General features: G+C 56.6%; 108 protein-coding genes, 3 tRNA genes and 2 pseudogenes (1 of these 113 only partly in view). 63 read left to right on the forward strand and 50 right to left on the reverse strand.

Features of this window, described 5'->3' with window-relative positions; genetic code table 11:
• Positions 1-8: 8 nt before the first annotated feature.
• From ACIPZF_RS01165 to ACIPZF_RS01180, 4 genes are all read left to right on the forward strand, one after another.
• Positions 9-85 (forward strand) — tRNA-Val (locus ACIPZF_RS01165).
• Positions 86-246: 161 nt separating this feature from the next.
• A tRNA-Val gene (locus ACIPZF_RS01170) sits at positions 247-323 on the forward strand.
• A gap of 151 nt (positions 324-474) precedes the next feature.
• On the forward strand, positions 475-1047 hold the full coding sequence (locus ACIPZF_RS01175; protein ID WP_400794442.1) for an SPOR domain-containing protein: 573 nt from the start codon (positions 475-477) through the stop codon (positions 1045-1047).
• Positions 1048-1155: 108 nt separating this feature from the next.
• Positions 1156-1587: a GTP pyrophosphokinase gene (locus tag ACIPZF_RS01180; protein ID WP_400794444.1), complete on the forward strand. Its 432-nt coding sequence runs from the start codon at positions 1156-1158 to the stop codon at positions 1585-1587.
• Here ACIPZF_RS01180 and ACIPZF_RS01185 read toward each other — a convergent pair whose 3' ends face one another.
• On the reverse strand, positions 1588-1830 hold the full coding sequence (locus ACIPZF_RS01185) for a DUF1654 domain-containing protein (protein WP_400794445.1): 243 nt from the start codon (positions 1828-1830) through the stop codon (positions 1588-1590).
• A 133-nt stretch (positions 1831-1963) separates the two neighbouring features.
• Positions 1964-3055, reverse strand: a complete 1092-nt coding sequence (locus ACIPZF_RS01190) for an asparaginase (protein ID WP_400794447.1) — start codon at positions 3053-3055, stop codon at positions 1964-1966.
• Positions 3056-3366: 311 nt separating this feature from the next.
• On the opposite strand from ACIPZF_RS01190, the gene ACIPZF_RS01195 reads away from it, so the two are divergent.
• From ACIPZF_RS01195 to ACIPZF_RS01225, 7 genes are read left to right on the forward strand one after another with little or no spacing between them, the layout of a single operon-like run.
• Complete coding sequence (locus ACIPZF_RS01195; protein ID WP_400794449.1) at positions 3367-4323, forward strand: sugar ABC transporter substrate-binding protein; 957 nt, start codon at positions 3367-3369, stop codon at positions 4321-4323.
• An 18-nt stretch (positions 4324-4341) separates the two neighbouring features.
• Positions 4342-5895 carry a sugar ABC transporter ATP-binding protein gene (locus tag ACIPZF_RS01200; protein ID WP_400794451.1) on the forward strand — a complete coding sequence of 518 codons (1554 nt, stop codon included), beginning with the start codon at positions 4342-4344 and terminating at the stop codon, positions 5893-5895.
• The gene (locus ACIPZF_RS01205; protein WP_400794453.1) at positions 5892-6887 is read left to right on the forward strand and encodes an ABC transporter permease; all 996 of its coding nucleotides are present in this window, start codon (positions 5892-5894) and stop codon (positions 6885-6887) included. Before ACIPZF_RS01200 ends, ACIPZF_RS01205 begins: the two co-directional genes overlap by 4 nt.
• 6 nt (positions 6888-6893) lie before the next feature.
• Positions 6894-7916 (forward strand): LacI family DNA-binding transcriptional regulator, encoded by a 1023-nt coding sequence (locus ACIPZF_RS01210; protein WP_400794455.1) that lies wholly within the window; start codon positions 6894-6896, stop codon positions 7914-7916.
• A gap of 9 nt (positions 7917-7925) precedes the next feature.
• Entirely contained in the window at positions 7926-8834 is a 909-nt protein-coding gene (gene rbsK, locus ACIPZF_RS01215) for a ribokinase (protein ID WP_400794457.1), read from the forward strand.
• A complete protein-coding gene (gene rbsD / locus ACIPZF_RS01220; protein ID WP_400794459.1) occupies positions 8831-9229 on the forward strand; it encodes a D-ribose pyranase in 399 nt (132 codons plus the stop codon). Before rbsK ends, rbsD begins: the two co-directional genes overlap by 4 nt.
• 48 nt (positions 9230-9277) lie before the next feature.
• Entirely contained in the window at positions 9278-10285 is a 1008-nt protein-coding gene (locus ACIPZF_RS01225) for a nucleoside hydrolase (protein WP_400794461.1), read from the forward strand.
• Here ACIPZF_RS01225 and ACIPZF_RS01230 read toward each other — a convergent pair.
• Entirely contained in the window at positions 10257-10466 is a 210-nt protein-coding gene (locus tag ACIPZF_RS01230; RefSeq protein ID WP_400794463.1) for a hypothetical protein, read from the reverse strand. The genes ACIPZF_RS01225 and ACIPZF_RS01230 overlap by 29 nt on opposite strands.
• Positions 10467-10495: 29 nt before the next feature.
• On the opposite strand from ACIPZF_RS01230, the gene ACIPZF_RS01235 reads away from it, so the two are divergent.
• Together ACIPZF_RS01235 and ACIPZF_RS01240 are read left to right on the forward strand one after the other, a co-directional pair.
• Positions 10496-10681: a hypothetical protein gene (locus tag ACIPZF_RS01235; protein ID WP_400794465.1), complete on the forward strand. Its 186-nt coding sequence runs from the start codon at positions 10496-10498 to the stop codon at positions 10679-10681.
• A 70-nt stretch (positions 10682-10751) separates the two neighbouring features.
• On the forward strand, positions 10752-11069 hold the full coding sequence (locus ACIPZF_RS01240) for an I78 family peptidase inhibitor (protein ID WP_400794467.1): 318 nt from the start codon (positions 10752-10754) through the stop codon (positions 11067-11069).
• A gap of 118 nt (positions 11070-11187) precedes the next feature.
• Here ACIPZF_RS01240 and ACIPZF_RS01245 read toward each other — a convergent pair whose 3' ends face one another.
• Positions 11188-11400, reverse strand: a complete 213-nt coding sequence (locus ACIPZF_RS01245) for a cold-shock protein (protein ID WP_012273095.1) — start codon at positions 11398-11400, stop codon at positions 11188-11190.
• Positions 11401-11561: 161 nt separating this feature from the next.
• Positions 11562-11864 (reverse strand): hypothetical protein, encoded by a 303-nt coding sequence (locus ACIPZF_RS01250; RefSeq protein WP_400794469.1) that lies wholly within the window; start codon positions 11862-11864, stop codon positions 11562-11564.
• Positions 11865-12199: 335 nt separating this feature from the next.
• On the opposite strand from ACIPZF_RS01250, the gene thrS reads away from it, so the two are divergent.
• The 9 genes from thrS to ACIPZF_RS01295 all read left to right on the forward strand — a co-directional run bounded on the left by thrS (position 12200) and on the right by ACIPZF_RS01295 (position 19686).
• Complete coding sequence (gene thrS / locus ACIPZF_RS01255) at positions 12200-14122, forward strand: threonine--tRNA ligase (protein WP_400794471.1); 1923 nt, start codon at positions 12200-12202, stop codon at positions 14120-14122.
• A complete protein-coding gene (gene infC / locus ACIPZF_RS01260; RefSeq protein ID WP_012052879.1) occupies positions 14122-14673 on the forward strand; it encodes a translation initiation factor IF-3 in 552 nt (183 codons plus the stop codon). The genes thrS and infC overlap by 1 nt, the downstream gene beginning before the upstream one ends.
• 60 nt (positions 14674-14733) lie before the next feature.
• Positions 14734-14928, forward strand: a complete 195-nt coding sequence (gene rpmI / locus ACIPZF_RS01265) for a 50S ribosomal protein L35 (protein ID WP_400794473.1) — start codon at positions 14734-14736, stop codon at positions 14926-14928.
• A 27-nt stretch (positions 14929-14955) separates the two neighbouring features.
• Complete coding sequence (gene rplT, locus ACIPZF_RS01270) at positions 14956-15312, forward strand: 50S ribosomal protein L20 (RefSeq protein WP_003250671.1); 357 nt, start codon at positions 14956-14958, stop codon at positions 15310-15312.
• 110 nt (positions 15313-15422) lie between these two features.
• Positions 15423-16439, forward strand: a complete 1017-nt coding sequence (gene pheS, locus ACIPZF_RS01275; RefSeq protein ID WP_400794475.1) for a phenylalanine--tRNA ligase subunit alpha — start codon at positions 15423-15425, stop codon at positions 16437-16439.
• A 31-nt stretch (positions 16440-16470) separates the two neighbouring features.
• Positions 16471-18852 carry a phenylalanine--tRNA ligase subunit beta gene (gene pheT, locus ACIPZF_RS01280; RefSeq protein WP_400794477.1) on the forward strand — a complete coding sequence of 794 codons (2382 nt, stop codon included), beginning with the start codon at positions 16471-16473 and terminating at the stop codon, positions 18850-18852.
• Positions 18853-18856: 4 nt separating this feature from the next.
• A complete protein-coding gene (ihfA, locus tag ACIPZF_RS01285) occupies positions 18857-19159 on the forward strand; it encodes an integration host factor subunit alpha (protein WP_003250679.1) in 303 nt (100 codons plus the stop codon).
• On the forward strand, positions 19140-19496 hold the full coding sequence (locus ACIPZF_RS01290) for a MerR family transcriptional regulator (RefSeq protein WP_008100384.1): 357 nt from the start codon (positions 19140-19142) through the stop codon (positions 19494-19496). Before ihfA ends, ACIPZF_RS01290 begins: the two co-directional genes overlap by 20 nt.
• Positions 19497-19609: 113 nt before the next feature.
• Positions 19610-19686 (forward strand) — tRNA-Pro (locus ACIPZF_RS01295).
• A 577-nt stretch (positions 19687-20263) separates the two neighbouring features.
• Here ACIPZF_RS01295 and ACIPZF_RS01300 read toward each other — a convergent pair.
• Entirely contained in the window at positions 20264-20650 is a 387-nt protein-coding gene (locus ACIPZF_RS01300) for a hypothetical protein (protein WP_400794479.1), read from the reverse strand.
• 65 nt (positions 20651-20715) lie between these two features.
• Between ACIPZF_RS01300 and ACIPZF_RS01305 the strand changes: the two genes are divergently transcribed.
• Together ACIPZF_RS01305 and ACIPZF_RS01310 are read left to right on the forward strand one after the other, a co-directional pair.
• Positions 20716-21987, forward strand: a complete 1272-nt coding sequence (locus ACIPZF_RS01305) for a Y-family DNA polymerase (protein WP_400794481.1) — start codon at positions 20716-20718, stop codon at positions 21985-21987.
• Between the two features lie 34 nt (positions 21988-22021).
• Positions 22022-23389: a hypothetical protein gene (locus ACIPZF_RS01310; protein WP_400794483.1), complete on the forward strand. Its 1368-nt coding sequence runs from the start codon at positions 22022-22024 to the stop codon at positions 23387-23389.
• Between the two features lie 42 nt (positions 23390-23431).
• On the opposite strand, the gene ACIPZF_RS01315 is transcribed toward ACIPZF_RS01310, so the two are convergent.
• From ACIPZF_RS01315 to ACIPZF_RS01325, 3 genes are read right to left on the reverse strand one after another with little or no spacing between them, the layout of a single operon-like run.
• Positions 23432-23791, reverse strand: coding sequence for a histone-like nucleoid-structuring protein, MvaT/MvaU family (locus tag ACIPZF_RS01315; RefSeq protein WP_400794485.1), 360 nt, complete (start codon positions 23789-23791; stop codon positions 23432-23434).
• Between the two features lie 12 nt (positions 23792-23803).
• A complete protein-coding gene (locus ACIPZF_RS01320) occupies positions 23804-24823 on the reverse strand; it encodes a hypothetical protein (protein ID WP_400794487.1) in 1020 nt (339 codons plus the stop codon).
• Positions 24824-24870: 47 nt separating this feature from the next.
• Positions 24871-25407 carry a helix-turn-helix domain-containing protein gene (locus tag ACIPZF_RS01325; protein ID WP_400794489.1) on the reverse strand — a complete coding sequence of 179 codons (537 nt, stop codon included), beginning with the start codon at positions 25405-25407 and terminating at the stop codon, positions 24871-24873.
• A gap of 370 nt (positions 25408-25777) precedes the next feature.
• Between ACIPZF_RS01325 and ACIPZF_RS01330 the strand changes: the two genes are divergently transcribed.
• Both ACIPZF_RS01330 and ACIPZF_RS01335 read left to right on the forward strand, forming a co-directional pair.
• A complete protein-coding gene (locus ACIPZF_RS01330) occupies positions 25778-28129 on the forward strand; it encodes a hypothetical protein (RefSeq protein WP_400794491.1) in 2352 nt (783 codons plus the stop codon).
• Between the two features lie 253 nt (positions 28130-28382).
• The gene (locus tag ACIPZF_RS01335) at positions 28383-28763 is read left to right on the forward strand and encodes a hypothetical protein (RefSeq protein WP_400794493.1); all 381 of its coding nucleotides are present in this window, start codon (positions 28383-28385) and stop codon (positions 28761-28763) included.
• A 266-nt stretch (positions 28764-29029) separates the two neighbouring features.
• On the opposite strand, the gene ACIPZF_RS01340 is transcribed toward ACIPZF_RS01335, so the two are convergent.
• Entirely contained in the window at positions 29030-29320 is a 291-nt protein-coding gene (locus ACIPZF_RS01340) for a helix-turn-helix domain-containing protein (RefSeq protein WP_400794495.1), read from the reverse strand.
• A 185-nt stretch (positions 29321-29505) separates the two neighbouring features.
• Here ACIPZF_RS01340 and ACIPZF_RS01345 point away from each other — a divergent pair, with 185 nt between their 5' ends.
• The 3 genes from ACIPZF_RS01345 to ACIPZF_RS01355 are packed head-to-tail and all read left to right on the forward strand — an operon-like array spanning position 29506 to position 31000.
• Entirely contained in the window at positions 29506-29913 is a 408-nt protein-coding gene (locus ACIPZF_RS01345; protein WP_400794497.1) for a hypothetical protein, read from the forward strand.
• Positions 29913-30500: a hypothetical protein gene (locus tag ACIPZF_RS01350; RefSeq protein WP_400794498.1), complete on the forward strand. Its 588-nt coding sequence runs from the start codon at positions 29913-29915 to the stop codon at positions 30498-30500. Before ACIPZF_RS01345 ends, ACIPZF_RS01350 begins: the two co-directional genes overlap by 1 nt.
• Entirely contained in the window at positions 30497-31000 is a 504-nt protein-coding gene (locus ACIPZF_RS01355; RefSeq protein WP_391154369.1) for a hypothetical protein, read from the forward strand. Before ACIPZF_RS01350 ends, ACIPZF_RS01355 begins: the two co-directional genes overlap by 4 nt.
• 38 nt (positions 31001-31038) lie before the next feature.
• Here the strand turns inward: ACIPZF_RS01355 and ACIPZF_RS01360 are convergent, their stop codons facing one another.
• Positions 31039-31584, reverse strand: a complete 546-nt coding sequence (locus tag ACIPZF_RS01360) for a hypothetical protein (protein ID WP_400794500.1) — start codon at positions 31582-31584, stop codon at positions 31039-31041.
• A 623-nt stretch (positions 31585-32207) separates the two neighbouring features.
• On the opposite strand from ACIPZF_RS01360, the pseudogene ACIPZF_RS01365 reads away from it, so the two are divergent.
• The 3 genes and pseudogenes from ACIPZF_RS01365 to ACIPZF_RS01375 form a co-directional block, all read left to right on the forward strand.
• Positions 32208-32471, forward strand: a pseudogene (locus ACIPZF_RS01365) (ATP-binding protein); the annotation flags it as partial.
• 50 nt (positions 32472-32521) lie between these two features.
• The gene (locus ACIPZF_RS01370) at positions 32522-32629 is read left to right on the forward strand and encodes a hypothetical protein (RefSeq protein WP_400795005.1); all 108 of its coding nucleotides are present in this window, start codon (positions 32522-32524) and stop codon (positions 32627-32629) included.
• Positions 32630-32807: 178 nt separating this feature from the next.
• Positions 32808-33602 carry an AraC family transcriptional regulator gene (locus ACIPZF_RS01375; RefSeq protein WP_400794502.1) on the forward strand — a complete coding sequence of 265 codons (795 nt, stop codon included), beginning with the start codon at positions 32808-32810 and terminating at the stop codon, positions 33600-33602.
• A gap of 59 nt (positions 33603-33661) precedes the next feature.
• Here the strand turns inward: ACIPZF_RS01375 and ACIPZF_RS01380 are convergent, their stop codons facing one another.
• The 4 genes from ACIPZF_RS01380 to ACIPZF_RS01395 form a co-directional block, all read right to left on the reverse strand.
• Positions 33662-35092: an NAD(P)/FAD-dependent oxidoreductase gene (locus ACIPZF_RS01380; RefSeq protein WP_400794504.1), complete on the reverse strand. Its 1431-nt coding sequence runs from the start codon at positions 35090-35092 to the stop codon at positions 33662-33664.
• A 300-nt stretch (positions 35093-35392) separates the two neighbouring features.
• The gene (locus ACIPZF_RS01385) at positions 35393-36745 is read right to left on the reverse strand and encodes an MFS transporter (RefSeq protein WP_400794506.1); all 1353 of its coding nucleotides are present in this window, start codon (positions 36743-36745) and stop codon (positions 35393-35395) included.
• 52 nt (positions 36746-36797) lie between these two features.
• Positions 36798-38519: a hydantoinase B/oxoprolinase family protein gene (locus ACIPZF_RS01390; protein WP_400794508.1), complete on the reverse strand. Its 1722-nt coding sequence runs from the start codon at positions 38517-38519 to the stop codon at positions 36798-36800.
• Positions 38516-40642, reverse strand: coding sequence for a hydantoinase/oxoprolinase family protein (locus ACIPZF_RS01395; RefSeq protein WP_400794510.1), 2127 nt, complete (start codon positions 40640-40642; stop codon positions 38516-38518). The genes ACIPZF_RS01390 and ACIPZF_RS01395 overlap by 4 nt, the downstream gene beginning before the upstream one ends.
• 173 nt (positions 40643-40815) lie before the next feature.
• Between ACIPZF_RS01395 and ACIPZF_RS01400 the strand changes: the two genes are divergently transcribed.
• The 3 genes from ACIPZF_RS01400 to ACIPZF_RS01410 all read left to right on the forward strand — a co-directional run bounded on the left by ACIPZF_RS01400 (position 40816) and on the right by ACIPZF_RS01410 (position 44790).
• Positions 40816-41475, forward strand: a complete 660-nt coding sequence (locus ACIPZF_RS01400; RefSeq protein ID WP_400794512.1) for a TetR/AcrR family transcriptional regulator — start codon at positions 40816-40818, stop codon at positions 41473-41475.
• Positions 41476-41633: 158 nt separating this feature from the next.
• Positions 41634-44075 carry a membrane-bound PQQ-dependent dehydrogenase, glucose/quinate/shikimate family gene (locus ACIPZF_RS01405; RefSeq protein ID WP_400794514.1) on the forward strand — a complete coding sequence of 814 codons (2442 nt, stop codon included), beginning with the start codon at positions 41634-41636 and terminating at the stop codon, positions 44073-44075.
• 94 nt (positions 44076-44169) lie between these two features.
• On the forward strand, positions 44170-44790 hold the full coding sequence (locus ACIPZF_RS01410) for a LysE family translocator (RefSeq protein ID WP_400794516.1): 621 nt from the start codon (positions 44170-44172) through the stop codon (positions 44788-44790).
• A gap of 269 nt (positions 44791-45059) precedes the next feature.
• Here ACIPZF_RS01410 and ACIPZF_RS01415 read toward each other — a convergent pair whose 3' ends face one another.
• Together ACIPZF_RS01415 and ACIPZF_RS01420 are read right to left on the reverse strand one after the other, a co-directional pair.
• The gene (locus ACIPZF_RS01415) at positions 45060-46346 is read right to left on the reverse strand and encodes a CitMHS family transporter (RefSeq protein ID WP_400794518.1); all 1287 of its coding nucleotides are present in this window, start codon (positions 46344-46346) and stop codon (positions 45060-45062) included.
• Positions 46347-46448: 102 nt separating this feature from the next.
• Positions 46449-47375: an SMP-30/gluconolactonase/LRE family protein gene (locus tag ACIPZF_RS01420; protein WP_400794520.1), complete on the reverse strand. Its 927-nt coding sequence runs from the start codon at positions 47373-47375 to the stop codon at positions 46449-46451.
• A 358-nt stretch (positions 47376-47733) separates the two neighbouring features.
• Between ACIPZF_RS01420 and ACIPZF_RS01425 the strand changes: the two genes are divergently transcribed.
• The 5 genes from ACIPZF_RS01425 (at position 47734) to ACIPZF_RS01445 (ending at position 54038) form a co-directional block, all read left to right on the forward strand.
• On the forward strand, positions 47734-48675 hold the full coding sequence (locus tag ACIPZF_RS01425; protein WP_400794522.1) for a hydroxymethylglutaryl-CoA lyase: 942 nt from the start codon (positions 47734-47736) through the stop codon (positions 48673-48675).
• Positions 48672-49871, forward strand: a complete 1200-nt coding sequence (locus ACIPZF_RS01430) for a CaiB/BaiF CoA transferase family protein (RefSeq protein WP_400794523.1) — start codon at positions 48672-48674, stop codon at positions 49869-49871. Before ACIPZF_RS01425 ends, ACIPZF_RS01430 begins: the two co-directional genes overlap by 4 nt.
• 124 nt (positions 49872-49995) lie before the next feature.
• Complete coding sequence (locus ACIPZF_RS01435; RefSeq protein WP_400794525.1) at positions 49996-51315, forward strand: MFS transporter; 1320 nt, start codon at positions 49996-49998, stop codon at positions 51313-51315.
• Positions 51316-51426: 111 nt separating this feature from the next.
• The gene (locus tag ACIPZF_RS01440; RefSeq protein ID WP_400794527.1) at positions 51427-52188 is read left to right on the forward strand and encodes an IclR family transcriptional regulator; all 762 of its coding nucleotides are present in this window, start codon (positions 51427-51429) and stop codon (positions 52186-52188) included.
• Between the two features lie 206 nt (positions 52189-52394).
• Complete coding sequence (locus ACIPZF_RS01445; protein WP_400794529.1) at positions 52395-54038, forward strand: acetolactate synthase large subunit; 1644 nt, start codon at positions 52395-52397, stop codon at positions 54036-54038.
• A gap of 76 nt (positions 54039-54114) precedes the next feature.
• On the opposite strand, the gene ACIPZF_RS01450 is transcribed toward ACIPZF_RS01445, so the two are convergent.
• From ACIPZF_RS01450 to ACIPZF_RS01500, 11 genes are all read right to left on the reverse strand, one after another.
• Positions 54115-54870, reverse strand: a complete 756-nt coding sequence (locus ACIPZF_RS01450; RefSeq protein WP_400794531.1) for an SDR family NAD(P)-dependent oxidoreductase — start codon at positions 54868-54870, stop codon at positions 54115-54117.
• Between the two features lie 275 nt (positions 54871-55145).
• Positions 55146-55850 carry a GntR family transcriptional regulator gene (locus tag ACIPZF_RS01455; RefSeq protein ID WP_258230054.1) on the reverse strand — a complete coding sequence of 235 codons (705 nt, stop codon included), beginning with the start codon at positions 55848-55850 and terminating at the stop codon, positions 55146-55148.
• Between the two features lie 254 nt (positions 55851-56104).
• Positions 56105-57133, reverse strand: a complete 1029-nt coding sequence (locus tag ACIPZF_RS01460) for a proline racemase family protein (protein ID WP_400794533.1) — start codon at positions 57131-57133, stop codon at positions 56105-56107.
• 10 nt (positions 57134-57143) lie between these two features.
• Positions 57144-58625, reverse strand: a complete 1482-nt coding sequence (locus ACIPZF_RS01465; RefSeq protein ID WP_400794535.1) for an aldehyde dehydrogenase family protein — start codon at positions 58623-58625, stop codon at positions 57144-57146.
• Entirely contained in the window at positions 58622-59902 is a 1281-nt protein-coding gene (locus tag ACIPZF_RS01470) for an NAD(P)/FAD-dependent oxidoreductase (RefSeq protein WP_400794537.1), read from the reverse strand. The genes ACIPZF_RS01465 and ACIPZF_RS01470 overlap by 4 nt, the downstream gene beginning before the upstream one ends.
• A gap of 58 nt (positions 59903-59960) precedes the next feature.
• On the reverse strand, positions 59961-60836 hold the full coding sequence (locus tag ACIPZF_RS01475) for a dihydrodipicolinate synthase family protein (protein WP_400794539.1): 876 nt from the start codon (positions 60834-60836) through the stop codon (positions 59961-59963).
• Between the two features lie 49 nt (positions 60837-60885).
• On the reverse strand, positions 60886-61551 hold the full coding sequence (locus ACIPZF_RS01480; protein ID WP_100851659.1) for an amino acid ABC transporter permease: 666 nt from the start codon (positions 61549-61551) through the stop codon (positions 60886-60888).
• A 10-nt stretch (positions 61552-61561) separates the two neighbouring features.
• Positions 61562-62233, reverse strand: coding sequence for an amino acid ABC transporter permease (locus tag ACIPZF_RS01485; RefSeq protein WP_108079184.1), 672 nt, complete (start codon positions 62231-62233; stop codon positions 61562-61564).
• Between the two features lie 10 nt (positions 62234-62243).
• Entirely contained in the window at positions 62244-63065 is an 822-nt protein-coding gene (locus tag ACIPZF_RS01490; RefSeq protein ID WP_400794542.1) for an amino acid ABC transporter ATP-binding protein, read from the reverse strand.
• 56 nt (positions 63066-63121) lie between these two features.
• Positions 63122-63958, reverse strand: coding sequence for a substrate-binding periplasmic protein (locus tag ACIPZF_RS01495; protein WP_400794544.1), 837 nt, complete (start codon positions 63956-63958; stop codon positions 63122-63124).
• A 218-nt stretch (positions 63959-64176) separates the two neighbouring features.
• Positions 64177-65097 (reverse strand): LysR family transcriptional regulator, encoded by a 921-nt coding sequence (locus ACIPZF_RS01500; protein ID WP_400794545.1) that lies wholly within the window; start codon positions 65095-65097, stop codon positions 64177-64179.
• A 100-nt stretch (positions 65098-65197) separates the two neighbouring features.
• On the opposite strand from ACIPZF_RS01500, the gene ACIPZF_RS01505 reads away from it, so the two are divergent.
• The 4 genes from ACIPZF_RS01505 (at position 65198) to ACIPZF_RS01520 (ending at position 70074) form a co-directional block, all read left to right on the forward strand.
• Positions 65198-66544 (forward strand): aspartate aminotransferase family protein, encoded by a 1347-nt coding sequence (locus ACIPZF_RS01505; protein ID WP_400794547.1) that lies wholly within the window; start codon positions 65198-65200, stop codon positions 66542-66544.
• A 70-nt stretch (positions 66545-66614) separates the two neighbouring features.
• Positions 66615-68111: a CoA-acylating methylmalonate-semialdehyde dehydrogenase gene (locus ACIPZF_RS01510; protein ID WP_400794549.1), complete on the forward strand. Its 1497-nt coding sequence runs from the start codon at positions 66615-66617 to the stop codon at positions 68109-68111.
• 216 nt (positions 68112-68327) lie between these two features.
• Complete coding sequence (locus ACIPZF_RS01515) at positions 68328-69632, forward strand: aspartate aminotransferase family protein (protein WP_400794551.1); 1305 nt, start codon at positions 68328-68330, stop codon at positions 69630-69632.
• Positions 69633-69789: 157 nt separating this feature from the next.
• Complete coding sequence (locus ACIPZF_RS01520; protein WP_400794553.1) at positions 69790-70074, forward strand: hypothetical protein; 285 nt, start codon at positions 69790-69792, stop codon at positions 70072-70074.
• A gap of 54 nt (positions 70075-70128) precedes the next feature.
• Here ACIPZF_RS01520 and ppsA read toward each other — a convergent pair whose 3' ends face one another.
• The 3 genes from ppsA to ACIPZF_RS01535 form a co-directional block, all read right to left on the reverse strand.
• On the reverse strand, positions 70129-72540 hold the full coding sequence (ppsA, locus tag ACIPZF_RS01525) for a phosphoenolpyruvate synthase (protein WP_400794555.1): 2412 nt from the start codon (positions 72538-72540) through the stop codon (positions 70129-70131).
• Positions 72541-72596: 56 nt separating this feature from the next.
• Positions 72597-73994 (reverse strand): GABA permease, encoded by a 1398-nt coding sequence (gene gabP / locus ACIPZF_RS01530; protein ID WP_400794557.1) that lies wholly within the window; start codon positions 73992-73994, stop codon positions 72597-72599.
• Between the two features lie 102 nt (positions 73995-74096).
• A complete protein-coding gene (locus ACIPZF_RS01535; protein WP_400794559.1) occupies positions 74097-74603 on the reverse strand; it encodes a heme-degrading domain-containing protein in 507 nt (168 codons plus the stop codon).
• Positions 74604-74916: 313 nt separating this feature from the next.
• Here ACIPZF_RS01535 and ACIPZF_RS01540 point away from each other — a divergent pair, with 313 nt between their 5' ends.
• Together ACIPZF_RS01540 and ACIPZF_RS01545 are read left to right on the forward strand one after the other, a co-directional pair.
• The gene (locus ACIPZF_RS01540) at positions 74917-75747 is read left to right on the forward strand and encodes a transporter substrate-binding domain-containing protein (RefSeq protein WP_400794560.1); all 831 of its coding nucleotides are present in this window, start codon (positions 74917-74919) and stop codon (positions 75745-75747) included.
• A 74-nt stretch (positions 75748-75821) separates the two neighbouring features.
• On the forward strand, positions 75822-76592 hold the full coding sequence (locus tag ACIPZF_RS01545) for an SDR family NAD(P)-dependent oxidoreductase (protein WP_400794562.1): 771 nt from the start codon (positions 75822-75824) through the stop codon (positions 76590-76592).
• A 55-nt stretch (positions 76593-76647) separates the two neighbouring features.
• On the opposite strand, the gene ACIPZF_RS01550 is transcribed toward ACIPZF_RS01545, so the two are convergent.
• The gene (locus ACIPZF_RS01550) at positions 76648-76998 is read right to left on the reverse strand and encodes a winged helix-turn-helix domain-containing protein (RefSeq protein ID WP_400794564.1); all 351 of its coding nucleotides are present in this window, start codon (positions 76996-76998) and stop codon (positions 76648-76650) included.
• Positions 76999-77441: 443 nt separating this feature from the next.
• A pseudogene (locus ACIPZF_RS01555) lies at positions 77442-77890 on the reverse strand (transposase); the annotation flags it as partial.
• Positions 77891-77975: 85 nt separating this feature from the next.
• Here ACIPZF_RS01555 and ACIPZF_RS01560 point away from each other — a divergent pair.
• Entirely contained in the window at positions 77976-81236 is a 3261-nt protein-coding gene (locus tag ACIPZF_RS01560) for an SNF2-related protein (protein ID WP_400794566.1), read from the forward strand.
• A gap of 383 nt (positions 81237-81619) precedes the next feature.
• Here ACIPZF_RS01560 and ACIPZF_RS01565 read toward each other — a convergent pair whose 3' ends face one another.
• Positions 81620-81865: a helix-turn-helix domain-containing protein gene (locus ACIPZF_RS01565; protein ID WP_400795007.1), complete on the reverse strand. Its 246-nt coding sequence runs from the start codon at positions 81863-81865 to the stop codon at positions 81620-81622.
• A gap of 210 nt (positions 81866-82075) precedes the next feature.
• Here ACIPZF_RS01565 and ACIPZF_RS01570 point away from each other — a divergent pair, with 210 nt between their 5' ends.
• The 4 genes from ACIPZF_RS01570 (at position 82076) to ACIPZF_RS01585 (ending at position 84747) form a co-directional block, all read left to right on the forward strand.
• Positions 82076-82981, forward strand: coding sequence for a hypothetical protein (locus ACIPZF_RS01570; RefSeq protein ID WP_400794568.1), 906 nt, complete (start codon positions 82076-82078; stop codon positions 82979-82981).
• A gap of 32 nt (positions 82982-83013) precedes the next feature.
• Complete coding sequence (locus ACIPZF_RS01575; RefSeq protein ID WP_400794570.1) at positions 83014-83475, forward strand: hypothetical protein; 462 nt, start codon at positions 83014-83016, stop codon at positions 83473-83475.
• A gap of 18 nt (positions 83476-83493) precedes the next feature.
• On the forward strand, positions 83494-84087 hold the full coding sequence (locus ACIPZF_RS01580; protein ID WP_400794572.1) for a hypothetical protein: 594 nt from the start codon (positions 83494-83496) through the stop codon (positions 84085-84087).
• Between the two features lie 201 nt (positions 84088-84288).
• A complete protein-coding gene (locus ACIPZF_RS01585) occupies positions 84289-84747 on the forward strand; it encodes a hypothetical protein (protein WP_400794574.1) in 459 nt (152 codons plus the stop codon).
• Here ACIPZF_RS01585 and ACIPZF_RS01590 read toward each other — a convergent pair.
• The gene (locus tag ACIPZF_RS01590; RefSeq protein ID WP_400794576.1) at positions 84736-86013 is read right to left on the reverse strand and encodes a relaxase/mobilization nuclease domain-containing protein; all 1278 of its coding nucleotides are present in this window, start codon (positions 86011-86013) and stop codon (positions 84736-84738) included. The genes ACIPZF_RS01585 and ACIPZF_RS01590 overlap by 12 nt on opposite strands.
• Positions 86010-86372, reverse strand: coding sequence for a hypothetical protein (locus tag ACIPZF_RS01595; RefSeq protein WP_400794577.1), 363 nt, complete (start codon positions 86370-86372; stop codon positions 86010-86012). The genes ACIPZF_RS01590 and ACIPZF_RS01595 overlap by 4 nt, the downstream gene beginning before the upstream one ends.
• Before the next feature lie 928 nt (positions 86373-87300).
• Between ACIPZF_RS01595 and ACIPZF_RS01600 the strand changes: the two genes are divergently transcribed.
• The 3 genes from ACIPZF_RS01600 (at position 87301) to ACIPZF_RS01610 (ending at position 88999) form a co-directional block, all read left to right on the forward strand.
• Positions 87301-87801 carry a hypothetical protein gene (locus ACIPZF_RS01600; protein WP_400794579.1) on the forward strand — a complete coding sequence of 167 codons (501 nt, stop codon included), beginning with the start codon at positions 87301-87303 and terminating at the stop codon, positions 87799-87801.
• Positions 87794-88033 (forward strand): hypothetical protein, encoded by a 240-nt coding sequence (locus tag ACIPZF_RS01605; RefSeq protein ID WP_400794581.1) that lies wholly within the window; start codon positions 87794-87796, stop codon positions 88031-88033. The genes ACIPZF_RS01600 and ACIPZF_RS01605 overlap by 8 nt, the downstream gene beginning before the upstream one ends.
• Positions 88034-88114: 81 nt before the next feature.
• Complete coding sequence (locus tag ACIPZF_RS01610; RefSeq protein WP_400794583.1) at positions 88115-88999, forward strand: DUF5677 domain-containing protein; 885 nt, start codon at positions 88115-88117, stop codon at positions 88997-88999.
• Between the two features lie 67 nt (positions 89000-89066).
• On the opposite strand, the gene ACIPZF_RS01615 is transcribed toward ACIPZF_RS01610, so the two are convergent.
• On the reverse strand, positions 89067-89249 hold the full coding sequence (locus ACIPZF_RS01615) for an AlpA family transcriptional regulator (protein WP_108079161.1): 183 nt from the start codon (positions 89247-89249) through the stop codon (positions 89067-89069).
• A 152-nt stretch (positions 89250-89401) separates the two neighbouring features.
• A complete protein-coding gene (locus tag ACIPZF_RS01620) occupies positions 89402-90850 on the reverse strand; it encodes a tyrosine-type recombinase/integrase (protein WP_400794585.1) in 1449 nt (482 codons plus the stop codon).
• Between the two features lie 507 nt (positions 90851-91357).
• Here ACIPZF_RS01620 and ACIPZF_RS01625 point away from each other — a divergent pair.
• Positions 91358-92161 (forward strand): HNH endonuclease, encoded by an 804-nt coding sequence (locus tag ACIPZF_RS01625; protein ID WP_400794587.1) that lies wholly within the window; start codon positions 91358-91360, stop codon positions 92159-92161.
• 170 nt (positions 92162-92331) lie between these two features.
• Here ACIPZF_RS01625 and ACIPZF_RS01630 read toward each other — a convergent pair whose 3' ends face one another.
• From ACIPZF_RS01630 to ACIPZF_RS01640, 3 genes are all read right to left on the reverse strand, one after another.
• The gene (locus ACIPZF_RS01630; protein ID WP_400794589.1) at positions 92332-92607 is read right to left on the reverse strand and encodes a DUF3077 domain-containing protein; all 276 of its coding nucleotides are present in this window, start codon (positions 92605-92607) and stop codon (positions 92332-92334) included.
• A 101-nt stretch (positions 92608-92708) separates the two neighbouring features.
• Positions 92709-92951 carry a hypothetical protein gene (locus ACIPZF_RS01635; RefSeq protein WP_400794591.1) on the reverse strand — a complete coding sequence of 81 codons (243 nt, stop codon included), beginning with the start codon at positions 92949-92951 and terminating at the stop codon, positions 92709-92711.
• 664 nt (positions 92952-93615) lie between these two features.
• Positions 93616-96591 (reverse strand): autotransporter domain-containing protein, encoded by a 2976-nt coding sequence (locus tag ACIPZF_RS01640; protein WP_400795009.1) that lies wholly within the window; start codon positions 96589-96591, stop codon positions 93616-93618.
• A 429-nt stretch (positions 96592-97020) separates the two neighbouring features.
• On the opposite strand from ACIPZF_RS01640, the gene ACIPZF_RS01645 reads away from it, so the two are divergent.
• A complete protein-coding gene (locus ACIPZF_RS01645; RefSeq protein ID WP_400795011.1) occupies positions 97021-97647 on the forward strand; it encodes a hypothetical protein in 627 nt (208 codons plus the stop codon).
• Between the two features lie 33 nt (positions 97648-97680).
• On the opposite strand, the gene ACIPZF_RS01650 is transcribed toward ACIPZF_RS01645, so the two are convergent.
• Entirely contained in the window at positions 97681-97806 is a 126-nt protein-coding gene (locus ACIPZF_RS01650) for a hypothetical protein (RefSeq protein WP_400794593.1), read from the reverse strand.
• Positions 97807-98198: 392 nt separating this feature from the next.
• On the opposite strand from ACIPZF_RS01650, the gene ACIPZF_RS01655 reads away from it, so the two are divergent.
• On the forward strand, positions 98199-98783 hold the full coding sequence (locus ACIPZF_RS01655) for a DUF4225 domain-containing protein (RefSeq protein ID WP_400794595.1): 585 nt from the start codon (positions 98199-98201) through the stop codon (positions 98781-98783).
• Complete coding sequence (locus tag ACIPZF_RS01660) at positions 98780-99076, forward strand: hypothetical protein (protein WP_400794597.1); 297 nt, start codon at positions 98780-98782, stop codon at positions 99074-99076. Before ACIPZF_RS01655 ends, ACIPZF_RS01660 begins: the two co-directional genes overlap by 4 nt.
• A gap of 58 nt (positions 99077-99134) precedes the next feature.
• On the opposite strand, the gene ACIPZF_RS01665 is transcribed toward ACIPZF_RS01660, so the two are convergent.
• Both ACIPZF_RS01665 and ACIPZF_RS01670 read right to left on the reverse strand, forming a co-directional pair.
• The gene (locus ACIPZF_RS01665; RefSeq protein ID WP_400794599.1) at positions 99135-100481 is read right to left on the reverse strand and encodes a dicarboxylate/amino acid:cation symporter; all 1347 of its coding nucleotides are present in this window, start codon (positions 100479-100481) and stop codon (positions 99135-99137) included.
• Positions 100482-100579: 98 nt separating this feature from the next.
• Positions 100580-101635 (reverse strand): tartrate dehydrogenase, encoded by a 1056-nt coding sequence (locus tag ACIPZF_RS01670; protein ID WP_400794601.1) that lies wholly within the window; start codon positions 101633-101635, stop codon positions 100580-100582.
• 181 nt (positions 101636-101816) lie between these two features.
• Between ACIPZF_RS01670 and ACIPZF_RS01675 the strand changes: the two genes are divergently transcribed.
• Positions 101817-102728, forward strand: a complete 912-nt coding sequence (locus ACIPZF_RS01675) for a LysR family transcriptional regulator (protein ID WP_400794603.1) — start codon at positions 101817-101819, stop codon at positions 102726-102728.
• Positions 102729-102886: 158 nt separating this feature from the next.
• On the opposite strand, the gene ACIPZF_RS01680 is transcribed toward ACIPZF_RS01675, so the two are convergent.
• From ACIPZF_RS01680 to ACIPZF_RS01690, 3 genes are all read right to left on the reverse strand, one after another.
• Complete coding sequence (locus tag ACIPZF_RS01680; protein WP_400794605.1) at positions 102887-103465, reverse strand: plasmid pRiA4b ORF-3 family protein; 579 nt, start codon at positions 103463-103465, stop codon at positions 102887-102889.
• Between the two features lie 293 nt (positions 103466-103758).
• Positions 103759-104136: a cupin domain-containing protein gene (locus tag ACIPZF_RS01685; RefSeq protein ID WP_400794607.1), complete on the reverse strand. Its 378-nt coding sequence runs from the start codon at positions 104134-104136 to the stop codon at positions 103759-103761.
• Positions 104137-104208: 72 nt separating this feature from the next.
• Positions 104209-105033 (reverse strand): AraC family transcriptional regulator, encoded by an 825-nt coding sequence (locus ACIPZF_RS01690; RefSeq protein WP_400794608.1) that lies wholly within the window; start codon positions 105031-105033, stop codon positions 104209-104211.
• Between the two features lie 104 nt (positions 105034-105137).
• Here ACIPZF_RS01690 and ACIPZF_RS01695 point away from each other — a divergent pair, with 104 nt between their 5' ends.
• The 3 genes from ACIPZF_RS01695 (at position 105138) to ACIPZF_RS01705 (ending at position 107112) form a co-directional block, all read left to right on the forward strand.
• Positions 105138-105650, forward strand: a complete 513-nt coding sequence (locus tag ACIPZF_RS01695) for an Hcp family type VI secretion system effector (RefSeq protein WP_400794610.1) — start codon at positions 105138-105140, stop codon at positions 105648-105650.
• Positions 105647-106360, forward strand: coding sequence for a DUF4225 domain-containing protein (locus ACIPZF_RS01700; protein WP_400794612.1), 714 nt, complete (start codon positions 105647-105649; stop codon positions 106358-106360). Before ACIPZF_RS01695 ends, ACIPZF_RS01700 begins: the two co-directional genes overlap by 4 nt.
• A 380-nt stretch (positions 106361-106740) precedes the next feature.
• Positions 106741-107112: a hypothetical protein gene (locus ACIPZF_RS01705; protein ID WP_400794614.1), complete on the forward strand. Its 372-nt coding sequence runs from the start codon at positions 106741-106743 to the stop codon at positions 107110-107112.
• Between the two features lie 127 nt (positions 107113-107239).
• On the opposite strand, the gene ACIPZF_RS01710 is transcribed toward ACIPZF_RS01705, so the two are convergent.
• From ACIPZF_RS01710 to ACIPZF_RS01720, 3 genes are read right to left on the reverse strand one after another with little or no spacing between them, the layout of a single operon-like run.
• Positions 107240-107590: a hydroxyisourate hydrolase gene (locus ACIPZF_RS01710; protein WP_400794616.1), complete on the reverse strand. Its 351-nt coding sequence runs from the start codon at positions 107588-107590 to the stop codon at positions 107240-107242.
• Positions 107587-108096: a nucleoside deaminase gene (locus tag ACIPZF_RS01715; protein ID WP_400794618.1), complete on the reverse strand. Its 510-nt coding sequence runs from the start codon at positions 108094-108096 to the stop codon at positions 107587-107589. The genes ACIPZF_RS01710 and ACIPZF_RS01715 overlap by 4 nt, the downstream gene beginning before the upstream one ends.
• A gap of 46 nt (positions 108097-108142) precedes the next feature.
• The gene (locus ACIPZF_RS01720; protein WP_400794620.1) at positions 108143-109474 is read right to left on the reverse strand and encodes a nucleobase:cation symporter-2 family protein; all 1332 of its coding nucleotides are present in this window, start codon (positions 109472-109474) and stop codon (positions 108143-108145) included.
• Between the two features lie 183 nt (positions 109475-109657).
• On the opposite strand from ACIPZF_RS01720, the gene ACIPZF_RS01725 reads away from it, so the two are divergent.
• Positions 109658-110327, forward strand: partial view of a LysR family transcriptional regulator gene (locus ACIPZF_RS01725; protein WP_400795013.1) — the 5' portion only. 245 nt of this gene lie beyond the right edge of the window; 670 of the gene's 915 nt are visible here — the first part of the coding sequence; it begins with the start codon at positions 109658-109660; its stop codon lies beyond the right edge, outside the window.

Genomic DNA, 110327 nt, shown 5'->3' on the forward strand with positions numbered 1-110327 from the left:
CACACGACAGGCACATAGCTCAGTTGGTTAGAGCACCACCTTGACATGGTGGGGGTCGTTGGTTCGAGTCCAATTGTGCCTACCAAACATCAGAAAAGGCGATCCGAAAGGGTCGCCTTTTTTGCATTCTGCGTGCCTTGCAGGGCGCGCGTTGCCGATCCGGCATCGCTCTGAAAGTTTTTGATTTTTTTGGAAAAAAACGCTTTACAGGTACGCTTTCGATCACTAATATGCGCACCACACGACAGGCACATAGCTCAGTTGGTTAGAGCACCACCTTGACATGGTGGGGGTCGTTGGTTCGAGTCCAATTGTGCCTACCAAACATCAGAAGCGGCGATCCGAAAGGGTCGCCGTTTTTGCATTCGCGTGTTTCACAGTTTAGCCGTGTGTAGCAAGGTGTAACGTATGGTCGCGGTTCGGCGCAGGGGTCGCCATGCTAGAATCCGCCGCTTCGAAATTGGAGATACACGCGTGCGCAAACTGGCAGTGGTAATGGCAGTGCTGGCCCTGGCGGGCTGTGAGAACGAGGTCGAGGGCGTGCACAAGCAGGTAGCCGAGCACCTGAACAACCCCAAGACCGCCAAGTTCGGCAACGTGCGAATCGACACCAAGGGCACCATTTGTGGCCAGGTGCGTGGCAAGGACTCGGCCGGGCAGTACGAAGCCTACCGCAGCTACGTAGCTATCAAGCGCGATGATGGCCAGTACGACATCATCGTCGACGACAGCGGTAACAATCTGCGCATCCGGGAACTCTGTGGTGGGGCCGAGTTGCAGCGGCGTGCCGATGCCTTGGCTGATCAGCCGGCACCGCAGGGCTGGGATGTCGAAGTGATACAGGGTGCCAACATGGGTGCGCTGAGCGACATGACCGCGCGTCTGATCGAGAAGGGTATCCCGTCCTCGGTCGAGTACCGCAACGGCAAGCCGGTGGTGCTGATGGGGCCATTCCCCACCAAGGAAGAGGCCGAGGCGCGCAAGGCCGATGTCATGGCCAAGCTGGGGACTGATTCGGTCGTCATTCAGCACGGAGTGGAGCGCTAGGCGGGCAGTATCTTTCCTACAAGCAAAAAGGCCGGTTCAGACGCTCTGTCATCTACAGGCTGACCCGGCTATGCTTGTTTCGGGAGATGGCTGAACGGGGAGGGCCTCATGTCTACACTGGAACGGGCCATCGTGGTGGCCGCCAGAGCACATGAAGGGCAATACGACAAGGGTGGCGCGGCGTATATCCTGCACCCCCTGCGTGTGATGATGCGGGTTTCCACAGCTGAGCAGCGGATTGTCGCTGTGCTGCACGATGTGATCGAAGACACGCCGCTGACACTTTCCGACCTCGCCCGCGAGGGCTTCAATCTCAAGATCCTCGCTGCGTTGCTGGCGCTCAGTCGCAACCAGGGCGAGAGCTACGAAGACTTTGTCGTGCGCCTGGGTGTCGACCCGCTGGCGCGCACGGTCAAGTTGGCCGACCTGGCCGACAACAGTGACCTTTCCCGCATCCCGTACCCTGGTCCGGCAGACCTGGCGCGGCTAGCCCGCTATCGCGAGGCTAGCGCCTATCTGCAGGCATTGCCTCAAGTGTAATCAGTCTTCCTTGGGCACGGTCCAGAAAATCTGCACACCGCCATCGTCACGATGAGCGAGGGTGACGTTGTCGTTCTCGGCGATTTCCTCGAGCAGGATTGCCCAGTCATCGGGCGATTCGTGTTCGAGGCGGAAGATCAGCGCAGCGCGGCTGCGCTGGGCGAGGGGGTTGTTGATGATCTTCTGGATGCGCAGGCCCAGTTGTTGGTAGCTGCTCGGGGTTGCTTCGGCGGTGCTGGCCACGGAGGCGATTCCTTGTTGTGCTGTATGTGCGTACAGTATTGCACCTCAAAGTATTTCGCAACTCTCGTAGGGCTGGGCTGGTCCGTGAAGCGGGGCGGTGCGGATCACGCATCCGCCCCAGCTCACGCTAGCCTCAATACTCCCAGAAAATCCGCTGCAGCTCCTTGCTGTCCTGGGTCTTGGTCATCGCCACCATCGCCAGGATCCGCGCTTTCTGCGGGTTCAGGTCATGCGCCACGACCCAGTCGTTCTTGTCATCAGGCTGTTCGGCGTTGCGCAGCACGAAACCGCCCTGGTTGACGTGCGACGAACGAATGATCTGCACACCGTTCTTGCGCAGTTCCTGCAGTGCTGGCACCACCCGCGAGGATACCGAGCCGTTGCCGGTGCCTGCATGGATCAACGCTTTGGCACCATTTTGCGCCAGTGCCTTGTAGGCAGTATCGGTCACGTTGCCATAGCCGTAGGCGATATCCACCTGGGGCAGGCTGCTGATCTGCTTGATGTCGAATTCCGAGTTGACGGTATGGCGCTTGGCTGGCAGGCGGAACCAGTACGACTTGCCTTCCACGACCATGCCCATCGGGCCCCAGGCGCTCTTGAACGCCTCGGTCTTGATGTTGACCGACTTGCTGACATCGCGGCCGGACTGGATCTCATCGTTCATGGTCACCAGCACGCCCTTGCCCCGGGATTGCTTGTCGCCCGCCACGGCCACGGCATTGTAAAGGTTGAGCATGCCGTCGGCGGACATGGCGGTGCCTGGGCGCATGGAGCCGACCACTACGATCGGCTTGTCGGTTTTTTCCACCAGGTTGAGGAAGTAGGCGGTTTCTTCCAGAGTGTCGGTGCCGTGGGTGATGACGATCCCGTCGACATCGTTGCTCTCGGCCAGCTCGGCAACGCGCTTGCCCAGCTTGAGCAGGTCGTCGTTGCTGATGCTTTCGGAGGCGATCTGCATCACTTGCTCGCCGCGCACATTGGCGATTTCGGCCAGCTCCGGCACACCGGCGATCAGCTTGTCGACGCCGAGCTTCGCGGCCTGGTAGGTGGCGCTGTTGGCAGCGCTGGCGCCCGCACCAGCAATGGTGCCGCCGGTGGCAAGGATGACCACGTTGGCCAGCTTCTGCTGGGTTTCGGCTTCTTTGGCCGAAACAGCGGTCGGCAGGATCAGCAGTAGCGCCAGGGCGCTGGGAGTGAAGGACTTCAGTGCAACATTGATCATTATTGTGCTCTCTTCCTAGTGAGATATTTTGTTGTGTCGCTAGGGAACCCAGGCAGGTTTCGTACCACGTAAGCGAGAAGCCAGGAACGCGGCAGTTGCGGGTGCATGCGAAAGGCTCCATCCGTTCGGTGCCCCGAACAAGCATAGGTAAACCTGTTCGGTTTTTCGGATTAATCTCGGGTAATCTGCAGCAGGCGTGATGACATCAGCGGCAGCGAAACGGATTTGACAAAACCACATCCTGTTCTCATAGTTACTCAACGCAAACGTTTGCGATCCGATAAAAACCACAAGATTCGGAGTCATCTCCCATGAAACTGCCGTTTTCCGGTCGTCTGCTGGCGCTCGCCGTCATTTCCTCACTGTCTCTCGCGCTGCCGCTGTCGGCCGCCCATGCCGAAGAAAAGCCCAAAGTTGCTCTAGTCATGAAGTCGTTGGCCAACGAGTTCTTCCGCACCATGGAAGACGGTGCCAAGGACTACCAGAAAGGCCACGCTAACGAATTCGATTTGATTGCCAATGGCATCAAGAACGAAACCGACACCGGTGAGCAGATCCGCATCGTCGAGCAGATGGTCAACTCGGGCGCCAAGGCCCTGGTGATCGCGCCGGCCGACTCCAAGGCGCTGGTATCGGCAGTGAAAAAGGCCATGGACAAAGGCGTGGTGGTGATCAACATCGACAACCGCCTGGACCCCGAGACCCTCAAGGCCAAAGGTATCAGCGTACCCTTCGTAGGCCCCGACAACCGCAAGGGCGCCCGCCTGGTCGGCGACTACCTGGCCAACCAGAAGCTCAAGGCCGGTGACCAAGTCGGCATTATCGAAGGCGTGCCGACCACCACCAACGCCCAGCAACGCACCGCCGGCTTCAAGGACGCCATGGAAACGGCGCAGATGAAGATCGTCTCGGTGCAGTCCGGCAACTGGGAAATCGACAAAGGCAATGCTGTCGCCGCCTCGATGCTCAACGAATACCCCGACCTCAAGGCGCTGCTGGCCGGCAACGACAGCATGGCCCTGGGCGCCGTGTCAGCGGTACGCGCCGCCGGCAAGGCCGGGCAGGTGCAAGTAGTGGGATACGACAATATCAACGCCATCAAGCCGATGCTCAAGGATGGCCGCGTGCTCGCCACCCTCGACCAGGCTGCCAGCCAGCAGGCGGTGTACGGCATACAGGCAGCGCTGAAAATGCTCAAGGGCGAGAAGCCGGACGTGGACGCCGATAACGTGATCCAGACCCCGGTCGAACTCATCACCAAGCCTTGATGGTCAGGAGAGGTGGCCATGTCTGCTAAGGCCAATGAAGTACTGCTGACCGCTAGCGGCCTAGGCAAAAGCTACGCGCTGCCGGTGCTGGGTGATGTCAGCCTGGCGCTGCGGGCCGGCGAGGTGCTGGCCCTGACTGGCGAGAACGGCGCGGGCAAGAGTACGTTGTCCAAGCTAATCAGCGGCCTGGAAATACCCACAACTGGAAGCATGATTTTCCGTGGCCAGACCTACGCACCTGGCAGCCGCAGCGAGGCCGAGCGCCTGGGTGTGCGCATGGTCATGCAGGAACTCAACCTGCTGCCGACCTTGACCGTCGCCGAGAACCTGTTCCTCGACAACCTGCCCAGCCGTTTCGGCTGGATCAGCCACAAGCGCCTGCGCCAACTGGCTACGGCTGCCATGGCCCAGGTCGGCCTCGACGCCATCGACCCGGACACACCGGTCGGCGAGCTGGGTATCGGCCACCAGCAGATGGTCGAGATCGCCCGCAACTTGATTGGCGACTGCCATGTGCTGATCTTCGATGAACCTACGGCCATGCTCACCGCCCGTGAGGTGGAGCTTCTGTTCACCCAGATCGAGCGCTTGCGCCAACGTGGCGTGGCCATTGTCTACATCTCCCATCGCCTCGAAGAACTGCAGCGCGTGGCCCAGCGCATCGTCGTGCTGCGCGACGGCAAGCTGGTGTGCGATGAGCCGATCCAGCGCTACAGCAGCAACGAGCTGGTCAACCTGATGGTCGGCCGCGAGCTGGGCGAGCACATCGACCTGGGCCGCCGGCAGATCGGCGCGCCGTTGCTCAAGGTCGACCGGCTGTGCCGCGGCGACAAGGTGCGCGACGTGTCGCTGCAGGTCAGGGCAGGGGAGATCTTCGGTATCTCCGGGCTGATCGGTGCCGGGCGTACCGAGCTGTTGCGATTGATGTTCGGTGCCGACCGTGCCGACAGCGGCAGCATCGAAATCGGTCAGCCACTCAAGCAAGTGACCATCGACTCGCCCAGGGCCGCAGTCAAGGCCGGTATCGCCCTGATCACCGAGGACCGTAAGGGTGAAGGCCTGCTACTGACGCAGTCGATCAGCGCCAACATTGCCCTGGGCAACCTAGCGGCCTTGTCCCGCGCCGGAGTGGTCGACCGCGAAGCCGAAAAGGCCCTGGCCGAACGCCAGATCAATGCCATGCGCATCCGCAGTGCCAATGCTTTGCAAGCGGTCGGCGAGTTGTCCGGCGGCAACCAGCAGAAGGTGGTCATCGGCCGATGGCTGGAGCGCGACTGCCAGGTGATCCTGTTCGATGAGCCCACCCGAGGCATCGACGTCGGCGCCAAGTTCGACATCTATGGCCTGCTGGCCGAGCTGGCGCGCCAGGGCAAGGCCTTGGTGGTGGTGTCCAGCGACCTGCGCGAACTGATGTTGATCTGCGACCGCATCGCGGTGCTCTCGGCCGGCCGCCTGATCGACACCTTCGAGCGTGACCACTGGAGTCAGGACCAGCTCCTTGCCGCCGCATTTGCCGGCTACCAGAACCGTGAAGCCTTGCTGCACGACGCAGCCCCCAGGATGGATGCATGAAAACCACACCCCTCGACACCCCGGCAGGCGCACCGGTGCGCCGCAGCGCCACGTATTTCGGCATCGGCACCTATCTGGGGCTGGCGGGTGCCTTGCTGGCCATGATCGTGCTGTTCTCGTTGCTCAGCAGCCACTTCTGGTCGTACGCCACCTTCAGCACCATCGCCAACCAGATCCCCGACCTGATGGTGCTGGCCGTGGGTATGACCTTCGTGCTGATCATCGGCGGCATCGACCTGTCGGTCGGCTCGGTGCTGGCGCTGGCGGCCTCGGCAGTCAGCGTGGCCATCCTCGGCTGGGGTTGGGGTGTGCTGCCCGCCGCCTTGCTCGGCATGGCCGTCGCCGCCATGGCGGGAAGCATCACCGGCGCGGTAACCGTGGCCTGGCGCATTCCATCGTTCATCGTTTCGCTGGGCGTGCTGGAGATGGCCCGCGGCCTGGCCTACCAGTTCACCGACTCGCGCACGGCCTACATCGGCGATGCCTATGCCTGGTTTTCCAATCCGATCGCTTTCGGCATTGCGCCTGCGTTCATCATCGCCTTGCTGGTGATCATCCTCGCCCAGCTGGTACTCACCCGCACCGTGTTCGGCCGCTACCTGATCGGCATCGGCACCAACGAAGAGGCCGTGCGCCTGGCCGGCATCGACCCGCGCCCGTACAAAGTGCTGGTGTTCGCCCTGATGGGCCTGCTGGCGGGGCTGGCTGCGCTGTTCCAGATCTCGCGCCTGGAAGCGGCCGACCCCAATGCCGGCTCTGGCCTTGAGCTGCAGGTGATCGCCGCCGTGGTGATCGGCGGCACCAGCCTGATGGGCGGGCGCGGCTCGGTCATCAGCACCTTCTTCGGCGTGCTGATCATTTCGGTACTGGCCGCAGGCCTGGCGCAGATCGGCGCTTCGGAACCGACCAAACGCATCATCACCGGGGCGGTCATCGTTATCGCCGTGGTGCTCGACACCTACCGTAGCCGGCGTGCAGGCCGGCGGAAGTGAAAAAACATGGCAACCATCAAAGACGTCGCGGCACTCGCGGGAATTTCCTACACCACGGTGTCCCATGTACTGAACAAGACCCGCCCGGTCAGTGAGCAGGTGCGGCTGAAGGTCGAGGCGGCCATCGTCGAGCTCGACTACGTGCCCAGCGCCGTGGCCCGTTCGCTCAAGGCGCGCACCACGGCCACCATCGGGCTGTTGGTGCCCAACAGTGTCAACCCGTACTTCGCCGAGCTGGCGCGGGGTATCGAGGATGCCTGCGAGCGCAACGGCTATTGCGTGATTTTGTGCAACTCCGACGACAACCCGCAGAAGCAGCGCAGCTACCTGCGCGTGTTGCTGGAAAAGCGCATCGACGGCCTGGTGGTCGCCTCGGTGGGCGAGGACAGCGACCTGCTGCAAAGCCTGGCTTGCGTGCGCACGCCGATGGTGATCGTCGACCGCGAGCTGGAAGGCGTCGACGCCGACCTGGTGCGCATCGATCACGAGCAGGGCGCGTACCTGGCGACCCAGCACCTGCTGCAGTTGGGGCATACCGATATCGCCTACATCGGCGGCCCGGCCGAAACCGGTGTCAGCCAACTGCGTCTGGCAGGCTTTCACCGCGCCATGGGCGAGGCGCAAGTTGCCGTGAAGGGTGATCACATCCTGCATTGCGACTTCACCAGCCCCGGCGGCCATGCAGCGGCCGCGCAACTGCTCGACGGCAAGCGTCCCACGGCGATTTTTGCCGGCAACGACATGATCGGTTTCGGTGTGCTGCGCGCTGCTGCCGAGCGCAATATCAGCGTGCCGGGCGAGCTATCGGTGATCGGTTTCGACGATATCGAACTCAGTCGCTACGTGTACCCGCCGCTGACCACCGTCGGCCAGTCGATCCGCGAGCTGGGCGAAAGCGCCGCGGCGCTGCTGCTGGCGCGCATATCCAGCCCCCGTCGCGATGCGGCGCAGCAGCGCATCGTCGCGCCGCGCATCGTGCTGCGCGAATCCACCGGGCCACGCCCGGACCTGTTCAATGATTACCGCTAAGGAATCCTCATGAGTGCCAAGGTAGTGGTGGTCGGTAGCCTCAACATGGACCTGGTGGCCCGCGCCGAGCGGTTGCCACGTGCGGGCGAAACACTGGCCGGCGAAAGTTTTTTCACCGTGCCCGGTGGCAAGGGCGCCAACCAGGCGGTGGCGGTGGCGCGCCTGGGCGCTGACGTGGCGATGGTAGGCAATGTGGGTGACGATGCCTATGGCCAGCAGCTGCGCAAGGCGCTGGAAGTGGAGGGCATCGATTGCCAGGCAGTCAATGAGTGCCCGGGTGTATCCAGCGGTGTGGCGCTGATTACCGTAGACGCAGCCAGCCAGAATTGCATCGTCATCATTCCTGGGGGCAATGGCCGGTTGACGCCGGCTTGCGTCCAGCGCTTCGATGCACTGCTTCAGGCGGCGGAGTTGATTATCTGTCAACTGGAGGTTCCCGCTGAAACCGTGGCCTGGACGCTTGCCCGAGGGCGTGAGCTGGGCAAGCAGGTGATCCTTAACCCGGCGCCGGCCACTGGCCCGCTGCCAGCTGAGTGGTTCGCCCATATCGATTACCTCATCCCCAACGAAAGCGAGGCCGAAGCGCTGACGGGTGTGCCGGTCAACGACCTGGACAGCGCCCGCCGTGCTGGCGAGCGCCTGCTGCAAATGGGGGCGGGTAAAGTCATCGTCACTCTCGGTGCGCAGGGGGCGCTGTTCGTCATTCCCAGCGGCAGCCAGCACTTCCCAGCGCCTCAGGTCAAAGCGCTGGACACCACGGCGGCCGGCGATACCTTCGTCGGTGGCTTCGCGGCGGCGCTGGTGCGCGGCCTGGGGGAGGGCGAGGCGATCACTTTCGGGCAGCGCGCCGCAGCGGTGTCCGTCACCCGCGCTGGTGCTCAGCCATCGATCCCCACCCTGGCGGAGCTGACCCCATGAAAAAGACCGCGCTGTTGAATATCGCCCTGTCGCGGACCATCGCCAGCCTTGGCCATGGCGACATTCTGGTGATCGGCGATGCCGGGTTGCCCGTGCCGCAGGGCGTCGAACTGATCGACCTGGCCTTGACCCAGGGCATCCCGGACTTCGCCAGCGTGCTGCGCGCAGTGCTCAGCGAGATGCAGGTGGAGCGGCATGTGCTCGCCGAAGAGATGCAGAAGGTCGTGCCGCCCGGGCTGGTCGAGATCGAGCGGCTGCGCGGCAAGCTGGGCAAGCGTGAATGGTTGAGCCATGAGGCGTTCAAGGAACTGTCGCGCAGTGCCAAGGCCGTGGTGCGTACTGGCGAGTGCCAGCCTTACAGCAATATCGCCCTCATATCCGGCGTGACTTTCTAGCGGCACTGGGCCGCAATTGACTCACCGCCAAGGCAACAGGAGTGCCCCATGCTCAAACCCCTGCTACAAGGACTTACCCTCATGGCCGCAGCCGCCACCACCACTCTCCAGGCCGCCCCGCGTGACCTGATCATCGACACCGACCCCGGCGCCGACGATGTGGTCGCGCTGTTCCTGGCCATGGCCTCGCCGGACGAACTCAACATTCGCGCCATCACTACCGTCGCCGGCAACGTGCGCCTCGACAAGACCTCGCGCAATGCCCGCCTGGCCCGCGAATGGGCAGGCCGCGAAGACATTCCGGTGTACGCAGGGGCAGGGCGGCCACTGGTGCGCGCGCCGATCTACGCCGCCGAAGTGCATGGTGAAGAAGGCCTGACCGGGGTCGAGGTGCATGAACCGAAAAAGCCCTTGGCCCAAGGCAACGCCGTGCAGTACCTGGTCGACACCCTCGGTGCCGCCAAGCCCAACAGCATCACCATCGCCATGCTCGGTCCGCAGACCAACCTGGCCCTGGCGCTCATTCAGCGCCCGGAAATCGCCAAAGGTATAAAGGAGGTGGTTGTGATGGGTGGCGCCCACTTCAATGGTGGCAACATCACCCCTGCGGCTGAATTCAACCTCTACGCCGACCCGCACGCCGCTGAAGTGGTGCTGGCCAGTGGTGTGCCACTGACCTACCTGCCGCTGGATGTCACCCACAAACTGCTCACCAGCGAGGCCCGCCTCAAGCAGCTGGCGGCGGTAAACAACCCGTCCAGCAAGCGGGTAGTGGATATCCTCAATGCCTACATCAAGCACGACATGGAGCTGTACGGCATGCCCGGTGGTCCGGTACATGACGCCAGCGTCATCGCTTACCTGCTCAAGCCCGAACTATTCACCGGCCGGCACATCCACATGAGCGTCGACAGCCGCGAAGGCCCGACCTTCGGCCAGACCGTCGCCGACTGGTACGGCGTGCTCAAGCAGCCAGCCAATGTCACGTGGATAGGCGAGGGTGACGCTCAGGGCTTTTTCGACCTGCTCAGCGCGCGCCTGGCTCGATTGCAATAGCTGAATGCGGCGCGTAGCGCTCGAACACCTGGTCGATGAAGCTGCGCGCCGCCTCGCTACCGCGGTCGCGCACCAGCAGGTCAAGGGCGATCAACAGCAGTTCTTCTGGGGTGCTGGGGCTGTAGGCGCTCTGGCCTTCGTCCCATTTGACCTTGATATCGGCATCGATGTGGTGGTTCATGAAAGGCTCTCGTGTGCGGCCCGTGGCGGATGGGCGAACACCTGACCCTGGTGTTCGAAGCAGGCATTATGCCTTCACTTCTTAAAGTAAATCATGACTTTGCGTCAATGGGTCTGCGACTTAAGCATAAAAAACCTGCTGAAGCTAACCTGCCGCTTGGCAAAATCCGGTCACGATTGCCTTTCGCCCGTGGTGGCGAGTTCAGGCAGACTTGAGCGGTTTTGCAACATATTCCGAGTGGAAGTGTCCGATCAGGCAGTTCCCAGATCGATTTTAGGAGGATTCATGTTCCGTACCCGTGCTTCCCTGGCAACCTTGCTGGTCGCTGCCGTGCTGGCCGGTTGCAGCACTGGTGGCAACTCCGGTGGCGGTGCGCCGGCGGCGGCTGCAGGCAACGATGGCCGTTGTGAGGCCAGTGGCGCCAATTTCGCCATCGGCAAGCAAGGTAGTGCCGAGTTGCTTGAGCAGGCGCGCAAGGCCAGCGGTTCGCAGATGGCGCGCATCCTCAAGCCGCGCGATATGGTGACCCTTGAATACCGCTCCGAGCGTTTGAACCTGAATGTGGACGAGCAGGGTGTAGTAACCCGCGTCAACTGCGGTTGATTCGATCTGTTGGTGCAGGCCTTTCGTGGGAGCGGCTCCAGCCGCGAAGGCCGGCACCTCTAGCCCAGCAGGCATAAAAAAACCCGCCACCAGGGCGGGTTTTTTCACGGCTTCCGAATTACTCCGGACGAACCTGTGCAGCCTGCATGCCCTTCTGGCCGCGCTCGGCGACGAAGGAAACAGTTTGGCCTTCTTTCAGGCTCTTGAAGCCGTCGGATTCGATGGCTTTGAAGTGTACGAACAGGTCGTCGCCGCCGCCTTGTGGGGTGATGAAGCCGAAGCCTTTCTCATCATTGAACCATTTGACGGTACCGGTTTGGCGATTGGACATGGGATGAATCTCCAGAAACTTAGTATTTTTTCGAAGTGCCGTGGATGCCTGAGCTATCCGGCACGGGGACATCATAGTCTAATTCTGCGCGTGTCGCGCCTTTTACCTTCGCAGAAAGCTGATCCAGGGCAAATATTCCTTTCAAAGCCTCTGCGCTTGGCTCATTTTGGCTTGCAGGCGGCCTGCACGACAGTCTGTGCCTTCTGCATCAGCTTGGCGTCGACGCCGTCCTTGCTGTCCAGGTCTTCGATCTCCTTATCGGTGAAATTCTTTTTGATGGCCTGTGCGCCGCAGTCGCAGTGCTTTTTCGCGGTCGCGGCGTCAACGCCCTGGCCGCTGGCCACCTGTGTGCATTGGGTCATGTAGGCTGCCTCCTTCCCGGCAGGGAAGTTGCCAGCGGTCGCAGCCACAGGCAGCAGCAGGGCGCCAGCGGCCGCCAGGGCCAGAAGAGACTGAACTCGCATAACCGGTTACTCCTTGGGTCAAGGTCTCAACAAGAGTAGGTTGCTTCCCAAGGTCTGATAGAAAATTTTCCGTGTAAGTTCACCGCTACCGCGTAATTTCCAAATATTTCTGCGCTGCCGTGCAACCCGCGTGCTAGCATGCCCGGCTTGCACCTGCAGACTTGCAGCGTACAGCTATCTTTTACTTTCCAGTCACTCAGGTCCCCCTGGCAAGCCGAAAGGCTTCTGCCACTGTGAGGCAGGCTTCTCTTTAAAGAAGGCAGGTCGGATCTTGTACTGGCTCATCCCAACCCACGTGACCTTTGGTAGGGGTCACCACTAGGAGAGGAGGCGCCATGCCCGTTATTACTCTTCCCGATGGCAGTCAACGCGCGTTTGATCACGCGGTATCCGTAGCCGATGTCGCCGCTTCGATCGGCGCGGGCCTGGCCAAGGCCACTCTGGCCGGCAAGGTCGATGGCAAGCTGGTCGACGCCTGCGACCTGATCACCCACGACGCCAAACTGCAGATCATCACCCCTAAAGATGAAGAGGGACTGGAGATCATCCGTCACTCGTGCGCCCACCTGATCGGCCACGCGGTGAAGCAGTTGTACCCGACCGCCAAGATGGTCATCGGCCCGGTCATCGACGAAGGCTTCTATTACGACATCGCCTACGAGCGCCCCTTCACCCCTGAAGACCTGGCCGCCATCGAAAAGCGCATGCAGCAGCTGATCGAAAAAGACTACGACGTGGTCAAGAAGATGACCCCGCGCGCCGAAGTCATCGACGTGTTCACGACCCGTGGCGAAGACTACAAGCTGCGCCTGGTCGAAGACATGCCCGACGAGCAGGCCATGGGCCTGTACTATCACGAAGAATACGTTGACATGTGCCGCGGTCCGCACGTGCCGAACACTCGTTTCCTCAAGGCATTCAAGCTGACCAAGCTGTCCGGCGCCTACTGGCGCGGCGATGCCAAGAACGAGCAGCTGCAGCGCGTATACGGCACTGCATGGGCTGATAAAAAGCAGCTGGCCGCCTACATCCAGCGCATCGAAGAAGCCGAAAAGCGCGACCACCGAAAGATCGGCAAGCAGCTCGACCTGTTCCACTTGCAGGAAGAAGCGCCGGGCATGGTGTTCTGGCACGCCAACGGCTGGACCGTTTACCAGGTACTCGAACAGTACATGCGTAAAATCCAGCGCGAGAACGGCTACCAGGAAATCAAGACCCCGCAAGTTGTCGACCGCATCCTCTGGGAGCGTTCCGGCCACTGGTCCAATTACGCGGAAAACATGTTCACCACCTCGTCGGAAAGCCGCGACTTCGCGGTAAAGCCGATGAACTGCCCGTGCCACGTGCAGGTGTTCAACCAGGGCCTGAAGTCGTACCGCGACCTGCCGCTGCGCCTGGCCGAATTCGGTGCCTGCCACCGTAACGAGCCGTCCGGCGCCCTGCACGGCATCATGCGCGTGCGTGGCTTCGTGCAGGACGACGCGCATATCTTCTGCACCGAAGATCAGGTGAAGAAAGAAGCCGCCGACTTCATCAAGCTGACCCTCGACGTGTACAAGGACTTCGGTTTCACCGACGTCGCCATGAAGCTGTCGACCCGCCCGGCCAAGCGTGTGGGCTCCGAAGAGCTGTGGGATCGTGCCGAAGGTGCACTGGCCGACGCCCTGAACGAATCCGGCCTGGAGTGGGAATACCAGCCAGGCGAGGGCGCGTTCTACGGCCCGAAGATCGAGTTCACCCTGCGCGACTGCCTCGGCCGTAACTGGCAGTGCGGCACCCTGCAGTACGACCCGAACCTGCCGGAGCGTCTGGACGCCAGCTACATCGCCGAAGACAACGCGCGCAAGCGCCCGGTAATGCTGCACCGCGCCATCCTCGGCTCGTTCGAACGCTTCATCGGCATGCTCATCGAGCACTACGCTGGCGTGTTCCCGGCGTGGCTGGCACCGACTCAGGCGGTGATCATGAACATCACCGACAAACAGGCCGATTTCGCCCTCGAGGTTGAGAAATCTCTGAACGGTAGCGGTTTCCGTGCCAAGTCGGACTTGAGAAATGAGAAGATCGGCTTTAAAATCCGCGAGCATACTTTGCTCAAGGTCCCGTACCTTTTGGTTATAGGGGACCGCGAAGTCGAAACGCAAACCGTCGCTGTGCGTACTCGCGAAGGCGCAGACCTGGGCTCCATGCCCGTCGCCCAATTCGCTGAGCTCCTGACACAAGCGGTTTCCCGGCGTGGTCGCCAAGAATCGGAGTAATGACTATTAAGCGTGAAATGAGAAACGATAAGCGTGCTGTACCGAAGGCCCCGATCAACGAGAATATCTCGGCCCGCGAGGTTCGGTTAATTGGCGCAGACGGCGAGCAGGTTGGCATCGTCTCGATTGATGAAGCGCTGCGTATCGCTGATGAAGCGAAGCTGGATCTGGTAGAAATCTCTGCAGACGCGGTACCCCCGGTCTGCAAGGTCATGGACTACGGCAAGCACCTCTTCGAAAAGAAGAAGCAGGCTAACGAAGCCAAGAAGAACCAGAAGCAGATCCAGATCAAAGAAATCAAGTTTCGTCCAGGGACGGAGGATGGGGATTACCAGGTAAAACTACGCAACCTGGTACGTTTCCTTACCGATGGGGACAAGGCCAAGATCTCTCTGAGATTCCGTGGTCGTGAGATGGCCCACCAGGAGCTGGGCATGGAGCTGTTGAAGCGGGTTGAAGCTGACCTCGCCGAATACGGCACCGTTGAGCAGCATCCGAAGATGGAAGGACGCCAGCTTATGATGGTCATCGCCCCCAAGAAAAAGAAGTAATCTCCCGGGCACGGCAGGCCTGATGATTATGTGTAATTTTATCGAATGCGGAGTTCCAACATGCCAAAAATGAAAACCAAGAGCGGTGCTGCAAAGCGCTTCCTGAAGACCGCTACCGGCTTCAAGCACAAGCACGCTTTCAAGAGCCACATCCTGACCAAAATGTCGACCAAGCGTAAGCGTCAACTTCGTGGTAGCAGCCTGCTGCACCCGTCCGACGTGGCAAAAGTCGAGCGCATGCTGCGCGTACGTTAATTCTGGTTAAGATAGAGGAAGTTACTCATGGCTCGTGTTAAGCGCGGCGTTATCGCTCGTAAGCGTCACAAAAAAATTCTGAAACTGGCTAAAGGTTACTACGGTGCACGCTCGCGCGTATTCCGCGTAGCCAAGCAGGCAGTCATCAAGGCAGGCCAATACGCCTACCGCGACCGTCGCCAGAAGAAGCGTCAGTTCCGCGCCCTGTGGATCGCTCGTATCAACGCCGGTGCCCGCACCAACGGTCTGTCGTACAGCCGTCTAATTGCTGGCCTGAAAAAGGCGTCGATCGAAATCGACCGTAAGGTTCTGGCTGACCTGGCAGTGAACGAAAAAGCGGCGTTTGCTGCAATTGTCGAGAAAGCTAAAGCCGTTCTGGCTTAAGTACCCACGACAATCATCCGGCGGCGCAGTGTGCTGCCGGGTGTAAAACGTCATCGATAGGGGAAGAGCCTACAAAGCTCTTCCCCTATTTTCGTATCTGGAGTCTGTACATGGAAAACCTGGACGCGCTGGTCTCCCAAGCCCTTGAGGCCGTGGAGCGCGCTGAAGACATCAATGCCCTGGAACAGATCCGGGTTCAATATCTCGGCAAGAAAGGCGAGCTGACCCAGGTGATGAAGACCCTGGGCAACCTGCCAGCCGAAGAGCGGCCGAAAGTCGGCGCGCTGATCAACGACGCCAAAGAGCGCGTCACCGAAGTGCTCAATGCACGCAAGGCCGCCTTCGAAGAAGCCGAGCTCAGCGCTCGCCTGGCTGCCGAATGCATTGATGTGACCCTGCCAGGCCGTGGCCAGACCACCGGTGGCCTGCACCCGATCACCCGTACCCTCGAACGCATCGAGCAGTTCTTCACCCACATTGGCTACGGCATCGCCGAAGGCCCTGAGGTCGAAGACGACTACCACAACTTCGAAGCGCTCAACATCCCCGGCCACCACCCGGCCCGGGCGATGCACGACACCTTCTACTTCAATGCCAACATGCTGCTGCGCACCCACACCTCGCCGGTGCAGGTGCGGACCATGGAGTCCAGCCAGCCGCCGATCCGCATTGTCTGCCCAGGCCGCGTCTACCGCTGCGACTCGGATATCACCCACTCGCCGATGTTCCACCAGGTCGAAGGCCTGCTGATCGACCGTGATATCAACTTCGCCGACCTCAAGGGCACCATCGAAGAATTCCTGCGCGTGTTCTTCGAGAAAGAACTGGCCGTGCGTTTCCGCCCGTCGTTCTTCCCCTTCACCGAGCCGTCCGCCGAAGTCGACATCCAGTGCGTGATGTGTTCCGGCAAAGGCTGCCGCGTGTGCAAGCAGACCGGCTGGCTGGAAGTCCTGGGCTGCGGCATGGTGCACCCGGATGTACTGCGCATGTCCGGCATCGACCCGGAAGAATTCCAGGGCTTCGCCTTCGGCATGGGCGCCGAGCGCCTGGCCATGCTGCGCTATGGCGTCAACGATTTGCGTCTGTTCTTCGACAACGACCTGCGGTTCTTAGCCCAATTCCGCTAGGCCCAATCGACGCAACTTTCAGGAGAACAGCATGAAATTCAGTGAACAGTGGCTGCGCGGTTGGGTAAACCCGCAAGTCTCCCGTGACGAACTGGTCGCCCGCCTATCCATGGCCGGCCTCGAAGTCGACAGCGTAACCCCCGCTGCCGGCCAGTTCAGCGGCATCGTCGTGGGCGAAATCCTCGCCACCGAACAACACCCGGACGCCGACAAACTGCGCGTCTGCCAGGTCAGCAACGGCCAGGAAACCTTCCAGGTGGTCTGCGGCGCCCCCAATGCACGCCCAGGCATCAAGATCCCGTTCGCCATGATCGGCGCCGAACTGCCAGGCGACTTCAAGATCAAGAAGGCCAAGCTGCGCGGCGTCGAATCCTTCGGCATGCTGTGCTCGGCGGCTGAGCTGCAGATCAGCGAAGAAAACGACGGCCTGCTCGAACTGGCTGCCGACGCCCCGGTGGGTGAAGACATTCGCCAATACCTGAGCCTGGACGACGCCAGCATCGAGATCGGCCTGACCCCTAACCGTGGTGACTGCCTGTCCCTGGCCGGCCTGGCCCGCGACGTTAGCGCCCTGTACAACGTCCCTGTCACCCGTCCGGTGGTCCCGGCTGTCGCGCCTGCCCACGACGAAGTACGCCCGGTCGAAGTCTCCGCCCCAGCCGTATGCCCACGCTACCTGGGCCGCGTCATCCGCAATGTCGACCTCAGCAAGCCAACCCCGCTGTGGATGGTCGAACGCCTGCGCCGCAGCGACGTGCGCAGCATCGACGCCGCCGTCGACGTCACCAACTACGTGATGCTCGAACTCGGCCAGCCGATGCACGCCTTCGACCTCGCCGAAATCAACGGCGGTATCCGCGTGCGCATGGCCGAAGAGGGCGAGAAACTCGTCCTGCTCGACGGCCAGGAAGTCTCCCTGCGCGCCGACACCCTGGTCATCGCCGACCACACCCGCGCTCTGGCCATCGCCGGCGTCATGGGAGGCGAGCACAGCGGCGTCAACACCGAGAAGACCCGCGACCTGTTCCTCGAAAGCGCCTTCTTCGACCAGATCGGCGTCGCCGGCAAGGCCCGTTCCTACGGCCTGCACACCGATGCCTCGCACCGCTACGAGCGCGGCGTAGACTCGCAGCTCGCCCGCGAAGCCATGGAGCGCGCCACCGCGCTGCTGCTGGAAATCGTCGGCGGCGAAGCCGGCCCGATCGTCGAAGCCGTCAGCCAACAGCACCTGCCGAACGTCGCCCCGGTAACCCTGCGCGCCGAACGCATCACCCAGATGCTCGGCATGGAGATGGACGCCGCCCAGGTCGAGCAAATGCTCAACGCCCTGGAGCTGAAAACCGAGGCGAGCGGGGCAGGGCAGTGGACTGTCACCGTCCCAAGCCACCGCTTCGACATCAGCCTGGAAGTCGACCTGATCGAAGAGCTGGCCCGCCTGTACGGCTACAACAGCCTGCCGGTCCGCTACCCGCAAGCCCGCCTGGCGCCAACCGCCAAGCCGGAAACCCGCGGTGAGCTGCCGAACCTGCGCCGTCTGCTGGTCGCCCGCGGCTACCAGGAAGCCATCACCTACAGCTTCATCGACCCGAAACTGTTCGAGCTGTTCAGCCCAGGCGTAGAGCCACTGCTGCTGGCCAACCCGATCTCCAGCGACATGGCCGCCATGCGCGCCTCGCTGTGGCCGGGCCTGGTCAAAGCCCTGCAGCACAACCTCAACCGCCAGCAAGACCGCGTGCGCCTGTTCGAAAGCGGCCTGCGCTTCGTCGGCCAGCTCGGCGACCTGCAGCAGCAGCCCATGATCGCCGGCGTCGTCACCGGCAGCCGTCTGCCAGAAGGCTGGGCCAACGGCCGCGACACCATCGACTTCTTCGATGTGAAGGCTGACGTCGAAGCCCTGCTGGGCTACTCCGGTGCCCTGAGCGACTTCAAATTCGCCACCGGCAAACACCCGGCCCTGCACCCAGGCCAGACCGCTGTCATCCAGCGCGACGGCAAGGACATCGGCTACCTCGGCGCTATCCACCCGGAGCTTGCCAAAGCCCTGGACCTGGACCGCCCGGTGTTCGTCTTCGAGCTGGTACTCGGTGATGTGGTCGAAGGCCGCCTGCCGAAATTCAGCGAACTCTCCAAGTTCCCGGAAACCCGTCGCGACCTGGCCTTGATCGCAGGACGTGATGTAGCGTCTCAAGACGTGCTTGAAGTAATTCGTGACAATGCAGGCGAATGGCTTACAGACCTCAGGCTGTTTGACGTCTACCAAGGTAAAGGCATTGATCCTGATAGAAAAAGCCTCGCCGTCGGCTTGACCTGGCAGCATCCATCGCGCACTCTTAACGACGATGAGGTGAACACTACCCTGCAAAACATCCTCACCTCGCTCGAACAAAGGTTGAACACCACGTTAAGGAAATAACGGCATGGGTGCTCTGACGAAAGCTGAGATGGCCGAAAGGCTGTACGAGGAGCTGGGGCTTAACAAGCGTGAGGCCAAGGAGCTGGTCGAGCTGTTTTTTGAAGAAATTCGGCACGCACTTGAAGAGAACGAGCAGGTCAAGTTGTCCGGTTTCGGCAACTTCGACCTTCGCGACAAACGCCAACGGCCGGGCCGCAACCCCAAGACTGGGGAAGAGATCCCGATCACCGCACGGCGCGTCGTCACCTTTCGTCCAGGGCAGAAGTTGAAGGCCCGGGTTGAGGCCTATGCTGGAACCAAGCCATAACGACGAACTGCCCCCCATACCGGGCAAACGCTACTTCACCATTGGTGAAGTGAGCGAGTTATGTGCGGTGAAGCCGCACGTGCTGCGGTATTGGGAGCAGGAGTTTCCTCAGCTGAACCCTGTGAAGCGGCGGGGGAATCGGCGGTATTATCAGCGGCAGGATGTGCTGATGATCCGGCAGATTCGGGCGCTGCTTTACGATCAGGGGTTTACCATTGGCGGGGCGCGGTTAAGGCTCTCCAGTGATGAGGTGAAGGATGAATCGAGCCAGTACAAGCAGCTGATTCGACAGATGATTGTTGAGTTGGAGGATGTGTTGGTGGTTTTGAAGAAGTGACCTGGTAGGCCGATGAACGGAAATTTTTTTGAGAAAAAGCTTTCGTTTATCAGATGGTTAGGGTACATTCTTCAACGTTCTCGGCAGGATTGAGAACATGCTTCAAGCCCAGTCGGGGCGTAGCGCAGCCCGGTAGCGCACTTGCATGGGGTGCAAGGGGTCGAGTGTTCGAATCACTCCGTCCCGACCAAAAAACTCCAAAGAATCCAGTCACTTAGCGGTGACTGGATTTTTTTATGCCCCTAATTTTTAGGGTCCAACATATTTAGGGTCCACATAGGGTCCATCGCTGGCCAGGGTCTGTTCTGGAGAATTGTAGGCCAGCGGTCATGCACCCACTCTAATCCCGGTGGTGGTTCTGTGGTGGTCACATAGACCCTCTGCTGCTCAACCTCTCCGATCACTAGCCCCTCAATCACCTGCCCTGGCTCTAGGTCGAACCAGTGGCTCACCTTCTCTTCGTTTTTCTCCAAAAACCTCAACGCCGGTATGTAGACCCGCGTGGGTCCGTACCTCACCCATCGCCCTTCTTCGATTGAGTTGAGCCTCGCCCAACCGCCAGTTGGCCCTTTGCCACTCTGCTCCCGTCTCCTACCCCAAGGCACCCAAATGACCTCCTGGTGCTCACTACCGAGGACGGGCAGGCGGCTTTCGGGTTTGGGAAATAGATCCTCAACTGCTCACCGGTTCGAGTGAACTGACCGGAAATTTCTACGCCGCCACACAGCGTTGCCCCCTTGGCGATAGGAAAAATCTAACTATACTGTTTATATATACAGTATTTTAGAGTGCTTCGATGAATACAGCATTTTCAGGGCCGCCGCATCGAGCGCCTGTGTCTCTCGCCCGAAAAGCTCAAGATCACTGGCTTCCAGTCGCCAGCTGGCGATCACGAGCAAGGCCCTCTCAGCATCGACGAATTCGTCGGTCTGGGCGCACCGCACATTTGGCTTTGGATCGCGGACAGTGATGCTCTGGCTGGACTCGGCATCAACCAAAACGATGTCCTGGTCGTGAACCGCACCGGCCTGGCCGCTCCAGGGCGTGCTGCAATCGTCATCATCGACAGCGAGTTCAAGCTCTGCTCGATACTCACTGACGCTGAGAAAAAGCGCTCCCTGGTCACGATAGACCGAGCGGGGGAGTGCCAGCACGTTGCTGGACAGGATGAAGTAGTGCTCTGGGGCATCGTTGATTTCCTGTTCCGAGACCTACGGCCATGAGCAAACGCGTCTACGCCCTGATCGACTGCAACAGCTTCTACTGCTCTTGTGAGCGCATCTTCCGGCCCGAGCTTGCGACAACGCCGATAGTGGTCTTGAGCAACAACGACGGCTGCGTCATCGCCCGTACGCGTGAAGCCAAAGCTATTGGGATCGCGATGGGAGCGCTTTTTTTCGAAATCCGTGGCCAACTTCGTAAGTCGGGTGTTCAAGCTTTTTCTAGCAACTACTCGCTCTACAGTGACGTGTCGAACAAAGTCATGCGTTGCATCCACTCCCAAGTCCCAGACTTGGAGCAATACAGCATCGATGAAGCCTGGGCAGACCTGACAGGCCTCCAGGGCGATCTGAGCGATATCGGCAAAGGGATCAAAGAGCGCGTCTGGAGCGAATGTGCGATGCCGGTAGGCATGGGTATAGGTCATACCAAAACACTCGCCAAGCTTGCCAACTACGCAGCCAAAAAGTGGCAGAAGACTGGAGGGGTGGTGGACCTCACTGACCCGGTACGCCGGGACAAGCTATTAAAGATCGCCCCGGTGGACGAGGTTTGGGGCGTCGGTCGCCGGCTCTCGAAGACGCTCCAGGCGATGAATATAAACACGGCCTGGGATCTCGCCCATGCCGACCTCAGCGCCATCAGGAAGACGTTCGGACGCGTCCTGGAACGCACGGCCAGGGAGCTGCGAGGCGAAGAATGGCTGCGCATGCACCAGGCGCCCGACCTCAAAAAAGAGATTTGCAGCTCGAAGATGTTCGGCCAGAGGCTGCGGAGCATCGAGCCGATCCGCGAGGCCCTGGCGAGCTACGTTGCCAGGGCTGCTGAAAAGCTCCGTGAGCAAGGATCGCTGGCCGAGGAAATGGTCATCTCGCTGCAAACCAGTGGCTTTGTCGAAGACCGGGAGCGCTATTTCAACAGCGCCCGCTGCATCCTGCCGTATCCGACAAGCGACACGCTGCTCATGACCCAGGCCGCCAACCAGGCGTTGGCCAGAATCTTCAGGAATGGGTACGCGTACTCGAAAGTTGGCGTTTTGCTGACAAAACTGGTGCAGAGCGATGAGTACACGCCTGATCTGTTTGCTGAGTCGCCGCGCAGGAACAATGCGAAGCTCATGGAGACGATTGATCTGCTCAACCAGCGGTTCGGGAAAGGGGCGGTCAGGGTAGGGACTGTGTGGCCTAGTGGAAGGGCGTGGGAGATGAGACGGGAGATGCTGTCGCCTGCATATACGTCCAGCTGGCGGGAGCTGCCGAGAGCTGGTTAGATGCGAGTATCTGCGAGCATAGCAAGGATGGATGATGATCAACTCCGAAAAGTTAATTGATGCAATGCATGAAGGAAAACTTGATCTGCATTGCGTCGATGTGAAAATTAGGCAAAAGTTTGAGGGTGGATTAAATCTTCAAGGGTATGGCGTGTTGAAAGTCAACCAAGTTGGAACTATTTATTTAGAGTTCATCTGCAAGGAAGCGGATGATATTCCTGCACAGAGCTTCTACTCAGAATTTCCTGAAGATCCATTCGATAGCGCTCAAAAGCTATACTTAGAAGCTGTAACATTAGATGGGGATAGCATTTTTGCTGAAGAGTTCTCCATAAAGATAAATGTCTTCAACCGCCGTCCGCCGTTTAGGATACCGGTATTTCTGCATGAAATTTACCTGATGGATTCCAGCGAATACTATAAAAACACAGAGAATTATCTTTATTTTGAACTGCTGGAGAAAGCTCAGATTCCGGCAAATAAAATGAATAAAACAACAAGTACTTATGGTGAAGAGTCATCCTCATGGGATGAAACTGAGCTTGTAGTCGAAGGCGCAAAAGTAACAATTATCGACAAAAAAGATCGTACTATGGTTAAGGCTAGCGGGAAATTCGATACCGAAGACCTATATAGTGCGCTACTGTTTTACATCGGTCTGTCGTCCGGTGGAATGCCTCAGCCATACTGTTTGATCAAAGGCTCTGGAGAAAGCCTGGCTCTCCATCTGAAAAGTACCCATAAACCTCTAAGGAATAAAAATATTCCACCACCATTTCCGAGCGCGTCAAGTGGAAATGGTTGGCCGAGCTGTCATTACGAAATTTTGCGTTCGATGTTAAAGATTAAAACTTCGAAGCCGTTATATTTTGATGCGTCATATAGTCAATGGATGCGAGTGTGGCATGCATTCAACTCGGTGAATAATATCACTATTCTCACGCTCGGGGTGGCAGTGGAGGGACTCTTAAATGATATCTTCATACCTGCGCTTAAATCTGATTCGCTGGATGAGCCGTTCGAAGAGTCAAAAAAACAACTGATTGCGGAATTGGGCGAAATAGAGGCTCCAGATGATCAGAAGAAGTCTTTGATAACACATGTAGAGCGCTGGGGTAATATACATGCTGGTAAGGCGCTATCTTTGCTCGTAGGAAAGGGCCTAATACTTGAAGGTGAGAAATTCGCATGGAACGAGCTTAGAAATTCTGCGGCTCACCCAAAGTTTAGAGAAAACACTGAGGCTAGGCAGGAAAAAGAGCATAAGAGAATTTCTGCTTGCCTGACGCTGTTTTATAGACTGATCCTTAACGTCTACTCATACGATGGCGGCATGTATGAATTCGGGAAGGTACGGAGTGCGGAATTCGTGAAAAGAGACTTTGTAAATATTCTGGGCTAGGTAGAGTCGAGCCCCTGCGCTACGCCGGGGCTCATGTGAGCCTTACTGGAGCCAAGATTCTACTTTTTCAGCGCCATACTCAGCTTTCCACTCTTTTAGTAGCTTGTGATTGCCGCCTTTGGTTTCAATGCGCTCGCCATTGTTTGGGTTGAGGTACACCTTAACTTGGCGCTCACGGCGCGGCTGACGAGCAGTTGGTGCGGCTCGCTCTGGACGAGCATGTGGATCAAGGATCAGCTTCACTTCGCGCAGAGAGAAGCTGTACTCCGCCAGTAGAGCGCGCAGCTTTTGCTCGAACTCGATCTCGCGCTTCAGTCCGTCGTCATTTTTCAGTGCGTCCAGTTGCTTCATCTGCTCGGCGAGCTGGGCTTCCAGGGCTTTAAATTCTGCGAGTTTGCTCATGATTTTCTCTATTCAGTTGCTGCTATCAGCTGAAAATTCGATTGAGTCGAATGCTTTGATTTTCTTTGCTACAGATTTTTTACGTGAGTCGATCTGTTCTTGCGACATCGTAATATAGTTATCTTGATAGTCGTTGAACAGTCCTGTCTCTACTTTTAACTGCTCTTCTACGATCATCAGGTCTTGTTTGAGTGACACAAGCTCGACGCCTTTAATCCCGCCTATGCGAAGACGGAGGCGGGTGGCACGGTCGCGGAGTCGCTTCAGATAGCGCTGCTGGAGATGAACAAGATCAAGCTTGCTTTCGCGTTCAGAAATCTGAGAGCGACAGTGATCGATAATGCTGGTGAAGTATGCATAGCGCTCTGCATGCGACTTTTGAGGGCGCCCCAAGGTTTTTGTCTCGCGATCTGGATCGAGATCACGGCGCTTATAGAAAGCAATAGACATTTGCTTGTCGAGCATGCCCAGAATGTCTTTGCCTGGCCTGCCGGCCTTGTTATTGCCGTGCATCGCGCGTAGGGATTCGATGTCAGCCGGTTCGGCGTCAAACTCAGCTTCTGTTTCGCGAAGCTTCTTAAGCTCTTCGTCTCGCTCGATTTCTAAACGTGCAAGCTCAAGCTCTTTTGGCATTTTGGGCTTTCCTGGTGCCAGACGCTTGTCAGCTTCCGGGAGAGCGTTCCAGTCCTCTTCTGTGAAGCCAAGGGGGCGGAACAGGTTCAGCCTCTGACGCACGGTTTTGGCTTCTGCTGTGCTCCCAGCGTGCTCAAGTGCAGCGATTTCACGTGCAAAAGACATGCGCTGATTGAATGTGCTAGCAAGCAAGTGGTGCTGAGGGTCGTAATCGGCGTAGTGAAACTGACACGAGTCTTCTTCGATTTCTTGCAGCAGCTCATCGGCATTTTCATGCAGCCGAGCTACCAATCGGCGCTGCTTTTCGAGCGGGTCAAGCTTAGGCCTTCCTTGCGATTTTTTCCTTGACGTGTCGCTTTCCATATGAAGCACCTTGACAAACGTATTAATTTCCGGCATAATAATAAACCTAAGGAAAAATTTGTCAAGGAACGACAATGGAGCTGTCAGGCCGACAGCTTGGTGCGGGGGCGGTATTGTCGGTTCCGCTCGACAGACTGAGCTTGCCAATAAGCACGGCCTTCATGGATGAAAAGGGATAGGTCAGACGCGAGGTAGCGGATGTCCTGGCCAATGCTATGAAATGGCAGCACAGCTAAGAATTGCCGCTTTGAACGCCAAATTTGCAGGGAGGCCTTGGATATACCGAAGAGTATGGAGGCTTGAGCAGTTGTCAGCATCGTTGACGGATCAAGCTTGGGCACAGGAGAGTCATTGAACAAAATACCAATGCGCGGGAATTTGTGTAGTTTTTCTATTCGCTTGATGCTTATGCTTTCTGCAATTGACAGGATGTCATCTAGCTTATAAAAGACAGCCTTTGAATTTTTGCGAAAGTGGGGGCTAAGCCGGTTGCTGCCTTTCTTAGTGCGCCAGTTTCTTAGCGTTCTCTCTGCTCTATTCAGATGCTCAGCTGCTTGCTTTTCACTAAGCAGCATAGTGCTGTTTATTTTGACTCGCTCTTTAATAATTAGTTGTTTCAAAGCAATATCCTTTCTGCGATTGTGTAATTATATCGTAGCACAGAACGGATATAGGTTATGCGGACGCAGATTTTTAACAGCTTCGCTGAATGTGGCCAGCAGGGAAGTGTTCCCGATGCCAGAAGAGACCATGCAAATTCATCGCTGGCTGGATTCGCCGTTAGGCGGGAAGCGGTTCAGAAGTGTTTTATATATATATGCTAGATACATCTGATCCGAATTTTGTATGGGTGTTCTTGGCAAGCATGGTTTGAGTTAATTCATATTGTTCCAGGTGGATGTTTAAATCACAAAAAGCTCTGTTATAATAAAAATGTCCAGGCGAAAGAGAGATCGCGGAATGACAAAACAACTATAGCGGAGCGGTAAAATGATTAAGTATATAAACACTAAGCTTGAGCATGGCTTGGATAAGGCGGTCAAGAAGGCACTCATAGTGTCTGTTGGTGATAGCCCAGATTTCGATCTTCCTGTTGCATGTGTCTCTAAAGCATCTAATCTAAAGGTCGTATCAAAGCATTATATAGAAGAAGGGAAGCATGTATTTATACTGCTGGAGCACCTGAATTTCGATAGCTCTTTGGAAGTAGCTAAAGACTTGGGCTGTGGTATCATTTTTGAGTGCGGAGCAAAATTCTATAATGCACTAAAGATCAATGCAGTCGAGATCGAACGTTTTGCTGCTCAAAATGGCATCTCGCAGAACTATAAACGCATAGCTGCTGTTTTTGCTAATTCTGTACCGTTTGGGATGAGCTGCGAGAAAGCGGAACGTGAGATAAAGAAGGTTTTAGTTGAGAAAGGCGATATAACTAAGGCGATTGGTATTTTCAGAAGAATTGTCCAGCGGAACAAGAGCAGGGCAGCTACAAGAAATATGATCCCTGCACGTCAAAATGTGAAAGTTAGGGGGTTTGGTTATCACAAATTTAGTAGCGAGGCGCTTGAAGCTTTGCGCCGAGAGATGCGCTCAGCTCATGCGGCTGGAGGCGTGCACTTGTGGAAACTACCAATGGGTATCGGCAAAACAGTGGTAATAAACGAATTGATTGAGCTTGCTGCGCAACACGCCGAAAAGCCTGTATACATAGCGCCACGTGTCAATATTTCAAGAGCTGTGTGCGATACTGTTGCCAGAAACTATCTGAACGAAACAATTTCTGGTTTTGAGCACGAGCTTGAGGCGCTGTCTATCTGTGTGAATAGTATCACTAGGGAGAGATTCAAGGTTTTTCTTGAGCAGTCAGGTGTCGTGATTCTTGAAGAAGTTGAGCAGATGATTGCCCATGTGGCAGAAGGGGTGTGTAAAAACCGCGTGCAAGTATACAATGAAATTGTCAAATTAATAAAAAATGCAAGGCTTGTGATCGCTCTTGACGCTAACGCAAACGATGAAGTTATTGAGTTGCTTCAACATGCAGGAAAAGAGATAAAAGTTTTGCAAGCTGAAAGCGACAACTCTGGCATCAAAATGGTCTTCGCTGAAGAAAGCTCCATTAATCGAGAAATTTTAAAAGCAGCTGAAGCCAAGCAAAAAAGTATAGTTATGGTTGAATTTCCCTCGCAAGCAGACGCTGTTAAAAAAATCTATGATGACCAAGGTTTGAACTCACTAATCATTACCGCGGATACTAGGAACTTTCCTGAGGTGACAGAATTTATTACCAGTCCAAATGAAGAGATCCTAAAGTATAATGGTGCTATCATCTACAACTCTGCAATGCAGTCTTCTACAAGCATTGAGATCGAGTGGGCTGATCATGTATTCGGCTTGTTTAAAGGAGTTCTGCGGGTCAGTGACATGATGCAGATGATGCGCAGATATCGTCCAGCCACAAAAATCATGATCAGTCTCGATAGCCATAGCAGGCCTATAACATTCAATGAAGAGATAAATAAGCAGTATAATATCTGTAGCAGAGAGTCAAAGAATTTTAATGATACTGCTTTCAGGGTACATGCGCGTAGTGTTGAGGAGCGCAAACACATTCGTCTAAATCTAGCGCTACAGATAGAGCTTGATGGCTACAAGATTGAAAATCTTGAAAAAGACGAGGCGGACATTCTGGCCTGGTCAGCATTTAGAAAAATAGCAAAAGGTGTTCGTAAAGAAAAAATCGCTAGAACTCTGGAGTTAGCTCATTCAGGAGAAATTAAAGCTCTGAATATGTCTGGCTTTAATCTGAGTCAACGACAGATTGATGAGAAAATTATTGCTGAATCAGCAAATCGAATAGGTCTTGATGTCGAAAGTCTCAAAGAACTAAGAGAGGATGACATTAAATTCTTTACCAGTAAAGGGGCCGCCAGGATATTGCAAAACGCCAGGTGCTGGTACAACGATCCCTATTTTCATGAAGTTGTTTGCGCTGATGACGACAAGACTGGAATAGACAAAAATAACACCAGAAAGCGCAAGGAACTACTTGGCGGAATGATGAATGCGCTAGGGATCAATGACAAAGGTGAGGGTTACGCTGATGCAGACAAGGCCGCAATTTTTATTAAAAGCAACTTGAGATGGTTTGATCTACTAAAACTTGTTACTGCAAAAAATATCAACTTTGAAACAAGAAATCAGAAACTAGCTGCCGTAAATAACATATTGCAGAGCATGGGCCTGAGCCTTAAAAGACATAAGGTCAAGGGGGAGTACTTCTACAAATTAGATATTGAGAAATATAAAAAAATTGCAAAATATCTTGGTGTTAAAATTGATTGATATAAATATATGGTATAATATTTATATGGCAACGAGTAGCTCCGCTCGTTGGTATATCTCTCGCGCAAGCCTCGCCCCGCCCGTTTTCATTTTGTTTTCGGCTGGGGCTACTTTTGTCGCCAGTAATCCAAATTCAGGCTGGTTGTCAATACATTGTTGCTGTATTTAGGGTTAAGTGCATGAGCAGGGTTTAAGTGTTTTAGAAGTTTGCTGTATAACTAATTATGGTTCTTATTGGTAAGGGAAGAGTAAAATGAGTGATAGAGAGTTTTCCGGATTCGACATTCGCGTTATGAGAGAGGGGGAGGCTGTTGACTCGATTATCACTCTTCTAGTTATGTCAAATGGCTTCGAGTATGAGTACCGAGTTGGACGGATTTGGTACTGGGTTTGTGAGGGGGGCCTTGCTGAGATTGATCGCAAATTTTGCGAAGAAATAACCGACTACCAAGGCAGGCTTGTTGATCTTATGAGGGCTGCGTGGTGCCAGGCAGAAACAGAAGAGAACGGTAAATCTGAGTATGATTGCTTGGTATATTCGAAAGGGCCTAAAATTCGAAAAGCAGTAATTAATGAGCTGGCTCATAACTTTGCTGAAGGTCACATACAAGATAGATGTGCTTCTCTGTTTTAAATGTACTAAAGTAGTCGGCGTGGAGTAGTGTGAAGTAATAAGTGCAAAACATTTAATACTGGTCTTGATGCGTGTGGTGCTCTAAGTCGAATGAGGCAATGGGTTGCTTAATCCATGGAGCAGCTTAAGGGCTGATTAAATATTGTTTGTCTATCTTCTAGTGTGTAGTTGCGCTTTGTTCAAGTTTTCTGAATATTAATTGGCCTGCTTTTGTGGTTATAGATTGGATGCTGCATGCGACGGGCTAAGTAGCGGGGTAGATTCTGTCATTGATCTGGTTTTTGAATGAGTGTTTTTAACTCTGACATTGCGGACTTCATTAACGCTTCGACATCTTTGTTTGTGTGCTTTGCTTCGACAATAGCCATCAAAGCCACTGGACTCACACGCAGGACATCGCATAGATCACGAATCAACGCGATTGTTGCAGAGTATTCCCCTTTCTCAATGTTACGGATGTAGCGGTCGGTAGCGATAGGCTGAAAAGCCTCCTGCGTGAGGCCTCGGTGGAGCCGAATGGAGCGGAAGACATTACCGAAAGCTTCGTTGTAGTCCATGTCCAGTACCCAAAAGTGAGTATTGAACACGTTGCGCACGTGCAGGAACAGGAAGTATACTTCCTGAAAGCGGGCGTTCTCCCGCTTTTCGGGGCTTTTGGCCCTCACCAGGCTGAGGTGGCAAGGAAAAAGCGGCAGTATCTGAGCTGTCGGAGCAGCAGTAACTTTTGAGGATGGGTGATCATATGTTCGAAACCAACGACCAAGCCCGACTGCAACCCAGCATCTACTTCGCCCCTGAGGAAGGCACCCACCAGTGGGCATACATCTCACAGACGGCGAACAACGAGTGGTTTTACGTCACCTATGAGACTGCTGATGAAGAGATGATATACCGTCAGCAGATGATGATACCGATGGCGCCCTACGTGTTGGCCTTGGCAACCAGGGATACACCGGAAGCATTCATTCAAGCCGTCAAGCTTGTCTCTCCGCCATGGCTCAATGGAAGTGACACCTGGCTGATGGAGGAAATAAAGACAATTGGTTTAATTGGCGCCAAGTACGTGTATGAGCTAAGCGATGGCAGGATTTATCCTTCCGAACTGTCCGATATACCGGCAAAAACTATGTGGCCCAAGGGTGAGAGCTGATGTACAGACCATTGGAGCTAGGGCTCGTATCGAGGCATTCGAGCCTTTTCGGCGATCAACGCAGCGCGCAGGATAATTTTACCTTCGAATGTACGAATGGTTGGTTTGATCTAATTGCAGCCAATCTTAAGCTCGTTGAGCGTTACGCCGAGCTAGAGCGACTGAAGGTCGAGATTACCCAAGTCAAAGAAAAATTTGGGCTATTGCGTGTGTATCACCGTGGAGGTGACGATGTGGTCGATCGTCTTCTCGATATTGCTGAGTTAGTTTCCGCGGGTATCTGCGAGATCTGTGGGGCTCAGGGAAGCGTAGCTGAGCAACAAGGATGGCTTCGTGCCCGTTGTCACTTGCATCTGGAGATGAGTGAGCCGAACGCGATACTCAGCAGCAATCAGGGCTATATAAATAGCTACGCGAAATGCGTGTCGCTCCTGCTCTGGTTCTTCAAGGGTAACTCTGTGAGATGGACCAATCAGGAGTGCGTGGGGCTCGGTGGGCGGCGCCCCTCTGAGCTTCTCGCTTCAACCGAAGGGTGTGAGGAGGTCTATACGCTGATTCGAAGGCTGGAGAACGGGGTGATGCTTTGAAGCTCAATGCCCTTTATCACTCCCATATCGTGATGGCCAACCATCCTGATCTTGAGAGCTTTCTCCGTAAGAGGTTCGAATGGGAATTCCAACAAGGCAAGGTTGATTTTCAGCAGGTGCGGAGCATGGTCTCATCTCCCAGGCTGATGTCCTACAGCGTTCAATGCTTCAGTCACCCCGGGCTTGCGGTCGCGGGTGAGTCCTATTTGAGCCTCCATACGATGATTGCTGAGGGGAGCCGGAAGACCTATGCGATCTCTATGCAAGATTGGCTCGAAATAACCGATGTAGTGGAGTCGGTTGAGTGGTGCGAGCCCTTTGACAAGGCATTGATGAACGTGCAGGTTTGGCCATTTGTGCCCTCAACGCTGGGCCCATTCGCCATGGCGGTTGCGGTAGGCCTCAGCTTCACGCCGATGGAGTTAATCGCCGAGTCAAGGATATCTTCGGCAATAGACGAGATGATTGCAGAGTGGGGTTACTATGCTGATGAGTTGTGAATGTAAAGGCGACAGCAACGATGTCCTGTCAATGGTAGCTACCGAATCCCCTGTTGGGCTTTTGCTCTAATTGCGGCTTTGCATTTTACAGATAACGCTGAAATTTTCAGTGAAGCCTGAACCGCTTTTTCATGGAAGCTTTTATATTTTTCATAGGGTTCGTCGTTCTCAATGAGAGATGCGACTTCAGTAAAATTCCCCCAGAAGATGTTCATTTGGCCGTAGATTTCTTCTATCAGACTATAGGCTTCGTTAAAATGTATTTCGATTGTTGCTCTGGCAGTATCCAAGCGCTCGCAGCCTTCGATATACCGCTTGTCATATTCCAGCTTACTAGTTTTAGCATTTTCCATGATGTCTAGAGAGGTAAGCGAATATTCACGACATATGAAGCTAAGAGCTTTGTGAGCTTCCGCATAGTTAGATAGAGTCGCTGCACGCCGCTTTTCATCAGTGGCGGCTTCGATTTTCAGAGATTCGAGCTGATATTGCGCTTCTTGGGTTTCGCGTGCTGCACGTAACTGTGCCCGAGATGCTAAGCCTGCGCCCAGCAATGCGGAGGCTGCCGCGATAATGGCGGTCAAGACTGCTAATACTGATAGATTACCTTAGATGAAGTCCAAATTTCAGTAGGGCACCACAATATCGAAAACTCCAGGCCATTGACAGGATCAGCGGCCCGTCTAATGGACGCTTCAACCGTGACCTGGCGTAGCTACCCAAAGAACTCATCGCGACTGGTCGCGTCGCCCAACGCCCTTGTGGCGGGCGGTTGAGTGGATTCGCGGCTATACATGTTGACGAGTTTATAGCCGATGGGGAGGACAGTATGAGTTCCGCTCGACACGATTTTCAGCAGTTTGTCGCATGGCTACATGACCCGGAGCGCGGTGCAACAGAAGACACGCGGCGGCTCGCTAACCTGATCGAGGGCAATTTTGAGGCAGTGTCCGCAAGCTCCCGTAGTCAGAGCAGGCGCTCAGCCACCTTAGCCCTGCTTGCCCGAGAGTCAATGCTGGCGACCAGTGCTGCGCCACCGGCATTCACGAATGTCACGCGGACCGGTGCGTGGTCGTGGAGTGCATTGGAAAGCCTCACTGTAGGGCCTTTCAGAGGTTTCAGGGCACCGGAAACCTTCAACCGACCTCCTAGAGCACGGACCATCGTGGCCTAAAATGCATTTTGGAATGAGCAGAGGATTTTGACGTTGACGCGCACTTTCGCCTGTATAGTTGAAGCTGTAGAGCCGCGGATCCATGAAGAGCTTTCCTGCCATGGCATTGCTCCAATCTCAGCTGATCGGAAGAGGGTAGGCCAGGTAATCAACATTCTGCTGGGTAACTATCTGAGACACGCCGCCACCGGTGGCAATTTGGTAGTCAGCGCTAGGATGACTTCAGAGGGGCTAGCACTGTTGTTCAGCGACAGTGGTCGGGGCCTGACTGAAGACGAGCTACAACGGGTGTTCCAAAGCTTTTGGCTTAAGGAACTTTCCGGACAAGGCGCGCCGGCGGCAGTGGGCTGGGCTTATCAGTTGCGCAAGCAACCTGCTCTGCTCATGGTGGATCAATCAGCGCTGTCTCGGATAGACGCAGTGTTATGACCATCACTGTCTCACTCCCGGTTTGAGTGCGCTCTGTTGAAGCTCCTATTACAAGTCCCTTGCAGTCGATGGTGTCTGCAAGGGACTCATGCGTCCATCTGAGCTGTCCAAGTCATTAGCTTGTGCACGATGGTGAGAGGGCTCGTGTGCGTATAGACTGCGGCTCATGGCTGAGCAGTCTTACCTTATTAGTCGACGAGTTGTATGAAGGAAGAGACAAACCTCGCGCATCTGCTCTTGCAGAGCGATCCCGATCATGATGATCGGCCAGCAGTCGCCACGCGCGTCCGAGTCATCGACAGCCACTTGGAACAGCCCGTCCACTCTCACCGGAAGGGGCAGCTTGTAGTCAGTCTGCATGGGGGAGTGACGTGTGAAGTACCAGATGCATTATGGATCGCGCCTCCGCATTATGGCGTCTGGGTACCAGGTGGCGTAGATCACAGGAGCAGGGCCACTGACAATGCCCGAATCTGCTTCTTGCTAATTGAGCCCGGTGCACTCGATATGCCCGCTGAATGCTGCACGGTCAAGATCGCCCCGATGATCCGGGAAATGATCCAGCACCTAGTCGATCAAGGATTGGACTATCCGCGTAATGGCCGGACAGCAAGGCTGGTCAGCGTACTGTTGGAGCAACTTTCAACTGCACCAGTCGAGCAGCTCAAGCTGCCCATTTCTCAGCATCCCAAGCTGCAATTGATCGCTCAGACTTTCGCCAGCGAGTGTTCGAATCGACTGAGTCTGATGGAATGGGCTGATCGAATGGCAATGAGTGAAAAAACGCTCGCGCGTCTCGTGGTCAGAGAAACTGGGCTCACGTTTGGGCGATGGCGGCAGCGGTTCAAGCTGTTGCTTGCACTTCAGTTGTTGGCCTCAGGTATGACTGTGCAAAGAGTGGCCGGTGATCTGGGTTACGACTCGGTAACGGCCTTCATTACGATGTTCAAGAAAGCGTTGGGGGTATCCCCCGGAAAATACTTCTCAGATCCCACCTGAGAAGAGTGGCTGCCGCTTGAAGGACAGCCATTCTTTAGCGCTTTCCGGCGTCACTGCTATCAGGCTTGGAAGCGCGAGAACGCAAAATTGGATGGGTCGATTCTGGGTTTGACCCCTTGAATGATGTCAGCAACCAGCTCACCCGACCCAGGCCCTTGTGTCATGCCCCACGAATGCGCGGTGTTGATAATCAGCCCAGGATATTGATCAACCGGAGAGATTACTGGGGAGTGATCAGCAGCGATGTCCATTCGGCCACCCCAACGCTCAAGGACCCGCGAATCCTTGAAGACAGGGAATTCGGCCCTCAGTCTCGCCAACGCAAGATCACAAAACTCATGACTGGGGTCTGGCGCCCCGATCCGGACCCTTTCGAACGGGCTTATCTCATCCATTGCCCAATGTGTAGGCTCGGTGAAAGAGCGAATAAAGTCACGGTTCAATGAATAGTACATCGGCAGCACTGAGGTACTGTTCATAACCTGCGGCAGGAAGTCGGCGCCGATCGTGAAGCTTTCGCGGATGATGGGGGCTGTGAAAAGTCGGGGCGCGTTCGCGTACGTGCCGTCTGCCTGAAGTCGCCAATATACGCCGGTACCGATTGCGCCATTACCCTTGGGCGCACCACTCACTGCGGAGAGGCGCTGCTGGGAAAGGTATACAGGCATAGTTCGCAGCTGCAAGCCGTAATTGCCCAGGAACAGCCTTGACCAAGCACCACCCGCCAGCACTACCGTCTTGGCACGGATGGCTCCACGCTCTGTCACCACGCCACTGATCTTACCAGCTTCCGTTTCAACGCCTCGGACTGCGCAGTGGGTGTAAATCTTGACCCCTTTGGATTGAAGGTAGCGGGCGATCATGGGCGCGCCGATCTCTGGGTCCACAGATGCGGCATCCTCCTCCAGTCCGGCCATTTGCCAAGGCGTACGAGCGCCAGGGATTCGTTGCTGGAGTTCATCGCCTTCAATGAAGCGCACATTCAGCAGGTCTGGGTCTGGAAACGCTTGCTTGGCTTCGCGTGCCCATTCACGTGCTTTGAGCATTCCCTCTTCGCTCGTGTAAGTCTGGACGCGCGGCTGTATACGCCAACTGGTGTCGGCATTGATTCGCTCGTTCATACCTTTCCAAAGCTGCTTGCTTCTAAGCACAAGGGGAAGAACCCGATCATCAAGTTCCCAGCAGATGATCTGGCTGTAAGCCCGGCCGGACTGTTCCCCTGCAATCACTCCTTTCTCACAGATCACTACATCCATGCCGCGCTCTGCCAGGCACAACGCTGTACAGACACCCTGGATACCGCCGCCAATAATCACGACATCAGCAGATTTGGGTAACTCACCGGATGTTGAGTCAACGGGTAGCGACCGAGACTTGGACTCCATCAGCACACCTTCTCGTTGAAGCATCGGCGTGATAGCAGCACCGGCTGCTACCGCTCCTGCACCGATGCCCGCCCCGATCAGCAGCTTACGTCTGGACAGGTTCAATGTTCTTTCCTTAAACAGTTTTTGTCAGGAATTATTATCATCTGTCAGCGATTGGATGGATCGCTAAACACAGTCGATGAATCGCTGAAAACGGTCTTTGGAAGTTCGTTCAAAGGGGAAGGGCAGGCGCAGTCCGGCCCTGGGTGGCGGGTTAACTTGGAGGGGTGAGTATCGGCTCAGATTTGCCCGGTGGCGGGCTATGCGGTTCTAGGGGGCCACCCGTCTAGCTTGGGGCATGCGGCGGCAAGGAGGCCACAAAGAAGTGGGGCTTGCCGCCGCTAGCGCAAATTGCCAAGGGTGCTACAAGTGCTGTTGGGCGATAGCGGCAACAGTCCTTGAGTGCATGCGCCGTTTGAGACAGATAGCCAGTGCAGCGATCATCACTGGGATGGTCAACACAGTGAAGATGTCGGCGATTGATAAACCCCACGTCGTGATGATCGCCCCGGAGCCTGCCCCGAGAATTGCCCCCACCCGACCGATGCCGAAGACCCAGCTGACACCCGTCGCCCGTATAGGTGTTGGGTAGTGAGCCGCGCCCAGCGCAAAGCAGCCTGCGTTTGCGGACATCAGTACGTAGCCCAGCAAGAAGACAAGCGTGCCGACTATGGCAAATGAACTACTGAAGAAAGCGATCATCAAGGTGAACACGGCGCAGCCAGCGAACATGATGCTCACGATCTTGTCTGGCTGGAACCGATCCATTTTCAGCCCAACCGTGAAGTTGCCGATGGCGCCGCCGACTTGAAGGATTATCCCTAACGTCACTGCTTGTGAGTAAGACATACCAGCCGCGCTTGCCGTGAGCGGGAGCCAATTACTCAGGAAGTAGAGGTGGAAAAAGCCCATGAACATCGCAAGCCAGATGGTCAGGGTGCCCATTCTGTAATTGCGATTCAACAATGCTACTGGCCCACGTATCGTGTCTTCGCTGGCCACTTGCTCACTGTTGATGAACTTTGTTGAGCCACTGGCACTGCCTGGCATCAGTTCGTTGGCTGCCGTTACGAGACGCTCATGAGGTTGATCACGCTGGAGGCGGAATCGTAGTGACTCTGGGAGCCATATGATGAGTGCAAGGACTAACAAAAGGGGTAACAGACCGCCAGTTACGAACACGGCACGCCAGCTATAGAGCTGTATCAGATGTTCGCTGACCAGGCCGCAAAGGGCACCCCCCATACCAAACCCGCACCACGCCGACGTCACCAGGAGCGAGCGCCGGCGTAGTGGGGCGCACTCAGCCAGCAGAGTGGTGATATTCGGCATTGTCGCGCCTAGCCCAACACCTGTGAGAAAGCGCGCTGCGGTCAGGGTGTGGAGGCCGCTCATAAACGCACAGGTAAGGCAAAATACGCCCACCGCACACACAGCTGCAATGATGACCCAGCGCCTGCCGAATCGATCAGCTAGGGGGCCAGCGAGCAGAGAGCCGATAGATAGCCCAACTATGCCGCTCATCATCAAGGGCCCCAGGTCGCCCCGGCTTATGCCCCAGTCTTGAAGTAGAGCAGGGGCGATGAAGCCCATCATCATGGTGTCGAAACCATCCAGCATCAGAATCAGAAGGCCGAGGATGATCACGGTTTTCTGTTGCCTTCCAATTGGACGGTTGTCCAGGAAGGTATGCACGTCTAGCACGTTATTATTCATCTTGTTGTACTCGTACGGCTTGTAAGCGGGAAGTGGGGCTTTCGCCCCACTGCTATTTGGCCATGGCACGTAACTCGGCGGTGGCGATCTTATCGACTCGGCCTGAATCGGCGTCTACGACTGCCCGATAGTTTTCCCGCGCGAAGGCCGCGGTCATCTTGTGGTTCCAGACATCCTGCTCGATGTCCTCCAGCGGTCGATCGAGAGGGTTACCGAAACCGCCGCCACCAGGTTGGGTGTGTGAAACCACGTCGTTCCGGGCAATGGTGATACCCACCTTGCTCGGCAGGAAACGAGTCTCGCTGCCGTGTTGTAATGCATTGACCGCCGGGCTTGCAGGTAGGCCACCTTGCAGGCCGTAGGGGCGGAATTTCATCCGGTCGGCGCGCAGTTGCAGCAGGACGTCGTCAGCCAGCACACGGTAGCTGCGCAACACACCCAGGCCGCCACGGTAACGGCCGGCGCCAAAACTGTCGGCCACCAGCTCATAGGCTTCAACACGTACCGGATGCTGTGCTTCCAGAGTTTCGACCGGGGTGTTCGAGAGGTTTTGCGAAGCGTTAGTGATTGCCTCCACACCATCGGCATGTGGTCGCGCGCCCCAAGCACCGCAGACCATGTCGACGATGATGTAGCCCTCGCCATTGTCTTTCTTGCCGGACAAGCACACGACGGTATTACCGCCTTCACCTGCTGCCGGAATGCGATCGGGGACGACTTGCGCCAATGCGCCCAACATGGCGTCGAACACTCGATAGCCAGTGAGTGCGCGAGCAGCCACCGCAGCAGGTTCCAGTGGATTCAGAACGGTTCCTTCCGGCACATGCACATCGACGCAGCGGAACAGTCCTTCGTTGTTCGGTACGTCACCTTTGAGTGCGCAGCGCACACTCAGGTAAGTGCAGGACTTGGTATAGGACAGCGTCGAGTTGATCGCGGCACGTACCTGCGGGGAACTGCCGGTGTAATCCACGCTGACCCGATCCTCATGGACGGTGACTGCCACACGCACGGGAATCGGATCTTCCGACAGGCCATCGTCATCGATGAAGTCCTCGAAGACGAAGGTGCCTTTCGGCCAATTACGGATTTCTTCTCGCGTCAGGCGCTCGGCGTAGTCGAGCAGTTCAGCGAAATAGCGGCGACTATCGTCACGGCCATAGCGATCGAGCAGGCGCGTCAGTTCGCGACTGCCAACTTGGCAGGCGGCGTATTGAGCACGGAGGTCGCCCAGCACTCGGTCAGGCACGCGGACGTTTTGCGCGATGATGCGCTCCATGATGTCGTTGATCTTTCCGGCTTCGTACAGCTTCACCACCGGAATGCGCAGACCTTCCTGGTAGATCTCAGTAGAGTCGCTGGCGTTGGACCCCGGGACGCGTCCGCCGACGTCGGTGTGGTGGCAGATGACCACGCTGTAGCCTTCGATCTCGCCTTTATAGAAGAAAGGCGCAAACATGAAGATATCTGGCAGGTGCATGCCGCCTTGGTACGGGTCGTTGACGATCACTGCATCCCCAGGTTGCAGGCTATCGCCATAGCGAAGTTTAACCTGCGCCATTGCCTCGGGAATGGCACCCAGGTGGAGTGCGATGGTTTTGGCCTGAGCGATCATCTGCCCATGGCGGTCACAGATGGCCGCCGAGTAATCCATGACGTCCTTGACGATTTCCGAGCGAGCGGTGCGCAGCACGGTGTAGGCCACTTCATCGACGATCGAGTCCATGGCGTTCTTTACGACAGCAAAGGTGATTGGATCGATGGCCTGGCTCATGCGCGGATCTCCTGGATGTTGATGGTGATATTCCCGATGCTGTCTGCATGGGCGCTACAGCCTGGCGGCACAACGATGGTAGTGTCGTAAGACTCAATGATCAGAGGACCCTGTACCGGCTTCAAACCGATGCTCGCTCTTGGCACCACTGGGGTGGATTGCAGCGGAGCGTCAGGATCGAAGCTGACCAGGCGCTCACCTTCGGACCCTTGCAAGGCAGTTGAGTCGACTTTGCAATCTGCAAACTCCAGTCGATGAGCACTGCGACCCCGTGCGCTCACGCGCAGGTTCACCAGCTCCAGCGGTTCGTCGCTCGCATATCCGAACGTTTGCAGATACTGGGCGTTGAAATCTTTGCCCAGCTGGTCGAGTGCTTGCTGATCGATCTGGGCACTGCTCAGCGGGACTGTCAGTTCAGAGCTTTGTCCCAGGTAACGGACGTCTGCCGAGTAGACAACTTGAGCGGCGTCAGCTGCGTAGCCTTCACTCGCGAGTACGGTGAAGCCTTGGTCGCCGAGGGCAATCGCCTCGGTCGACAACGTACTCAAGTCGCATTGTGCGAACGGACGGAGGATGGCTTTCACGAAGTTGTGCTCAGCGTCAGCTGTGAGCATGCCGGCAGAGCAGAACACTCCTGACATGATTGGCGCTACGACGCGGCGGATACCTAGCAAGCGAGCCACGGCAACTGCGTGAAGAGGGCCGCCGCCGCCGAATGCCATCATCGACATTTCACGGGGATCCAGGCCTCGTTCGACAGTTACGGCACGGATCGCGCGGGCCATGTTCACGTTTGCCAAATGGCGGATGCCATGGGCAGCCTTGAGCAGGTCGAGTTGCAGTGGTTGGCCGATGTATTGTTCGATGGCTTTGGCCGAGCGTTCTGGGAACACCGGCAGGCTACCGCCCGCCAGAGCGGTTGGGTTCAGATAGCCCAGTACCATGTTTGCATCGGTGACCGTCGGTTGATCGTTGCCCTTGTTATAGCAGGCCGGACCTGGATAGGCGCCCGCGGATTCAGGACCAACGCAGAGCAACCCGCCGGCATCGATCCAGGCGATCGAGCCGCCACCCGCGCCGACCTCGGCGATATCGATAGCAGGGACCTTGAGTACATAACCGCCACCCTTAACGAAGCGGCTTGGAGCACTGATACCGTCGCGGAACTCGTACTCGTTGGTCAGAGAAGGCTGACCGTCAACAACGAGGGCCGCCTTTGCGGTAGTACCGCCCATGTCGAAGATGATCTGGTTACTGTCGCCTGCTAGCGCACCGATTCGTGCTGCGCCGGTTACGCCGCCCGCAGGACCGGAGGCTACCGCAAATACCGGTTTTTCACTTGCCGATGCAATGCCCATCATGCCGCCGTTGGAGGCCATTACCTGCAACGAGGCGCGAACACCCATCGCTTCGAGGTCCTGCCGCAGACGAGCCAGGTAGGTCCGCATGGCTGGGAGGATGTAGGCATTCACCACTGTCGTACTGGTGCGCTCGTACTCCTTGATTTCTGGCAGTACCTCAAACGAGGCGCTGACCAGTACCTGAGGGAAATGTTGCTGGAGAAGCTGCTTGGCACGGCGTTCGTGAGCTGGGTTGATGTAGCTATTGATGAATGCGATCGCGATCGCAGTCACGCCTTCGTCGATCAACGACTTTGCTTCACGAAGCAGTTGGTCTTCGTCCAGGGGAGTTACGACGTCGCCAGTCGCGCTCATGCGCTCCTGGATACCCCGCCTCCAGCGGCGAGTAGCCAGGGGTTCAGGTTTGCTCCAGGAAAGGTCAAACATGGTGGGAGTGCGGATGCGACCAATTTCGAGCACATCTCGGAACCCTGCGGTGGTCAGGACGCCAGTCTTGGCACCGACTTTTTGCAGGATGGTGTTGGAGGCGGTGGTCGTGCCGTGCACGATTTCGGTGATATCGCCTGGCTCGACACCAGCTTGCTGAAGCAGGGTGCTCAAACCTTGCACGATGGCTTCGCCGAGGTTTTCGGGAGTTGTCGAGGTTTTGTTGACGAACAGGCGGCCATCTGGCATCGCGAGCACGACGTCTGTGAACGTGCCTCCGATGTCGCATCCTACCCGTACGCCCCTGCTGATTTTTGTTGTTGATGCAGTGCTCATGATCGCTCCACTGGCTTGTTGATCATCGGTACTAACTAACTGGACGTTCAGTTAGTAAGTGGTAAGCTAGAATCAAATCGGGCCCGTGTCAAATGGGTATGCAAGGAAGAATGTTTCGCGGCGGAGCCGCTGATACACTCGCTAGGAATGGCTACACAGAGGACTGCCGCAGCATGAAAGATGACGCTCAGACGGTTGCTAAGCCGCGAACTCGCAATGCCGCCCTAACGAAAGAAAATATCTTGAAGGTGGCTACACGTGAGTTTGCGGAACGGGGGTACGACGGGGCGAGCATCGAGGCAATCGTGCTGACCTGCAAAATCAGCAAAAATCTGATCTATCACTATTTCGACAGCAAGGAGGGCTTGTTCATTGAGGTGATGGAGCGGGCCTACGGTGCGATGCGTGGCAGGCAAAATGAGCTGTCGTTGTCAGGCGACCCGGTACGCGACATGCGTGAATTGGTGCAGAAAACGGTGCAGCACTTCATTGACCAGCCTGATTTTCACCTACTGCTGTCGACGGAGAATCTGCACAAGGCCGCTCACATCCGAAAGTCGACCGTGATTTCTCAGATGTTCAACCCCCTGCGGGCGGCGCTCTCGGAAATCCTGAAGCAGGGCAAGGAGCAAGGTGTCTTTCGCCAAGATGCGGAATGGGTTGATCTATACGTTTCAATCTCGGGTCTTGGTGCATATTTCATCACCAATCGCTACACGCTTTCCTACGTCCTGGGCGTCGATCTGGATTCGCCCGAGCGCAAGGCATCTCGCTTGAAGCATGCGTCGGATGTGATTATGAGTTATCTCTGCGATCTGGGCCCACGAGCCTGACCCCTTCCTAGGCCAATCAATTGGTGAATTGCGCGCACATCACGACTCCGGTCGTGATGCGCATGCCCGTGGCCCGCTCTCCGGGCCTGACGTAAGCGAAATAAATCGAAATATCTGTGCGCAACCCAGCCTTCCTAATTGTGTGCTGCGCTGTACGCATGCGACAATTTGTCCTTTCGCAATCTAGGAAGGACGTAAAAGTGGTAGACGGTGTAAATCCGGGTCGCTTGGGACGCGTATGGCTCGCGACTCTCGGCACGATAATTTTGTTGGCGGGCCTCTATTTCATCGGTGGCGGCGGATGGTTGGCCTGGTTGGGAGGAAGCTGGTACTTCCTTATCACTGGCCTGATGCTGGTTGCAGCCGGTGGGCTCATCGTCCGTCGTCGCTCGCTGGGTGTGCTGCTCATCGCGGTTGCGGTGGTCTATACAGTCGTCTGGGCGCTGTGGGACGTTGGCTTGCAGTTCTGGCCGCTGCTTTCTCGCGTGCTGGCATTCGCAATGATTGGTGCCGCGGTAGCATTCTCCGTACCGCTGTTCACTCGGTCGCGCAAAGCGCGTATTACAGGCGTGGCCTTGGGCGCTGCGGCGTCGGTAGGGGTTGTAATCACTGCCGTCAGCGCATTTGAGCCAAAGAATGTCATCCGTGACGCTGAGTCGGTTGCCGCCGCGAATGATGTGCCTGTCGAAAAAGGCGACAAAGAACCCGGTGATTGGAAAGCATGGGCCGGTGATACCCATGGTTCCCGCTTCTCGCGTGTAGGCGATATCACTCCGGCAAACGTCAAAGACTTGAAGGTTGCTTGGACAGCTCACACAGGTGAGGCTGTTGTGCCTGGTTTGGGCGACGCTGAGGACCAGAACACACCGCTGCAAATCGGTGACAGCCTGTATGTCTGCACCACCTACAGCACTGTGATTTCCTACGACATCGACACCGGTAAGGAAAACTGGCGATTCGCGGCGGGTAAAGGCAACTCCACCTATCAGCGCTGCCGCGGCATGGCCTATTTCGATGCAACTACGGCCAAGAAAGTGGCTGACGTGCCAGGCGTGGCCGCTGATGCAGCGCTGGACGCCTCGGTGAGCCCGCAGCGCCTGATCTTCCCGACCGGTGACGGTCGCCTGATGGCCATTGATGCGCACACCGGCAAGCCGGTGGCCAACTTTGGCGACAATGGCGCCGTTGATCTCAAGGCCGGCATGGGTGAAGTCAAGCCAGGCTACTACCAGCAGTCCTCGACTCCGTTGCTGGCGGGCAACCTGGTCATCGTCGGCGGTCGGGTGATCGACAACTTCGAAACCAACGAGCCACCGGGCGTCGTTCGCGCCTTCGACGCCGTTACCGGTACGCTGGTTTGGGCATGGGACCCGGGCAACCCTGAGGTGACGCGCGAGCCGTTGTCGCCAGAGGGCTACACCCGCGGTACTCCTAACGTGTGGGTGGCAGCGTCTTATGATGCCGAGCTGGGTATGGTCTACCTGCCAACTGGTAACGCCACCCCTGACTTCTGGGCCGGTTTCCGTACCGAAGCTGACGACAAGTACGGCTCTTCCATCGTTGCCGTCAACGTCTCCACCGGCCGTCCTGTATGGTCGTTCCAAACCGTGCACCACGACATCTGGGACTTCGACGTCACCGGTCAACCGCTGATCTACGACATCCCCAACGATGACGGCTCGGTCTCCAAGGCGGTATCGGTTACCTCGAAAACAGGAATGATTTACCTGTTGGACCGCACCAACGGCAAACCGCTGGCCGATATCGAAGAGCGCCCGGTACCGCAAGGCAATCTGCCTGGCGAGCGTTATTCGCCAACCCAGCCGTACTCCGTGGGTATGCCGAACATCGGCAATGAAGTACTCAAAGAGTCGGATATGTGGGGTGCCACGCCGTTCGACCAGCTGATGTGCCGGATCATCTTCAAATCCAGCCGCTACGATGGCGTGTTCACCCCACCTGGTGAAGACTGGGCGATCCAATACCCGGGCTCGCTGGGTGGGATGAACTGGGGCGGCGCGTCGGTGGACCCGACCACCCACCTGATGTTCGTCAACGACCTGCGCCTGGGCCTGCACTACAACATGGTGCCGGCCAAGGACATCCCGCCGGGCACTGGCAGCAGTGAGGGCATGGGTATCATCGTGCAGAAGGGCACGCCGTTCGGCACCTGGCGCGAGCGCTTCATGTCGCCGTTGGGTGTACCGTGCCAGGCACCGCCTTTCGGTACGCTGTCGGCAATCAACTTGAAGACTAAGAAGTTGGTATGGCAAGTGCCGGTCGGCACGGTGCAGGACACTGGTCCTCTCAACATCGCCACTGGCTTGAAACTGCCTCTGGGCATGCCGACCCTCGGCCCTTCGCTGGCAACCAAGTCGGGGCTGCTGTTCTTCGCTGGCACCCAGGACTTCTACCTGCGGGCTTTCAACAGCCGTACTGGTGAAGAAGTGTGGAAGTCGCGTCTGCCAGCGGGTAGCCAGAGCGGCCCGATCACTTACCGTTCCGAGAAGACCGGTAAACAGTACGTGGTAATTTTCGCAGGCGGTTCGCCGCACTCTGATACGCGCAGTGACAGTGTGATTGCCTATACGCTGCCCTAAGCGGCTTTATAGCAAGCTGTCAGCGGCCCAGATCATGAAGCTATGATCTGGGCCGTTGCTTTTTTTTGGCCAGACATTTTTATCGGTGACATCCATGCCTTATACGGACAACCTCGTAGCGTTCACCTTCGCAGCTACCTTGCTGACCCTCACCCCCGGTCTGGACACCGCGCTCATTCTCAGAACGGCGACTGTAGAAGGCCGCGGGCAGGCGATGCGAGCCGCGGTGGGTATCAATGCCGGTTGTTTGCTATGGGGGGCGGCGGTTGCCTTCGGCCTAGGTGCCTTGCTCGCCGTCTCCGAATTAGCCTACAGCCTGTTGAAATATTGCGGCGCGGCTTATCTGCTTTACCTGGGGTGGGGCATGTTGATGCACCCCCGGCGCTCGCTGGTCGAAGGCAATGCCAAAGCAGATTCTCGGTCCAACTGGTTTATGAAAGGGTTGCTGGGAAATGTCTTGAATCCCAAAGTCGGGATCTTCTATGTCTCTTTTCTACCGCAATTCATTCCCCAGGGTGAGCCGTTGGTTGCCTGGACCTTCGGGCTAGTCAGCATCCATGTAGTGCTTGGCCTGATCTGGTCGCTGGTGCTGATCAGCATGACCGAAACATTCGCTACAGTGCTTCGTCGTGATTCGGTGATCAGCTGGATGGATCGCACGACGGGTGCCATATTCATGGCATTCGCTGCCAAGCTGGCATTGAGTCGAAGCTGAAACCAGCAGAATTAAGCGGGCCGACAGACCGCCGAAGTTAGAGGCTGAGCCACACTCGCCCTGCGTGGGGGCGAGTGTGGAGGCCTTTTGCTACGAGGTATGAGCATTAACTCAAGAGCTTTTTCCTGCGGGGCTTGTGGCACCCGGGGTCGAAGCCATCAATTTAAAAATTCTCGTTTGCCTTGTGAGCAGTCGAGTCGCGGCTACCTACTAGATAGCCACTTCATATTGCCGATCTCGATCGGCAGGATGCTCTGCGCTCAAGGTTCTCAAGCAAAAACCGTAATTGAGCCGAAGATGATAGCGGCAAGAAACATGACCATGCATGTACCAATACTCCAGCCGATCGAGGCACGCTGATTATCGCCGTAGTCCACGTTCAGCAGGCCGCAGAGCAGATAGGTCGATGCTACCAGCGGGCTCAAGAGATGAACCGGCTGGCCGATCAGCCCGGCAATGGCCATTTCTTTCCCGTCGATTCCGTAATGCGCTGCCGTTTCGGCGAGGATGGGCAAGATACCGAAATAGAACGCGTCGTTGGTGAGTATGTATGTGAACGGCATGCTGATAAAGGCGGTGAACACGGACATGTAATGCCCCGTGGAGTCGGGAATGATCTGCACAAGGCTGTCGGAAACGGCCTTGATCATGCCGGTGCCGGACATCACTCCGACAAAGATACCGGCGGCGAAGATCAGCAAAGTCACCGAGAGAACGCTACCTGCATATTTGTCGATCACTTCCTTTTGCGCCTTCAGCGTAGGGTAGTTAACCACCAGGCCCAAGCCGAATGCGATCATGAAGAGGATAGGCAACGGCATGATGTTCACCATCATCAGGGCAATAAGCGCGATGGTGAGTAGGGCACTGAAAGCGAACCGCCATCCAGTCAGCTTGGATTGTTCCAGTTCGGCAATCAGCTGTTCCAGATCAATCTGAGTAACGCCCAGCCGCCTGCGCTCTTGGCGGCCTAGCATGACTGCCGCGAAAAGTACCCAAACCAGGCCGGCCAGCATGATTGGCAGCATCTCGACAAACAGCTCGGTGATGTCGACATGCATGGCGCTGGCAGCACGTGAGAACGGGCCCGCCCACGGGAGGATGTTCATCACGCCGATCGTCAGCAGCAGTACGGTCGCCATTACCTGTGGGCGGATGCCGGTCCTCCGATAGAGCGGCAGCAGGGCGGCGGTGGTGATGATGTAGGTAGTTGCGCCGTCACCATCCAGGCCCACGCACATACCCAGTACGGCAGTGCCAAGGACGATCTTCAGCGGGTCTCCCTTTACCACCCGAAGCACGGTTTCGATCAACGGGTTGAAGAGACCGGCATCGGTCATCATGCAGAAGTACAGGATTGCGAACGTCAACATGATGCCGGTAGGGGCGAGCATCTTCAGGCCGTCGAACATCATCGGGCCCAGGTCGGCGGCAAAACCGGCAGCAGAAGCAAAAGCAATCGGTACCAGAATCAGCGCTACCAGCGGGGAGAGCCGCTTTGACATGATCAGGTACATGAAGCAGACGATCATGCTGTAGCTCAGGATCGTGATCATGAAGTCCCTCGTTTTATCTGTTTTATAGTGAAGACTTTTGCGCTCATCCTGCGGACGAACGAAGGCCTACGCGGCTGCGCGCAGACGTTTCCGGGTATCAGTTCATGCGTGTGAGAAAAGCGGCTTTCCGGCGTGTGGCAAAACTGCTTTCAGAATGTGGCCAGTGGCCGATTCGGTGATGAATAACGTGCGGTTGCCGTCACCGCCAAAAGCCAGGTTGGTGACGGTTCTGCCTGCTGAGCATGCCCTGATCCGGTATAGCGGTACTGCATGCGGGTCAAATACCCAGACACATCCGTTGCCAGCATCGCAGACGTAGAGATTGCCCTCGGCATCAAGTGCCATGCCATCTGCACCGCTGACACCCCCCGCCATCTGGGTGAAGACCCCCACTTTGGTCGTGCTGCCATCTTTCTGAATGGGCAGGCGCCAAACGGCATTGCCGCGGGTCATGGCAACGAACAGCGCTTGCTCCTTTACGTCCATCACCAGGCCGTTCGGACTCGGGCCATTGTCGATCAGACAGTCCAGGCGCTGCTGCTGCAAGTCATATCGGAATACACGGCCCGACGGGTCATGCATGCCGGTCTGGCCTTGGTCGGTGAAGTAGAGGTGGCCTGCGTGGTCGAAGAACAAGTCGTTCACGCCCTTGAAACCTTCGCTGCGGCGGTGGGTAAGGAATGGCTCAATGGACCTGTTGACGGGATCTAGCAGCAGGATGCCGCGTTTGTAGTCGGCGACGAAGATCCGGCCATCGGCATGGATTTTCAACCCGTTCGGCCAGCCATCGTACTCAACCACCAGATCCCATTCGCCGGCTGGCGAAACGCGGAAAATTCGACCGTAAGGAATGTCGGTCACGTAGAGATTGCCGGCTCTGTCGAACGATGGGCCTTCAAGGAAGCATGTGACGCGCTGCCCCGGTTTATTGGCTCTCACCCAATCCGAATCACCGTCGCGCCAGAACTTTTCGGGCATACGGCTGAAGACCTCGGTTTGGAGGTCTTGAGGAGGGGCATACAGGCTCATTGGCAGAATCTCCAGCAAGGCGTGCAAGCACTCCATCCATCTTAGGCGATGGGTGAGCATTCAACGACGCGATTCTTGTAATCACCGTTCTATCAGGTGGAACGGCGTTGCTTTGTATGGAACACTTTTTAGAAATTTCTAGGCTCTGTCAAGCCCAATCAACTTCCACCAATGTGATGGGCGCATGGATTTTCATTGGAGACGAGTGGGGATTGACAGTGCGACAAAATGGCGCGAATACTATTGCACAGAACGTCATTCTGCCTGACAGAACAATCATAAAAATACGGATCTGTGCTACCTAGTGGCCTGCCGCGTGAATGTTCCAAAGGCTCTCCAGCCGATGAGGAGAACCTCCATGCACCACGGTTCAGATATCGATGTATTGGTCAGTGAAGTCGCACCTCGCGATGGCCTGCAAAGCATCAAAGCGACCATGCCCACCGAGTTGAAGCTTCGTTGGATCTCTGCTCTGGCTGAGTCAGGATTGCGCGAGATTGAAGTCGGCTCATTCGTGCCAGCCAAGCTGCTTCCTCAAATGGCCGATTGCGCTGAGCTTGTCGCTCACGCCCGCCAGATTTCTGGTCTGTTCGTGACTGCGTTGGTGCCAAACCTCAGAGGTGCCCAGGCAGCTTTTGACGCAGGGGTACAGAAAATCACCCTACCGATCTCGGTCAGTGAGCCGCACTCTCTCTCCAATATTCGTAAGACGCATGCGCAGGTCTTCGATGAGGTCAAGGCGGTAGTTGCTCTGCGTAACGAGCGCTTCCCCGGTATCGAAATCGAAGCAGGGTTGTCGACGGTGTTTGGTTGCACCCTCCAAGGGGTAGTAACTGATGACGAAAGCATCGCCATGGCTGTGAAAATGGCTGAGCTTGGGGTTGACGAAGTAGGCCTGGCAGACACCGTGGGTTACGCCAACCCGGCACAAGTCCGTCGCGTCTTCACTCGTCTTCGCAATGAACTCGGTACCGTTGCGGGAAGTGCTCACTTTCACAACACACGCGGCCAAGGGCTGGCCAATGTCGTCGCTGCCCTGGAGGCTGGGGTAACTACCTTCGACGCTTCCCAGGGTGGGATTGGCGGCTGCCCATATGCTCCTGGGGCCTCCGGCAACATCGTGACTGAGGATTTGGTTTATCTGCTGGAGTCCATGGGCTTGCGCACCGGTGTCGACATCGACCGCCTGGTCGCAGCCCGGGAATGGCTCCGTCAGGGCCTGCCGGGAGAGGCCTTGTATGGCTTCATTCCAGATGCTGGCGTCGGTAAGAACTTCACCTATGCGAAGGAGGCCGTATGAGCCAGTCCACAGAAAAAAACCTGCCCCTCGCTGGCATCCGTGTCATTGAGTTTGTACACATGGTGATGGGGCCGACCTGCGGTTTATTGCTTGCAGATCTCGGCGCTGAAGTTATCAAGGTGGAACCAGTTCCCGAGGGTGACAATACGCGTCGGCTTATGGGGTCCGGTGCAGGCTACTGGCTGACCTACAACCGCAACAAGAAAAGCTTTGCTGTCGACATCAAGTCGGAAGAGGGCATGGCTGCGGTCAAAAAGCTGATAGCAACCGCAGATGTAGTGACCGAGAATTTCCGGCCGGGTGCAATGGAAAAATTGGGACTGGGCTATGACGATGTCAAAGCGATCAAGCCCGATGTCATCTACAGCTCGATGAAAGGCTTCCTGCCTGGCCCGTACGAGAAACGCACCGCACTGGACGAAGTCGTTCAGATGATGACTGGCTTGGCGTACATGACTGGTCCAGTGGGCCGGCCCCTGCGCGCAGGGGCATCGGTCAACGATGTCATGGGCGGCATGTTCAGTGCTGTCTCCGTACTGGCCGCTTTGCTGCAACGCAAGGAAACCGGCAAAGGCCAGTTCGTGCAAACTGGCCTGTTCGAAAACTCCGCATTCCTTGTTGCTCAACACATGATGCAGAAGGTCGTCACGGGTGCCGCTGCCGCACCGATGCCAAGCCGCATTTCGGCCTGGGCAATCTATGACGTTTTCGAAACGGCTGATGAAGGCCAGCAAGTTTTCATGGGCGTGGTGAGTGATAGCCAATGGGTTGCGTTCTGCAAGGCATTCGACTTTGCGGAGTTCGCAAACGACGAATCGCTTGCACGGAATAATCAGCGGGTACAGGCGCGTGAGCGAATTATGCCAATCGTCCGTGCACGTCTCCAATCGATGAGCAAAGAGACGGTGATGTCGATGTGCGAGGCGGCAGGGTTGCCGTTCTCACCGATCCAGCGTCCAGAAGACCTGTTCGATGATCAGCACCTGAATGAGTCAGGTGGCCTCACCGAATTGACGCTTAGCACTGGTGAGACTACGAAGGTCCCGATGTTGCCATTCGAGATGGACGGTCACCGATTCGGGGCGCGACTGCCTGCCCCTGAAGTCGGCAGCCATTCTCGCGAGTTGTTGTCCGAGTTGGGGTACGAGAGTGCTGCCATCGATAGCCTTGTATCCGCTGGATTGATTCGGACCTGAAAGGTCCGGTTAGGACCACCGCAAATGGACGTGCAATGCCAACGCTCAATTTTGGGTGTTGGCCAAGCATCGACCTTGACGACACCGTCTGGCCGCACATAAGAACAAAATCGAGGAAATTGTCATGGCGAACGTCACGACTCCAGCAAACTCTGCCCCTTTGTCACAGCCAGTGACTTTGTCTGCGATACAGCAAACTGCACTTCGCAAAGCTGCCTGGCGGTTGATCCCGCTGCTGGCTTTGGCGTATTTCTTCAACTATCTCGACCGCACGAGCGTCGGCTATGCCGCACTGCAAATGACTGACCAACTGGGGCTGACAGCTGCACAGTTCGGCCTCGGTGCGGGCATCATGTTCGTCGGGTACTGCCTTTGCGAAGTACCAAGCAATCTGGCTATGTATCGCTTTGGTGCCCGGCTCTGGATGGCCCGGATCATGATTACCTGGGGCTTGGCCGCCGCGGCAACCGCTTTCGTCGTCGGGCCTTATAGCTTCTACATCATTCGCTTCATCCTTGGCGTTGCTGAAGCCGGTTTCTTTCCGGGCGTTATCTTCTTCCTGACGCTTTGGTTCCCGATTCAGTACCGCACCCGTGTGCTCGCCTGGTTCACTGTAGCCACACCGATTTCGTTCCTTGTCGGGGGACCTTTATCTATCTGGCTGCTCCAGATGCACGGCACGCTCGGGCTGGCCGGTTGGCAATGGATGTTTCTGATCGAAGGGCTTCCAGCCTGTGTTCTGGGCCTGATCACGCTGAAAGTTCTTGCAAATCGTCCCAGCGAGGCCAAATGGCTGAACGTTCAAGAGCGTGACTCACTGGACCAGCTGTTGGCTGCTGAACGTGGAAAAGCCGAAAAAAGTCATGCATTCAAAGCTGCTCTAAAAGACCCACGGGTGTGGGTGCTCAGCTCCATCACGTTCAGTTTCACCATCGGTACTTACGGCATCGGCATTTGGCTGCCGCAGATGCTCAAAGCTCAGGGCGTCGAGTTGGGCATGATTGGTTGGGTCGCTGCCATTCCGTACTTCTTCTCGACCATCGGCCTGCTGTTCTGGGCGAAGCATGTGGACCGCACCGGCAAAGGTATCTTCAACCTGGTGATCGCTCTGGTTCTCGCTGGGCTGGCATTGATCTTCGCCTTGCAGATGAGCGCTTTGATTCCAGCACTGATCGGCATCACTCTGGCACTGGTTGGCACCATTTCGGCCAAAACCATTTTCTACACCCTGCCGGCGAAATTCCTGAGTGGCCAGGCGGCGGCGGGTGGTATTGCCCTCATCAACTCGATTGGTGCATTCGGTGGGTTCGTTGGGCCTTACCTGATGGGCTACCTGAAGGAAACGACTCAATCCTTTACTGCTGGTCTGATGGTCATGGGTTGCATTCTGTTCTTCGCAGCGACGATGGCACTGGTGCTCAAGATGTTTATGCGGGAGGCCTGACCAGAACGGTGTTCTGTTGCGCAGACATATTCAATTCTCTATGTTGGGACGTAGTGGTTCTGGCTGGCCTGCCTACGGGCAGGCCTTTTTCAAGCAAAATATAGTGATGCTATGCCTACCAACAGCAATCAACCTAGTGATGACGGCGCAGACAGCTCAGCAGGCGGTGTCGCCGCCGTAGACCGCGCTTTTGCAATCCTCGCTGCCTTTGATGCCCATCGTCCTAGCCTGCCACTGGCCGAGCTGTCGCGGCGCACAGGTTTGTACAAGAGTACGATCTTGCGTTTGATGACGTCCCTGGAACGAGCAGGTTTCGTGCGCCGTTTGGCGGATGGCCAGTTTGCTGTCGGCCACGAACCGCTAAGGCTTGCCCAGCTTTACCAAGGTGCCTTCAACCTGCGTGATGTACTTTTGCCGATCCTTGAAGCTTTGTCTCAGGAGTGCGCAGAAACATCCTCGTTCTATGTCTCAGAAGGGACAAGCCGAGTCGTCCTACTGCGGGTTGAGCCAAAAAGATCGGTGCGAGTCTCCATTCATGAGGGTGATCGATTCCCTATCAATGCAGGCGCATCGGGTAAGGTGCTTCGCGCGTTTGGCTCTTCAACTGATCGATCCCTTGACGCCATCCGTGAGCAGTATTGGGCTGAATCGTTCGGCGAGCGCGACCCCGATACCGCTGCGATTTCAGTACCTGTTTTTAATGCAGGCAATGTCCTGGCCGGCGCGTTGACGTTGTCAGGGCCTGCCGATCGCTTCAACGCAGAGCAGATTCGACGCGTTCGTGGCACCGTATTGAGAATGGCAGCGCAAGCGACTGCTGCTTTGGGTGGTCCGACTGAGCCCTATTCGCAGGCTATCAACGCAAAAGCCTGAGCCTCTTCTGGCTTAAGACAATGTTGTCCGTACTGACCTGTAATAAGTGCTTTCTGAATGGCGCCTCGTACTGAGCTGTTGACTATAAAAAATTTCCGCATTTCTGCGACAGGGATGCCGAGGTGGGTGTCAGCGCATCAAATTGGCGTGTGCAAGCACTAGACAAAATTCTAAGTAATCATGAAGCAACTGAGGTGATGAGCGAAATGGCTAAGGCCGCCGATGTCGTTGTGCAATGCCTGGAAAACGAAGGTGTCGAGTATGTGTTCGGCATTCCTGGTGAGGAAAACCTCGACCTGCTGGAATCCCTGCGCAAGTCGAAGATCAAGCTGGTATTGACCCGCCACGAGCAGTCCGCAGGCTTCATGGCGGCCACTTATGGCCGTTTGACCGGCAAGACCGGCGTCAGTCTGTCGACCCTGGGTCCTGGTGCCACCAACCTCGTGACCGCCAGTGCCTACGCTTACCTGGGCGGCATGCCAATGATGATGATCACCGGCCAGAAGCCGATCAAGAAGTCCAAGCAGGGCCGCTTCCAGATCATTGATGTGTGCGGCATGATGGACCCCATCACCAAGTACACCCACCAGTTCGCTTCGGCCGACAATATTCCTTCCCGCATGCGCGAAGCCGTCCGCCTGGCCGAAGAAGAGAAGCCGGGTGCCGTGCATCTGGAGCTGCCAGAAGACATCGCTGCCGAGCAGACCGATGCCCTGCCGATCCCGCGTAGCCTGCACCGTCGCCCGTTGGCCGAGCATGTGGCCATCGATGCAGCTGTTGAAAAATTGCAAAAAGCCCGTAGCCCTATCCTGGTAATCGGTGCTGGCGCTAACCGCAAGATGACCGCCAAGGTCCTCAAGCAACTGATCGACAAGACCGGCATCCCGTTCATCACCACCCAGATGGGTAAAGGTGTGGTCGACGAGCGCCACCCGCGTTTCCTCGGCAACGCTGCGCTGTCGTCGGGTGACTTCGTTCACCGCGCCGTCGAAGCCGCAGATCTGATCATCAACATCGGCCACGACGTCATCGAAAAGCCACCGTTCTTCATGGTCCGTGGTGGCACCGAAGTCATCCACATCAGCTTCCGTTCCGCCGAAGTCGATGCCGTGTACTTCCCGCAGGTCGAAGTGATCGGCGACATCGCCAACGCCGTCTGGCAGATCAGCGAAGCGCTGACCGATACCTCGCACTGGGACTTCACCCGCCTGATGGCCATCCGTGAAGCCAACGAAGCGCAGATCGCCGAAGGCGCCGATGACAACCGCTTCCCGGTGTACCCGCAGCGCTTTGTCGCCGACATCCGTCGTGTGCTGCCGTCCGAAGGCATCGTTGCGCTGGACAACGGCATTTACAAGATCTGGTTCGCCCGTAACTACAAGGCGCACAAGCCAAACACCGTGCTGCTGGACAACGCCCTGGCGACCATGGGCGCCGGCCTGCCATCGGCCATGGCGGCGCACCTGGTGCACCCGGACCGCCCGGTGATTTCGGTGTGCGGTGACGGCGGCTTCATGATGAACAGCCAGGAGCTGGAAACGGCTGTTCGCTTAGGGATGCACATCACCGTGGTGATCCTGCGTGACGACGGCTACGGCATGATCCGCTGGAAGCAGGCCAACATGGGGTTCACCGATTTCGGTCTGGACTACGGCAACCCGGACTTCGTCAAATACGCCGAAGCCTACGGTGCAAATGGTTACCGCGTCGAAAGCGCCGACGCCTTGCTGCCGTTGCTGGACCACTGCATATCCAACCCTGGCGTGCATGTGATCGACTGCCCGGTCGATTACAGCGAAAACGACCGCATCTTGAACAGCGAATTACGTGAACGAGCGTTGGCGATCTAAAAGTTGTGCCTCATAGGCAGTTAATCGCTGTTTAGGGAAGGGGCCACTTCTGCCGAGTGGCCTCGATTACTCAGCGTCAAGCTACGGCCTGAGCGCCAGTGATTTCGACCAATGAGCCGCACATGAAGGCTGCTTCATCTGAGGCTAGGAAGGCCACCAACGCCGCAACTTCTCCAGGTTTGCCAATCCTCCCCAGCGGCACCATCCGGTCAAGGTCTGCAATGGTGCGACCCGAACGAACCACGCCGGCTTCAAGCATCGGGGTATGGATCTCACCAGGGCACACAGCATTCACTCGAATATTATGCGGGGCGTAATCGCGCGCCAGGTTCTGGGTGAAAGAGGCTACAGCTGCCTTGGTGACGTTGTAGGCGATATGGCCGGGAGCTGGGTGAAGTCCCCATTGCGAAGCAGTATTGACGATCGCCCCAGCGCCGGCTTCGATCATCGCAGGCAATACAGCCCGGCACAGGTGAAACATCGAGTCGACGTTGACCGCAAAGCTGCTGTGCCAGTCATCTTCACTCAACGCAAGCAGATTGCCGCGGCGGTTGATACCGGCATTGTTGACCAGAACATCGATCCGGCCTAACTGCGCCAACACGTCCTTGATCAATCCGCGGCAAGCCTCCCCCTGGCTGATATCTGCCGAGATGGCCAGTGCTTGGTAGCCTTCGGACTGCAAGTCATCAACCACTGCCTGAGCTGCTTGCAGATTTACGTCGCTGACGACCACTGTTCCGCCTTCGTGAGCGAAGCGTGTAACGATTGCCGAACCGATACCGCCGGCGGCTCCGGTAACGATGACTACCTTGTTAGCAAATCTGTTCATTGAGCGTGGACCTCACCGATTGTTGTTGTGAAAGGGGTGGCGCGCTTCAAGCTATGAATATCATGTATGCAAGTATGCATGCAATAATTTGGAGGGTGCACAATTTGATTTCCGCATGCCATGAAAGTGGCTAGTCAGGCTCGGTTGTCATTCATGCCAATGTCCCTGCGGCCAGGCTGCTGCAAGGTGAAGAGAGAAGTGTGGATATAGCTGACGCGACGCTGCGGCCCATGATTTTTGTGATCGGGGGCCGCATCTTTTGCGCGTTGCGGCGCTCAGCCGACCGACATGCGGGCAGTAAGGTTCTGTTGCATGTAGTCCAGGAAGCGACGCTGGAACAACATGGTATGTTCATGAGCCGCGGCCTCGGCGGCGTCGGCATCCCGGGCTGCGATTGCCTCGATCATTTCGTCATGGTCGCGGCCCAGGCGGTGAGCGCTTGCAGAGCTGACGACGTGATCAAAGTGCAGATGCAGGAGTCGTTGCCCTTCACCGAGAAGGCGCTCGTAGTAAGTGATGAAATAGGGGTTGCGACCTGCATGAGCGATCGCCATATGGAAGGCTTTGTTCAGCTCCGACATGGCTTGGAAATCGCCTGTGGTCACTGCCTTCAAGTAGGCCGCATCCGCATCTCGGATTGCTTGAAGATCTTCAGGCCGGTGCTGGGTCGCCGCGAGGCGAGTGACAGCTCGCTGGATCAGGTCGAGAGCGGAAACATAGTTCGGGAATTCTTCGATCTCGAACGGTGTAACCAGCGTCGTACGGTTGGGCAGAATGACAACCAAGCCTTCAGTGATCAGCCGCGCCAACGCATCACGTACGGGAGAGCGGGAGAGCCCAAATTGGGCGGCTAGGGATACTTCATCTAGCTGAACACCAGGCTTGAGCTTGAGCGTCAGAATTTGCTTACGAAGCTCTTCATAAATGTACCGTCCACTGTGCCGACGAGGGCCGCTTTCGGTGTCGTTATCTTTTGCCATCATCAGGTCTCGGTTGGTCCGCCCGGTATCATACAGGTCAGACCTTGATATTTTCAGTCTCTGCTGACTTTGCGTCCCCCTAGCATGGGGGAGGGAGTATTAAGCGTCAAACAGTGGCCATCCATGTAGCTGAAGAGTAAATCCATTGGGGAGTGGGCGCCCCGATCAACACCTGTCTGATGCAGGTTATTGGCTTTTCAATTTCAAATTAAGCAGCTGTGCTCGGTTTAACCCGAGCACAGGTAAACAATGGGTCACTGACTCAAGCCGACTCCCCACGTATCACTCAGCATGAAGCCCCCCGCGAGTGGGTCCTCAGGATCGACCCCCAGCTGTTGCAGGCCGTAAATCCACGCCCGACCGGTCACCCGTGGTAAAACCGCAGGCTTGCCGGCTACCTCGGCATGGCCCAGCAGGGCGACCTGGAACTGGCCGCCAATGGTCGATTGGGAAACCAGATGATCGCCTGGCTGTACCAATCCACGTGCTGCCAGGGTGGCGAGATTAGCCGAGCTACCGGTGCCGCAGGGCGATCGATCAACCCGCCCTGGTGGCAGCGTGGTGCAGGTTTGATAGGTGCGATCGTCCAGGCGGTTGCGGAACATCACGTATGCCACTTCGTTTACCGAAGGCAGCAGCGGGTGCTGGATGTTCAACTGACGGTTGATCACGTCCTTCAATGCAACGCCGGCATCGGCCAGGGCGCGGGCATTTTCCGGGGCAATCGAAAGCCCGGTCTGTTCGACGTCAATCAAGGCGTAGTAGACACCGCCAAAGGCCACATCGATGTTGATCGTGCCAAACGCTTCGGTTTCGATGGCCAGGTCCAGGTGCTCGACGAAGGCAGGTACCATGTCCAGCGACACATTCAGGCAACGGCCGTCCGCGCATTGAGCGCGGGCGGTGACCATGCCGGCCGGGGTGTCCAGCACCACGGTGGTTTCCGGTTCCTGCATAGGCACCATGCCCAGTTCGAGCAATGCAGTGACGACGCAGATGCAATTGCTACCGGACATCGGGTGGGCCTTGTCAGCTTGCAGCACGATGAAGCCGGCATGCGCCTCAGGGCGGGTTGGCGGCAGCAGCAGGTTGACCGACATCTGGAGGCAACCACGTGGCTCCAGCGTCACCAGACGGCGCAGGCTGTCGTCGACTTCGTTGATGTAGTTCATCTTGTCGAGCATGGTGGCACCCGGGACGCCAATGACGCCCCCGGTGATGACCTTGCCGATCTCGCCTTCGCAGTGCACTTCAGCCAGCTGAAGCGTCTGTTTCCAACGCATGGCTATACCCTCACTTGATGTACCAGCCCCAAGGCTGTTCGCTGTCGTAGCGGGTGATCTGCTTGGTTTCCAGGTAGTTGTTCAGGCCCCATTCGCCCAGTTCGCGGCCGATGCCACTGGTCTTGTAGCCGCCCCATGGTGCTTCAGTGAACGTCGGTTGCGAGCAATTGATCCAGACGATACCCGCGCGGAACTTACGGGCGACACGCTCGCAGCGCTCCAAGTCTTTGGACATGACCGCTGCACCCAGGCCGAAGCGCGAGTTGTTGGCGGACTTGATAGCTTCTTCCTCGGTGTCAAATGGGCGGATGCACACGACCGGGCCGAAGATCTCCTCGTTCCAGATCCAGCTGTCTTCTGGGACATCAGCGAATACGGTCGGTTGCAGGTAGAAGCCTTTGTCCAGATGCGCTGGACGCTCGCCGCCGCATACAAGGCGGGCGCCTGCCTCCAGCCCGCGAGAGATGGCCTGCAAGGTGCCATCGTACTGGTTACGGTTGACCAGCGGGCCGAGCAGCACGCCTTCTTCCATGCCGTTGCCGATCTTGATCTTGCGAGTTTCCTCGGCCAGGCGCTTGAGCAGCGGCTCATAGGCCGAACGCTCGACCAGCACGCGAGAGGTGGCCGAGCAGACTTCACCTTTGTTCCAGAAGATGCCAAACATGATCCACTCGACGGCCTTCTCGATGTCGCTGTCGGCGAAGATCACGAACGGCGACTTGCCGCCCAGCTCCAGGGTCACATTCTTGATGTCCTGAGCGGCGGCTTGCATGATGCGGCTGCCCACCGGCACGCTGCCGGTGAAGGCCAGTTTGTCCACGCCTGGGTGAGCAGTCAGCGCGGCGCCGACTTTGGAGCCTGGGCCGGTGACAATGTTCAGCACACCGGCGGGCAGGCCGGCTTCGTCGGCGATGCGGGCAAGCTCCAGCGCGGTCAGCGAGGTCTGTTCGGCGGGCTTGAGGATGATGCAGCAGCCAGCCGCCAGGGCAGGGGCGATCTTCCACGAAGCCATCAGCATCGGGAAGTTCCACGGCACGATGGCACCGGCAACGCCGATTGGCTCCTTGCGGGCGATCGAGCTGAAACGGTCGTCGGACAGGCTCACGTCTTTTTCGCGGTTACGATCAAGCTCTTCGGCCAGGATGGCATAAAAGTCGAAACAGCCAGCGGTGTCGCCGATGTCCCACATGGCTTCCGGGAATGGCTTGCCGTTGTCACGTACCTCGATGGTCGCTAATTCCTCTTGCCGGGCACGGATACCGTCGGCGATCTTGCGCAGGTACTCGCCCCGCTCGGCGCCGCTCAGGCGCGGCCATGGGCCTTCATCGAAGGCGGCGCGGGCGGCTTTGACCGCAACATCGATATCTTCGGCGCAGCCGGAGGCCACGGTGGTAATCAGGCTCTCGTCACTGGGATCGAAAGATTCGAAACTGCCACCGTTGATTGGGCTGACCCATTGGCCGTTGATGTAGAACTGGTCGTAGCGGTTCATGCAGTACCTCCGATAAGGGCGAAGCGACGCGCGCTGAATGCGGTCAGACTTTGTGCTGGTGTCCGGTGTGCGACGAGGTCGGCCACCAGGCGGCCGGTGGTGGCGCCTAGCGTCAGGCCGAGCTGGCCGTGGCCGAAGGCCATGATTACGTTGTCAAGGCGGGGGGAGCGGTCGATAACTGGCTTTGTATCTGGCAAGAACGGCCGGTAACCCACACCGAACTCCATTCCCTGGGTATTTAGTTGCGGAAGAACGCGGCGAGCCTTTTCCATGATGATTTCGGCGCGTTTGAAGTTCGGCTCGGCGCCAGGTGCGGCGAACTCGATGGTGCCGCCGATCTGTAAGCCGCGGGTCATTGGGGCAAAGCAGAAGCCGCCGTCGGCGTAGATCACCGAGTGGCGGATTTCCACCTCCGGCTGGGGCAGGACGGCCTGGTAACCGGCAATGCCTGCCAGCGGAATGTTCACCCCGAGGCTGTCGAAGAACGGGCGGGCGCCTGTGCCTGCGGCGACCACCACATGGTCGGCCGGCACGCGAGTGCCGTCGGCCAGGGTTACTCCGCTAGCGCGGTCGTGGTTCTCATCAATCTTCACGGCGCTTTGGCGCAGGCGAGTGCCGCCTTGGTTGATGAAGCTCTCGGTGAGCGCAGCGATGAAGCCTTCGGTGTCGCTGACAGCGCGCCAGTCTGGGAACATCAGGCCATGCTGGAACTTGCCGGCTAATGCCGGCTCTAGGTCGCCGATCGCCGCGCCATCCAGCTCTTCCGATTTGAAGCCCAGCTGCTTGCGCAGCTCCAGGTGGGGACGTTCGTGGGCCAGGCCTGCGGGCGAGTCGAATACTTCAAGGATCGGCCGGTCGCCCAACAAGGTCTTGTCCGGGCAAGCTTCGAGCAACGGGGCGTAATCCTGGTAGACATGCTGGGTCAGGCGGGCCATGTCTTGGGCGATCTCATGGATCTTCGAGGAACGGGCGCAGGCCAGGAAACGCAGGAACCAGGGCAGGATGCCCGGCAGTGCACTTGGGCGCAGGGCCAGGGGGCCTTTCTGGTCCAGTAGCCAACCCGGGATCTTCATCAGAATGCCGGGCTTGGACAATGGAATGACTTCACTGACCGCCATCTGACCGCAACTCCACTTGGCGGTACTGTCGCCCGGTGCGGCGGGGTCGATGAGCGTGACCTTGTGGCCTTCGCGCTGCAAGTACAGCGCGCAGCAGACACCGACGATACCGCCGCCGATGACTACGGCGTTCTGCGATGACGATTGTGGGGTGTTCATGAGTCTGTCTCGTATCAAGAGAGGGTGCGAGGGGGCCGCATAGCGGCCCCGTGGAGCATTACTGCTGAGAAGCTTCGAACACCTTGCGGAACTCGGCTTTTTCGTCGTCGGTCAGCGGCAGCAGCGGGGCACGTGCTGGGCCGACCTTGAAGCCTGCCAGCTCGGCGCCGTACTTGACCTTCTGTACGAACTTGCCGCTTTCCAGGTTGGCCATGGCCGGGAACAGGCTGCGCATGATCTGCTGCGCTCCGCGGATATCACCACCGGTGAACGCCTTGTGGAAGGCAACGACTTTCTCCGGGAAGATGTTGGCCGGGCCGCAGATCCAGCTGTCGGCGCCCCACAGATAGAAGTCCAAAGCCTGGTCGTCGGAACCGCAAGACAGTTGAATGCCTTTGTATTTTTCACCGATTTCGATGGCACGCAACAGGTTGCCGCTGCTTTCCTTGATGCCGATCACGCGCGGGTGCTCGTGCAGCGCGGCGATAACGTCCAGGCCCACTTCGACGTTGGTGCGCACCGGGTAGTTGTAGAGCACTACGTTGATTTCAGGGAAGGTCTCAAGGATGGTGTTGTAGTGGGCCAGCAGCTCTTCCTGGGAAGGCAGCGCGTAGTAAGGCGGGGCGATCAGCAGGTTGGTGTAGCCGGCCTCGACGGTCTGCTTGATCTGCTCCAGCACTTCACGGGTGCACGAGCCGTTGGCACCGGCAATCAGAGTGCCGCGGTCACCGACCACTTCCTTGACAGTTGCCAGCACCTGACGGCGCTCGTCGTTGGCCAGGGCGTAGTATTCACCCGTGGAGCCCAGCGGTACGAAACCGCTCACGCCGGCCTTGAGCTGATGCTCCAGGATGGATGCCAGGGTGTCGTGGTCGACTTTGCCGGCGGCGTCAAAAGGGGTAACCAGGGCGGGCAGGATGCCATTCAGTTTCATGAGTATCTCCAGGTGGTTATTTCAGTTGATCAAGACCGGTCAGGTCGGGTCAGTAGGCGTAGCGGCGCAGCAGGCGCCCTTCAACCACTCCGACCAGTCGGGTCAGCGGGAAGGCTACGAGGAAGTAAATGACTGCCACCGCCGAGAGGAACTCGACCGGGCGGGCAGTGCTGTTGGAAATGTTCTGGCCGACGAACATCAGGTCGGCGACTCCGACGGACGAGATCAGCGCGCTCTCTTTGAACAAACTGACTACGTTCGACAGCAGCGGTGGTACCGCACGTAAGAGGGCCTGGGGGAAGATCACGTAGAGCACCTTGACCTTCGAGGTCAGGCCCAGCGCCGTACAGGCATCGTGCTGTTCGCTGGCGATGGATTTCAGTGCGCCCCGGAACGTCTCGCTGGTGATCGCGCCCATGAACAAGGTCAGGGCGATCAACACCGACACATAAGGTGGGATGTCCAGGCCGAACACCACCGGGAAGCAGAAGAACACCCAGAACAGCTGAATCAGCAGCGGCGTGCCGCGGAAAAACTCTACGTAGAGGGTCAGCGGCAGGCGCAGCAGTGGGGTCTTGACCTGGCGCAGCATGCTGACTACGAAGCCCAGCAGGCTGCCCAGCAGCGCGCAGGCGCCGGTGAACGCCAAGGTCAGCAGCAGGCCTTTGAGCAGCACTGGCCAGTACGCCAGAACAACCGAGAAATCGAGTGGCATGGCTATCTCCTCAGCGCTGGCCGGCCAATTCCTGACGCCGCTCGAACCACTGCACCAGCTGCGCGATCGGCAGCGACAGGGCGAAGTAGATCAAGGCGATCAGGGTGTAGGTTTCCAGTGGGCGATAGGCCTCGGTGGCCAGACTTTTGCCCACATACATCAAGTCAGCTACGGCAACGATGGCGACCAGCGCACTTTGTTGCAGGGTGCCGATGCCATTGGTGATCAGAACGGGCAGGGCGCTGCGCAGGGACTGCGGCAGAATTACGTAAACGGTCCGTTGCCAGCTCTTGAGGCCAAGCGCGATCGATGCGTCCAGGTGCTCGCGCGGCACAGCTTGTACGCCGGCCCGGTAGGCCTCAGCGTTGAAGGCGGTGAGGTTCAGGCCCAGCGCCAGGAAGCCCATGGCGATGGGGTCGATGAACACGTCGAACAACATCGGCACGCAATAAAAGAACCAGACGATCTGCAACAGAGCCGGTGTGCAGCGGAAGAACTCGATGAACAGCTGAGCTGGCCAGCGTACGAAGAACCAGCGGCTCAGAGTCATCAGGCACAGCAGGAAGCCGCAGGTCAGACCGATGAGGTTCGAGACCAGGGCCAGTTCCAGTGTCACCTTGAGCCCGTCCAGCAGCGCCGGCAGGCTGCCGTTCAAGAAATGGAAGTCGAATTGATAGTTCATGGCAGTGCCCTCACTCGAAATGCACGACCTTTTCCAGGAACTCGCGGGTGCGAGCTTCCTTGGGCTGGGTGAAGATCTGTTCGGGATGGCCCTGCTCGACGACTTTGCCATTGGCGCAGAACACCACGCGCGTGGCGATGTGACGGGCGAAGTGCATGTCGTGGGTAACAATGATCATCGCCATCTTCTGCTCGGCCAGCTGCATCATCACGTTCTGCACTTCGATGACCATCTCCGGGTCCAGCGCCGAGGTGACTTCATCGAACAGCATCAGGCGCGGCTCAAGCATCAACGCCCGGGCGATTGCTACGCGCTGCTTCTGGCCACCTGAAAGTTGGCTGGGATATGCGTGCAGCTTGCTTTCCAGGCCCAGGCGGGCGAGGTAGGCGCGGGCTTTTTCGGTGGCCTCGGCTTTGCTCAATCCGTGCACCTTCACTGGGGCCAGGATCAGATTGCCGAGCACCGACAGGTGCGGGAACAGGGTGTAGTGCTGAAACACCATGCCGATCTGCTTGTGCAGGGTTTCGTCGAGTGGCTTGCCGTGTCTGCGGCTGCCGTCGATGTACGGTTTGCCCTGGAACTGGATGCTGCCACCTTGGATGCCCTCTAGGCCCATCAGCACACGCAGCAGTGAGCTTTTGCCGCTGCCGGACGGCCCGATGATCACCAGGCGGTCATCGGCACGCATATCCAAGTTCATGCCGTCCATGACCACCAGCTGTTCGGAATACGCTTTGCGTACACCTTGAAGCTGGATGAAAGAGCCGCCCTGAGCGAAATTCGAGTTGAGCGAAGCCTGTGGCTGTGAAGCCACCAAATGAGGACTGGTCATCAGTGTCGTCTCCGCGAGGGTGCCCTTGGTCAGGCCCCTCGGCATGTCGGCAGGAGTTACTGGGCTTTCTTGCCCGCGAGGATTTCGGCGGACGCTTTGTCCACCAGCCGGTCGATCTCACCGGTCTCGCGGCGCTGGGTCAGGTAGGCATCGAGCTGGGCCATGTCTTCGGGGGGCGTCTGCAAGGCCAGGGCAAAGGACACGCCTTGCTTGGCCAGTGCCGGTACTGGAAGCACTTCATTTGTCCAGTCGTTAGCCAGGGCGAACAGGTGATTGGTGTCGTTGGCGTCGGCAAGAATATCGGCACGTTTGGACATCAGTGCCATACGGGTTTCATCGGACCCTGGAAGGCGCATCAGCGTCGCGTTCTTGATCGCAGCAGAGACTGCCTTGTCCGCGGCGGTGCCGGAGATCACGGCAATCGTCACGCCGGGCTTGTCGTAGTCGGGCAGGTTGTTACCGAGACCTGCAAACTTGGGGTTCTTTTTGTTGACCAGCAACGAGATCTGGTAGTCCGTGGCTGGCACGGAGAAGGCCACCGCTTTGGCACGCTCTGGCGTCTTATTGAGCGCCATTGCCATGTCCCATTTACCACTCTGCAAACCGGCCACCTGGTTATCCCAGCTGGTGTCAACGAACTGTGCCTTCACCTTCAGAACGTTCTCGGCGAAATCGCGGCAAAGGTCGACGAAGTAGCCGCTGTACTGACCTGAAGAGGGATCGCGCATTACGTAGGGTGCCGCTACCGCTGCGCCGCAGCGAAGGACCCCAGCCTTTTGCACGCTCTGCCATGTTTGTTCCTCGGCGTGGGCGGCGGGCTGGATCAGGAGCGTCAGCGCTGTGGTTATGCAAGCGAGGCTGCCACCGACTTTGCTGGAAAAGGACCGTGCCATGTTGAATCTCTCCGGTGATTTGTTCTTGTAGGCAGAAGAGTAAGCGGGCAAATCGTTGTTTTATGTTGAGTGCCGCATTGTGTGCAGCAGTGCATTCAGGCTATTGCGGTTATGCGGAGTGTGTCAACACGCTGGAAATAATTTTTTGGAGCAAAAGCGCCCCCACTCACGTTGTTTTTGTGAGCAGGGGTGTCTTCAGAGGGGAGAATTTTGAGGGGTCAGGCGGAGATATTGCTGAGGTGTAGGGTGTCCAGAAAACGCTCAAGGATGAGGTTTTGTCTGCGTCCTTTGCGCGTGGCAATGGCCAGCTTGGAGTCGAAGTACAGCCTGCTGGGATCCAGGGGCGCCATCAGACCTTTCTCCACCCACGAAGCGGCGTAATGGTCAGGGAGAAATCCGATATAGCTACCCGTCAGTATCAGAAAGGCTATGCCTTCGCGGTCAGTGGCTGAAGCGGCAAAGTTCAGCAACTGGTGCAAGCCGATTGCCTCGGCTGTCATCCTGTAGGTTGGAACGACTGCATCGGCCAACATCAGATCCTCGTCGCTAACGCTGGAGGCCTTGATGAACAATGGATGCTCATGGCTGCAATACAAGTTGGATCGTTCCTCGTAGAGGAGGCTGTAGTCCAATCCTGACAGAGGAGAGATCAGCGGCACGGCCCCCGCGTGCAGGTGCCCATCCAGCAGGCCACGCTCGATTTCTCCAGGGGGGCTCATGCTTAGATTGATCCGCACCCCGCTGCCTTCAGCGCGAACCGCCTTGAGCGCGTGGGTGATGCGCATCTTGGGTTGCGTCACCAAGTTATTCACGATCCCCAGATTGAGGTCGCCCCGCAGATGCTGGTGCATCTGGTTGACTTCGCTGCGGAAGCCTTCGATGGCAACCAGGACCGTTTCACTCGCGCGCAACACTTCGCGCCCTTGGTCCGTCAGTGCGAAGCCGGCTCGGCCGCGCTGACAGAGCCGCATTCCCAGCCGTTTTTCAAGGTCTCCCATGTGCAGGCTGATAGCCGAGCGAGTAATGCCCAGGGCGCTCTCAGCGCCGGAGAAGCTGCCGCACTCGGCGACGGTCTTGAAGACTCGCAAAAGCCTTAAATCAAAATCACTGATCTGCTGTAGCGGTATTTTTTTTGTCATGCGTGAGCAATCCGATAACTGAGCGCAAGAAAATATAGATTTAACGTATGTGAGGTTCCGGCACAAGCTACGCCCATCATCCACGTTCAGGACCACTGTCATGAATCAGGCCTTGCAAGCACCGTTATCTCTGGCCAGTGGTCTCCAGCTCGAATCGCACTGGATGCCTTTTTCGTCGAACCGGAACTTCAAAAAAGACCCGCGTTTCATCGTTGGTGCGAAAGGTAACTGGCTGATCGATGAGCATGGCCGTGAGGTGTTCGATAGTCTCTCTGGGCTTTGGACCTGCGGCGCTGGGCACTCCAGGCAGGAAATCGCCGACGCTGTCGCGAAACAGCTGGTGACCCTGGACTACTCACCGGCATTTCAGTACGGGCATCCCCTCTCGTTCCAGCTCTCCGAGAAAATCGCCAGCCTTGCGCCGGGCAACCTCAATCATGTCTTTTTCACAGGATCGGGGTCCGAGAGTGCCGACACTTCCATCAAGATGGCCCGAGCTTACTGGCGCCTGAAAGGTCAGCCGCAGAAAACCAAGCTGATCGGTCGCGCTCGTGGCTACCACGGAGTCAACGTGGCTGGCACTTCCCTGGGTGGTATCGGTGGCAACCGTAAGATGTTTGGCCAGTTGATGGATGTCGACCATCTGCCGCACACCTTGCAACCGGATCTTGCGTTTACCAAAGGCGCTGCTGAGACCGGTGGAGTCGCGCTCGCCGATGAGCTGTTGAAGTTGATCGAACTGCATGACGCCTCGAACATTGCCGCGGTTATCGTCGAGCCGATGTCGGGGTCGGCAGGGGTGATCGTCCCACCGCAAGGTTACTTGCAGCGCCTTCGCCAGATCTGCGATCAGCACAACATCCTGCTGATTTTCGATGAGGTCATCACCGCTTTCGGTCGCATGGGCACCATGACCGGCGCAGAGTACTTCGGTGTCACACCGGACCTCATGAATGTGGCAAAGCAGATCACCAATGGCGCCATTCCCATGGGCGCGGTGATCGCCTCAAGCGAAATCTACGACACCTTCATGTACCAGGCGTCTCCGGAGTATGCCGTCGAGTTTCTTCACGGGTACACCTATTCGGCACACCCTGTGGCCTGCGCTGCCGGTTTGGCGACGCTGGAGCTGCTTGAGAAAGACAACCTGGTTCAACAGTCCGCGGACCTGGCACCGTATTTCGAGATGGCCATTCATGGTCTGCGTGGGGCAAAGCACATCATCGATATCCGAAATTGCGGATTGGCTGGTGCGCTTCAGATCGCCCCTCGCGATGGCGATGCCGCTATCCGCCCATTCGAAGCAGGCATGGCGCTCTGGCGAGCTGGGTTCTATGTCCGTTTTGGCGGCGACACCCTTCAGTTCGGACCAACGTTCAATACCAAACCCCAGGAACTGGATCGTCTGTTCGATGCTGTGGGGGAAGCCCTCCAAGGCATCAACTGATCAGTCTGCGCACCCGCGCTTGCACCCATACAACAAACAAACAGCTTGGCACCAAGCTTGAGGAAAGAAGATGGCTACTATCAAGCACCTGATTCACGGTGAACACGTCGCTGACGATGCTCGCACCACTGACGTTTTCAACCCGGCCACTGGCCAGGCTATCCACAAGTTGGGCCTGGCGAGCCGCGCCACCGTGCAAAAGGCCATCGACTCGGCCCAAGCCGCCTTCCCGGCCTGGCGCAACACTCCGCCGGCCAAGCGCGCCCAGGTGATGTTCCGCTTCAAGCAGCTGCTGGAGGCGAACGAGCAGCGTATTGCCCAATTGATCAGCGAAGAGCACGGCAAGACCATTGAAGATGCCATTGGTGAACTCAAGCGCGGTATCGAGAACGTCGAATTCGCCAGTGCTGCTCCCGAGATCCTAAAGGGCGAGTACAGCCGCAACGTCGGCCCAAACATCGACGCCTGGAGCGACTTGCAGCCAATCGGCGTTGTAGCCGGCATCACTCCGTTCAACTTCCCAGCCATGGTGCCACTGTGGATGTACCCACTGGCTATTGCCTGCGGTAACTGCTTCATCCTCAAGCCGTCCGAGCGTGACCCAAGCTCGACTCTGCTGATCGCTGAACTGCTGCACGAAGCCGGCCTGCCAAATGGCGTGCTGAACGTGGTGCACGGTGACAAGGAAGCGGTGGACGCACTGATTGAGGCGCCTGAAGTGAAGGCCCTGAGCTTTGTCGGTTCGACCCCGATCGCCGAGTACATCTACGCCGAAGGCACCAAGCGCGGGAAGCGCGTGCAAGCCCTGGGCGGCGCCAAGAACCACGCGGTGCTGATGCCGGACGCTGAGTTGGACAACGCCGTCAGCGCGCTGATGGGCGCCGCCTACGGTTCGTGCGGCGAGCGCTGCATGGCGATCTCCGTGGCCGTGTGTGTAGGTGACCAGGTAGCTGATGCGCTGATCGCCAAGCTGGAGCCTCAGATCAACGCACTGAAAATTGGTGCCGGCACCACCTGCGGCCTTGACATGGGCCCGCTGGTCACCGCTGCTGCGCGCGACAAAGTCGTGGGTTACATCGACGATGGCGTAGCTGCTGGTGCCAAAGTTGTCGTAGACGGTCGAGGCTTCAAGGTGGCTGGTAACGAGGACGGCTATTTCGTTGGCGGTACCTTGTTCGACCGCGTCACCCCGGAGATGCGCATCTACAAAGAAGAAATCTTCGGCCCAGTACTGTGCGTTGTTCGCGTGAACAGCCTTGAAGACGCGATCAAGCTGATCAACGACCACGAGTACGGCAACGGCACCTGCATCTTCACCCGTGACGGCGAATCGGCACGTCTGTTCTGCGACGAGATCGAAGTGGGCATGGTTGGCGTCAACGTACCGCTGCCGGTACCGGTGAGCTACCACAGCTTCGGTGGCTGGAAGCGCTCGCTGTTCGGCGACCTGCACGCTTACGGCCCGGACGGCGTGCGTTTCTATACCCGCAAGAAGGCCATCACCCAGCGCTGGCCGAAGCGCACCAGCCACGAAGCGGCGCAATTCGCGTTCCCCAGCAACAGCTGAGGACGCATGAGTTCGGGTGGCGGCGCTGTCGGCCGTTCTGACGGAGATACGCCGATGGCGCTGTCGCTCAACCTTTAGCAATCACCAGAGAGGGGCCTAATGACCTGTCGGGCCAACCTTCTCACCCTTTGTCAAAAGCCTTGGCTGGAGACCTCGCCGCCACCACGCTGGCGGCTTTTCTTTGGCAGGCTGATCAATTAGAGGTCGCTGTGCATCATGGCAATCACCAACGAATACGTTAAAGGGCTGGATCGCGAATATGTGTTCCACTCGTGGTCGACGCAAGGTTTACTCAACCCCCTGGTGATCGCAGGCGGGGAGGGGTGCACGGTATGGGACCACGACGGCAAGCGCTACCTGGACTTCTCCAGCCAGCTGGTAAACACCAACCTGGGTCATCAGCACCCCGCAGTCATCAAAGCGGTCCAGGAACAGGCCTCCACGTTGATGACGGTGGCCCCTGCGACCGCCAACCTTGCCCGGGGGGAAGCGGCTAAGCGCATTATCGAGCAAGCGCCGAAGGGCTTCAAAAAGGTGTTCTTCACCAACGGCGGCGCCGACGCCAATGAAAACGCCATGCGCATGGCCCGGCTCTTCACCGGGCGCGACAAGGTGTTGTCCGCCTACCGCTCCTACCATGGCAATACCGGGTCGGCGATCGTCGCTACTGGTGACCCTCGCCGCGTGCCGAATGAATATGCCCGTGGCCATGTTCACTTCTTCACCCCTTACCTGTATCGCAGCGAGTTCAGCGCGCAGACCGAGGCCGAAGAGACCGCGCGTGCACTGCGTCACTTGCGTCGTGTGATCGAGGCAGAAGGTTCGAATTCGATTGCAGCGATTCTGCTGGAAAGCCTGCCTGGCACTGCCGGTATCTTGATGCCGTCTGCCGAATACATGCAGGGTGTTCGAGCGCTGGCGACCGAGTTCGGCATCATGCTGATCCTTGACGAGGTGATGTCGGGCTTCGGCAGGACCGGCAAGTGGTTCGCCCTGGAGCACTATGGTGTAGTGCCTGATCTGATCACCTTCGCCAAGGGCGTCAACTCGGGCTACGTCCCTGTGGGCGGTGTCGTGATCTCGGAGCAGATCTCCAGCTACTTCGATACCCACTTCTTCCCAGGCGGCCTGACGTACTCCGGCCACCCGCTGGCCATGGCCTCGATCGTTGCGTCCATTGACGCCATGCGCGAGGAACAGGTGGTCGAGAACGCCTTGGACATCGGCACCAACGTATTGGGCCCGCGCCTGCGCGAGTTGCAGCAGCGTCACCCCTTGATCGGCGAAGTCCGCGGTGCCGGCGTATTCTGGGCACTTGAACTTGTCAGCGACCAACAAAGCCGTGCCCCACTGGCCGCCGACAAGATGCAGGCAATCAAGGCCAAATTGTTGGAGCAGGGTCTGCTGCCGTTCGTGGTGGAGAACCGCATTCACGTGGTGCCACCATGCATTGTCAGCGCGGATGAAATTGCGGCCGGTGTTGCCATCCTCGATGAGGTGCTTGGTTCGATTCTGGGCTGAGGTTGCAAATTGAAGGGCGTGGTCAGTGATCACGCTCAAGCCGCCTTTGCTGGCGGCTTTTTTGTGGGCGTTGAACTAGCCGGCATCCGTGCCGGCATGAACCCATGGGTCGTAGCGGCGGTCACTGAATTATCGAAGTCACTCTTGGAGTAAGGTTATGTCTAAACGGTATGCATGTGTCTTAGCAGTATTAACTGTGTTGGGATTAGCCGGATGTGACAAGGCCCAGCAGGCTCAGGAGCATCGGGAGCAGGCTAAGGAAAAGATGGCCGAAGCGAGGGAGAAGATGAATGAGGCCGCCGAAGAAAATGCTAAAGCTACCAAAGATCAGGCGGCTGCTGACCGTACTAGAGTGAAGGAGGCTGGTGGGCCGCCCCCTCAAAATCCACCGCTGGTCCCAGCGGAACCAACGGTCACTCCAGATGAATTAAAGAAGCAGTAAAACTTCCCCGCTCCTACCTGACCGAAATCTCGGTAGGGGCGGGGTTGGTGATGGTTAGGCTGGCAGAGGAATATCGGATTGGATAGGCAGACGGTCAACATTCGCTTCAATTGCTAGGAACAGCCAGGTCTCGATTACTGAGTCCGGGTTCAGCGACACGCTTTCGATGCCTTGCTCCATCAGCCAATTGGCCAGGTCCGGGTGGTCCGACGGGCCTTGGCCACAGATGCCGATGTACTTGCCGGCCTTGTTGCAGGCAGCGATGGCATTGGCCAGCAGCTTCTTGACCGCCGGGTTACGCTCGTCGAACAGGTGGGCGATGATCCCGGAGTCGCGGTCCAGGCCCAAGGTCAGCTGGGTCAGGTCGTTGGAACCGATCGAGAAGCCGTCGAAGTATTCGAGGAACTCTTCGGCGAGGATGGCGTTGGATGGCAGCTCGCACATCATGATCACGCGCAGGCCGTTGTCGCCACGGGCCAGACCGTTTTCGGCGAGCAGGTCGATGACCTGGCTGGCTTCGCCCAGGGTGCGCACGAACGGCACCATGATCTCGACGTTGGTCAGGCCCATCTCGTTGCGCACACGCTTGAGCGCGCGGCATTCCAGCTCGAAGCAGTCACGGAACGACTCGCTGATGTAGCGCGAGGCGCCACGGAAGCCCAGCATCGGGTTTTCTTCTTCCGGCTCGTACAGCTTGCCGCCGATCAGGTTGGCGTATTCGTTGGACTTGAAGTCCGACAGGCGCACGATGACCTTTTTCGGGTAGACGGCTGCCGCCAGGGTGCTGATGCCCTCGACCAGCTTCTCGACGTAGAACCCGACCGGGTCGTTGTAGCCGGCGATGCGCTTGTCGACGCTTTCCTTCAGCTCGGCTGGCAGGCCGGCATAGTTCAGCAGCGCCTTGGGGTGCACGCCGATCATGCGGTTGATGATGAATTCCAGACGTGCCAGGCCGACACCGGCGTTGGGCAGCTGGGCGAAGTCGAAGGCGCGGTCGGGGTTGCCGACGTTCATCATGATCTTGAACGGCAGCTCCGGCATGGCATCGACCGAGTTCTGCTTGACGTCGAAGCCCAGCTCGCCTTCGAAGATGAAACCGGTGTCGCCTTCGGCGCAGGACACGGTCACGCCCTGGCCATCCTTCAGCACCTGGGTGGCGTTGCCGCAACCCACGACCGCCGGGATGCCCAGCTCACGGGCGATGATCGCCGCGTGGCAAGTACGCCCGCCGCGGTTGGTGACGATGGCGCTGGCGCGCTTCATCACCGGTTCCCAGTCCGGGTCGGTCATGTCGGAGACCAGTACGTCGCCCGGCTGCACCTTGTCCATTTCGGACACATCTTTGATCACGCGGACCTTGCCGGCGCCGATGCGCTGGCCGATCGCACGGCCCTCGACCAGCACGGTACCCTTCTCTTTGAGCAGGTAGCGTTCCATGACATTGGCGCTGGAACGGCTCTTCACGGTCTCAGGGCGGGCCTGGACGATGTACAGCTTGCCGTCGTCACCGTCCTTGGCCCATTCGATGTCCATCGGGCGCTGGTAGTGCCGCTCGATGATCATCGCCTGCTTGGCCAGCTCGCTGACCTCGGCATCGCTGAGGCAGAAGCGCGCGCGCTCGGCGCGGTCGACTTCGACGGTCTTGACCGAACGACCGGCCTTAGCCTCGTCGCCGTAGACCATCTTGATCGCCTTGCTGCCCAGGTTGCGGCGCAGGATGGCCGGGCGGCCAGCCGCCAGGGTTTGTTTGTGTACGTAGAATTCGTCAGGGTTGACCGCCCCCTGCACCACGGTTTCACCCAGGCCGTAGGCGCCGGTGATGAACACCACGTCGCGGAAGCCCGACTCGGTATCGAGGGTGAACATCACGCCGGCGGTGCCGGTTTCCGAACGGACCATGCGCTGCACGCCAGCGGACAGGGCCACCAGCTTGTGGTCGAAGCCCTGGTGCACGCGGTAAGCGATGGCACGGTCGTTGAACAGCGAGGCGAACACTTCCTTGGCCGCGCGGATCACGTTGTCGACGCCGCGGATGTTGAGGAAGGTTTCCTGCTGGCCGGCGAACGAGGCGTCCGGCAGGTCTTCGGCGGTGGCCGAGGAGCGCACTGCCACGGCCATATTCGGGTTGCCCTTGGACATTTCGGCGAAGGCGGTACGGATTTCCGCGTCCAGGCGGACCGGGAATTCGGCCTCCATGACCCACTGACGGATCTGCGCGCCGGTCTTGGCCAGGGCGTTGACGTCGTCCACGTCCAGGGCATCGAGGGCGGCGTGAATCTCCTCGTTCAGGCCACTTTGTTCAAGGAAATCACGGTACGCCTGAGCCGTAGTGGCAAAGCCACCCGGCACCGACACGCCAGCACCGGCAAGGTTGCTGATCATCTCGCCCAGGGATGCGTTCTTGCCCCCCACATGCTCCACATCGTGAACGCCGAGCTTATCGAGGGAAACTACATACTCAACCACGTTTGACTCTCCGGTAATTGTTGCGGGTACAGATGCAGCATCAGGATTTTTGAAGGTCATTCAGGCAGTGGGGCCCGTACCTTCGAGTGCTGAGTGGATTGGTGGGAAGTCTTGCGTGAGTTCATCAGGCCCAGGCAGATGATCACGATTGCCAATAGCCCGGTCGCGGTAATCTCAGGGCGATACGCAGGAATGAAGAACATGCTGATCAACGCGCCGCTGATGAACACGATCACCAACCAGGTCAACCATGGGAACAGCCACATGCGGAAGTCCAGAGTCTTGCCGGCACTCAGCATCTTTTTACGCAGGCACAATTGGGAAACAGCAATCACGAGATAGACCAGCAATGCCACTGCACCCGAAGTCGAAAGCAGGAACTTGAACACGTTCTCAGGTGCGAAGTAGTTGATAAAGGTCGCCACCACGCCGAGAACAGTGGTACTGGCCACGGCAGCAAACGGCACCTTCGACTGGTTCACGCGCTTCAGGAAGCGTGGGGCATCGCCGCGCTGTGCCAGCGAGTAGAGCATCCGCGACCCGGTGTACACTTGGGAGTTCATGCAGCTGGCAACGGCCAGCAGAACCACGACGTCGATGATCAGCTTGGCATTAGGAATACGCATGATTTCCAGCGCACGTTGGAAGGATCCCACTTCCGGCAGGCGAGGGTCGTTCCAAGGGACAATGGACAGGATCATCACGATGGAGAGAAGGTAGAAGACGCAGATCCGCCACACTACTGAATTGGTTGCGCGAGTGATCTGTCGAGCTGGATTCTTCGACTCGGCGGCGGCGATGGTAACCACCTCGGCGCCGATGAAGCTAAACATGGTAGTCAGCATCGCCCCGACGATTGCGGCCAGGCCATTAGGCGCGAACCCACCATGCAGCGCCATCAGTTGCCCCATACCGCTGACTTCGCGTTCCGGCAACAGCCCCATGAGCGCCGCGCAGCACAGGGCAATGAAGCCAATGATGGCGATGATTTTCAACAGTCCGAACCAGAACTCGAACTCGCCGTAACGAGCGACACTGAAGAAGTTGGAGCAAGTCAGGACCAGGATGAGCGCGGAGGCAATCACCCAGGTGTCCAATGCGGGTAACCAAGCGTTGATGATGTTCGCCGCTGCGATTGCTTCCAGTGGAATTGCCAGCACCCAGAACCACCAGTACAGCCAGCCGATGCTGAATCCGGCCCAAGGTCCGATTGCGCGGTCAGCGTAGGTGGAAAAAGATCCTGTATCTGGGGAGGCAACCGCCATTTCACCCAGCATCCGCATCACCAATACGACTAATGCCCCCGTGAAAATGTAAGCCAGGAGTGCAGCAGGGCCCGCTTTGGCGATTGCATGGCCGGAGAAAACAAAAAGGCCGGCACCGATCACTCCGGCTATGGACAGCATGGTGACGTGACGCTGCTTCAAGCCGGGTGCAAGTGATGTGTTGGACATGGTTAGACTCAGTAATTGTTTTTGGAACGTTCTAATCCGGAAGTCGCGAGAGCCCAGTACTGAGCAATGCCTCAGCACTGGGTCTTTTCAGTCGCGCTGCCCTTAGAAGGGCGATTCGGTGCTCAGCGAAAGCTCAGCAGGATCATGGCCAAGCAGCTCGCATAGCGCCTCAACGATGATCTGGTGATCCTGTCGATCTGGTAGGCCGGAAACGGTGACAGAGCCGATTACTCCGGTGCCTCGCACAATGATTGGGAATCCTCCCCCCACGCTGGCGTAATCAGCTGGAGACAAGAAATAACGCTGAGTGATGTCTTGGTTATCGAGTGCCAGTTGATAGCGAAGTCGATAGGAGCTGCGCAGAAAACGCTGCACGGTGTTGCTCTTTCGTCTGACCCAATCCTGGTTGTCCGCCGTCATCCCTGTGCGGGCAGCGAAAAAGAGTGGGCGGTCAAAGCGACGTATGTCGATTACCAGCGGCCACGACTGAGCTGCCGCCTGTTGGTATAGAAAGGTGCCAAGCTCCCACGCACGCTCTTCGTCGAAGCTTGGAAATTGAAGGGTTTCTTCCTGGCGAATCAGCACTGCCAGCTCGTCTTTCAAACTCATATCAATCTCCCTCTAACTGGCCTGATGTCAGCCAGCGCTCTACCGATCTCTACAGCATGTACCCGATCAATTGGTGAGTTAAATCCATATTTTCTTACGTATAGGTATCGAATTTCTGCCCTATGCATTGCATCTATGAGCAATTTTCGGCCCCTCGTCAGCAGCTTCAAGAGGATCGTTGAACGGATGCCTTAGGCTCTTGACAGCTTCTAGCATAATTTTTATTTTGAGTGCAGTCATGCACACAAAATCGCATGCAAAAACGTGTCGTACCTTCCTGCCAAAAAAACAATGATTTTCAGTGAGGTTCAAAATGTCCCGTTCCGTGTCCGCTCCCCTGAAGGCAATCTTTGTCGCTGTCAGCATGTGCAGCGCGCTAATCGCTCAATCAGCCCAAGCTGCCGAGACCTCCCTCTGGCAGGACGTTCAGAAAGCCGGTGTACTACGTTGCGGCGCAGCGGTGGCGGCGCCTTACGTCATGCGTGACGCCAAGAGCGGTGACTACAGCGGATATTTTGTGGACCTGTGCCGCGACTTCGGCGAGAAAGTGCTCAAGGTCAAGGTCACATTCGTTGATACGAACTGGGATAACCTTGTGGCTGGGCTTCAAAGCAGCAAATGGGACCTGGCCATGGCGCTGAACCAGACGCCGGAGCGCGCTCTGGCGGTCGCCTTCACGGTGCCTGCAACTGACTATCAGGTGTCGTTGCTGGTGAACAAGGCGAACCCCAAGCTGGCGGATGTAAAGGACGACATCGCTACGTTGGACAAGCCAGAGATCACATTCGCGGTGATGTCGGGAACCGCACAGGACAAGGCAATTACGTCGGTAATCCGCAACGGCAAAATCATGCGTTTGCCGGGGATGGATGAAGCTCGCCTGGCCGTCATGTCCAAGCGTGCAGATGTCCTGGTTGATGCAAGCGATACCAACCATCTCTTCGCACTCGCCAACCCAGACTGGACACGGGAGATCCTCCCAAAACCAGCCTTGGCCAAACAAGGCGTTTCCTTCGGCGTGCGCCGTGACATTTCTCCCGCTGACCTAGAGGTGCTCAACATTTACCTGCGTCAGCGTCGTGATACGGGCGAGATCCAACAGTTGGTCGATAAGGCCTCTACAGAGGCAAACGCCGCCAAATAATTTTATCGAAAGCCGCTGGTTCGTTCACGACCTAGCGGCTTTCTATCAACCTCGACAAAGGAAGGTGAGCACTCATGAGTGACGCGATACGACCCTTGGGTGGGCAGACTGTGCTAGTAACCGGGGCCTCTGGTGGCATCGGTGCTGCCATTGTTGAGCGACTGGCAGCTGAAGGTGCCCGGCCTGTAATTCACTACAGTCGTGATGAAAAAGGTGCACTGGATCTCTTGAGCCGAATCGGTGGCAATGGCTGGGTTGTTCAGGGGGATCTAAGCGATGAATCCGGTCCTGAACGGCTCTGGCAAGCAGCTCTGGATGTGTGTGGTGGCAGAATTCACGGGTTGGTCAACAATGCGGGTATCCGCACTGAGATACCTCTCGATGCACCGTCTTCGAAGTGGCGCGAAGCTTGGCGGCGTGAGTTTCAGGTCAATTTCTTCGCTGCTGCGGATCTGTGCCGTGAAGCTGTTGCGCATTACCGTGCCAATGGTGGGGGGCGTATTATCAATATGGCTAGCCGGGCGGCCCAGCGCGGTTATGCCGCTGACGCACTTCCATATGGTTCAAGCAAGGCAGCGTTAATCAACCTGACCAAATCTCTTGCTCGCAGCGTTGCCGGCGATGGTGTCGTGGCGGTGGCGATTGCTCCAGGGTGGGTGCGCACGGACATGGCTGAGCAGTTCATAGCCCAGCATGGGGAGGCTGCGGCAGTTTCCGATATTCCCGTTGGCCGGATGGCCAGCCCAGCTGAGATTGCGGAGCTGGTGGCCTTTACGCTGCGCCCATCCCAAGCCTCTCTGAATGGCGCCACGCTTGATGTAAATGGCGGAAGTTACATTCGTTAGGCTGGCGCACTTAACATCACTTATTGTGAAGGGGTAGCAAGTCTGGAAATGGCTGCTACCCGCTTTGAATTTTGCGAAGGCTGATGCCCTTCCCCCAGTACGTTTTTATTTCATAGTCTGATGTAATTGATCCGAGAATTTTTCGGAGATAATTGATCTGAACTTCAATAATTTTAGTGCCTGGATCAAAGTCGTATCCCCAAACGTCCTTTAAGATTTTTGTCCTACTGACTATGCATTCGGCGTTCATCGCAAGTAAGTGCATAAGCTTGAAAGGAGTTGGTTTTAAAGGGCGCAATGCCCCTTTGCAGTAGATCTCATTTCTAAGCACGTTTAAGCCCAGGTTTGCGTCACCTGTTAGCTCTACATTAGCAGCTTGGGGGATGGGGTTCAGGCAGTAGCTCACGATGAAACCATGCAGCATCAAAGGAATGTGAGTGGATTCTATTTGTGTGCAGTGCTGAGTGCAACGTACCGATTGGTTAGTTTTTGATCATGGGGGCCTGGATTTCGGCAGAAAGGGATCTGGCGTGGTTCCCCTGAGGGCACGGAGTCGAAGACATGGGCGTCACGCTCCACATCGATCGTTCTCTGTGGTCAGAGAACCATTCCCGAGCTGGAGTACAAATGTACTCATCAGTCTGCATGATGACGTTCAATTGAACCGGCGCGGCCGAAGGGAGCCAGAGCCTCCAGCATTGAGTAGCGTTTGAATGGGCCTGGAGGCTGCTATGCGGTAACCTTCCGGCGAACACACCTTCCGAAATGGGTGTAAATGGGTGTGAAAACGGATGTCCTGTTGTTCAAAAGCATCAGATGTAAGCGTCCGCCCAACTCACTTTGCGTAAGTCAGGCAGACACCCGCTGATGCGGCAGCAACTGCCCGATCTCACTGGCCCGTTGGGTTGGCAACCGCGTCAGCACATCCTTGAGATAGGCATACGGATCATGCCCATTCATGCGTGCCGACTGGATCAAACTCATGATGGCCGCAGCCCGCTTACCGCTGCGAAGCGATCCAGCAAATAACCAGTTCGAGCACCCGAGTGCCTATGGCCGTACCTGGTTTTCGACCTAGTTCGGCCATGCAGCCTATTTGAGTGATGCCTTGTTTGAAACCGGTTTTGTAGCCAGCGAAGTCGTCGCAGACCAGCTTGCGTTCCAGTCGCCTAGGAAGTTGCGCGCATGTTCGCCAGCACGGCTTGGGCTGAAGTCGTAAACCACCGCGTTGAGCGCCGAAATGGCGTCGTGCTGTAGGCCCAGACATAAGCCCGGTGGATTTTCTTCTCGCCGGACGCCCTTATCTACCTCACAGGTGCCAATCCGCCTATTGCCCATGATCACCTAGGCTACGTGAAACCCTATCCATAGGTGCCGTGGCCAATGAAGCAGCGTTCCTTATTCGAAGATGAGTCGAGTTCGTTCGACGGAAATCTGCCGTCGCAGTCGCGGATGCCCTTGAACGAAGCAGGTAAAGACGTTCATTCGGTCCTTTTCAGCGACATCTGCAACAGGTGGGATTCGCTGGTGGTAACCGGCTACAGTGGGCTGGAGCAGTTGGTCCAATTGGTGACTGCCCGGGGAGAGCAGCCGACCGCGCTGCGTATTATCTTGGGGTCCGAGCCCTTTGTTGTCCGCAACCCTCGGTTCACCCTCAAAAACAATGATTTTTCCGCAGAGGTGAGAAGTTATTGGCTTGAACATGGAATTTCGCTGATTCTTTGCGGGCAAGTTTTGCGGTGTATCGAGTTGATCCGAGCAGGCTGTGTTCGAGTGCGTTATTCGACGGGGATTCGAAGACTTCATGCGAAAGTGTATTCGGCGGCTGGAGCAGTAACCCTGGGGTCAAGCAACTTCACCGCCCCGGGGTTGCATAACCAGCATGAAGCGAATGTCCGATTCACTTCCGGTGACAAGGCGCGGTTCGAGGAAGCGAGGAGCGTGGCTGAATGCTTTTGGAGCCAAGGCAAAGATGCAGAGGATGAATTCATTGCGCTTTTGCAGCAGCTTCTGAAATTCGTAACCTGGCAGGAGGCGCTTAGTCGTGCCTGTGCAGAGCTGCTGGAAAGCGAATGGGCCAGTCACTACCTCCAATCGTTGATGGAGCTGGACCCTCATGAGCTTTGGCCCTCGCAGCGGCAGGGAATAGGCCAAGCGCTGTACTTGTTGGATACGGTCGGCGCCGTCCTGGTTGCTGATGCTACTGGCTCAGGCAAGACCAGATTGGGGGCGCATCTGCTCCGAGCAATCAATGACCGGAACTGGTCTTCCGCGAGGGCTCGGAAGGGCGGAATGTTGTTAATTTGCCCACCCTTAGTTAAGGCGAATTGGGATCGGGAAACAACCAAGTGCAGCTTCAACATTGCTATTGCCTCTCATGGCCTTCTGAGCAGGCTGAGTGAGCGTGATAACTCAATCCTAGGTATGCGTTTGTCGTCGGCGCAGACACTGGCTGTTGATGAGGCTCATAATTTCCTCAACCAAATGTCGAAGCGCACACGGTTTCTCAAGCATCACCTTGCGGACCAAGTGGCGTTGTTCACCGCGACTCCGATTAATCGTACGCGCGCAGATCTGCTGCGGCTGATCGATATCCTGGGTGCGGATAACTTCGATGACGAAGTGCTGGCGGTCTTCGAACGCTTGAACAAGCGTGGCGCTGGGGTCGGCGACTTTCATGTACATGATCTGGAAGCGCTGCGGATAGGGATCGGCAGCTTCACAATGCGCCGTACAAAAAGTCAGCTGAACGCAATGGTTGACCTAGACCCCGAAGCCTATCGCTTGCCTGGTGGGCGCGTATGCCGATACCCAAAGCAGCTTTCCACGAGTTACCCGCTGGACGAATCTCGATCAGACAGAAAGCTGGCGAAGGAAATTCGGCAGCTAGCGCTTCAGCTCAAGGGGGTTACCCATTTTCAGAAGCCGCTGATACTTTCTGAAAATCTGAGGGAGAGCGGGATCACGCCCGAGTCATACCTGGATTTTCGGCTGGACGCGGCGTCCTCATCTGCGCTGTTCCAAGTAATGTCGAGTTTGAGGTCGTCACGGCTAGCCCTCTTCAGGCATATCGAAGGAACGCGTAACGCTTGCAGAAGAATGGGCTTGAACACTGAAGGTATCAAGGGCAGGGATGATGAAACTGGAAACATGTTGGAGCGGATCACTAGGCTTGGTGGCAAGGTTCCAGAAAACCATTTAGGAATTTCGCTTCCTTCCTGGCTGACAGACAACGAGGAGCATCGGCGCGCCTGTGAGGCGGAATGCGCGGTCTACCAGGAAATTCTAATCCGTCTTGAAAAAATGAGCGGGAAGCGAGAGGAGCGCAAAGTTGACCTGCTGCTGGGACTACTTGATCGTCATCAGCAAATCCTGGCTTTCGACCACTACCCTCTGACCCTACGGTACCTTGAGCATCTCATAGCTATTCGACCTGCTCCTAAAAAAGCGTTTCAGGTCGTTCTGGGCGTTGGGGGAAGCCGGCGGAGCCACGAACACATCCAGGCACTTCTGAGTCCGGAGGGGGTGTCGGTAGGTCGATTGATTGTTTTGTGCAGCGATGCTCTATCAGAAGGAGTAAACCTTCAACGGGCATCGACCCTTGTCCATCTGGACATGCCCAGCGTAGTCCGGATTGCTGAACAGCGTGTAGGTCGCATCGATAGAATGGACACGCGTCACACAGAAATAGAATCTTGGTGGCCGAAAGACAGCGTGGAATTCGCTCTCCGGTCTGACGAGACGTTTCTTCGCAGAGTCGATGAGGTGGACAGTTTAATTGGAGGTAATCTTCTACTCCCGGAGGATCTTCGCACTCCGCTGAAGGTACGAATTGTCACCCGGGAGGAACTGGAAGCGGAAATGAAGGCTCGTGAGTCCATGTACTGGGACGGCATCGAGGATGCGTTTGCCCCGATCAGGGCGCTGGTATCCGGCGAAAATGCACTCGTCGAAGCTGCGACCTACGAGCAGTACCGAGCTGAGACAAGCAAGGTGTTGTCACGGGTCACTGTTGTTCGGGCACTTAAGCCATGGGTATTCATTTGTCTTCGAGGGGAGAGGGCCCGTGCCCCACGCTGGGTTCTGATACCAGGACTAAACGAGCAGCCAATTATCGAGCTGCGGGCAATCGCCAATCAGCTACGTACCAGACTTACGGAGGAAGTGCAGAACCTCGATCCAAGTCGGTCAGCGATGGGCGAGTTGCAGAAGTTTCTAACCGGTCTCGGAGACGTCGAAAAGCTACTTTTACCAAAGCGTAAGCAGCGTGCACTGGTTCAGTTCCATTGGGCTGTGCAGCTATGGGTGCGCGACAAGGAGTGGGTCAGTTCTGCGGATCAAGCCGACCAGGTCAACCAGTTACTTGAGCTGTTTGAGGCAAACTCAAGCGAGCTTAGCCCTGACTGGGGCCAACTAGCTGATTTATGGCTTGAACTGCTTCGTCCAAGGAGCGCCGAGCTTCCACCTAAGAAAGGGCGTCGGGCTGCAATGGTGCGCTTACGCGACCTTGAGCCCGGTCTGAAGAGTCAACCGATTCCACTAGAGGTGTTACTCAAAAAGCTGAGTGGCGTTGATCTACGCAGGCGTTGGGAGGAGCGTATTGTTGCGTGCATTCTGGGCCACGGAGCGACGGGTTCTGACTAGCGGGGCGCAGGTGCGCCAATCTTCAATTTGCTGCTCATTGGACTGCCAGTCCGCATAATGGCAAATTTTGTGAAAGTGAGGCTGGATCGCAAATTTCTGAGCAAATGAAAGCAGGGATACATGCGAATGGTCTAGCCCACCACTACCCAGTGGTGAGATTCCGGCGCAATGCCGGGTCCTGGGGAAACCGCCTACCAATACTGACGACCCTGCTGACGAATTCTGGCAGGCACCTATGAAGAGGAATGTTACCCAGCAGATCCACGACCTTCGGTGATGCTCCCTGCTGGCCTCAGGAACTGGAGAGCAGCTTGTCGGACGGTGAAGATTTCCATGCACTCAAGCGCAGACGGCGGAGGTCACCATCGGTGACCTGCTTAGGGTTATAGGCCGGCATCCTGCAACAGGTCTGAAGGCTTGCATCCGATGGCTCCGGCAATTCTGATGATGTTCAAAAACGTCACATTCCTCTCCCCACGCTCGATTTTTCCCATATGCGCACGGTCCACCTCTGCTGCATCAGCTAATGCTTCTTGAGACAGCCCCAAGGCTTTCCTGCGCGCACGGATGGACATCCCGAGCTTGACGAGGTCGCCGTGCTTATCCGATTCCGCTGAAATTCTTGCCATCCGCGAAATCTGCAACGTATGATGCATCTACGACCACGGCATTTACGACCCATTTTGCGTGCCATGCTCTTGCTTGGATGCTGTCGGCGGGCCTTAGTCCCCCTCTCCAATGGTCATGAATCACGCTTAGGTCTATGAAGAAACGTTCAGCTCCCCTCACACCTGTGGTGCACTCTCATCTATGTGCTCGCTTATTTAAAGGGATGTTTTATGTCTAGTAATATGGCAAAGCTATTAAACGTTGTTGCAGCGGCAGCGACTATTGCTGGTTTGGGAGTGATGCTTGGATGCAAAGATGAAAATAATACTGAGCCTGCATCGGTAAGTAAGGTCGTAGAGAAAAGTGCTAAAAATGATGAGCCAACCTTCGATGACTTAAATGCCACATTATCCGCAAAGTATGAGAATCCGGGTGAAGGTGCCCCGGGATCGTATTTGGACATTCTTAACCCAGCTATAGCATTTGCGCTATACAACAATCTACGTAAGTGGGATGAAAGCGGGCAGGATATTGCGGAGCTATTGAAGTTGTCTGTTTTTGGTGAGGCAGAAGCGTCCGAAGTCTTTGCGCTTGGCCGCCAATATGGAGATGCTTCAGACGATTTTAAAAAAAGAGACCTTAGTGAGAAGATTTTAGCGGTGACAAAAGTGGAGGCAGATAAGGTCGAAGGTAACAGGTTTGTTAAGTTTCTGAGTGTGCCTGGTGATCAAGCTGCGTTAGAGCTGAGTAGATATAATTTTGAGGAAAAAGAATTCAAGGTAGATCACTGTCTGTTCTCCGATAAGTTGGAGTACAGCAAAGAAGAGCAGCGCGTGGCTCAGAATTTGAAAGGAACTGACCAGCAGCGGTGTTATTTCAGAACCTCAAACACAGAGCTGAAAATCGGTTTTATCGGAGGGTCTAATGTCCGTCTGAAGGTCGCAGATCCTGAACTGGCAAGAAAAATCGAAGCCGAGAAAAGCCGACTGGTTATCGAAGTGTATGGCTACGTCGATAGCGTAGAGCGTGACAAGGTTGGTGGGCGTCTTGTGAAAGAAAGGCGGGTTTTGATAGCGCCGCAGAAGTTGGTGCTAATAGATTCCAGCAAAAAAGTAATATTTGAAACTGCTATTTGATTTCATCTTTGGTTTTTGGGGAAATTATATAGATGGAAAAGCTCAAGAAAGGGCTGGTCCGAATCGTCGGTAAGGCTTCGGGCATCCATAGTAGCGTGCATACCTCCGGTAGCGTGAGGACGGGCGCTTTTACTGGCAATGTCTCGGGCCGAATTAGTAGTAATGACCAATTTATTTTCCGCATTGAAAATGTTTCGGTAGCTTTCAAGCATGAAGGTGGTGTGAGCATCCAGGATGGGGATGAGATCATTGTGGTTGGTCGGGTGAGAAAGGGGCAACTGGAAGGATATGCTCTGAAAAATTTATCAACTAACGCATCGTACGATCACACAAATCAATTTGCCTATTATGGCCTTTGGTGTCTTTTGCCAGTATCTGTAGGCCTCATCATAATGATATTTGGTCTGGTTCTGACCCCTGTGAATATTTTTCTTCTAAATATTTTCCATACGATGAAATATGCGGCCAGTATGCTTGACTCCTCCAGGTCTTGATAAGGGATTGTATTGTGCATGAAAAGGGCTAATGTTTTTAACATAGGACTGCTCGCACTTATATCGGTACCCGCAATTGCAAAAGCGGATTTCTGCGACATTCTTGCCGGGAAGGGGGCAGAAACATGTCGAGTGAATGTGGCGAAAAGTGGTGGACTTATAGTCCGTAGCTGGCTTCGATTGAAGCCAGAGGTTGCGATGCAGCCTAGTACCAATGTGAAAGGAAAATTTGTCTCTGGAACTACGCCCGCGATCCACACTTTGGGCGTCCCGCACCAGGGGCGATTGAAGCTCACCATCGACTGTTTTGCAGGTGAGCGTGCAATGAGGATCGACGCGCTTCCCTATATGCTGGGGCTAACGAACGGGGCCAACAAGGCGTTCGACCTGACGTTCAAAATCGACAGCAAAGCGGCCTTTACTGAGACATGGGGGCTGGATTGGCAGCACGCTGAGTTAAAGGCCCCAAAGGGCAGTCAGCTAGCCACTCAGCTCCAGCAGGCAGTGAAACTCACCGTCACGACACAGGGAATCGTTGGCCGCCGATCGCCGGTGGGCTATGTGTATGACGTTGATGGATTTGATCAATTGGATGCTTTGCTCTGTATATAATGTACCTCTTGGCTACAGCAAACTCAGGTCTAAGTCATTGCCGTAGTGCATATGAGTTGCTCAAGCCGTCGGCGCGCCTCAAAGCGCATCTGGCCAGTTAGAGCATCCTCCGGATGCACTGAGTTCGCTTATCGAGTGTTTCGAACGACTTTATTATTGACTAGGGCGGTGGCAGCTGAACCTGTCGTTTTGGCTAATGGTATGAAGAGCTTCGACCATTTTCGCAAGTTCTCTGGTAATCCTAAGCTCGAAGAGTTCTTTGTTGATGCTGTCGAGCTGGAGAAGTTTCTACCTGATTTGCCGCTTGCAGGTGATTCGACGCTCGATAAGCTAATGATGCTCGCTGACTACGACCACAGCGCATATGTCGTTTCCCTGATCCGCTGGAACGTTACCGGCGGTCTAGTGAGAAAAAGGGAGGCGTCGGCTGAAGGAGGGCGATCAAAAGGCAAGGCTTTGATCGAGGTATGGGTTGAAGAACCAGCCCTGTCAATGGACATCTATGGCAATTCTGTTGTTGAGCCGCTTCACCTAGTTCTCACGCACACTGATGAGAAGCTAGAATTTGATGAGCGTCTTGCAACAGAGCTTGGACGGCTGTTGGAAGGTTTTGGCTACGAGTTTGAGAATTGGTGGAGCTTATGGCGATCAAGGCGCTAGAGGATGGGACTCTAGGTTTTGTTTTTGGTTCGAGGCTTGGCCGTCAAGTGTGTAGAGTACTCCTTCAGATTCTGTTAGTGAATAGACTATCTCCATTTTGCAACGAAAAATTGAAAGTATGGATTCGATGAGTCTTAGAGCAGACTCGGCCATTCGGATGGCGTTTTCAGTCATTATCTTCATCTGCACTTCGTTTTTCTTCAGTTTTTCGTTGTTGTTGAAGACGTAGAACAGCTTGTTGCCATTTGAGTAGCTCGGTTTCAGAAGTCGGCTGATGGCTGTTCTGCGGAGTCGGTCGGTGTGAACGACTATCGAAAATGCGCTTCTTTGTTTTGCTTTTTGCTTTGAGAGGGGGGTAACAGAGAGTCCTGGGTGACCTGTTGATCTTGGTCCAGGTGTTTCTTTTGGCTCTGCATCTCTTGTTCTAACAATTTTCTGTAGTTCTTGAAGCATTGATTCTTCATAACGTATACACTCTCTATTTATTATGTTTTGCCAAGTGAAGCGTGATCTTTTGAGATGTCGGCCAGAAATAGACTTCGCTTCGAATTGAAAGGTGATGCCTGTAGGTTGACCTGATTTATTGGTTGTCAGCTCAACGCCGATCTCTGCTTTGTTCAGTAGCTTGATGAAATCGAGCATGGTGCCACCCTGTTCTTGAGTGCGCTCAAGAGCTGATGCAACGCGAGCTATGAGCTTGTGCTTCCAGGCCACTTGCCCAGTCTTTTGGGAAGCTTCGACTTCTTCTCGTGTAAGGTTTACACCAAACGTTTCGTGTGGCCTCGGCACAACGTGTAGGCCGTATTCTTGCTCGATTTCTCGACAGACTTTCATCAGTATCTCGTAGTCTTTGCTTTCTGATAGCAGCATGTAGTCGCGCATACTGATCCGATTTCCGCAGATGTGCATGTGCTGGTGATCAGTGTTTTTATGCAGCTCACCAAAAAATTTATGGTCTTCGGTGTAACCGAGAGCGGTCATCGTTTTTAAGAGGATTTTTCGCCATTGGTGGACATTTAAGGTCTCGCCGGGCGCAAGACTGAGCATGTAGTGCATGTGGCACTTGCCGCTTTCCTTGCCTGTTGTAGCTTTGCGTAGGTGGCAAGGGGTGTCTAGCTCTTCGATCAGATCCTCGGGCGTTGAGCCGAAGACGTTGCCGCCCACAAACTCGACTTGATCGCACTTGTGTTCATGGCCTTTGCCAAATACGTATTCAACGCGGACCTTTGAAGATCCGCTCGCATTCGCAAATTTACGAGAGATCATTGCTTCTCTCCCTTGGCATTCTCAACATCAATAAGTGCTTTTGCTATCTCCACTAAGTGCTCACGAACAAGCTTTATTGACTGTTGATGGAAGTCTTTATCCATTGCAATGTCGAGTCCCTTTATGGATGAAGACAGAAGTTTGTATACTTCTACCCTATCGGCGTGCAGAACGACCTTAGGAGGCAGCTGGGAACGCAAGCCGGAGCTGCGGAGGAAAATAGCTGGGCTGTCGAAACCTTTCTCGCCCATGAGCGACAACAGGTGCGCATATTCTTCGGCATTAAGAGCTACCAGGATCTTGTTCGTTCTTTTCTCTGAATCTTGTAAGGCGGGTTTGCCTCTTTTTTTGTTTTTCATGGTAAATCTTCTTTTTATTGTTATGGGTTAAATTGCTTTAGCATTTAATCGCGCAACACCCGCAAGGGGTGTGAGCAGCCAGCGTTTTAAATGATTGAACGAAGCCAATGAATATTGGCATAGTGATAATTATTTAAAACATTGCTGGCTTGGATTTTGTCTTTACAAATTAATTATAACATTAAATATCAACATATTTTAATTACAAGGCCAATATTAAAATATTTTTTCTGTCAGATTCTCATTTGTGATATATCACGTGCTTATGATGTCGTTTGTGTGATATGTCACGAGAATTTGTTGAGGGTGCGTGATATGTCACGGGTGCGAATGGAAGAAGTGTGATATATCACATGAATTCTTATTTCTCACGTGATGTATCACGTGGAAGAAATTGTTTGATGTGATATATCACGTGTGGGTGCTTTATTTTGTGTGATATATCACGTGGGTCTCAGGTTTTTAGTGTGGTATATCACGAAGTCGCTATGTGATAGATTCTCTACCAGCTTCGCTGAAAGCGACCAGCGGGGCGTTGTGGGGGGAGGGAGAGGGGGACCTGAAGGCTATAGATCGACAACAAGATCGGGATTAAAAGTGTTTCACCAAGTGAGTGGCCACGGCTGTCCAACACTTCTGCTCAGTTACGCCCTGAGGGCGTAGTCACCAGGCCAAAGAACGTCTGACGAAAACGCCATTTAGCCCAGCAATCATCAGCAAATGCGGAACAAAGTCATTACACATATTGGCAAGTGTGTTGAATTTGTTCTCGACACCACTTACTCATCACCGCTGGTCTCCTTAGCCGCAGGCTGTAAAAAATATTCGTTCGTATGCTTGACTTTTGAATAAATGCGCTTAATTGGTATTATAATAAAATCATGCAGCAAATGAATGTTGCCAATAATAAAAAGAAGAAGGCGAAAACATGGAAAGTAAGAGAAGAGGGAAGGGGAGCATATGGATACGAGAATCAGCAAAAAGCGTTAGCTTTTATCAAGTCGAGTACGGACAAAAAAAGAAACGCTTGATCACTGTTACGTATGAAGAACTAGCAGATAAAAGGAAGCAGTACGAGGTTCATATGCTCTTTCCGTACCGCGAAGCCGCTAACAAACTCGGGCAGTATTTAATAACATTCGAGTCTCGTCACAAAGAGAAATTAGCGCCAAAGAAAGAATTTCTTAACCAAAATGCAATCCTTGCGGCATTGCAAGCAGTCGAAGAATCTTTAGCTGAGCTAGTGAAGTCAGACCCAAAATGCCAGAAGCCAGAAAACCTCCAACTGGGTTATGAAGTCTGGAGGAAATGGTCGAAGATCAGGCCTAACATCAACACGATTAGCGGCTGGAACATCAAAGAATCTGATTCCCAGAAAGCCCTCGGATGGGGAAGCGCTGGAAAAAGAGAGGATGAAAAAGATGGATAAGCCTTTGGCAACAGAAGCAGGGCAGCCTGAGCGCTGCAATATCTGCGAGTTTCCGGTAGTCGCCGGCCAGGTTCAGGGTGAAGTCGATGGCGAGCAGTGCAGCCTTAAGCTTTGCCCAAGCTGCTTCAAGTACGTCTTTCTGTGTCTGCGCGATAGCTACCGTCAAGATCGGCTTTTCGATGACGACTTCGAGATTGATGAGCTGTGCAGGTTCGGCAAAAAACGCGATTGACTTCAGGTTCTGTTTGCATGAGCATGGCATTTGGCCATTAAAAGTGGCATGAACACGTTCGATAGCCAGGTGAGTATATTTATGCAAATGTCTCAGGAAGAGTATGAGAACCTCATTAATAGCATTAGCAACGATGAGGTTGCTGAGGTTATGTATGGGGCTCTTTTTAAGATTCATATGAAACTGGAGGAAATGGTTCCTCAGATGTCATTGGCTGATCAGTGGCGATACGGTTTATTTAAGTCTTTTTTCAAGCTGTATAACACGACCCTTCGGCTATCAGAGGGGACTAGCTATGTTTTTAGGGATAAAATATCTTATATTGACATAAAGGCTATCAATACACAGATTCGTGCATGCCATGAATTGTATTTGCTCTTTCAATACCTGATTGTGACTTCAATTAGCGAGAATGACCCAGGGGAAAAAGAATTTAAGTATCAGTGCTACCGGCTTTCTGGTGCCTTAGATAATAAAAGAACATACGAAAGAATAAAAAATATTCCAAATTACAAGCAGCTTTACGATGAGCAAATAGGGCATGTGCGAGCCGAGATTTCTGAGTGTCGCAAATATATAACTTCTAGTCCTATCTATCAGTTGCTGAGTCCTCAAGTCAAAGACGAGGTAAGGAATGGCACTTGGCGCATTGATCGAGAAAAAAAACTAAGCTGGAATGACCTGCTGCAATATACTCCTATGCCTCGGGAGTATGGTGTGTTTGAGTATCATCTGTTAAGCATGTATGCACATACGAGTCATACCGCACTCATTCTTGAGGCTCAACATGACTACAATATGATCGGTGCATTATCCCATTTGTATAAGCTTTCTGCCTTGGTTAGTCTTACCACTCTAAACGCCTTTGGATTAGATTTTGACATCCTCGAAAAGAGAGAAGTGGCATTGATCATTGACCTCAGGAACATGGGAAATAATCTCATGTCTGGTCAAGGTAAAAACTGAGCAAAAGAGTAAAGGCACCAATAAGGTGCCTTTCATAATCTAGTGGCCATACGACCTCCTCGATTCTCTACCGCGCAGCCATCCATGAATTCAGATCGCTGAGCCGCCAGGCGACGCTTTTGGCGCCAAGCTGGACGCGCTTAGGGAACCGACCCTCTTGCTCCATTCGCCAAATCGTACTGCGGCTCAGGCCGATCATGTCTGCTACTGCACCAAATCTCAAAAAACGCTCTTGTGCTGCTGTACCCATAGCTGTCCTCCCCGTGACATATAATATACCGGAAATTATATGAATCTCTCCGTTCACGGTCAAGAGGTTGCTTGATTGTCAACCCCTGTTTTTTGCGTTTCACCATGCAAAAACAGGGGTGTCAATGTGATTGTCGGGCTGGAGGCCAATGATTACGATGGTTTCGACCGTTCGTCGGTTTTTTTATAGTGCTTTTTCACAAGCTCTAGCATGCCCACCTGATCGTCGGGGTCAGCTGCTTCGTCTTCCGCAAAGTCTTTGAGGAAGGCCTGACCATTGGTGCCAGTAATCACATCCAGGGCCTCCCCAAGGGCGTACCAGGCCCGCTTCATTTCTTTCTGGTACGAATGTCGGTGATACGCAGCTTTTACCTTGTCGTCTTCGGTGTGATTGAGGCATCTCTCTGAGACCTCTGGAATGAACTCAAGCTGCTGCATGAGCGTTGCACCAGAGCGGCGCAGATCGTGCGGTGTCCACGACTCAGAGCCCGATGCTAAAGAACGAGTTTCAACGGTACGACCCTTAAGTGGTTCGGCCCCCTCTGGGCGCTGGCGGTCGTGAGCGTGCTTCGTGAGTGCTTTAAGGTCGAGATGACCGGTCTCCCTCAGATTTGGCATCACCCAGGGCGTATGACCAGTGAAGGTATGAAGCTCTTCGAACAGCCTAAGGGCAAAAAGAGAAAGATTGATCTTGATCGGCTTGCCATTTTTGGTGTGGCTACCAGGTACGTTCCACTCCCGCTTTTCAAAATTGACTTCAGCCCAATCGGCCATCGTGAATTCTCCAACTCGGCACAGAGTAGAGAGCATAATCAAGTATGACAGCTGAGCAGGCCTGTTCAGACTGCATGCATGAAGCATCTTATAAAGCCTTCGGATCTCGTACGCATCCAGTGTGCGTTTTCTAGACTCAGTAGTCCCGCCAGCTTCTGACTTTTCCACATGTGCAGTGGGGTTAAACTCGATGACTTCTCGCGCTTCTGCGAACTTGAAAAACTGCTTGAGTTCAGCGAGTACGACATTTGCTGTGCGCTTCATGTCATGCAGCTCAGTTTTCCTGGCCAGCACAGCATCGGTTACAGCCAGAATGTGCTGGCGTCGAACAGCTTTCATTTCTAGATGACCAATGAGAGGAAGCACGTCATCTCCGAAGCGGCGGCGGAGATCAGCTCCCTCGTCCTTTCGGTTGCTTGGCTTTTCAGATGACATCCAAGTCTCAAAATACTTAGCCACAGTGATCTTGGAAGCTTCCTCTCGCACCCTGGTCTTTTCTTCTTCGATTTTTCGCTCCGCTTCGGCCTTGCGTTCGCCCACCGGATCGCCTCCACGGGCGATGTCGGATTTTGCCTGCTGAGCAGCTTTCCTCGCTTCGGTCACTGTCACTTCCGGGAAGAGCCCGAGGGGGAGGCGGTTTTTCACAAGGTTCTCACCGGAGCCTACGCTGTACCTCAACGCCCAGGCCTTCTTGCCACTGGGGTTGACTCGAAGCTGCAAACCAGGAATTTTCGAATCGATCAGCTCATACTGCTTTTCTTCTGGCTTAGCGTTTCTGCAAAATGTTGCAGCACGTTCGGTGTGCTCTGGAATTTTCTCTCTAGCCATTACTGTCTCCGTGGTTCAGGCAGCAAGTCTAGTCTGCTCAGACCCTATCTCCAAGCCATAGGGTCCGTATAGGGTCCGGTAGATGTCATGAAACAGTATGATTATAGTGAAACAAGAAAATCCTGTAACCCCTGCCAAATATGGCTTTAAGCCGCTTGGCGTCTGGGCTTGATGGGCAATAATGAGCAGTGCTGAATGACTCTACCACCTGCATGGGGTGCAAGGGGTCGAGTGTTCGAATCACTCCGTCCCGACCATTATTTGAAACGACTAAGCCACCTTCGGGTGGCTTTTTTGTTTCTGGGGTTTCTAAATTCAAGTCGTCGATGTCTGACCATCGGTGTTGTTTGGTCTGTGAGCAATGGGCAAATTTGATACTGCTTCGTAAGGTTCGACGCTGACCCGAGGCGTTATTGCAAGTAAATTGAGCACTCAACGATTATCACTTAACTGTAGGAAATTTCTTCTTCTTTGATAGGCTGTTGCCATCAATAGGAGGAAATGGAAATGCCTGTCGTCATTGTCGAAAATGACACATCGCAGTGGGAAGATCAGACAGGTGCTGTCTATCACTTCCCGAAGCGCTACAGCACTTGGCTCGTTGAAGGAACGGAAGTCATTTATTACAAGGGGCGTATCAAAGACAAAGGTTTTGTATCCCTTCGCCTCAGCGCCGATCCTCATTACTTTGGCAAAGCGCGCATCGGCGAGATACATGCAGACCGGAATAGCACGAAGGGCGATCTATTTGCTTTGATCGAAAACTTCACTCCGTTTGAAGAAGCAGTGCCTTCGAAAATCGACGGGTTGTACCTAGAAACGGTCCCCGCAACCCGAGTGAAAAACTATTGGCGTAACGGCGTTAGGCCCATCTCCCAAGCTGATTATGATGCAATCTTAAGCCACGCGAAGCTAATGCCCCCGCAGACTGGGCAGCAAAAACCGAAGTCGGAAGACGATCCGTTGACCTTTGAATCGGCGAACGAAGGCAGCAAGTCGAGCTACTTTGGAACCCGCTACGAGCGCCGTAAAGATCTGAGGATGCAGGCTATCGCCATCCATGGGCTTGACTGCAAAGCTTGTGGGTTTGATTTCGAGCAGGCTTACGGCGAGCACGCGAAGGGCTTCATCCATGTCCACCATGTGGTGCCGATTTCAAACTTTGGGGGCGAAAAGGCTGTGAACCCCGCGACTGATCTCGTGACCTTGTGCGCAAACTGCCACGCGATGGTGCATCGCAAGAAGGATATGACGTTAAGTGTCGAGGAACTGAAAGGTATGTTGCGCGTGCGGTGGGTGTTCGAAAGCTAGTTGGCTGCTGAGTGCGTGCCTTTGTGGCTGGTATTTCAGAGCAATGTTCTCACAGACTTAGGTGAGTCTCCTGAAGTGTTTGATGCTGAAAATGTCGGGGCCGCTTGGCGGCCCTTTCGCGATACAAGGCCGCTTAAAAACGCGCGGCGGTCTTGTGTGACCAGCTCATCTCAAGTTTTCTTCATCATGCCCAGTTCAGCATCATCCAGCAGTGCTTTGGCCAGAGCACAGAGATAGTGTGACGCCCAAAGCAACTGCGGTTTATCTTCCATCAGGCCGTCGATGCTGAGGTCGCGAGCATAGCCCATCAGCTCTGATGCCTGTTCCCGGGCGCTCTGGCACGGGATGCCCGCTTCGATGCGGAATAAGGGATGGGTCTGGTTTTCGCCTTGGTAAAACGTGGTTGTACCTGGTGTGGATGGTTCGACTTCGCTGTCTGTTGGCATCGGTAATCTCCCTGAAAGTTCAGATGCCCGCACTTGCGGCTAGTGCTCCTTGGTAGAGCGCTATCACGGAGGGTGTCAGTGCGGGGCTTGCTTGAGGTGGCTTAGTGCGCCGTTTTCGGATCCGGCGGTGTTTGCACCTGGGTCAATGCTGATTCAAGCAGTTGCCGCAGACTTTCAAGCTCGTGCATTGAGGCCATCATCAACAACGATATCGGTGACCTGGGTTGCAGCAGTACGGCTTGCTGGGCGACGGCTTCGGCACAGAGTGCGTAGTCGGCCGCCATCATGAGTGTCTCTTCAAGGGAGTGATGGTTGTGCGGGGGATCGGGAACTATCTTCAGCATGCTCACGCTCCAACAATGGTTGAGCTGCACACCGATTAGCCGTCAAGCAAGAAGGGTGGCAGCTGTACGTAGGTTGACGGACCGAGATTGTTGGCACTCGGCGCACACAATGTGCCCGCACGTACAGCCGCCATAAGCGTATGCACACGAACAACAATCGACGGCCCGTCAAGGTCGGTCGCTGAATTGGCAGCGACTGGCCGAGACTAGGACTCACGTTTCGCGTGTGCAACGAAAAACAGGCGAGGCGAGTATCTTTGGGAAGTGTCCTACAGGGAAGGGGTTAAATCCGGTATTTTTCGGCGTTGAGCGTAACAACATGTAACGTCTGAGCGCTGATAAGGGACTTGAACATAATCACCCATCAGTGGAGTCATTATGTGGGTGATTAGCATCGCATGGCACCGGCTTCGCCGGTGATCGCGGCTAAAGCCGCTCCCACAGGAGGTTTAGGTCCGGCCCTAGATTTGGGGCAAGGCAGTTGCAGCGACTCGTCTGTGCGTGCTTGGGAACCGATGCGTGCCCGTAGGGCCATTCTCTGTTCTGGGCAACCGCATCTGTACTTTTGGCAGAAGGGGCCGATGAAGCGCTCGAGCCTTCTGCCGTAATCCAGCATCAGACCCGAGCAATCTGGCGGTGGCTTGTGCAAGCCCACCACCGCACCTCAGAACCGAACCGTAATCCCCGCATTCACCGAGTGGAACCGCGCATCGGACCCAAACTGCCCCTGATACGAAACCCCCACATCAGTCTGGCGATTCAGCTGCACATTCGCCCCCACTTCAGTAATCGCCACATTCCGCGTCTGGGCAATCCCCTGCACCGCAAAGTCCGGGCCGCCGGCAAAGGCCTGAGTACTGCGCGGGTCCAGATCACCATACGCACGGCGCCACCCCAGCGAGCCGTATACCTGGGTGTCGTGATTGGCCACGCGGGTGTGAGTTGACGCGCGCATGCCCACCGTTGAGAACCAGGTGTTCTGCTTCTCACTGGACACATCCAGCGCCGCCGCACCGCCTTTTTCATGGAAGCTGTCGGCGTCGTACTTCACATACGACACCCCCACGAACGGCTCCAGCGCCACGGTGCCCAGGCCGATACGATAAGCCGCTTCACCACTGGCCTGCAGCGTGTTGGCGTCGCGCTTGCCCTTCAGGTGGTCGTTGAACCCCGCAAAAGCCACGTTGCGTTCGCTGTCCAGCTTGTGCCAGGTGTAGCCGACGTCAGCGCTCAAGCGCAGGGCGTCGAGTTGGGCAGCGGTGTACAGGCCCAGGTGGTAGTTGTCGCTGTGGCCTTCGGCATCACGATCATCGGCATCGAACTTGCTGCGGCTGTAGCCGCCGTACACGCCGGCGCGCCAGTCCTGGGTGATGCTGCCGTCCGCGCCAATCAGCACGCCGCCGGTCCTCTGGTGCAGGCCGCCGGCTCCATTATTGCCGTCCAGCCGTGACCAGTTGCCGAAGGTTTGCGCCCAGGCGCCACCCTGCGCTTCAGGAGTGGTTGGCATGAAGCTCGACGCACCGAGCGGCATGCGCACGGTGTTGCTGTCGAGCAGGCTGCGCAGGCGGGTGCCCAGCACGCCGGAAACCACCTGGCTGTTGGCGATCAGCGCAGTGCCGGTGCTGCCGTGGTAGTCGCCGGAGAGCTGGTCGATGGCATTGCGCGCGCTGTCGGCATCGAGCACCAGCAGGTTGTTGTACAGACGCAGTGGGTCGCCGCTCTGCTGCAGTTCGCTCAGTGCGCCGGCGGTGTTCCACTGGTTTTCGGTGAGCGCCACGGTCTGGAAGATGCCGGGTGTAGCTGGCCCGCCTGTTTCTGGCGGCTGGACCGGAGGCTGAACCGGGGGCTGTACGGGTGGTTCGACAGGCGGCTCGACCGGTGGCTGCACTGGCGGCTCTACAGGTGGCTGAACCGGTGGCTGAACCGGTGGCTGTACCGGGGGTTCTACAGGCGGCGTTACCGGCGGTTCTACCGGTGGCTCGACGGGCGGCTCTGGCGTGGTGGGCTTCTGCGCGACGGTCAGGTTCAGTTCATTGGCGGTGCGCTGCAGACTGACGTCGAGGAACGCCGAATTGGTGAACGCCTGGGCGTAGGCGGTGCCGGCGGTAGCGCCGTCCACTACGCCGCCCTGAGCGGCCAGCAGGGTGTAGGTTTGCCCGGTCTGGTAGCTCTGCGCGTCGTTCAGGGCAGTGACATCGACCCGTGTGCCGCGCAAGGTCGCGGTGCCGCTGACGTTGACGCGGTCGGCGCCGCCATTGCCAGCGATGTCGGCGGCGTAACGCGAGCCAGCGGCCATGTCCAGGTCGCCTCTGATCGACAAGGCCCCCAGCGCGCCCTCACCTGGGGAGAGGGTGCCGCCCGAGGCGACCTGGGTGGTGCCGACTTGGCCGCTGCCGGCCAGCACACCGCCGTCCAGGACCTGGGCGCGGTTGCTGTAGTTGCCCAAAGTATCGATGTGGCCGACGGTGCCGTTGACCACCAGCGTGCCATTGCCGACGCTCAGCAGCGAAATGCCGCGTGGATTGCTCTGGTCGACATCGCCGGCCAGCACCAGGCGCCCGCCACGCACCACGGTGCTGCCGGACATGCCGCTGAGGTCGCCACTGAGGGTGGTGTTGCCGCTGAAAGCGTACACACGGCCCGCACCGCTGATGCTGTTGCTCACTTGCAGGTCGCTGTCGGTATGGTTGAACGCCAACGCGCCGCTGCCGGCACCGAAGCGGATTGCCGTTTGCGGATCGAGTCGGCCGGCGGCCTGTGCGGCGGTGGCGGTGAGGGCGTCGATGTCGGTGCGGCTGTCGTCCCGCACCACGCCGCCACCGATGCTGAGAGTGCCGCGTGCGGCGGAGTTGATGCTGGTCAGCTCGCTGATGTCGATGCCGTCGGTGCTGCTCAGCTCGGCGCCGTTGGAGAGCACGAGGTTGGTGCTGTTGGTGGTGGTGCCCAGGGTCATTGTGCGCGTAGCCAGACGCGTGCCTTCGCCGGACACGCTGACCACAGTGTTGCGACCGAGGTTGACTGAGCCCAGTGTCATCGAGTCGCTGCTCAGCACCGCGCCATCGCTCAGGCTCAGGTCGTTGCGGTTTCTGAAGGTGCCAGTGTTGTCCCAGCGCGTGTTCGCGCCGGACAGCTCGCTGATCGAGTTGATGGCCACTCGTTCGCTGGCCAGCTGCCCGCCTTCGCGCAAGATGATGCGCGAGTCGTAGAGGAACACACCGCCCGAGGTCACTTCGACAGCATCCACCTTCGAGCCTTGGCCGCTGACCAGCAGGTTCGCCCGGGAGAAGCCATTGCCAGCGTTGCCGTTGTCGCTGAGCTGCAGGTCGCGCACCGACACTTGCCCGCCGTCCAGGACGTTGAGCGTACCCTGGCCGGAGCCGCCGATGACGATGGTATTACCCAGTACGGCATTGGTGCGTGGCACGACCCAACGGGTGCCTGCGCCTTGGACCACGACAGTCGCCATGGCCGTGCTGGCTTCGTTGTTGCTGAGTGCACCACCGATGCGCCCGCCATTGCTGATGACCTCGGCGCCGTTGTTGAGGGTCAGGCTGGCGGGGACGCCGTTGCCGGGGCGCAGCACCACTGCGCCATCGATCACGCGGTCACTGCTGAAGGTATCTTGGCCGCTGTTGAGGATGTAGTCCGCTGCGTGTGAGTTCGGCAGCATGGCGAGCGTAATCGCGAATGTGAGCGGGGACAGTCTGAAAAAGGGCTTCATGGCGACTCCAGATATTCCATTAGATGCCACGCGAAAGTGGCGGCCAGCCCGCACGGGCTTGGCGTTCCATAGGTGCGACGGGTAAAGGCTGGAAGTATCGGGAGGGCGCAGCACGGCGAAAATAGTACGCATGTGCTAGCGGGGTGCGGTACGTGACGCAGTGCACAGATTGGACTGGGACGCGAACTGCGGCGCCTGGGAAGCCTCACTTTATCAGGGGCAGATAGCTGGCCACATCAGCCAGATGAGAGCGTATATTGCCAGCGCCGAAACTTGCGGCTACAGCTCACCATTAGTACAGCTGAACCCTCATCAGAAAACTTGGAATTCACTAGCAAGGAACATGCAATGAAAGGGACTTTGTTTTCACAGCTACTACTGTCAGGCATGCTGGCATCAGCAAGCGCTGCGCCGGTATTGGCTGGCAATGCCGCGCCGAAAGCCGGCCAATATGAGGCGTTGATGCTCGCCGTCACGCCGGACCGCAAGGTCGAAGGTTTCTATTCGGAAGAACTGGGCGAGGGCGTGAGCCGGCGCTGCGCATTCTATTTGCAGGGCCAACTCAATGACGCGGAGCGAACGCAGGTCACTACCTGGCGCCGCGAGGCTTATCCGGGCAGCATTGCCATAACTTCAGACAGTATTTCGCTGACGGTTCCCCGTGGGCAGGAGCACCCGGGTTGCATGAGCGTGCTGGGCCCAATGATCAGCACTGGCCTTACGCTGAGTCGCATTGCCAGCAAACCCTGGATCGGCCTTGTCACAGTCAGCGCCGACAAGGCATACCTGCAGAAAACTCGCAGCGGGCAGGCGGGCAATGGCCCTTACATCATCAAGGGTGATGTCGTGGGCGTGCTCGCGTATGAAGCGGGGTGGGCCAAGGTCGAATTCCCCGGCACGGATGATCGTTCCCATATCGGCTGGATTCGCCAGGATCAGTACAGTCGGCTGCAGCCAGCTGGCTCGCAAGAGTAGGGCGGTCCAGGCAAAGCATTCGCAATGCGGAGCTCAAATCGTCCGTCCCCCCGGCAACGGGCTCTGGTCATGAAAGCCCGCCGCGAGGGCCGCATCGACCAGGGTAAAGCTATCCAGCAGCAACCGGCGAACGGCTGCGGGGTTTGATTTTCGGTCCATGAATAGTCGTTCCGACTAAATTCGACGAAGTACTCTCACATAAATTGAGTCGCTAATCTCGGACGAATCCTACATAAAGAATATCGCCCGAATTCCGTCATTGCTGTAGGTGAGCTCTGCCCGGTCCTGCTAAACATTAGTCAGATGGCAGTCAACGCTTCAGACGTAGCTGACATACAGCTAAGTTTTCGCTGCGTAGCCTGCAGCTCACACCTGCAGGAGTTTAATTCATGGCACGACAATTTTTAATTTCGGCTGGCTGCGCTTCACAGCCTCCACGTAATAGCCGATGCCAAGCCTCTCACGGAGGGGACGTGAACGCAGCCGCTTCGGGGTTGATCAGTTATGGCTGTAGCGTCAGTGCCCGTTATCTGCAGGATCGGAGTTTGCGTATGCAGTTCGACCGCGAGCTTGCCTACTACGCGAGGCGAGTTCTGAACGATGTGGCCCAGCGCCGTATCAGTCCTGAGGAGGGGGTGGAGCGTATCCACGCGCAAAGTAATAGTCTGTTTGTCGATGCGCCTCGTATTTTCTCGCAGGTGATTGGCATGGCTGGCGGAGTTTCCCAGTTTCTTACCGGCGTGGGGAGCTGTATCGGCGGGCTCGGCACGACATGTTTGGTTCACGGTGCACCATTGATAGCGCATGGCGGCAACAACGTCTATGAGAATGGCAGAGGGCTGTACGAGGGCCGTAGCGATGTGGTCGGGCCTGTGCGCAAACTGTATCAGGACGGCGCCAAGGCCATGGGCTACGAAGAGCGTGAGGGGAATATTGCTTACTACGGCGCGGACCTATTTTTCTCGGGCCGAAGTTTGCTTCGAAAGGTCCCCAGGAAGGGGGCTTGGCGTCTCTATCGGTTTTTGAATGTGGATAAAGAACGGAAAATCGAGCAGCTAGGCAAAACAGGACTTTTATTCGAGTTCGGCACGTCAGCGTCAACGTTGAAGCAGCTTACTGACGAGTACAACCCATGAAGCTGCTCGTCTTTGTGCTGTTTGTCGCATGCGATGTGATCTTCAGAATGTTTTTGAAGCGGTCCCTGTTTGAAAATTTGTCCAGCAAATGGCGGGCCTCGTTCGCACTTATTTATTTCGCAGCCATGATGATTTTCTATATGGAAGTGATGAGGGGGAAAGGGGGGTTTGACTTTTCACGTGACCCCCTTCAACCCGTTGGCGTTTGGCTTGTGATTATCCTGTGCGGCGCGATGGTGTGCTTTCACGTCTGGGCATTTGCTTCGCGAATGAACGACACGTCGGGTAAGTGAACCTTCCGATGATCGGCATGCGGCTAGTGGTCGACATAAACGACGCACCGTAACCAGATCATTCGTGCGGGCTCAAAACGCCAGCTCTCAGTGTTTTAACGGGCCGACTCGATGCAGTCAATTGTTCCTGCGCCGAGTCCGGCGCTGGCGCTGGCTGCCCATCAAGGGCCAGGTCCATCTGCTCTTTATCAAGCGCACCAACCCATTTGGCAATCGCCATGGTACCCACCGCATTGCCGATCGTATTGGTGATGGCGCGGGCTTCGGACATGAAGCGATCCACCCCGAGCAGCAGCACCATGCCGGCTACCGGAATCTTGTCCATCGTCGCCAGGGTAGCCGCCAGGGTGATGAATCCAGAGCCGGTAACACCCGCAGAGCCCTTGGAGGTCAGCAACAACACGCCCAGTACGATCAGCTGGTCCATCAGCGTCAGCGGCGTGTTGGTGGCCTGGGCGATGAAGATGGCTGCCATGGTGTAGTAGATGCATTGGCCATCGGGGTTGAACGTCAGCCCGGACGGAATCACCAGGCCCACCACCGGCTTGGACACTCCTGCTTTTTCCAGTTTGTTCATCAGTTGCGGCACGACCGACTCTGATGAGCTGGTACCCAGGACAGTGAACAGTTCTTCCTTAAGGTACTTGAGAAACTTCCACAGGCTGAAGCCGGACAGGCGTGCGATGAGGCCGAGCACGACCGCAACAAAAAGGAAGCATGTGACGTACATGGTCGCCACCAACTTGCCAAGCGATACGATCGAACCCAACCCGTACTTGCCAATGGTGAAAGCCATCGCGCCAAAGGCGGCTAGCGGTGCAAGGCGCATGATCATGCCGACGATGTGGAACATGCCGTGGGAGAAAGACTCGAGCACATCGACCATGGGTTTACCCCGCGGCCCCAGATGCGCCAAAGCGATACCGAACAAGGTAGAGAACAGCAGAATCGGCAAAATCTGATTCTGTGCAAACGCATCGGCGACACTGACCGGGATGATCTTCATCAAGAAATCAGTGATACCGTCGCCACTTTGCGCAGCCGAGGTGTATGTAGCGATGCTGGAGGCGTCGAGGTGAGCCGCATCGACGTTCATGCCGGCACCTGGTTTGACGAAGTTGACGACCAGCAGCCCCAGGACCAGGGCAAAGGTAGACAGCACCTCAAAGTAGATGAGCGCCCGGGCGCCAACGCGGCCCAGTTCCTTCATGTTCTCCATCCTGGCGATGCCCAGGACCACCGTGGCGAAGATGATCGGAGCGAACACCATTTTGATCAGCCTGATGAACGCATCGCCTAGCGGTTTGAGGTCAGTGCCGATGTCCGGCCAGAACACACCCAGCAGTACACCGGCGGCGACCCCAATCAATACTTGAACGTACAACTTACCCAGAATGCTTTTCATGACAGGACCCTGATTTTTATTTTTGTCAGGTAATGCCGACGAGACGGGTCAACGACCCGCCTCTCGGCGCTTTGTCTGGATGATGCTTCTGTAACAGATCAGCGATTGATCAGCGCGATGACGGCATCGGTGATCTGGCGGGTCGTGGCGGTGCCGCCCAGGTCCGGGGTGTGCAGGCCGCTCTCGGTCACCGCTTCGATGGCCGACATCAGCTGTTTGGCGGCAGCCGGCTCGCCCAGGTGTTCGAGCATCAGCGCTGCGGTCCAGAAGGTCGCGATCGGGTTGGCGACCCCTTTACCGGTGATGTCGAAGGCAGAACCGTGAATAGGTTCGAACATCGATGGGAATTGCCGCGACGGGTTGAGGTTGGCGGTCGGTGCGATACCCAGGCTGCCAGACAAGGCGGCGGCCAGGTCGGACAGAATGTCGGCGTGCAGGTTGGTGGCGACAATCACGTCCAGCGTGGACGGTTTGAGCACCATGCGGGTGGTCACGGCGTCGACCAATTCCTTGTCGATCTTCACATCCGGGAAATCCTTGGCGACTTCATAGAAAATCTCGTCCCACAGCACCATGCCGTGACGTTGTGCGTTGGACTTGGTCACCAGAGTCAGGTGCTTGCGTGGTCGACTCTGCGCCAGCTGGAACGCAAAACGATGAATGCGTTCGACACCGGCACGGGTAAACACCGACACCTCAGTGGCGACTTCTTCGGGCAGGCCGCGGTGCACGCGGCCACCATTGCCGGAGTACTCACCCTCGGAGTTCTCGCGTACCACGACCCAGTCGATCTGGTCGCCGTTGTGCAGTGGGCTTTTCACGCCGGGCAGTACCCGGGCCGGACGCACGTTGGCGTACTGGTCGAAACCCTGGCAGATCGGCAGGCGCAGGCCCCAGAGGGAAATATGGTCCGGCACATTCAGCGCGCCGACGGCGCCGAAGAAAATCGCGTCGAAGGTTTTCAGCTCTTCAAGGCCGCCATTGGGGATGTAGTGGCCGGTTTTGAGGTAGTGCTCCGAGCTCCAGTCAAAATCCTTGAAGGCGATTTCGAACCCGGATTTTTTCGACAGGGCTTTCAGCACCTCAACGCCGGCAGCAATCACTTCGATACCAATTCCGTCACCTGGAACGGCCGCAATATTGTAAGCAGTCATGAGTCATCACCTTCGTTGGATGTTCTTGTTTTCCCTGTCGTTCACGCCCAGTGACAGGGTGTGAGCAGAGTTTAAGCAGGAATTCCAAGGCAATAAGCTACTGAAAATCACTACATAAATTACTTGAGGTTACTAATAGCTGCGCTCATTCTGTGTAGTCCGTCCTTGTCTTGAGCCAGACATGAACCAGACGCTAGACCTCTCATTTTTCCACCTGCTCGCCACCCAGGGCAGCCTTGCGGCCACGGCACGCGAGCTCGGCGTGACCCCACCGGCAGTGAGCAAACGGCTGGCAGCGCTGGAGGCACGGTTTGGTGTTCGCCTGGTCAACCGCACCACCCGCTCGATGAGCCTGACCTCGGAGGGCGAGCTGTATTTTTCCCACGCTGCGCGCATCCTCACGCAGATCAACGAGGTCGAGCAGATGGTCGTCAGTAGCCGCGCGACGCCCAAAGGGCTGATCCGCGTAAATGCCTCCCTCGGTTTTGGCCGGCGGCATATCGGCCCGGCGCTGGCCGCGTTCTTCAGCCGCTACCCGGACGTGGAAGTACAGCTGGAGATCACCGACCACCCGCTGGATCTGGCGGCCCACGGCTTCGACCTCGGGATCCGCTTCGGCACGCTGCCGGATGCGGCGTTCCATGCCCGCAAGATCGCCTCGAACCGCCGACTGCTGTGCGCGTCACCGCTTTATCTGGAGAAGCACGGCACGCCCCAGCGCCTGTCTGATCTGCAGCAGCACAACTGCATCTTCATCCGGCAGAACGAAACGCCGTATGGCCTATGGAGTTTCACCCATGGCAGCCGTACGCAGAACATCAAGGTCCGGGGTGCTTTGGGCTGCAATGACGGGGAGGTGGCCCTGAACTGGGCATTGGAAGGTTACGGGATACTGATGCGTGCCGAGTGGGATATCGCCCGTTATGTACGCAGCGGCCGGCTTCGCCTGGTGCTGGAGGACGAAACCCCCACTCGGGCGGACGTCTATGCGGTCTACCCTCAGCAGCTGCACCTGTCAGCGCGGGTCCGCAGCCTTATCGACTTCCTCGTCGAACGTTTCGCTCATATTGATCATGTTGAAGATGCCGAATGACCGGTCCGCTGGGTTCACGCTTTTCCAAGGGGACGTCAAGATCAGGAGTATCTGCCCAAGATGCAGGTGGAGCGCGTGATCAGGACTTGGGCCACAACATGCCCAGGTCGCCTTGACCGGCAGTGATCCCATACCATCTGACCGTTCCCGGTGATCATTTAGCACTTGTTGCGTTTGAACCAACGATTCAAGTAGTCAGTATCGAACACCGTCGGATCGAACCTTTTGCCTCGCCATTGCACCATGGCGTCATGGTCGGGATGTCCAGGGTCTTCCATGGCGCTCAGGTACATTTCATAACCGTGAGGGCCGCCCACGTCTTCGGGTGGGCAGGTGTTGGCGCCGTCTATGCAGTAGGGTACGTGCTTGTAGGTAGTGGCGGGCAGTGTTTCTTCGACCTTGATGGTATGGAGCCAGTCGTCTCCGAAGTCGTAGAGGTAGTTGAAGGTCTTCTGCCCTTGCAGCGCTTTGATCAGCGTCTTTCGCGCCTCCGGATTCACAGGGGCACCCCAGCCATCGGGATCGGGAATCCCGTACTTCACACCTGCAATCTCAAACTCATGAAGGTGGCAATCGTGCCAGCCCATCACGGCCTGGATCACATCATGCAGTTTGCCCAGGGTGATGTTTTCTGGAACGGCGAACCGACGCCAGATGGTCGGTTCGATCCCTACCAGCTCGATGCGAAGGACTGTCAGATCGCGGGGGATTTTGCGGAGCTGGGGGTTGCTTGGCATGTAGTGCATTCCATTGGTGGCGCGCAGATCGAGGTACGTTCAGGGCTGCTGCCCTGGCATTGCTCCAGCATCGGCAAAAGGTCCGCTTGGGCTTGGCTATCCCGGCAGCGAACATAGCCAAAGATTATGGATGCCCCCACGATGACGATTCAAGTCTTGGGCGTGGATGATCTGTCCGGTCGGGAATCAGGGAGGGCGTCAGAACCTTTGCGACGAGGGCTCGGCTCTGACGTCGCAACCCATGGAACTGCATTGAACGGCCTCAGATAATGCCGACCTGAAGCAGCGCCAATTCAAATCCACACATCATTCACAGCAGTCCGCTCACCCCCTTCATGCCCCGTATTCAAAACCCCTCGGGGTTCGATCATCATCAGTTTCGCCTCACCCTGCGCGGCGGTCCTGTGCTCCACCCCACGTGGCACCACATATAATTCGCCGGGGTTCACATAAACGCTGCCCTCCGGCAGATCGATACGCAAGGTGCCTTCAAGCACCAGAAACGCTTCGTCCGTTTCCGGGTGCGAATGCCAGATGAATTCACCCTCGATGCGCACGACCTTGAACTGGTAGTCGTTCATTTCTGCGACCACCCGCGGGCTCCACTGCTGTTCGATCAGCGAAGCCTTCTGGGCCAGGTTTACAGGGCGTTGCTGCTGTGTGTCGGACATGACGGATCCTCCTGAGTTGAGGTGGTCAGCGTATCGAACCCAAACCACTCCGTTCTTGTACGATCCTGCAAGTCAGCGCAAAGGCCGCAAGCGCTCCAGCCAGCGCAGCGGAGGCACGCCGTAGCAACGGGTGAAATGCCGGGTCATGTGGCTCTGATCGTGAAAGCCCGCCGCCAGGGCTGCATCGACCAGGGTGAAGCCATCCAGCAGCAACCGGCGAACACTGTCCAGGCGCCGCAACGTGACGAAGCGGTAGGGGCTGGTGCCGTAAAGGGCGCGAAAGTCCCGTGACAAGCTCCATTGCTCGCGTCCGCTGGCCTGTTCGAGCATCTCCAGGGTAATGCCCAGGTGCAGGTGCTCCATGATGAATGCCTTGGCGCGCTCGGCCGAGCGATAGTCCAGGCGCTTGCGGCCGCGCGGCTTGCCACCGACCGCACGCAGTGCCATGGCCAGGTCATAGAGAGCGTCCTGCTCCTCCAGCGTTTCAAGTGGGTGATCCAGCGCCTGCACGAAGGTTTCACTGGCGCGGTACAGGCGCGGGTCCAGGGACAATCCGCCGGCAATGAAAGGCAACGGCTCGCCGCCGAGCACGTTCTGAATCAGCGCGGGGTCGATATAGGCCATGCGGTAGCGAAAGCCCGCGTCGGTACCGGCCATGCCGTCGTGCACTTCGTCTGGGTGAAGGACGAGGGTATTACCCGGTACGCCGTGGCACAGCGTGCCCTTGTAATGAAAACTCTGCACACCGGCGAGGGTGCGGCCGATCGAGTAGGTGTCGTGACGATGAGGGTCGTAGCCGTGACTGCCGAACCAGGCTTCGATGCGCTCCACGCTGCCGGGGTGGGCGCTGCGGATGACCCAATCGGCGGTGGTTGCCTGGTTTGCTTTTCGGTCCATGAATAGTCGTTCCGAGTGAGTTCGACGAAATATTCTCACATAAATTGAGTCGCTAATCTCGGACGGATCCTACATACAAACTGATTGTTAATTTTTTAGCCTCCGTGCCTTCACCTACAAGGAGTTGGCGAAATGGCTACCACGGTTACCTGTCAATGACGGGCAGAAGACAAGGTCTTATCTCCGCTGGATGCTCTGCTACCGACTCGATTGGCAATCGATGCCAAAGTGCTCATCTGGACGAAATAATGGTGCTCTCTTTCAGCCATAATTTGTCCAATCTGGGCAACACCGAACAGACCACACATCGCCCTATCTTGATAACCAAGTACATCGATAAAGCTACTCCGCTGTTGGCAGAGGCATTGACCAATCGAGAAATTCTCGAGTGTCGAATCAATCTCTATCGCATCAATGCTGCGGGAAAACACGAATGTTATTTCAAGATTGATCTGTCTGATGCAATCATTGTTGATCAGCGAATGGAGGTTCCTTACTCAGTCCTGCTGAATGCTCAAGATCCTCAGGAATACCTCGCCATCCGCTACGGATTTATTGCTTGGCATCACTTGACCGCTAATACGAGCGGCTATGCAACGTGGGGAGATGTTGCATGAGGAATGGCGGCAATTACGCAGCCACGTCGACCGAGGTTTGGGAGGTCAGCCATTTGGCAGCGCGGCTCACACAATATGCGTGTGAGGTTGGCGCCCATCACTTGCAGGATGATGTGCTCAAAGCACAGTTTACTCAGGAAATTGCGTATTTAGGCCAAGTGATTGTTGAAGATGTGCGCGCTGGCAATATTTCAGCTGATGAGGGTCGAGAAGCTCTTGAGCAAGAGTATCGTGAACTGCTCCGGCAAATCTGGGAGTACTCAAAACTCGTAGCTGGCGTGACTGCAGGGGTTTTGCAGATAGGCACTGGGATCGCTGTCTGCAAATTTACTGCTGGGTTCGGGTGTGCTATCGGAGGCTTTCCTATGATAATGCATGGGATGAACAATATTTATGAAAATGGCATGAACATTGTTCAAAGACGTACCGATAACGTGGGTCCTGTCCGGAGAATTTATCAGAATGTCGCCGTTGCGGCGGGCGGCGTAAAGTCCGATGGTAACGTAGCCTACGGAGTTTCGGATCTCGGCCTGTCAGCCTACAATTTGGGTAGGCTTGTGTTAAGGCCAGGCGCTTGGCGGTTGTTTCGTTATGTTGAGGCAGATAAAACGCGTGCGATAAAGACCATGAGTACCCACTCGATAGTGTTTGAGGTGGGAGTGGACATGTTGACCGGTGATCAAGTTCTCGTTGAGCTGAGGGATAAGTAATGGCCTGGTTGTTCGTTTCATGTGTCGTGCTTGGCATATGCGCCGCATTTGCCCTGCGAGCCAGGTGTTCAGGGCCGCATCTTGGCTATGGATTGTTTTGCCTATGCCTAGTTTTTAATCTTTTCTTTATAACGTACTATATGAGAATTTTGGAGTTCGACCGTTTTTTGTTCTTCGGGTATCATCCTGACTTCGTTAAGGAAAATATTTTTGTGGGCTGGGCTGCATTAATAGGCGTTTTTCTACATTGCGGGGCAATGCCTACACGAGGTTAGGTTTGAGTAACGTGCCACCGGTCAGCGCCAGGGCACTCCCACCCAAGCTTAATCCTCTGAGTTACAGACACGCAGCAACGCTGCGCTGCAAACCGGAGAACGATCATGGCAATCGATCACAATGGCCCCGATGCTCCCTACCCAGGCCCCGCCGATGTCGCGCCAGATACCGGCACAGGCCACGGCACCGGCCTGGAACAAAGCGAATCCGAACCCAAGCAGGGCGCTGGTGAGAAATGGTCCGAGAAGCGGCCCGAGGATTGGAATCCGCCGCCTGGCAATCCTGGGTCCGATCAGGATGCTCAGGTCGAGCGAGATAACGGTACTGCTCGCACCCAACAAGACACTGCGCAGCAGTCGAGCAGTAAAGAGGACGAGGTGCCGCTGCCTGCCGACGATGAATCGCCGGTCGATCAAGAAATGAGGGATGTGGATGCCAACAACTCGGTGTCCAGCGAGCACCCGCAGCCTCGTTGAGTATCAAAGCCTGAGCGAGCGCCGGACCCCACTCAGTGGGAGCGGCTTCAGCCGCGAAGCGAGCGACGCGGTGGATGGCACCGGCGTTGCCGGTGTTCGCGGCTGAAGCCGCTGCCACGGGGCCCGATCAGGCGCCGCCGCGGAAGCAACTCACTCCCCACGCCGTTAGCTTGAACGGCAAGTGGTAGTGCTCCGTGGCATCACCAATGCCAAAGCGATAAACCAACTCATCCAGAAAGGGAGTGTCAGCAATCGACGCTCCGCGCGCGCGATAAAACGCAGCCACCTGAAGGCGCACTTCATAGACCCCGACGCCAAAGCAATCACCCAGCGTCTCCAGCAGCGGCAACAGCCCCCGCTCATCCACGTAACCCTCCAGGATGGGCGCTTGCCCGACCGCACCGATACTCACGCCCATCCCCTGCGCCACGCGCCCACTGGCGACATCGACCACATGGATCGAAACACCCCCGTTCATTTCCAGAATCCCTCATGCGCCGTAGCCGCCTCATCTTCCAACAACGGCCCGTGCACGCAAACTTCACGCTGACCTCGGGCGAACACCTCGCGGCAGGGCAGGGAGAACGTCGGGTTTTCCGGGTGCGCCCCGGTCAGCCCGAGCAACGTGTGCTCCGACAGTGCGTACACCACGCGGCCGATGCCGGTCCAGTACACGGCCCCGGCACACATGCAGCACGGCTCGGCGCTGGTATAGAGCGTGCAAGCGGCCAACGCTTCAGGCGGCAACGCTTTGGCGGCCAACGCGGCGGCGACCAGTTCAGCGTGCTGTGTGGGGTCGCCTTGCGGTGGCATGGAGTTGTTGCCGGCGCTGGCGATTACCCGGCCACTGGCATCGGCGACGATGGCCGCGAAGGGGTGGCGGCCGCGTTCGCGGGACTGTTCCGACAGTTGGATCGACTGGCGCAGCAGGTCTAGATCAAGGGCGGTTACACCGCTGGCGGCGTTTAGATTGGCTGTGGTCATGATGGCTCCTTGGGTCAGGCAGGTTGTAAGTACGCAGCAGCACTAGTCACTTGGCCACGCTGGCATCGCCGGTGTCGTGGGCAGTGGCTTCGTTGTTGAGCAACAGGTTGAGGGTGATGGCGGCGATCGCGCCGAGGAAGATGCCGCTTTCCAGCACCAGTTTGAGCGGGCCGCTCAGGTGATGGAAAAGGGCGGGGAAAGACATGGGCAACACGCCGATGCTCACTGACACCGCAACGATGATGCCGTTGCGCGTGCCTTCGAACGGGACCCGCGACAGCTCCTGGATGCCCGCTACGGTGGTCATGCCGAACATGACGATGGCGCACCCACCGAGCACAGGTGTAGGCACGGCGGCGATCAGTGCGCCCAATTTCGGGAACAGGCCCATCAGCACCATGATCGCGCCAGCGGCGGCGACCACGAAGCGACTCTTGACGTTGGAAAGGGCGATCAGCCCGGTGTTCTGGGTGAAGGCGTTGTACGGAAAGCTGTTGAACAGCCCGCCGAGCATCGTCGAGAAACCATCCGCGCGGAAGGCGTTGCCGAGCGTGGTCTGGTCGGTGGGCTTGCCGACCAGTTTACCGATGGCCAGGCAGTTGCCGGTGGTCTCGGCCATGATCACCAGCATCGCCAGCAGCATGATCAGGATCGGCACGCTGGAAAACTGCGGTACACCAAAAGCCATCGGCGGGCTGAATTCGAACCAGGCGGCCTGGCCGACGTTGCCGAAGTGCGTCATGCCAAAGGCCGCCGCCAGCAGGCTGCCGCACACCAGGCCGATCAGCACGCTGAGGTTGCCGATAAAACCAGAAAAGCGTGCGTACACCACCAGGGTAATGGCCACTGTCGCCATGCCCAGCAGCAGGTTGGCCGGCTTGCCGAAGTCTGGCGCGTCAGGGTTGCCGCCGCCCAGCCATATGGCCGCTGCCGGCATCAGCGAAATGCCGATGATGGTGATCAGGCTGCCGATCACCACGGGCGGGAAGAAGCGCAGCAGGCGGCTGAACAGCGGCGCGATGGCGATGGTGATGGCCCCGGCGGCGATGACGGCGCCAAACACTTCCTGTAGGCCGAACTGCTTGCCGATCATGATCATCGGTGCCAGCGCGATGAACGAGCAGCCCTGGATCAGCGGCAGCCGTGCGCCGAAGCGCCAGAATCCGAGGGTCTGAATCAGCGTGGCGATGCCGGAGGTGAACAGGTTGGCGTTGATCAGCGTGACGATCTGCGCCTGGGTCAGGCCCAGCGCGCTGCCGAGAATGAGCGGGACCGCGACAGCGCCGGCATACATCACCAGCACGTGCTGCAAGCCGAAGGTGAACAGTTGCCGCAGTGGTAATACTTCGTCCACCGCGTGGACCTTTGTGTGGCTCATGGCGTGAATCTCCTGAAGGTGCGGCTCTTTTCGTTGTTTTGGCGCCTGGAGTGACACGCAGCGCAGGGAAGCACGGGCAGCTGCCAGCGTTGTCGAAGGTGATAGTCCTGCCAAACAAACGATGGAACAAATGAGTAACCATCGTTAGCATCGATGGATCAGGTCATGAAAGCGGGGTCGGTGATGCGCTTTTCGCTGGAGCAATTGCAGGTGTTCGTCGCTGCGGTGCAGGCAGGTTCGTTTTCGGCAGCGGCCAGGCGACTTGGGCGCACCCAGTCGACGGTCAGCGCTGCGATCAGCAACCTGGAAACCGACCTGGGCGTGGAGTTGTTCGACCGCACCAGCCGTATCCCGGCATTGACCGCAGCGGGCCATAAACTGTTGTTGCGGGCCGAGGGCATCCTTGAGCGCTGCTATGCCCTGGAGGGCAGCGCCGATGGTCTGGCAGAGCAGGCGGAGCCAGCACTCACGCTCGCTATCGAGGTGCCGTACGCTTCGTTGATCCCCGCATTGAAGGCCTTTGATGAAGCGTTTCCTTTTGTCGACCTGCTGATTCGCCACCCCGTGCATGGCGATGTGAGCGAGATGGTGGACAAAGGCGAAGCCGACCTGGGCATCGCCTTTTCCCAGCCCGGTTACCCACCAACATTGGCCTTCCAGCAACTGGGCAAACTGATCATGGCCCACGTGTGTCACGCCTCGCATCCGCTGGCGCAACTGCAGATCTGCCCTTTCGCCGACCTCCATGCCCACCGCCGCCTGGCGTTCTTCGGCCACGCGCGGAAGCTGCCCAGCAGCGAATACCTGCGCGCTGCGCAGGTCTGGCAGGCCGAGAGTTATCTGGCCTTGATGG

The sequence above is a fragment of the Pseudomonas sp. NPDC089752 genome (assembly GCF_044748725.1).
GTDB lineage: Bacteria > Pseudomonadota > Gammaproteobacteria > Pseudomonadales > Pseudomonadaceae > Aquipseudomonas.

What these genes read in the sequence shown, in the direction of transcription:
- ACIPZF_RS01180 (WP_400794444.1), top strand. Translation starts at nt 1,156, where the DNA reads ATGTCTACACTGGAACGGGCCATCGTGGTGGCCGCCAGAGCACATGAA.
- ACIPZF_RS01190 (WP_400794447.1), bottom strand. Translation starts at nt 3,055, where the DNA reads ATGATCAATGTTGCACTGAAGTCCTTCACTCCCAGCGCCCTGGCGCTA.
- ACIPZF_RS01195 (WP_400794449.1), top strand. Translation starts at nt 3,367, where the DNA reads ATGAAACTGCCGTTTTCCGGTCGTCTGCTGGCGCTCGCCGTCATTTCC.
- ACIPZF_RS01200 (WP_400794451.1), top strand. Translation starts at nt 4,342, where the DNA reads ATGTCTGCTAAGGCCAATGAAGTACTGCTGACCGCTAGCGGCCTAGGC.
- ACIPZF_RS01205 (WP_400794453.1), top strand. Translation starts at nt 5,892, where the DNA reads ATGAAAACCACACCCCTCGACACCCCGGCAGGCGCACCGGTGCGCCGC.
- ACIPZF_RS01210 (WP_400794455.1), top strand. Translation starts at nt 6,894, where the DNA reads ATGGCAACCATCAAAGACGTCGCGGCACTCGCGGGAATTTCCTACACC.
- rbsK (WP_400794457.1), top strand. Translation starts at nt 7,926, where the DNA reads ATGAGTGCCAAGGTAGTGGTGGTCGGTAGCCTCAACATGGACCTGGTG.
- rbsD (WP_400794459.1), top strand. Translation starts at nt 8,831, where the DNA reads ATGAAAAAGACCGCGCTGTTGAATATCGCCCTGTCGCGGACCATCGCC.
- ACIPZF_RS01225 (WP_400794461.1), top strand. Translation starts at nt 9,278, where the DNA reads ATGCTCAAACCCCTGCTACAAGGACTTACCCTCATGGCCGCAGCCGCC.
- ACIPZF_RS01230 (WP_400794463.1), bottom strand. Translation starts at nt 10,466, where the DNA reads ATGAACCACCACATCGATGCCGATATCAAGGTCAAATGGGACGAAGGC.
- ACIPZF_RS01235 (WP_400794465.1), top strand. Translation starts at nt 10,496, where the DNA reads ATGGGCGAACACCTGACCCTGGTGTTCGAAGCAGGCATTATGCCTTCA.
- ACIPZF_RS01240 (WP_400794467.1), top strand. Translation starts at nt 10,752, where the DNA reads ATGTTCCGTACCCGTGCTTCCCTGGCAACCTTGCTGGTCGCTGCCGTG.
- ACIPZF_RS01245 (WP_012273095.1), bottom strand. Translation starts at nt 11,400, where the DNA reads ATGTCCAATCGCCAAACCGGTACCGTCAAATGGTTCAATGATGAGAAA.
- ACIPZF_RS01250 (WP_400794469.1), bottom strand. Translation starts at nt 11,864, where the DNA reads ATGCGAGTTCAGTCTCTTCTGGCCCTGGCGGCCGCTGGCGCCCTGCTG.
- thrS (WP_400794471.1), top strand. Translation starts at nt 12,200, where the DNA reads ATGCCCGTTATTACTCTTCCCGATGGCAGTCAACGCGCGTTTGATCAC.
- infC (WP_012052879.1), top strand. Translation starts at nt 14,122, where the DNA reads ATGACTATTAAGCGTGAAATGAGAAACGATAAGCGTGCTGTACCGAAG.
- rpmI (WP_400794473.1), top strand. Translation starts at nt 14,734, where the DNA reads ATGCCAAAAATGAAAACCAAGAGCGGTGCTGCAAAGCGCTTCCTGAAG.
- rplT (WP_003250671.1), top strand. Translation starts at nt 14,956, where the DNA reads ATGGCTCGTGTTAAGCGCGGCGTTATCGCTCGTAAGCGTCACAAAAAA.
- pheS (WP_400794475.1), top strand. Translation starts at nt 15,423, where the DNA reads ATGGAAAACCTGGACGCGCTGGTCTCCCAAGCCCTTGAGGCCGTGGAG.
- pheT (WP_400794477.1), top strand. Translation starts at nt 16,471, where the DNA reads ATGAAATTCAGTGAACAGTGGCTGCGCGGTTGGGTAAACCCGCAAGTC.
- ihfA (WP_003250679.1), top strand. Translation starts at nt 18,857, where the DNA reads ATGGGTGCTCTGACGAAAGCTGAGATGGCCGAAAGGCTGTACGAGGAG.
- ACIPZF_RS01290 (WP_008100384.1), top strand. Translation starts at nt 19,140, where the DNA reads ATGCTGGAACCAAGCCATAACGACGAACTGCCCCCCATACCGGGCAAA.
- ACIPZF_RS01305 (WP_400794481.1), top strand. Translation starts at nt 20,716, where the DNA reads ATGAGCAAACGCGTCTACGCCCTGATCGACTGCAACAGCTTCTACTGC.
- ACIPZF_RS01310 (WP_400794483.1), top strand. Translation starts at nt 22,022, where the DNA reads ATGATCAACTCCGAAAAGTTAATTGATGCAATGCATGAAGGAAAACTT.
- ACIPZF_RS01315 (WP_400794485.1), bottom strand. Translation starts at nt 23,791, where the DNA reads ATGAGCAAACTCGCAGAATTTAAAGCCCTGGAAGCCCAGCTCGCCGAG.
- ACIPZF_RS01320 (WP_400794487.1), bottom strand. Translation starts at nt 24,823, where the DNA reads ATGCCGGAAATTAATACGTTTGTCAAGGTGCTTCATATGGAAAGCGAC.
- ACIPZF_RS01330 (WP_400794491.1), top strand. Translation starts at nt 25,778, where the DNA reads ATGATTAAGTATATAAACACTAAGCTTGAGCATGGCTTGGATAAGGCG.
- ACIPZF_RS01335 (WP_400794493.1), top strand. Translation starts at nt 28,383, where the DNA reads ATGAGTGATAGAGAGTTTTCCGGATTCGACATTCGCGTTATGAGAGAG.
- ACIPZF_RS01340 (WP_400794495.1), bottom strand. Translation starts at nt 29,320, where the DNA reads ATGGACTACAACGAAGCTTTCGGTAATGTCTTCCGCTCCATTCGGCTC.
- ACIPZF_RS01345 (WP_400794497.1), top strand. Translation starts at nt 29,506, where the DNA reads ATGTTCGAAACCAACGACCAAGCCCGACTGCAACCCAGCATCTACTTC.
- ACIPZF_RS01350 (WP_400794498.1), top strand. Translation starts at nt 29,913, where the DNA reads ATGTACAGACCATTGGAGCTAGGGCTCGTATCGAGGCATTCGAGCCTT.
- ACIPZF_RS01375 (WP_400794502.1), top strand. Translation starts at nt 32,808, where the DNA reads ATGAAGGAAGAGACAAACCTCGCGCATCTGCTCTTGCAGAGCGATCCC.
- ACIPZF_RS01385 (WP_400794506.1), bottom strand. Translation starts at nt 36,745, where the DNA reads ATGAATAATAACGTGCTAGACGTGCATACCTTCCTGGACAACCGTCCA.
- ACIPZF_RS01390 (WP_400794508.1), bottom strand. Translation starts at nt 38,519, where the DNA reads ATGAGCCAGGCCATCGATCCAATCACCTTTGCTGTCGTAAAGAACGCC.
- ACIPZF_RS01395 (WP_400794510.1), bottom strand. Translation starts at nt 40,642, where the DNA reads ATGAGCACTGCATCAACAACAAAAATCAGCAGGGGCGTACGGGTAGGA.
- ACIPZF_RS01400 (WP_400794512.1), top strand. Translation starts at nt 40,816, where the DNA reads ATGAAAGATGACGCTCAGACGGTTGCTAAGCCGCGAACTCGCAATGCC.
- ACIPZF_RS01405 (WP_400794514.1), top strand. Translation starts at nt 41,634, where the DNA reads ATGCGACAATTTGTCCTTTCGCAATCTAGGAAGGACGTAAAAGTGGTA.
- ACIPZF_RS01410 (WP_400794516.1), top strand. Translation starts at nt 44,170, where the DNA reads ATGCCTTATACGGACAACCTCGTAGCGTTCACCTTCGCAGCTACCTTG.
- ACIPZF_RS01415 (WP_400794518.1), bottom strand. Translation starts at nt 46,346, where the DNA reads ATGATCACGATCCTGAGCTACAGCATGATCGTCTGCTTCATGTACCTG.
- ACIPZF_RS01420 (WP_400794520.1), bottom strand. Translation starts at nt 47,375, where the DNA reads ATGAGCCTGTATGCCCCTCCTCAAGACCTCCAAACCGAGGTCTTCAGC.
- ACIPZF_RS01425 (WP_400794522.1), top strand. Translation starts at nt 47,734, where the DNA reads ATGCACCACGGTTCAGATATCGATGTATTGGTCAGTGAAGTCGCACCT.
- ACIPZF_RS01430 (WP_400794523.1), top strand. Translation starts at nt 48,672, where the DNA reads ATGAGCCAGTCCACAGAAAAAAACCTGCCCCTCGCTGGCATCCGTGTC.
- ACIPZF_RS01435 (WP_400794525.1), top strand. Translation starts at nt 49,996, where the DNA reads ATGGCGAACGTCACGACTCCAGCAAACTCTGCCCCTTTGTCACAGCCA.
- ACIPZF_RS01440 (WP_400794527.1), top strand. Translation starts at nt 51,427, where the DNA reads ATGCCTACCAACAGCAATCAACCTAGTGATGACGGCGCAGACAGCTCA.
- ACIPZF_RS01445 (WP_400794529.1), top strand. Translation starts at nt 52,395, where the DNA reads ATGGCTAAGGCCGCCGATGTCGTTGTGCAATGCCTGGAAAACGAAGGT.
- ACIPZF_RS01450 (WP_400794531.1), bottom strand. Translation starts at nt 54,870, where the DNA reads ATGAACAGATTTGCTAACAAGGTAGTCATCGTTACCGGAGCCGCCGGC.
- ACIPZF_RS01455 (WP_258230054.1), bottom strand. Translation starts at nt 55,850, where the DNA reads ATGGCAAAAGATAACGACACCGAAAGCGGCCCTCGTCGGCACAGTGGA.
- ACIPZF_RS01460 (WP_400794533.1), bottom strand. Translation starts at nt 57,133, where the DNA reads ATGCGTTGGAAACAGACGCTTCAGCTGGCTGAAGTGCACTGCGAAGGC.
- ACIPZF_RS01465 (WP_400794535.1), bottom strand. Translation starts at nt 58,625, where the DNA reads ATGAACCGCTACGACCAGTTCTACATCAACGGCCAATGGGTCAGCCCA.
- ACIPZF_RS01470 (WP_400794537.1), bottom strand. Translation starts at nt 59,902, where the DNA reads ATGAACACCCCACAATCGTCATCGCAGAACGCCGTAGTCATCGGCGGC.
- ACIPZF_RS01475 (WP_400794539.1), bottom strand. Translation starts at nt 60,836, where the DNA reads ATGAAACTGAATGGCATCCTGCCCGCCCTGGTTACCCCTTTTGACGCC.
- ACIPZF_RS01480 (WP_100851659.1), bottom strand. Translation starts at nt 61,551, where the DNA reads ATGCCACTCGATTTCTCGGTTGTTCTGGCGTACTGGCCAGTGCTGCTC.
- ACIPZF_RS01485 (WP_108079184.1), bottom strand. Translation starts at nt 62,233, where the DNA reads ATGAACTATCAATTCGACTTCCATTTCTTGAACGGCAGCCTGCCGGCG.
- ACIPZF_RS01490 (WP_400794542.1), bottom strand. Translation starts at nt 63,065, where the DNA reads ATGACCAGTCCTCATTTGGTGGCTTCACAGCCACAGGCTTCGCTCAAC.
- ACIPZF_RS01495 (WP_400794544.1), bottom strand. Translation starts at nt 63,958, where the DNA reads ATGGCACGGTCCTTTTCCAGCAAAGTCGGTGGCAGCCTCGCTTGCATA.
- ACIPZF_RS01500 (WP_400794545.1), bottom strand. Translation starts at nt 65,097, where the DNA reads ATGACAAAAAAAATACCGCTACAGCAGATCAGTGATTTTGATTTAAGG.
- ACIPZF_RS01505 (WP_400794547.1), top strand. Translation starts at nt 65,198, where the DNA reads ATGAATCAGGCCTTGCAAGCACCGTTATCTCTGGCCAGTGGTCTCCAG.
- ACIPZF_RS01510 (WP_400794549.1), top strand. Translation starts at nt 66,615, where the DNA reads ATGGCTACTATCAAGCACCTGATTCACGGTGAACACGTCGCTGACGAT.
- ACIPZF_RS01515 (WP_400794551.1), top strand. Translation starts at nt 68,328, where the DNA reads ATGGCAATCACCAACGAATACGTTAAAGGGCTGGATCGCGAATATGTG.
- ACIPZF_RS01520 (WP_400794553.1), top strand. Translation starts at nt 69,790, where the DNA reads ATGTCTAAACGGTATGCATGTGTCTTAGCAGTATTAACTGTGTTGGGA.
- gabP (WP_400794557.1), bottom strand. Translation starts at nt 73,994, where the DNA reads ATGTCCAACACATCACTTGCACCCGGCTTGAAGCAGCGTCACGTCACC.
- ACIPZF_RS01535 (WP_400794559.1), bottom strand. Translation starts at nt 74,603, where the DNA reads ATGAGTTTGAAAGACGAGCTGGCAGTGCTGATTCGCCAGGAAGAAACC.
- ACIPZF_RS01540 (WP_400794560.1), top strand. Translation starts at nt 74,917, where the DNA reads ATGTCCCGTTCCGTGTCCGCTCCCCTGAAGGCAATCTTTGTCGCTGTC.
- ACIPZF_RS01545 (WP_400794562.1), top strand. Translation starts at nt 75,822, where the DNA reads ATGAGTGACGCGATACGACCCTTGGGTGGGCAGACTGTGCTAGTAACC.
- ACIPZF_RS01560 (WP_400794566.1), top strand. Translation starts at nt 77,976, where the DNA reads ATGAAGCAGCGTTCCTTATTCGAAGATGAGTCGAGTTCGTTCGACGGA.
- ACIPZF_RS01565 (WP_400795007.1), bottom strand. Translation starts at nt 81,865, where the DNA reads ATGGCAAGAATTTCAGCGGAATCGGATAAGCACGGCGACCTCGTCAAG.
- ACIPZF_RS01570 (WP_400794568.1), top strand. Translation starts at nt 82,076, where the DNA reads ATGTCTAGTAATATGGCAAAGCTATTAAACGTTGTTGCAGCGGCAGCG.
- ACIPZF_RS01575 (WP_400794570.1), top strand. Translation starts at nt 83,014, where the DNA reads ATGGAAAAGCTCAAGAAAGGGCTGGTCCGAATCGTCGGTAAGGCTTCG.
- ACIPZF_RS01580 (WP_400794572.1), top strand. Translation starts at nt 83,494, where the DNA reads ATGAAAAGGGCTAATGTTTTTAACATAGGACTGCTCGCACTTATATCG.
- ACIPZF_RS01585 (WP_400794574.1), top strand. Translation starts at nt 84,289, where the DNA reads ATGAAGAGCTTCGACCATTTTCGCAAGTTCTCTGGTAATCCTAAGCTC.
- ACIPZF_RS01590 (WP_400794576.1), bottom strand. Translation starts at nt 86,013, where the DNA reads ATGATCTCTCGTAAATTTGCGAATGCGAGCGGATCTTCAAAGGTCCGC.
- ACIPZF_RS01595 (WP_400794577.1), bottom strand. Translation starts at nt 86,372, where the DNA reads ATGAAAAACAAAAAAAGAGGCAAACCCGCCTTACAAGATTCAGAGAAA.
- ACIPZF_RS01600 (WP_400794579.1), top strand. Translation starts at nt 87,301, where the DNA reads ATGGAAAGTAAGAGAAGAGGGAAGGGGAGCATATGGATACGAGAATCA.
- ACIPZF_RS01605 (WP_400794581.1), top strand. Translation starts at nt 87,794, where the DNA reads ATGGATAAGCCTTTGGCAACAGAAGCAGGGCAGCCTGAGCGCTGCAAT.
- ACIPZF_RS01610 (WP_400794583.1), top strand. Translation starts at nt 88,115, where the DNA reads ATGCAAATGTCTCAGGAAGAGTATGAGAACCTCATTAATAGCATTAGC.
- ACIPZF_RS01615 (WP_108079161.1), bottom strand. Translation starts at nt 89,249, where the DNA reads ATGGGTACAGCAGCACAAGAGCGTTTTTTGAGATTTGGTGCAGTAGCA.
- ACIPZF_RS01620 (WP_400794585.1), bottom strand. Translation starts at nt 90,850, where the DNA reads ATGGCTAGAGAGAAAATTCCAGAGCACACCGAACGTGCTGCAACATTT.
- ACIPZF_RS01625 (WP_400794587.1), top strand. Translation starts at nt 91,358, where the DNA reads ATGCCTGTCGTCATTGTCGAAAATGACACATCGCAGTGGGAAGATCAG.
- ACIPZF_RS01630 (WP_400794589.1), bottom strand. Translation starts at nt 92,607, where the DNA reads ATGCCAACAGACAGCGAAGTCGAACCATCCACACCAGGTACAACCACG.
- ACIPZF_RS01635 (WP_400794591.1), bottom strand. Translation starts at nt 92,951, where the DNA reads ATGCTGAAGATAGTTCCCGATCCCCCGCACAACCATCACTCCCTTGAA.
- ACIPZF_RS01645 (WP_400795011.1), top strand. Translation starts at nt 97,021, where the DNA reads ATGAAAGGGACTTTGTTTTCACAGCTACTACTGTCAGGCATGCTGGCA.
- ACIPZF_RS01650 (WP_400794593.1), bottom strand. Translation starts at nt 97,806, where the DNA reads ATGGACCGAAAATCAAACCCCGCAGCCGTTCGCCGGTTGCTGCTGGAT.
- ACIPZF_RS01655 (WP_400794595.1), top strand. Translation starts at nt 98,199, where the DNA reads ATGCAGTTCGACCGCGAGCTTGCCTACTACGCGAGGCGAGTTCTGAAC.
- ACIPZF_RS01660 (WP_400794597.1), top strand. Translation starts at nt 98,780, where the DNA reads ATGAAGCTGCTCGTCTTTGTGCTGTTTGTCGCATGCGATGTGATCTTC.
- ACIPZF_RS01665 (WP_400794599.1), bottom strand. Translation starts at nt 100,481, where the DNA reads ATGAAAAGCATTCTGGGTAAGTTGTACGTTCAAGTATTGATTGGGGTC.
- ACIPZF_RS01670 (WP_400794601.1), bottom strand. Translation starts at nt 101,635, where the DNA reads ATGACTGCTTACAATATTGCGGCCGTTCCAGGTGACGGAATTGGTATC.
- ACIPZF_RS01675 (WP_400794603.1), top strand. Translation starts at nt 101,817, where the DNA reads ATGAACCAGACGCTAGACCTCTCATTTTTCCACCTGCTCGCCACCCAG.
- ACIPZF_RS01680 (WP_400794605.1), bottom strand. Translation starts at nt 103,465, where the DNA reads ATGCCAAGCAACCCCCAGCTCCGCAAAATCCCCCGCGATCTGACAGTC.
- ACIPZF_RS01685 (WP_400794607.1), bottom strand. Translation starts at nt 104,136, where the DNA reads ATGTCCGACACACAGCAGCAACGCCCTGTAAACCTGGCCCAGAAGGCT.
- ACIPZF_RS01690 (WP_400794608.1), bottom strand. Translation starts at nt 105,033, where the DNA reads ATGGACCGAAAAGCAAACCAGGCAACCACCGCCGATTGGGTCATCCGC.
- ACIPZF_RS01700 (WP_400794612.1), top strand. Translation starts at nt 105,647, where the DNA reads ATGAGGAATGGCGGCAATTACGCAGCCACGTCGACCGAGGTTTGGGAG.
- ACIPZF_RS01705 (WP_400794614.1), top strand. Translation starts at nt 106,741, where the DNA reads ATGGCAATCGATCACAATGGCCCCGATGCTCCCTACCCAGGCCCCGCC.
- ACIPZF_RS01710 (WP_400794616.1), bottom strand. Translation starts at nt 107,590, where the DNA reads ATGAACGGGGGTGTTTCGATCCATGTGGTCGATGTCGCCAGTGGGCGC.
- ACIPZF_RS01715 (WP_400794618.1), bottom strand. Translation starts at nt 108,096, where the DNA reads ATGACCACAGCCAATCTAAACGCCGCCAGCGGTGTAACCGCCCTTGAT.
- ACIPZF_RS01720 (WP_400794620.1), bottom strand. Translation starts at nt 109,474, where the DNA reads ATGAGCCACACAAAGGTCCACGCGGTGGACGAAGTATTACCACTGCGG.